The organism is Halorubrum sp. GN11_10-6_MGM (genome assembly GCF_005435165.1).
Lineage (GTDB): Archaea > Halobacteriota > Halobacteria > Halobacteriales > Haloferacaceae > Halorubrum.
This window is the reverse complement of sequence record NZ_SGUC01000004.1, coordinates 54,135-151,034: the sequence shown is the minus strand read 5'-3', so window position 1 is coordinate 151,034 and position 96,900 is coordinate 54,135. Positions and strand designations below refer to the sequence as shown.

Genomic DNA, 96,900 nt, shown 5'->3' with positions numbered 1-96,900 from the left:
GGGGGAGGGCGGGATCGGCAAGCTAGAGGAGATCCGGATCCGCGGCGATCTGCTTATGGGAGCCGACGATTTCCCACCCGGACAGTTCGAAAAGAAAGTAAACGTGAGCGGAGATATCCGGACTAACGTCGATTTTCCCGACTTGAACCCCGTGTCCGGAGCCATCAGACAGCAGATCGACGAGCTGCGAGACCGCGACGCGGAGCGTGAGACGGGTTCGTTCGCGTTCACCGACGGGACCGAGCGCGTGACCGAGGACACGGAATTCACCGGCGACCTCGTCGTCTCGGACGGGAACAAGCTCATCGTCGAGAGCGGAACGACACTCAATGTCGACGGCGACCTCGACGTCGAGGATGGCGGCTCCCTCGTGTTCGATTCCCACAGCGAGGAGATCGATGTGCTGGTGGACGGGAAGATGGTCGTCGGCGAAACGGGCACGGTCCGAGCGGAGGGCGGCGACCGCGTGAACCTTCACGTCAGCGGACCGGTCACCGTCCGGGGCGACGGGACGGAGAGCGGGACGGCGTCGATATCGACCGGGGAGCACACGCAGCTCGAGATGTTCACTCTCGGCCACGTCACGCTCGAAGACGGCGCAAACGTCTCGGCGGATGGAGACCGGACGGAGAACCTCTGGCTCTACTCGGGCGACGACGAGATCGACATCGACGGCAACAACGGTCGCATCCGGTTCACGGGTGTGTTGTACGCGCCGGAGAGCGATATGACCCTCGACGGCTCGATGACGTTCACAGGGTCGTTCACGGCGAACGAGTTCGAGTTCAACGACGCGCGACTGAAGCTCCACTACGACGAGGCGCTGCGGGACAATCAGCCGTTCGACGGCAGGTCGGTCCCCGTCGTGAGCCGTCTCCACGTCTCCACGCACAGCGTGGTGGTCGAGTCCGACTGACCCCGGCAGTCGACTGGATTCGGGACCCGTCGAACTTCAGTCGGAGAACACCACGCGAGCGGCGGTTCGGTGAACGACGAACCGGTCGTAGTGGTCGGCGATGAACGTGACCGTGAGGTCCGCGGAGCCGTTCGTCGTCACGTTGACCTGCTCGTGTTCCGCCGCGAGGTCGCCGTAGTACCGCTTCCAGACGGTCGCCTGCGTGGAGTTGATGTCGAGCGTGACGTTCTCGGCTGCCGACCGGTCGTCGGCCGCGACCTCCCGGTCCGTGCGCTGACCGACGACGAGGACCGTTCGATCGCCGCTCACTGGCGCCGCGGGCCCGTCGAGACCGAATAGCGAGTAGACGACCGTCTCGCCGACCAGTAAGTCGGGCTCTCTGATCATGACGCCGTTGTCGCCGTTCATCCGAAAGACGGCGCCGTTCTCGTAGACGATCCGGGTGCCGCCGGCGCCGCGGTACGTGAGGGATCCCCCCTCGATGACCTGTGACTCGAATCCCGTCCCGTTGAGCCGGAACTCGGACTCGTCGTCGAACGAGAGTTCACCGCCGCCGAGCCGGAGTTCGGTCGCTCTGCTCGGCACGCCGTCCCGGCTGAGGTCGTTGAAGTTGTCGTGGAGGACGTCGAACGCGCGCTCGACGTTGTTGTCCCGCTCCGCGAGCTGGGCGTCCTCCAGCCCCCCGAGGCCGACGGTGAACGTGACCGCGATTGTCGACGTGATCAGCGCGAACACCAACACGAACCCGACGGTCTCGCTGACGCCGCGGTCACCCGCCCAAAAGCCGGACGCGCGGTCGGCCCCGCTCATCGCTCGCTCACCACCACTGCTCCGCCACCGCCGGCTCCGCCGTCTGGGTCCCACCAGAGGCGGAGACTCCCGCCGTCGACGGTCGCGTTCCGGACCGCGACGTCCGTGCTCGTCCGGAACGGGACCTCGACGGTCGCGTCGGTCCGGTCGCTTTCGAGCGCGAGCGCCCCCTCGGTGCCGTTCGCGCTCACGCGGATCCGATACGCGGTTCCCGCCGCCCTGTCCGGAAGCGTGAGCGACCGGTTGACCGTGAGGCGCTCACGGGACTCCGCGCTCGCGACGAGCCGGTCGACGGTCTCCACGTCGGCCGCGATCCGTTCGCCGACGACGGTGAGCTCGCCCTGCGCCGCGCGCTCGCGCTGCGTCTCGACGAACGAGCCGCCCGCGACGAACAGCCCGGAGAGCAGCAGCGTCGAGACGGCGAGCGTCATCACGTAGCCGACGGTGACCGACACGGCGCGGTCCGTGCCCTCACGCATCGCGCTCACCCGGCGCGAGCCGGACCACGTCGCCGTAGGTCAGCCCCGGCGTTCGATGCCGTAGCTCGACCTCGACGCTGTAGATCGCGTCGGTGACGTACGGGCGCGAGGAGGCGTCAAGCGGAGCGGAGCCGTCGCGCTCGTCGACCACGAGATCATACGTTCCGGTCGCTTCGTCGCCGTTCTCGTAGCGGATGTCGTACGCGTCGTAGGGATCGCTTCCGCTCTGAACGCCCCCGGCCCAGACGAGTTCGGGGAACCGTTCGCCGCCGACCGTGCCGGCGGTCAGGTCGATCGTGACGTTCTCGACCCCCTCGTGAGAGAAGGTCCGCGTCGTGTTGACCGTCGCGTTCCGCACACGCACGTCGATCGCGTCGGCCGAGTCGTTCGACAGCGTCACCGACCAGTCCTCGTCCGCACCGTCGGCCACAACCGCGAACGCGCCGTTCTCGCCCCCAGAGAGGGACGATGAGTTTACCGTCAGCCGGAAGTTCCGCGTACGGTTGGTGTCATTCACGACGGTCCAGTTCGCGGTTGAGCCGTCGGGGGCCGTCATGTTTCTGAGACCGCTGGCGGTCTCGTTTTGTGCGACGAAGTGGCCCTCCCTAAGCGTCGAGCGCTTAACTTGAACGTCGGCGATCACCCCGTCGCGCGCGCGAATGTCGGCGACCGTTCGGGCATACGTCTCCGCGCTCGCGTTGAACTCGGTGAAAACGTCGCCGTCGCTCGCGTTCCGGTGTTCGCGGTGGAGGATGCCGGCGAGGTCGTTGGTGACGCCGTCGCGGAACTCGATCGCCTCCGCGCCGCCGGCGTCGGCGCCGCGGGTCGCGAGGTTCTCCGTGTAGATGACGGTGTTCAACAGGAGCACGACCGCGACGAAGAGGACCGCGAGCGTCAGTCCCGTGATCAGGATGATCTGTGCGCGGTCCTCATCGGCGTCGTCGCCGTTCTCGCGCCCGCATCTGCGGGGAGAGTTCACATCTGCCATGCGGTGATTCGCACCTCCACGACTGTGTACAAGACCGTCGAGTCGCCCGGATCAGCCGGGGGAGCGAAGTACGACGCGGAACCGTTCTCCGCCAGCGTCTGTCCGCCGTTCTCGCCGAACCGGTCGTCGCCGTACAGCGCCACGCGCAGGCTCGCGGTCGCCGCGTTGTCGCTCGGCGATCCCATGTCGACCATCGGGGTGTCTCCGGTCTCGTTACCCCCGTCTTCGGGGTAGTACACGTCGATGTCGAAGGCGATCTGACGGTCGCCGAACGCCTCGGTCAGCGGATCGTGAAGCGGGTGCGACTCCGGCGGGATGCCGGCGTAGCCGTCTCCGCTCTCGGCGCCGACGAAGCTCCCGTTTCCGTAGTACAGCAGCGCGGCCGTCAGGTTCCCGCTCGCCTCCGCCGTCGTCAGCACGTCCTGTGCGGCGATCGCCGCCTGATTCTCGACGTGCTGGTTCGACGTGCTCGCCGACAGGGGGGGGTGACGGCCGTCGCCTGCGTCGCGAAGATTAGGCCCGCGACGAGGAGCAACGCGGCCGTGAACGCCTCCAGCGTGTGCGCCTGCCCGCGGTCGTCAGGGAGGTGTTCGACGAACATCTCACCACACCCGCAGCGTGAGCCGGTAGGTCTCCGGCCCCACGCGCTCCTCGGGGTCCTCGATAGTGACGATTCGGCTCGCGGCCGAGACGCTCTCGTCCCGCGGCGGCGCGGGGCCGGCGCGCATCGCGACCGTCGCGCCGTCCGCGTCGAGCGACGCGACGCTCCCGTGCTGCGTGACGGTGAGGTTGAGTCCGCGGCGGTCGCTAACGCCGAGTTCGGCGTGGAGGTCGTCGGCGTTCGCCGCCCACTCGCAGTCGGACTCGTCGCTCGCCGTCTCGGGGTCGACGCCGTCGAAGAACGCGAGGGAACACGCGTGCGACAGCGTCGCCGCCGGTCCCGAGGCGGCGAGCGACGGCGCAGCGAGCGACGACTCCGCGAGCCGTGCGGCGCCGCGCTCGGCGACGATGACGGTCGCCCCCTCGCCGACGGCGTACGGCTCCAGAAGCGACGGGACGAACGTGAAGGTGAACCCGACCGCGACGAGGAACACCGACATCCCGACGACGAAGTCGAGGACCGTCTGTCCGCGGTCGTCCGCGCCGCGGAAGCGACGCCGAGGACCGGCACGGTCATCCGACATAGATCCACACCCCCAGCGCCAGCGACATCAGGATCACGGCGAACTTGACGCCGGAGATCAGCTCGGCGTCGCGGATGTAGCCGCTGATAAAGCCCGAGAGGATCGCCTGGATCGTCACCGCGTGGAAGAAGAGCAGCGAGAGGACGTCGGGGTCGACGCCGCCGCCCCCGCCGAACCCCGCCCCGCCGGCGCTCCCGCCGCCGTCGCCCTGGGAGACCAGATCGCCCATCACGTCGATGAACTGCGTCTGGAGGATGGCCATCACGCCGAGCAGCGTGACGTACGTCATCACGATGATCGCCACCTGCATCCGGGTCCGCGACTTCCGCTCGCGCTCGATGTCGTCTTGGTTCTCCGAGGCCTGCGCGGCCGTCGTCAGCACGTCCGTGATCTGCGAGGAGGCCTCTTGGGCCTCGGTTATCAGCTTCACCGTCCGGGCGAGCCGGGGAACCGCGTAGGCGTTGTTGAACTCCACCAAGGCGTCCCGCAGGCTCATGCCGTAGTTCACCTTCGCGTGGATCACCTCGAACTCCTCGGCGAGCTTCCCGGTCGACGTCTCCGAGACCGTGCGCACGGACTCGAGCAGCGTCTGTCCCGTGTCGTTCGCGGAGGAGAGCTTCCGGAGCGTCTCGGAGAGCTTCCCGGTCACCGCCCGTCGCGAGCGCTGGTGCCACTCGTAGAAGATGCCGAGCGGAATCAACACGATGTACAGGGGCACGTAGACCCAGACGAACGCCGACCACACCGGTCGGGCGACCCAGCCGTCGAACGTCGTCGGCGCCGAGCCGGCCGCGACCGCGATGCCGACCAAGGCGAGCGCCGCGGGCACGGTCAACGCGAGGGTGTACAACGGGTTCTCGCGGAGGAAGAGGTGCGGCGCGGCGAGGATCTCCTTCGTCTTGTGGGTCCCCTCGCGGTCGCGGATGCGGTCGAAGACGCCGAACGTCCCGACGAACGCCTCCACGAGTCCGAAGTGGAACAGCCCCTCCTTGCTCGTCTGTCGGAGGCGCTCGCTGCCCCCGTCCGGCTGGAGGAAGCCGTCGCCGGGGTCGTCCTGTTTCACGGTCGAGACCAACACGAGGAAGCCGATCCCGACGAGCGGGATGAGCAGGTACACCGTAACGTACAGGAGGCGGTCGTCGGCCTCGCCCATCATCCCCATGATGACGAGGATGATGATGAGGAGGAGCGGGAAAAGCGAGAGCGTCATGTACATCTCGCCGAACAGCTCAAGCGTCTCTAAGGTCATCTCGCGCTCCTGTTTCGACGTGCGGAGGTGTTTCTCCTTTTTGTCCTTCAGGAAGCCCTCCATGTCGCCGCCGGAGTTGACGATCGAGAGCATGTCGGCGAGGAACTGCGAGAGCTCGTCCGAGGGAGTCTCCATCGACTGCTGACGGATCGCGTTGCGGTAGTCGGTGCCGAAGTACTCCGTCTCGTTGACGATGCTCTGGAATTCGCGGGAGACCTCGCCGTAGGTGTCTTCCGCCGTCGCCATCGCGCGGAGGATCTCCAGTTGGTTGAGCCCGCCCACGGAGAGCGCGTACATGAACGACACCGAGTCCGCGAGCAGGAGGTTGATCTCGCGCTTCCGCGAGGAGGCCCGCGAGTACGGGACCGCGACGACCCCGCCGAACCCGACCGCGAACCCGATCGAACCGAATATCAGCCCGCTGAGAAGCACCGCCGTCGGCACGACGAGCGAGCGAAGCGCCGTCCGAACGGCGGGCGTCGGCGCGGGCAGCCCGAGCGAGAGCGACTCGGGGGCGATCAGCCCGAGCGAGAACACCCCGTAGCCGACCAGCGTGCCGAGCGCCCAGAGCCCCCCGCCGACCAGCAGCCCGACCGCCAGCGCCAGCGAGACGTACATCTCGACTTGGTCCGGCATCCGGGCCTCCGCGAGCTTGCGCTCGACGTCGGCGACGAAGTCGCCCTCGGGGTCGAACAGCAGTTCGAACACCGGGTAACACAGCTCCGCGAGGACGTTCGCGTCGACGCCGCCGTCACCCGCGTCCACGTCGAGGCTCACGGCGCGGCCCTCACGACGGACACGGGATCACCCGTCCTCCGCGGGTTCGACGGCGTCGAACCCCCACTCGTCGATGTCGTCGGTCGATTCGCCGTCCGAGCCGTCGCCGCCGGCGTCCGTCTCTTCGCCGTCGTCGGTGTCCGTCTCTTCGCCGTCATCGGGACCGGCCCCGTCGTCCGTCGCCTCGTCTCGAACTCGGTCCGCTTCGGAGTCGTCGGCGGCGAACCCGTCTCCCGCGTCGGGCGAAGAGCTCCGGTCAGTCGATTCCGACGGCGACGAAAGCACGTCGACCCCCTCGTCGAACGGCTCGTCGAAATCTATCCGGTCCGGGCCCCCCGAACCGTCGCCTGCCGGAGTCGGCGTCGCCTCGGAGAGCCCCTCGAAATCGCCGTGTGAGGGGTCCGGCGACGAGGCGTCTGACTGGTCGGCGTTCGTCGGGGACGCCTCTGTCGGGTCGGCGTTCGTCGGGGACGCCTCCGTCGACTCGGCACCCGTGGCGTCGGGGGCGACTTCACTCGTCTCTGGGTCCGCGGAGGTCGCGTCCGTGGAGGCCGCGTCCGTAGAAGTCGCGTCCGTGTCGATCGCGTCCGCCTCCCGAGCCGCATCCGCGAGCGCCTCGCGGTCGCTTGTCGGAGCGGCTTCGACGTCGCCGGCGGGGCTCATCTCCAAGAGAGCGTCCGCGACGGAGTCGGGCACCTCGCCGCGGTACGTCTCGAAGATGTCCTCGGCCGCGTCGAGTATCTCCGCGGCCTCCCGTTCGCCGTCCGCGTCCGGCTTCGGCCGGGGGACGAGCGCCTCCTTCTCGCGGTCGACGTTGATCAGCACCGACTCCATCTCGCGCAGGTCTTCGAGCGAGCGCTCCAGTTCTTCGTTGGCCATCAGCGCCAGCACCGTCTCCGGGTCGTTGATGAACGCCTGGAACGTCGCCGCCACCTGCGCGTAGCTGTTGAGCCCGCGGTCGATGAGGTACGCCAGCACCACCCGACGCTTCCGTAGTTCCTCGTCGAGCGTCGCCCGGCTCCAGCCGCGGTCGAACATGATGTCTTCGAGCGTGTTCGAGTCGCCCATCTGGAGGAACTCGTCCGTCTCCGCCTGCCACTGGAACACGTCTTGGACGTTGATCTCGTCGTTTTCGGCGTCGTAATGGTTGATCTCGGTGATCGACTTGTTCCGGCGCACCTTCTTCCCCTGAACGCGGGTCGACGTCTGGATCGAGACCAGATCCAGCGCCGTGAACATCGTCTTCGAGACGTTGATCGGATCGGTGGTGAACCGCTTGAGTACCTCGCCGACCGAGTCGGCGTGGAACGTCGTGTAGGTGGTGTGGCCGGTAGACATCACCTGGAAGGCGGTTCGGCCCTCCTCGCCGCGGATCTCGCCCATCACGATGTAGTCGGGGCGCTGGCGGAGCGCGGCCTCCAGCAGGTCGAACTCGTCGATGTCGCCCTTGTCGTCGTCGGAGAAGGAGGGGCGCGTGACGGAGGCGATCCAGTTGCGCTGGGGGAGTTCGACCTCCCGTGTGTCCTCGATCGAGACGATCTTCGCGTTCGAGGGGATGAAAAGCGAGACCGCGTTCAGGCTCGTCGTCTTCCCGGAGGCGGTCCCGCCGGCGAAGATCAGGCTCTTGTGGTTCTCGATCGAGAGCCACAGGAAGGCCATCTCGTCGAGCGAGAACGTCTTCCAGTTGATCAGGTCGATCGGCGTGAACGGAACGTCGTTGAACTGTCGGATCGTGTAGTTGGTCCCGTGGTCCGAGACCTCGCGGCCGAGCGTGAGCTGGGCGCGTGAGCCGTCCGGCAGGGTGGCGTCCACCTGCGGGCGGCGCTTCGAGATCCCCTTCCCCGAGCGCTGCGCGAGCTTCACGACGAAGTCGTCGAGCTCGTCGGTGCCGTGGCGGATGTTCGTGATGATCTGCTCGTACTCCGAGTGGTAGACGAAGACGGGGGAGTTGTACCCGTCACAGGAGATGTCCTCGACGTTGATGTCGTACTTGATCGGGTCGATCCGCTCGTAGCCGACGAAGTCCCGCTTCAGGTAGTACAGCAGTTTCTCGACCTGATGGGCGGACAGCTCTCGGGCGTCCTCCGCGAGCACCGCGGGCTCCGGCCGGGCGCTGATCTTCGGCGGGTCGGGCGGGGACTCGCTCGGCGGCTCGTACCCGAGCGACTCCGCGATCCGCCCGGCGATCGACTCGTCGGCGTACTTGATCGAGGTCCGGAGCTTCCCGGTGAGAAACTCGGTGAGGTCCGTCTCGATCTGGGTGCGGTACGGCTGGACCGCGTAGTACTTCGCCTCGTTCTCCTTCCGCGACCGGAAGACGATGACGAACGAGTACGGCTTGTTCACCCAGTAGCGCTCCTCCTCGCGGAAGTGCGTCTTCTTCTGCATCGGCACCGCCTTCTCCAGGTCGTACCGGTTCGTCAGCGTGGTGTGCCCCTCGTCGGTCGAGAAGAACGCGTCCTCGTCGACCTCCGGGTTGACGTCGACGGTCCGCTCGTCGACGAGGTCGGCGAGGTCGGCCGCGGCGCTCCCGCCCGCGCCGAGCAGCTCCTCGGTGCGGTCCGGGTCGAAGCCGAGCGCCTCGGTCTTGTCCTCGTGCGTGAACGAAAGTGGCACCGCCTCTCCCTCCTCGTTCTCCTCGGTCGGCGGGTTCCCGTCCGCGTCGAGGAAGAACTCCTCGCGGTAGTCGTCCCACGTATAGTACCCCTTCAACACGGGGACGGAGTAGGGGTCGTACCGCGCCGCACACAGGTCCCAGAGGACGTCCCCGACCGCGGCGGCCGCGCGGACGCGGTAGTCGGTCTCGCTCGGGTCGAACCCGAGGAGCGTCGCGGGATCGAACGCCACGCGGTCCCACTCTTCGGGGGTCGGCGCGCGCGACGGTACCGTTTCGACGCTGCCGCCGGACGCCACGACGACGCCCGTCACACCCCCGCGACCGACCGGGCCGTCGAAGACGGTGTTGGGGCCGGCGTCTTTTTCGGAGGCGTCCGCCTCGTCGTCCTCGCTCTCGTCCGTCGCTTCTTCCGCGGCCGCGCCTTCGTCCGCCGCTTCTTCCGCGGCCGCGCCTTCGTCCGCCGCTTCTTCCGCGGCCGCGCCTTCGTCCCCTTCTCCGTCCACGTCCGCCCCTTCTCCGTCCACGTCCGCCCCTTCGTCCGTCGCTTCTCCCTCGTCAGCGCTCGGCTCCGCATCCACGCTCGAATCCGCGGCTCCACCCGCGTCCGCGTCTCCGACCGATTCGGAGACCGTGGACGCTGCCCGCCGCGCTCCGCTCGGCGCGACGGCGGCGCCGTCGAGGACGACGGCGTCGGGGCCGAGGACGAGCGTGCCCCGTTCCGGGGTGCCGTGGCCGGGGACCGCGGTCTCCCCGTCAGCCTCGAAGGGATCGTCGACGCCGGCGGCGCGGACGACCTCGTCCACGCCGTTCGGGAGGTGGAGCGCGACGGCGTCTTCCGGGACGACCGGCGCATCCGGCACGTCGGCGTACACGCGTTCCGCGGCGTCTCCGTGCCCGCGTTCGGCGAGCAGCGACCGCCAGGTGTACCGGTCGGTGACGACCGGCGGGCCGTCGACCGCGTCGTCCCGATCGCCGGACGGTATCGGTTCGGACGCTCCAACGTCCGAATCCTTCGCTCCGTTTCGCTCTTCCGGCTCCCCGGCGGTCGATCCCGTTTCCCCGCTGCTCGCTTCCGCGGTCGAGGCGTCGCCCTCGATCTCTGACGCGTCGGACGCCGAGCGATCGCCCTCGGAACCGACTCGCGGGGCGGGTCGCTCGGCGTCCTCGTCGCTCATGGATCCGAAAACGACTCATCCGTTGAAAAAGGTGTCTCGCAAAACACCGCGATTGATAATCGACCGGGACGCGCGGATTTTAGACCCCGGCGCACCGATCGGCGTCCGTGTCACGCTCCGAACGATTCCGGCGGTTACGCCGGCTTCGCCGGCCCGAGGTCAGGCGGCGGGTCCGCGCGGCGATCGCCGAGGAACTCCTCGGAACGCCGCGGAGCCTCGCCGTCGTCTGCGCGTTCACCGCGTTCATGTTCGCGGTGGGCGTCGCGTACTACGCGCCGACCGCGGGCGAGGTGCCGCCCTTCCTCTGGCCGCTGTACGCGGACTCGGCGGTCGCCGTCGCGCTCGGCGGGGGCGTCCTCGCGAGCCTCGCTCCGACCGTGCGACGCGGCGGCGACGTCACCGCGGACGCGCCCACCTCGCGGGGGTTGGCGTACCTTCACACGCTCGCGTTCGTCTGGCTGGTCCAGTTCGGGCTCTGGCCGCTGGTCTCGCTCAACCTCGCGTTCGGCGAGTACGTCGCCGCGCCCGACGCGTGGATCTACTACTGGGGCGTGATCGGCACGCACCTGCTGTTCGTCGGCCTCGCCCTGCTGTTCCCGGCGTTCGGACGCACGACGCGCGGCGCGCTCGCAACCGCGCTGGCGCTCGGCGTCGTGAACGTCGTCCTCGACTACGGACTCGGCTACCACCCGCCGCTGCTGTACGAGCCCGGACTCGGACTCGCGGCCGCGACGCTCGCCATCGCGGTCGGGTCGGTCGCGCTCGCGTCGCGCTCGTTCCGGCGGCTGGGAGAGAATACGGACTGAGTCGCGCCCCGAAAAGTGACAGTCCCCGAATAGTATTTAAATACCCTCAACAGCTCCGCCGAACCGTATTTAAATATGAGATAAAAGGGCGCGACGGGATCCACGCGAGCGAACGAAGTGAGCGAGCGTGGAGCCAGTCGCGCCCGTGACCGAACGCAGTGAGGGAACGGGCGCGACGGGATTCGAACCCGATGGCGAGACTCACTCCGTTCGTCTCGCGTGGTTCGAATCCTCGGCCCGCTACTGCTCACTTCGTTCGCAGGTAGCGGGCACGGCGGGATTCGAACCCGCGATCGAGAGGTTAGGAACCTCTCGCCCTGTCCGCTAGGCCACGCGCCCAAAACGGGTGAAAAATACGGTACGGCAGCGATCGGTCGGCGTCGGGGCCGGCTTACGCGCTCGTTTCCTTGTCGGTCTCGGTCTCGAGGTCCTCGAGGTCGTCCTCCTCGTCGTCGAGGGTCGAGTCCGCCTTCTCTCCTTTCTGCATGTCTTTCAGCTCTTCTTCGACCTGTTCACGGCCTTTCTTGAACTCGCCCATCGCCTGTCCGGTCGACCGGGCGAGCTTCGGGATCTTGTTCGCCCCGAACAGCAGGACCAGGACGAGCAGGATGATGAGGAGCTCCGGCCCCGCCGGAATGCCGCCGATCAGTGGAATCGCACTTACCATCTCTACTCCGCCCTAGCCCTGTGGCGACTATAGTCTTTTTGCCTCGGCGGATCCCGTCGCACCGGCCAGCCGGGTCACTCCGACCGGGAGAGGCCGGTGAAGTACCAGTCGCCGTCGTAGCCGACGAGCGGGACGACCGCTCCGTCCACCGAGAGCGCGTCGAGGACGGCTGCGAACGCGCTCGAAAGCGGCGGGGACTCGGCGTACTCCGAGTCGACGGCCTCGTCGAGGATCGCTCGCTGGTCCGCGGTCGGATCGTCGATCGAGCGGCCGCGCTCCTCGCCGACGACCCGGCGAAAGCCGCGCTGCGACGCGGCGACGCGCTCCGCGCGAACGCCGACCGTCGGGACCTCGACCGGCCGTTCCTCCTCGAACGCGAACCGGAGCAGTTCGCCGTCCCACGTCACCCGCCGTCCGTCGCTCTCCGGGACGAACAGCGAGTGCTCCCGCCGGTCGGCGGACGGGTACGCGAACGTGACGCCGAACGGCGGATAGTGCGGCGCGTGAACGAGCGACGCGTCGCCGAGCGCGTCTCGAACGGCGTCCCGATCGTGTGCCGGAAGCTCCGCGAACGACGTGCTCGACGGAGGACCGAGGAGAAAGGAGTCGACGGAATCGACGGCGACCGTGTACGCGTAGCCCGTCGCCGCCACGGAGCGGACCGTCTCGGTCTCGACGCGGTAGTACTCGGGGCCGTCGGCGACGACGTACGGCGTCGAGATGTCCGGGGCGTAGTACCCGCTGACGGTCGCCTTGTCGCCGTCGACCGCCGTCCGTACGGCGGCCCGTCCCGCGTGGCCGACGGCGTCGACTGCGGTGCTGAACTCGTTCGAGACGCCGACGGGCGACGCCTCGTCGAGACGAAGCACCGTCTCCGCGCTGTCGCCGTCTCCGATATCACCGGCGAGACACCCGGAGAGCGCCGTCATCGAGGCGGTCGCCGCAATCAGTGCCGTCCGTCGACGTGTCGGGCGGCGTGGAGGGCCGGACATGAGCGACGGTTCGTCGGTGACGCACTTGATTGTCCTCCCGACGCCGGTCGCGACCAGCCCTACGGTCGGCGGCCGAGGCGGGATGAGCCGGGGCGAGGGAATCGGGATTGCGACTCGCGTTCCGCCGTCGAAACCGTGATACGCCCGGGCGACGACGACCCGATATGCCGGACATCGGCGACGACGCCCCGAACTTCACCGGATCGATCGTAGACGGCGACATCGCGCCGTTCGAACTCTCTGACCACCTCGACGACGAGCCGGTCGTGCTCGCCTTCTTCCCCGCCGCCTTCTCGAACACCTGTACCGACGAGATGGAGGCGCTCCGCGACGGGTTCGACCGCGACGACTGTACCCTGTTCGGCGTGAGCACCGACCTCCCGCACGCGCTCGTCGCGTACCGCGCGCAGTACGACCTCCCGTTCGCGCTCGTCGGCGACCCGGACCACCGCGGGATCGAGGCGTACGACGTGATCGAGGACTTCGAACACTACGGCGTCGAGACGGTCGCGCAGCGCGCCGTCTTCGTGATCGACGCGGACGGGACGGTAACGTACCGCTGGCTCGCCGACAACGCGGGACAGGAGCCGGACTACGACGCGCTCGCCGAGGCGGTGGCGGACGCGGCGGCCTGAATCGGTTCCCGGGCGGTTCGGTCTCGCGTCGGGCGCCCGCTCAGACCGGGTCCCGAAGCGATTCGAGCGCCTCGGGGTTCTCCATCGAGGAGAGGTCTCCGGGGTCCTCGCCGACGTACACCGACTCGATCGCGCGGCGGATGATCTTCCCCGACTGCGTCTTCGGGAAGGCGTCGACGAACAGCAGCTCGCGCGGCCGGAACGGCTTGCCGTGTTCGTCGCCGACCAGCGCGCGGAGCTCCTCGCGGAGGTCGTCGCTCGGCTCGACGCCCGGTTCGAGGACGACGTACGCGACGACCGCGGTGCCGGTGGTGTCGTCCGGGACGCCGACGGCGGCGGCCTGATTGACCGCGTCGTGGTCGATGAGCACGCCCTCGATCTCGGCCGGGCCGACCTTCCGGCCCGCGACGTTGAGGGCGTCGTCGGCGCGGCCGTGGAGGAACCAGAAGCCGTCGGCGTCCTTCTGCGCGAAGTCGCCGTGGTCCCAGAGGTCGGGCCACGTCGACCAGTACTCCTCCAAGTAGCGCTCATCGCCCGACCACAGCGACTTCGTCATCGAAGGACAGGAGTCGCGAGCGACGAGGTAGCCGCGTTCGCCGGACTCCCGAACCGACTCGCCCGTCTCGTCGACGATGTCGATGTCCATCCCGAGCCCCGGGCCGCCGAGGGTACAGGGTTTGAGGGGTTGATTCGGCATCGGCATCAGGAAGCAGCCGCAGATCTCCGTCCCGCCGGAAATGTTGATGATGGGGCACTCGCCGCCGCCGACCGCGTCGTAGAACCAGCGCCACGATTCGGGGTCCCACGGCTCGCCCGTCGAGCCCAACACTCTGAGCGAGGAGAGGTCGTGCCCCTCGACCCACTCGTCGTCTCCGACTCCATCGGAGTCGGATGGCTCGTCAGACGCAGTCTGACGGCTGCCGTGCTTGCGGAGCGCGCGGATCGCGGTCGGCGAGATGCCGAACTGCGTGATCCCGTGTCGGTCGATCATCTCCCAGAAGCGGTCCGGTTCCGGGTGGTCGGGCGCGCCCTCGTACATCACCACCGTCCCGCCGAACGCGTGGTTGCCGATCAGCGTCCACGGCCCCATCATCCAGCCGATGTCGGAGACCCAGAAGAACCGGTCCGCGGGCTTCTGGTCGAAGCCGAAGTGGATCTCCTTGGCGCACTGCGTGAGGACGCCAGCGTGGGTGTGGACGATCCCCTTCGGCGTCCCGGTCGTCCCCGAGGAGTACAGCAGCATCGACTCCTGGTCGCTCGGGAGGCGCTTCGTCTCGTACGTCGACGGCTGCGAACCGACCGCCTCGTCCCACGTGCGGTCGCGGTCGGCGTGCCACGGGACGGGCTCCGCGTCGGTGTCGGCGTCCGCGTCGGCGGCCGGCGTCGCGCCCAGTCGGTCGTACACGACTACCTCCTCGACGTTGCCCGCGTCCGCGATCGCGTCGTCGGCGGTCGCCTTCAGCCGGACCTCGCTGCCCCGGCGGTAGAAGCCGTCCCCGGTGAAGAGCACCGCGGGCTCCGCGTCGTCGATCCGCGTCGCGGTCGCTTCGCGGCCGAAGCCGGAGAAGATCGGCACGGCGATCGCGCCGACCTTCAGGCAGCCGTAGAGGATCGAGACGACCTCCGGCACCATCGGCATGTACAGCCCGACGGTGTCGCCGGTCTCGATCCCCGCCTCGGTCAGGTAGTTCGCGACGCGATTGCTCTGCCGGCGAAGCTCGTGAAAGGTGATCTCCCGGACGTCGCCGGGCTCGCCCTCCCAGATCAGCGCGACGCGGTTGCGGTTCGGCGAATCGACCGCCCCGTGGCGGTCGACGACGTTGTGCGCGACGTTGATCTCGCCGCCGGGGTACCAGTCGGAGAACTGCGGGCCGTCGGCGTCGTCGCGAACCGCGTCGTAGTCGGTGTAGAAGTCGATGTCGAGGTAGTCGACGATCTCGTCCCAGAACCAGTCGACGCCCGACTCGGGCTCGCCCGCGACCGCCGAGGTGGTGCGCTCGATGAGCGCCTCGTAGTCGTCGATCCCGTACTCGCGCATGAACGCGGCGACGTTGGTCGACTCGGCGAACGCCGCGCTCGGCTCGTGGACGACCTCGTCTATCCCTTCGTACTGGTCCATCTCGCCCGGTGATTTTCGCGGCGACAGTAAGTAATTTTCCTGAAAGACTCACCGCGGATCGACGCACTCGCCCGCGACTTCGACGGCCTCGGCCCTCCCAGTCGGCGCCCGTTCCGAGACAGCCCGCGGCCGCGGCGGCGAGCCCGCCGGCGCTCGCGGCGAGGAGTCGGCGTCGGTCCACGGCGATCGGTCGTCGGGGCGACAACTCAACCCCGCACACCGCGAGGGCGTGAGACCGCCAAAAGGAAGCCGTATTTCGGTCCGCTATTCGTCGTCTTCGTCGGTCTCGCCGTCGTCCGCTTCGGCGGCGTAAACCGACTCGGGAACGATGTCGACGGAGGCGACCTCGTCGTCGGGGTCGAGGTTCATCACGATGACCCCCTTCGTGTTGCGGCTCACCGTCGAGATTTCCTCGACGCGGGTCCGCATGATCTGTCCGGCCCCGCTCATGGCGACCAGGTGGTCGCCGTAGGTGACCGCCTCGATGGCGACGACCTCGCCGTTGCGGTCGCCGGTCTTGATGTCGATGAGTCCCTTCCCGTTGCGGGACTGGAGGCGGTACTCGTCGAGGTCGGAGCGCTTCCCGTAGCCGTTCTCGGTGACGGTGAGCACCCAGTTGTGGTACTCGTCGTCGATGGCCGCCACGCCGGCGACGGCGTCGCCCTCGCGCAGGTCGATCCCGATCACGCCGCGGGCCGTTCGGCCCATGGCGCGCGCCTCCGACTCCGCGAACCGGATCGCCATCCCGTTGCGGCTCCCGATGACGATGTCCGTGTCGCCGTCGGTCACCTCGACGTCGACGAGCTCGTCGCCGTCCTCCAGCCGGATCGCCCGAATCCCGGTCGACCGGATGTTGTTGAACTCGCCGACGGCGGTCCGCTTGATGTACCCGTCGCGGGTGACCATCGTGAGGAACTCGTCGTCGTCCAAGTCCTCCGTGTTGACGACCGACTCGATCTCCTCGCCGTCGTCGAGATCGAGGAGGTTGACCGCGGACTTCCCGCGCGCCGTGCGGGACATCTCCGGGATCTCGTAGGTCTTCAGCTCGTAGATCTGCCCGTGGTTCGTGAAGACGAGGAGGTAGTCGTGGGAGTTGGCCGCGAACACGGAGGAGACGCGGTCGCCCTCCTTGAGCCCGGTGCCGATGATCCCCTTGCCGCCGCGGTTCTGCGCGCGGAACTCGTCCAGCGGCATCCGCTTGATGTAGTCGTCCTCGCTCATCACGACGACCTGTTCCTCCTCCGGAATGAGATCCTCGTGGGTCACGTCGCCGGCGTCCTCGATGAAGCTCGTGCGGCGCTCGTCGTCGTACTCGGCTTTGATCTCCCGGAGCTCGTCGATTATCACCTGATCGAGCTCGTCGGGGTCCGCGAGGATCGTCTCCAGCCGCTCGATCCGCGCGGTCACCTCCTCGTACTCCGACTCGATCTCTTGGGTCTCCATCGACGTGAGCGAGCCGAGCTGCATCCGAACGATGTGTTCGGCCTGCGCCTCGCTGAACTCGTAGTCGGCTTCGAGCGCCGCCTTCGCCGCGTCGCGGTCGTCGGAGTTCTGAATGGTCTCGACGACGCTATCGACGTTTTCGAGCGCCTTCAGCCGGCCTTCGAGGATGTGCGCGCGGTCCTCGCGCTCGGCGAGCTCGTGTTCGGAGCGCCGGCGGACCACCTCGCGGCGGTGGTCGACGTAGTGTTCCAGCGTCTCTTTCAGGTCTAACACCTGCGGCGAGCCGTCGACCAGCGCGAGGTTGATGACGCCGAACGTGCGTTCGAGGTGACTCTCTAACAGCTGGTTCTTGACGACCTCGGCCATCGCGTCGCGCTTGAGCTCGACGACGATCCGGATCCCGTCGCGGTCGGACTCGTCGCGCAGGTCGCGAATGCCCTCGATCGCGCCCTCGTTGACGTCCTCCGCGATCCGCTCGACGAGCCGCGACTTGTTCTGCTGGAAGGGGAGTTCGCTGATGACGATCCGGCCCTCCTCCTCGTCGACCTCGAACTCGGCGCGGACTCGGAGTCGTCCCCGCCCGGTCTTGTACGCCTTGTGGACCGCGTTCCGCCCGACGATGTTCGCGCCGGTCGGGAAGTCCGGCCCCTTGACGTGTTGCATCAGGTCCTCGACGGTCGCGTCGGGCGTCTCGATCAGCTCGACCGTGGCGTCGATCACCTCGCCGAGGTTGTGCGGCGGAATGTTCGTCGACATCCCGACGGCGATGCCGGAGGAGCCGTTGACGAGTAGGTTCGGGAACGCCGCGGGCAGCACCTCGGGCTCTTCGAGCCGGTCGTCGTAGTTCGACGTGAAGTCGACCGTGTCGCGCTCGATGTCAGCCAGTAGCTCCTCCGCGATCGGCGACATCCGCGCCTCCGTGTACCGCATCGCGGCCGGCGGGTCGCCGTCGACGGAGCCGAAGTTCCCCTGCCCGTCGACCAAGGGATACCGCATCGAGAAGTCTTGGGCCATCCGCGCGAGCGTGTCGTAGATCGCGCTGTCGCCGTGCGGGTGGTAGTCACCCATCGTCTCGCCGACGACGGACGAGGACTTGCGGTGCGCGGAGTTGCTCGTCACGCCCGCCTCGTTCATCGCGAAGAGGATGCGGCGGTGGACGGGCTTGAGCCCGTCGCGCACGTCCGGAAGCGCCCGCCCCGCGATGACGGACATCGCGTAGTCGATGTACGACTGCTCCATCTCGTCTTCGATGCGGGCGTTCGTCACCTGTGCCGCGCGTACGTCTCCGGGGTCGGCGTCCGGGCTTTCGGAGCTCATATGTCCACCCACTCCGCCTCGGTCGCGTGCTCTTTGATGAACTCCTTGCGCGGCTCGACCGCGTCACCCATCAACACGTTGAACATCCTGTCGGCGGCGGCCGCGTCGTCGACGTTGATGCGTTTGAGCCGGCGGTTCTCCGGGTCCATCGTGGTGTCCCACAGCTGGTCGGGGTTCATCTCGCCGAGCCCCTTGAACCGCTGGACCTGCGTCGGGTTCCCGTCGCACTCCTCCTCGACGATCCGGTCGCGCTCTTCCTCGGTCATCGCGTCGTACGTCTCGCCGCGGTAGCGGACGCGGTACAGCGGCGGCTGGGCCGCGTACACGTAGCCCGCTTCGAGGAGGGGCTTCATGTGCCGGTAGAGGAGGGTGAGGAGGAGGGTCCTGATGTGGGCGCCGTCGACGTCGGCGTCGGTGTTGTGGGCGCACAATCCGCCCATCCCCGCGACGAAGTTCTCGTCGGTTTCGACGGAGAAGTCGTACACGTACCGTCCGGACGGTTCCACTTCTTCGACCCGCCTCACCTCCAGTCCGACGAGATCCTCAGATATGTCACGGTACTTCCGCGTTCCGTGGTTGTCCCACCCGTCCTCGACCTTCGAGCGCAGGCGGTCGCCGTTTCGGTGCGACTCCCAGACGTTTCGTATCTTCGCCAGATCCGACCGCGCCGACACGGTAACGGTGTGGCTGGCCGAGTTCGTTTTGTACCCGCCTTCCAGATCCTCTACATCCGTCTTCGAGTGGGACGCTACCACGTCCTGTGCGGAGAGAAGATACATCACTCCGCTGGCGAGGTGACGCGAGGTCGTCGACCACGCGATCCGCTCTTCGTTCACCGTCCCGTCCCCGTGGAGATAGCCGCGGAGGAACGCCTGCTGGCAGTCCGACGAAACGTCGAAGGCGAGGTCCGGGATCGTTTTCTCGCTCGCTTGGGAGCCGTCGAATCCGAACACGTGTTCCCAGACGACGGCCGCAACGCGGTTGACGAGTTTTACCTCGTCGACGCGGTCATCGTATCGACTGCGCTTTGCCGGAATACCGAACACGTGATCGAACGCGCCCCGATACTTCTCGGCCAGAGACTCGTTGTTCGATCCGATCGCGAGTCGAACACCATTCCGCGGAGAGCTCGACCCGTCCGCCGCGTAGATACCGAGCAGCTCGAAGAGGGTCTCGTCGAGGTCGACGTACCGATCGACACCGTGATCAGCGTGGTGCCGCGGCGTCAGTTGTACGGTTGCGTCGTCCGGTATCTCATCGAGGTCGTCCACGGAGAGGTCGCTCACTCGGACGTAATCGCGGACGCGGTTCGTTTGTGCGCCCTCGTACTGATCGTTCCAGCGCTGATCGAGGAGCGAGTCCGTGACAGACACGTTTTCCATCACGGCGGACGGCGAAACGCCGACGGCGTCACAGTACGCCTGGAAGTTCGAGACGGTCGGGCGCGAGTTCCCTCGCTCCCACTGCGACACCGTGATGGGCTGGGAAACTCCGACCGCGTCGCAGACGTCCCGTTGAGTGAGCCCGGTCTCCTCTCGCTGTTCGCGAAGCGTCGACCGAACCGATTCGGGAGCCTCGACTCGCGGCTCGGCCCGAGCTACGGCTCCGCCGTCCGTCGCGTACTCTTCCCGAACCCGCTTTTTGAACAGCTCCTCAATCCCGGGGCCGCGCGCGAACAGTTCGGAATCGAACTCGTCGGACCGTTCGACGAGTTCCTCGAGAAGGTCGATCCGCTCCTCGTCACGCGTGCCAGAGAGCGGAACGGACCGCGGTGCGACGACCTGATCGCCGGCGTCGATCTCGTCGCCTCTCGCGAGTTCGATCTCGCCGTCGCGGTGGACGAACACGCTGTGCGAGGCGGTGACTTTCAGGTTTCGTCCGTAGTCAGTCTCGATTTCGTACAGAGGCTCGTCGATCTCGTGCCGAATGACCTGATCGATCGGTTGGAACTTCGTCTGATTGTCGTCTCTTCCGAAACAGAGGACCTCGTAGTCCTCGTAGCCGCGTCCGTCGGCCTCGACCACGCGATCGACGAACTCTCCGATCTCCACGAACCGCGTGTTTCCGTCCGCGTCGCGAACGAATCCGTGTTCCTCGCCGTCGACGCTCATCAGAATGATCTTGTTGTACCGCACGTCGTCGATGTCGAACTCCTCGCCGATCCCCGCGCCGATCGCGGTGATCAGCGCGCGGATCTCGTCGTTCTCCAGGATGCGGTCGAGGCGGTGTTTCTCGACGTTGAGGATCTTCCCCTTGAGGGGTAAGATTGCCTGATTCTCTCGGTTTCGGCCCTGTTTTGCACTTCCGCCCGCGGAGTCGCCCTCGACGACGAACAGCTCCGCCTCGGTCGGGTCGCGGGTCTGACAGTCGGCCAGCTTGCCGGGGAGCGCGGTCGACTCCAACGCCGACTTCCGGCGCGTCAGCTCCTCGGCCTTCTTCGCGGCCTTCCGCGCTCTGGCGGCCTCGGCGGCCTTGTGGACCACCTTCTCGGCGGTGTCGGGGTTCTCCTCGAAGAAGGTGCCGAGCTTCTCGTGGGTCGCGGATTCGACGATCCCGCGGACCTCGCTGTTGCCGAGCTTCGTCTTCGTCTGCCCCTCGAACTGCGGGTCGGGGTGTTTCACCGAGACGACCGCCGTGAGCCCCTCCCGGACGTCCTCGCCCTTGAGGTTCGCGTCGAGGTCGTCGACGAGGCCGTGCTCGTTGGCGTAGTCGTTGACGGTGCGCGTGAGGGCAGTCTTGAACCCGGTGAGGTGGGTGCCGCCCTCGCGGGTGTTGATGTTGTTCGCGAACGCGTGGACGGAGCCCTGGAGCTCCTCGGTCGCCTGCATCGCGACCTCGACGTGGACGCCGTCGGCCTCGTCCTCGAAGTAGATGACCTCCTCGTGGATCGGTGAGCGCGTCTCGTTCAGGTACCCGACGAACTCCCGGATGCCGCCGTCGTACTTGAACGTCTCCTCGGTGTCGTCGCGGTCGTCGACGAGCCGGATCTCGACGCCGGAGTTGAGAAAGGCGAGCTCGCGGAGCCGGTTCGCCAGCGTCGACGTCTGGAACTCCGTCGTCTCGAATATCTCCTCGTCGGGCCAAAAGCGGATCTCCGTGCCGGTCGACTCGTTCGCGTCCATGTCGCGGACGCGCTCGAAGCCGTCCTCGGCGGGTTCCCCCCCGGCGAACCGGTGGCGGAAGACGCCGCCGTCCCGTTTGACCTCGACCTCCAGCCGTTCGGAGAGGGCGTTGACGACGCTGACGCCGACGCCGTGGAGCCCCCCGGAGACCTGATACGACTTGGAGTCGAACTTCCCGCCGGCGTGGAGGACGGTGAGAATGACCTCCAGCGCGGGCCGGTCGTACTCCTCGTGGGTGTCGACGGGGATGCCGCGCCCGTCGTCGGTGACGGAGACGGAGCCGTCGTCGTGGATCCGCACTTCGATCGCCTCGCAGTATCCCGCGAGCGCCTCGTCGATGGAGTTGTCGACGACCTCATAGACGAGATGGTGGAGCCCTCGACCGTCCGTGGACCCGATGTACATCGCCGGTCGCTTACGGACGGCCTGTAGCCCTTCGAGGACCTGAATTTGGCCGGCTCCGTATTCGCTCTGCTCTGACATAGGAACTTACCCTCGCTAGTTGCCGTCGGGTTATAAACCCGGCGCACGCCCGCGCGCGTGAGGACGAATACACGGCGCCCGTCGTGTGCCTATCGTTCCCACAGCTACAAGCCGCGGCGCCGCGTACCCCTCCGCGATGCTACCGATCGCGGACTCCTTCGAACACGTTCACCGCGGCTGCGAGATCCGGTACGGACGCGGCCGCGTCGCCGACCTCGGCGACTGGCTCGGCGAGCGCGGCCTCGGCGACGCGCTGATCGTCTGCGGCTCGAACACGGGCGCGAACGACGCGCTGATGGACCCGATTCGGGAGGGGCTCGGCGACCGCCTCGCCGGCGTCTTCGACGGGACCACCCCCGAGAAGCGGGTCGAGACCGCCTACGACCTGCTCGACGCGCGCGACGAGGTCGGCGCGGACGTCCTCGTCGCGGTCGGCGGCGGCGCCAGCCTCGATATTGCCAGACAGGCGACGCTCCTCGCGGCGGACGGCCGGGACCTCGACGACCTGCGCACCGACGCCGAGGCGGGACCGGAGGCGCTCGGCGACCTCGCACCCGAGAGCGGTCCCGCCCTGCCGTTCGTCGTCGTGCCGACGACGTTCGCCGGCGCGGACGTCTCCACCGGCGGATCGCTGGAGGTGTTCGCCGCCGACGAATCACCGACCGGCCAGCCGGTGAACGTCAGCGGGAGCGGCGCGTGGCCGATCGCGGACGTGGCCGACCCGGCGCTGTTCGAGACGACGCCGACCTCCGTGCTCGCCGGGTCGGCGATGAACGGCTTCAACAAGGGGATCGAGACGCCGTACGCCAGCGACGCCGACCCCGTGAGCGACGCGGCCGCCGTCCACGGGCTCCGACTCCTCTCGGACGCGCTGCCTCGCGTGGCGGGCGACCAGCCGGGCGGCGAGGACGCGACCGACCGCGCGGTCGTGGGAGCGCTGCTCGTCCAGCTCGACCGCAAGATCAGCGTGATCCACGCGTTCGGTCACGGGTTCGCCCGGCGCTACGACGTCCAGCAGGGCGCGATCCACGCGGTCGTCGCGCCCCACGCGCTGGCGTACCTCTTCGACGAGGTCGACGCGAGCCGCCGGGCGCTGGCGGCCGGACTGGGGGTCCCGACCGACGGTCGCGGCGACGACGCGATCGCCGAGGACGTCGTCGAGGCGGTCGCCGCGGTCCGCGACGCGCTCGACGTACCCAGCCGGCTCCGGGACCTGCCCGAGACCGACGAGGCGGACCTGCCGGCGATCGCCGAGTTCGTCGCCGCGGACCCGCCGATGGAGCGCGCGCCGCCGGGCCTCGACGCGACCTCAGAGGGCGTCCTCGGCGTGTTGCGCGCCGCCTGGTAGGTACGGCGGCAGTTCAGTCGGGACGGCGGCTCTCAGTCGCCCGCGGAATCCGCCGCGTACGTCTCCAACGACCGCAGCCGTCCGTTTTCGACCGAGAAGACGTCGACGAACGCGAACAGCACTTCGCCGTCCGCGTCGAGCAGCCGGCCGCGGACCGCCACGCCGGGACCGGCGGGATAGACGCGCTCGACGGCGTGGGTCGTGTCGGTGTTCGGCCGTTCGTCGCGCATGGACGCGACGAAGCGGTCGCGACCCTCGAAGGTTCGGTCCGGGCGTCGCTGGACGAACTCGGGGGCGAGCAGCGACCGCAGCCGGTCGTACTCGCCGGCGTCGAGCGCGTCGTAGTAGGCCCTCGCGAGGGCGTCGGGGTCGGAGGGCGCCGCCGCTGCCTCCCCGCCCTCACGCCGCGAGGGCATCGAACTCCTCCGCCGAGGTCCGGGTCCCCTTCGAGATGATCACGTCGCCGCCCCGGAGCGTGGTGTCGATGTCGTGTCCGACCAGCCACCCCTCGTCCGGCCGCCGGACCGCGAGGACGCTCGTCGAGATGTCCGTCGCGGGCACGCCGTCGGCGACCGCGGTCCCGTCGAGCGCGCTCCCCTCGGCGACGACCGTGCGGGCGATTATCTCGTCGGACTCCTGGACCGCCATCTCCACGATCGGGTGGACGTCGAGGTCGCGCCGGACCCCCTCGGTGATCGCCAGCGCGGCGTCGGATATCTCCTCGGTCGCGACGCCGAGGTGGATCAGGCCGCGCAGCGACACCGGGTCGTCCGCCTCGGCCGCGGCGCGCAACGTCCACGCCTCGAACCGGGACTGGAGGGCGTCCACCTCGATCTCCAGGTTGTTCACCTCCTCCGCCAGCTCCTCGTTGTCGAAGAGGACCGAGCCGTACGCGAGGTCGACGGCGAGCTCGGAGAGGTTCTTCATCAACACGATCGAGTCGACCGCGCGTTCGAGGTCGTCGATCTCGGGCTCCGGCGGCGGGTCGAGTTCGAACGGCTCGCCGCTCAGTTCGGGGTAGACGTCGGCGACGCCCGCCTCGGGGCCGCGCAGCAGCGTCACGTCGCCCGACTTCAGTCGGGTGTCCCGCCCGGGGTTCAGGATCCAGTCCTCGTCGCGCCGGACGGCGATGACGCGGACGCCGGTCTCCGACTCGAGGTCGATCGCCTTCAGCGACCGGTCGGCGTACGTCGAGTCGGCGGTCACGGTCCCGCGGACGAGCGTCTCGACGCCCGCCGACAGCGCGCCGCGCATCGCGTCGGGGAGCCCGATCTCCTCGGTGACGATCTGCGCGATGTCGCCGGCCGCGTCCGAGATCTTCTCCGCGGCGCCGACCACGCCGAGGACGGGAGCCAGCGTCTCCGCTTCGCTCGGATTCCGCGCCGCGAGCATCAGGCTCATCCGGGCGCGCAGCTGGAGCACGTCCATCCGGTGTTCGAGCTCGACCACCTCGTGTGCGACCGTCGGGCTCGCGTGGAGGACCGCCGAGTACGACAGGTCGATCAGCAGCTCCGCGGTGTCTTTCATCTCGACGAGCAGGTCCTTGACGCTCGTCGGCTCGTAGCGGACCGTGCGCCCGTCGAAGCGTCCCATGTGGCTCACTCTCCGGGGGCGAGTAAAAGGCTTGTTGCGGGAGCCGAGACGGCCGAGGGAGCCGGGGACAGCCGAGAGCGAAGGCGCGCCGAGACCGAGTCAGAGCGCGTCGCCGGCGACGTACCCCTTGGTCGGCTCTCCCGGCGTCCGCTCGACCGGCGCCGCGAGGTCGACGAGCGCGAGCCACCCGAGCAGGCGGGCCGCGCGGTCGCGCCACGTCGCCTCCCAGTCGGCGTCGCGAGCGCGGTCGTGTCGCGGGACCCTATCGCGGGTCGCCGCGAACAGGTCGGCGGCGGTCAGCGGGTCCTCCGGCGTGGCGGCGCGGAGGGCGTCTAGCGCTTCCGGGACGAACAGGACGGCTTCCCGGAGGCCCTCGCGGACGCGCTCGGGGGTCGGCTCGGCGTCGGCGCGGACGAACCCCCGCGAGGTCTCATCGGCCAGCCCGAGCGCGCGCAGGAACGCGAGCCAGTCGTTCGCGGTCTGGCGGTCGGGGAGGTCACAGCGCCGCACGAGCCGGGCGCAGCAGTCGTCGGTGTCGCCGGGGACGAGCGGAACCGCGCGTTGGAACTCGCGGAGCGCGTCGAGGTCGGCCGGCGGTTCGGGGACGGGTTTGAGTCGCATCGGTGCGGTCGGTGTCGTGAAACGCGTTCAGCGGTAGCCGAACGACTCCGCGAGCAGTTCCTCGTTCGTCTCGCCGACGGTGTAGACCGGGCCGTCGACGACGTCGACGGTGACCTGCGCGGGGGCGAACACGCTCTCGGGGACGTCGTAGAAGTCCCAGTCGGCGTCCTCGAACACCTCGACGAAGGGAGTGCCGTACTCCTCGCCCGCGGTCGAGACGATCTCGTCGAAGCGGTCGTCGTCGCGCGCGACTTGGAGGTGGACCTCGCCCCCGTACGCGAGGGCGTCGTTCGTTCGGCCCATCGCCTCCGTCTCGTCGCGGGTCGGGGGCGCGATCGGCGCGGACCCGGACGCGTGGAGCACGTCCGTGGGCTCGTAGCCGACCTCCAGCAGGCGGAAGACCGCGAGTTCGGCGGCGCGGGCCGCGGTGGTGACGGAGCCGGCGGTCGAGCCGGTGGCGAAGGTCGGGAGGAACACGCCCTCGGCGTCGACCTCGGCCAGCTCGGCGACCTGTTCGGCGACTTCCTCGTCTGGCAGCGCCGTCGACTCGATCGCGAGCGTGGCGAACTCGGCGGAGTCGTAGTAGCCGACCCGTTCGAACTCGGTCTCGCGGCCGACCAAGGCCCGGGCCGGCCCCGAGCCGAGCCCCTCGAAGCCGCTCTCCGTGGTCACTTCCCAGCCGGCCTTCTGCGAGCAGAGCAGGGCGACGGCGGGGTGGTCGGTCGACAGCTCGACGTACTGGCGCGGCGCGCCGGCGAGCTCGCCCATCCGGGTCCGGAGGTTCGCCAGCCCGGCCGTCTGTATCTCGGCGAGCAGCAGTCCCGCCTCGACGCCGCCGGCCGCGTCGACCCCGAAGTCGACGACCGTGGCGCCGTTGTCCAGCTCGTAGCCGACGACGTCCAGCTCGCCGGCGAAGTCGAGCGCCTCGTCGACCAGCTCGATCGCGGTCCGGTTGATGCTTTCCATGCGCGAGGCTACTCGCTCCCCGTTTAAGGGGTTTGGCTGTTCGTCCCGAGCGCCGCGAGCACTCACTCGGCCGCGACGTAGCGGTATCCGACGACGGCGACCGCGACGACGGCCGCGACCGCCCCGACGAGGAACAGTGCGGTACTACCCGAATCGTAGCCGTACGGGACGTTCAGGTCGGTCCAGCGGTTCAACGCGAGGAGAGCGACCGCGAGGAGGGCGGCGGCCGCGCCGACGGCGCTGCCGAGCGGGGAGTTCGATCGACTGCCGGGCATGTGCGGCGGTTCCGACGTTCAAGTAAAGTATCTTCCGGCGCCACCGCTGTGGCCGTCCGGGAGGGAGACGATCCGACCGTCACCAGAAACCGTCGTCGGCGTTTCCGGGACCGCTCGGTCCCCGCGGGCCGCTCGGCCGCGGATCGGGGTTGATCTCGACGGGCTCGGACTCCGCGCGCGGGTCGATCTCGCGCCCCTCGTCGTAGCGGACGAAGGAGAGGTAGAAGGCCTCGCCGCAGCCGACGCCCTCGGCGTCCGGCTCCCGGTACGGCTCGTCGCCGCCCACGTCGGTGCCGCGCACGCCGTCGTGGGGGTCCCACTCGACGCCGTCGCTCTCGCCGCAGACGAACCGGACGCCGTCGGCCTCGACCGCGTCGCCTTCGACCGCGCCCCCGTCACCCTCACCCTCCTCCGCGTCGAACGGCGCCGTCGGCGCGACGTACGTCCACCCCTCCAGCGGGTACGGCGTCACCGACTTGTCCGCGAGGTATCCCTCGCGTTCGAGCGCGACGAGCGTCCCGCAGTGCGGACAGTAGTACGTGACCGGGTAGCTCATACCCGATCTACGGGGTCAGTTTATAAACAGCCGTCGCCGCGTCAGCTATTTGATCGTCCGGACCGTGGATCCGACATCTCACCGGACACCTCCACCGACGACGATCCCTCCGGGCTCGTCACCCGCCGGCGGCTGCTGTACGGCGCCGCCGGCGCGATCGGCCTCCTCGGGGGCGGCGGCCTCTACGTCGCGAACGAGCTGGACGGCGATTTCGGCGGGTACGAGGCCCCCGAAGCGCAGCCGGTCGTGACCACTCGGGGCCGTCTCGACGAGTCGGACCCGACCGAACGGACCGGGATGTGGGGCTTCGACGGCGCCGACGCCGTCGTCCTGTACGTCCACGGCCTCGGCGCGGACGCCGGGTCGGCGCGCGATCAGGCGTACACGGCTCGGCTGGCCCTCGACGAGGCGGTCGGGGAGGGCGACGCGCCGCCCGTGATCGGCTACTCGTGGGCGTCGAACGTCGACTGGGGCGCGGCCAAGGAGACCGCCGACGCCAACGGCGAACCCCTCGCCGACTGGCTGACGGCGTGGGCGGACGACGACGGGCGAACGGTCCACCTGTTCGCCCACTCGCTCGGCGCCCGCGTGACGGGGGCGGCGCTCCGCGAGCTCGCCGCCCGAGAGCGGACGGGCGTCCTCGCGTCGGCCTCGCTGTTCGGCGGCGCGGTCCCGGACGACAGCGCCGCGGCCGACGGCCGGTACGGCGACGCGATCGCGGCGCTGGACGCCCCCGTCTACAACTTCCACAGTCGGAACGACCGCGTCCTCGGCTGGGTGTACCGCGCGTCGGACCGGACGCGGGCGGTCGGCCACGGCGGACTCCCGAACGGGGCGACCGCGCCCGACGGCTACGCGGACGTCGACGTCACGGATCTCGTCGCGGACCACTACTCGTACCTCGAACCGGAGGAGGGCTGTCTACCGCGCGCGGCCGACCGGATCGGGTTCGAGTAGTCCGCCGGCACGGCTCGTCCCGGAACGCGCCGCGCCCGACTCGTCCCCGGAACCCCTTTTACCGGCGCGGTCGACCGTTCGGGCATGATCGACGAGACCGTCGCCGAGATCCGAGCGATGCGGACCCACAGCACGTCGGCGGTGGCCGTGAAGGCGACGCGGGCGCTCGCGGACCTGCTCGACCGCGAGTACGTCGCGGTCGACGAGTTCGAGCGCGACCTCGAACACAACGCGGGCGTGTTGCGCCGGTCGAACCCCTCCCACGCCGCGCTCCACAACGCGATGCGAGAGGTCGAGCGCTCCATCGTCGGCGAGGCGACGAGCGTCGAGGGCGCGAAGCAGCTGTTGGAGGACGTGATCGCCCGCGTCGCCGACGACATCGAGACGGCGAAGGGCGAGGCGGCCGCGAACGCCGCCGAGCGCATCGAGGACGGCGACACGCTGCTCGTCCACGACTACTCGACGACGGTGCTGGAGGCGATCGAGAACGCCGCGCGCGACGGCGCGCACCTCACCGTCTACGTCACCGAGGCGCGCCCGCGCACCCTCGGCCGCAAGACGGCGCGCGTCCTCGCCGGGATGTCCCGGGTCGAGACGCGGATGGTCGTCGACAGCGCGATGGGCTACGCGCTCCGCGACTGCGACCGCGTCCTGCTCGGTATCACCTGTATCACCGGCGGCACCTACTACAACCGGATCGGTACCTTCCCCCTGGTCGTCACGGCCCGCGAGCTCGGCGTCCCCGTCACCGCGGTCGGCTCGGGCGCCAAGACCATCGAGGAGTTCAGGTTCGAAAACGAGTTCCGCGACGCCGTCGAGGTGATGCGCGAGCCCGTCGAAGACGTCGAGATCGAGAACCCCAGCTACGACGCCACGCCGATCGGCATGATCGACACCGTGATCACCGACGACGGGGTTCAGAACTGACCCCGGAACCCACACACAACCGGTCGGAACCGGGGCAACGCCGCCGATCGCCCAAAGCGCTTTGTGCGTGAACCGTGTTAACAGGCACAATGAGCGTTCAGCAGGGTTCGACGGCGGTCTTTCAGATCCCCGAACAAGGGGTGACGGCGGGGTGTTCGAGCGTCTGGTGTGACCTGGGCGCACTGGCAACCGAACCGGGGGTCGTCACGGCGATCGCGCTCGTCGGGCTCCTCGCGCTGCTGGCGTTCGCGCACGTTCGCGACGCCGAGTCCGCGTGCCGGCGCGAGCGACGCCGCGTCCTCGACGAGCGGGACGCGTTCGAGTCGTTCGCCGATCGGGTGGCACAGATAGACACCGTCTCCGTCGCGAGGGACGCGACCTCGACGGGCGTGCCGGTCGGCGGGCTCCGCCGAATAGGCTCTCCCGGGGGCGGACGGCGACCCGGAAGCGACCCAGACGGCGGCAGCGTCACCCTCAGGCGGGTGATGACCGCGTACCACGACACCGTGCTGTCGCTGCCGCACTACCGGACCGACTACGACGAGACGGCCGCGGAGAGTCTGGCCGCCGAACTCGGCCCGGACGCCGCGACCGCGTTGGCCTCCGACGGCGGGCTGTCGCGGGGCGCCCGGTCGGCGCTCGTCGAGCGGAGCCGGCGCGCTGCCGACGCGCGCGACCGGCTCGCCGACGCGATAGGCGAGGAGATCGGCGAGCTGGGCGACCGGGAGGCGACGCTATCGTCGATCGACCGCCGCCGACGTCGGTTGCTCGGTCACTTGGACGGGATCCGGTCCGGACGCGGCACCGACGCGGCGATAGACGTCTGGAACCGGCTGACCGAACTCGAACGGGAGTGCGACGAACTCGCCGCCGAGCGGCAGCGCTCGCTGGACGATCCCCCGCTGACCCCCGAATCGGGGGTCGACGGCGACCGCGAGCGACCCTTCTACGACTACCTCTACGGCCCCACGGACGGGCCTCGCTACCCGGTGTTGGCGCAGATCGCGGAGGTCGCCGACGGGATACGCGCGGACAGGGAGCGCGTCGGCAGGCGTATCGCGTTCGACGGCTGACCGCTCGGGAGACGCGCCCGTCGGGTGGAAACTCAAAACTACCGGATTGTTTATGAAGGTAGGGCGGGACTGAGCGTGTATGAGTTGGCAAGCGGCAGAGCGAGCGTTCGCGGACGACGCGATCGCCCGAGAGACCCTTCCCGAGATGTTCGAGCGCACCGCGGAGCGACACGCCGATCGGGTCGCACAGCGGTACAAGGGCGGTATCCACGACCGGTCGCTCGTCGCCGCGGGGGTGGTCCCCGAGGCGCCCGCCGGCGAGTACGCCGACCTGACGTACGCCGAGACCCGCGGAATCGTTCGGAACCTCGCGGCGGGGCTCCGCGATCTGGGCGTTGACGGTGACACGCGGGTCGCGATGTACTCGCAGACCCGGATGGAGTGGGCGCAGACGGACTTCGCGGTGCTGGCCGCGGGCGCGGTCGTGACGACCGTGTACGCCTCGTCGTCGCCGAGCCAGCTGCGCTACCTCTTGGAGGACCCGGCGGCGACCGTCGTCGTCGTCGAGAACCGCGAGATGCTCGACGACGTGCTCGCGGTGCGGAACGACCTCGATCACGACCTCGACGCGATCGTGACCGTCGACGACGTCGACCCGGACGACCTCGGAGACGGCGGCGACGACGTGTACACCCTCGGCGAGGTCCACGAGCGCGGGGCCGACGCGTTCGACGAGGCGACCTACGAGGCGTGGATCGACGCGGTCGGCGTCGACGACCTCGCCAGCCTGATCTACACCTCCGGCACGACCGGGAAACCGAAGGGGGTCCAACTCACCCACGCGAACTTCCGCGACAACGTCTCGCAATGTTACCGGCGGTTCGCCGACCGGCCCGACCGCGACCCGGACGTGCCGGGGATCTCCGCGGAGACGACCACGCTCTCGTTCCTGCCGCTCGCGCACGTCTTCGAGCGGATGGCCGGCCACTACATGATGTTCGCGGCGGGCGCGACGGTCGCGTACGCGGAGAGCCCCGACACGCTCCGCGAGGACTTCGGGCTCGTCCGCCCGACGACGACGACGAGCGTCCCGCGCGTCTACGAGAAGCTGTACGACGCGATCCGCGAGCAGGCGAGCGAGTCGCCGGTGAAAGAGCGCATCTTCGAGTGGGCGGTCAGCGTGGGGCGGTCCCACCACGAGGCCGACAACCCCGGCGCCTTACTCGACGCCAAGCGCGCGCTCGCCGACCGCCTCGTCTTCTCGTCGGTCCGCGAGGCGATCGGCGGCAACGTCGACTTCTTCATCTCGGGCGGCGGGTCGCTGTCGGCGGAGCTGTGCGCGCTGTACCACGCGATGGACCTGCCGATTCTGGAGGGGTACGGCCTGACGGAGACCTCGCCCGTCATCAGCGTCAACCCGCCGGAGGAGCCGAAGGTCGGGACGATCGGCCCGCCGGTCGTCGACACCGAGATCGCGATCGACGGCTCCGTCGTCGGCCAAGAGGTCGCGGACCTGCCCGGCGACGTCGGCGAACTGCTCGTCCGCGGGCCGCAGGTGACGGACGGCTACTGGAACCGCCCGGACGCGACCGCGGAGGCGTTCGTCGACGCGGACGACCTCCCCGCGGACGCCGTGACCGCCGGCACCCCGGCCGCCGAGCGCGTTGGCGCCGACGGGGACGGACCCGACGGCGCGGCGGCCGAAGAAGCACCGTGGTTCCGCACGGGCGACATCGTCCAGCTCCGGCCGGACGGCTACGTCGCCTTCCGCGAGCGCGCCAAGCAACTGCTCGTGCTCTCGACCGGGAAGAACGTCGCGCCCGGCCCGATCGAAGACCGGTTCGCCGCCAACGAGTTCGTCGAGCAGTGCGTGGTCCTCGGCGACGGCCGGAAGTTCGTCTCCGCGCTTATCGTCCCCAATTTCGAGAAGGTCGCGGCGTGGGCCGACGCCGAGGGGATCGACCTGTCCGAGGACCCGGCCGACGTCTGTCGCGACGACCGCGTTCGCGAGCGGATCCAATCGGAGGTCGACCGCGTGAACGAGGAGTTCGAGTCCTACGAGCGGATCAAGCGGTTCCGGATCGTCGAGGAGGAGTTCACAGAGGCGAACGACCTCCTCACGCCGACGATGAAGAAGAAGCGGCGGAACATCTTGGACCGGTTCGCCGACGAGGTCGAGATGATCTACGAGAACTGAGTCAGTCGTCTCCCGGCACTCTGCCGGGGTCGTCGACGCTCGCGGCGTCGGAGGCGGTCCCCTCGGTCGGTTCGCCGAACGCGTAGACGGTGTTGTGGCCGGTCACCTCGACCGTGAGGAAGTCGCCGACCTCGACGCCGCGATCCGTCGCGTTCTGGACGATGATCTGTCGGTACGCGGAGTCGCGGCACTTCACGGAGTCGCCGGTCCCCTCCTCGACGACGAGCACCTCGAACGCCTCGCCCACCATGGACTCGTACGCCTCGCCGACGACCTCCATCTTCAGCTCCGACATCGCCTTCGAGCGCTCCTTCTTGACGGTCCCGCCGAGTCCCTTCATCTCGGCCGCGTCGGTGCCGGGGCGCTTCGAGAAGCGGGTGACGTTGATCTTCTCCGGGCGGACCTCGGCGAGGAGGTCCATCGACCGCTCGTGGTCGGCGTCGGTCTCCGTGGGGAACCCGACGATGAAGTCGGTCGAGAGCGTCCAGTGGTCGAGCCGGTCGTCGAATGTCTCGACGACCTCGCGGAACTTGTCGACGCGGTGCTGGCGGCGCATGGCTTCGAGCACGTCGTCGGAGCCGGACTGGACCGGCGCGTGGATGAAGTCGTACAGCTCCTCGTTCTCGGCGAACACGTCCGCCAGCTCCTCGTGGATCCCGTGGATCCCGCCGGGGTTCGCCATCCCCAGCCGGACTCGGAACTCGCCGTCGATGTCGCAGATGCGGTCGAGCAGCTCGGGGAGCTTTCGATCCCCGTTGTCCCAGCCGTAGACGCCGGTGTCCTGCCCGGTGACGCGGATTTCCTTCGCGCCCGCGTGGACCAGCGCCCGAGCCTTCTCGACGTTCTCCTCGACCGACGGGGAGTCGACCCGCCCGGTGGCGAACTTGGTGATACAGTACGAGCAGTTGCTCATACAGCCGCGGGCGATGGGGAGGATGCCGACGACGCCGTCGAGGACCGGCTCCGCGTCGGGAGTGACCGTCGGGCACTCGCCGTTGAGCACGTACTGGGGGACCTCGTCCCAGTGGAGTATCTCGGCGTCGACGTCCGCGTCGGCGAACGCCTCCCCCTGCGCGAGCGCCATACAGCCGGTGACGACGAGTTCGGCGGTCGTCTCCGCCAGCTCCTCGGCGCGGCGGAGCATGTTCCGCTCGGTCTTCTCGACGACGGTACAGGTGTTGAGGATGGCGACGTCCGCGTCTTCCGGGCCGTCGGCCGGGCGGTGCCCCCCGTCGCGGAGGGCGCGCTCGATCTCCCGGCTCTCGCCCCGGTTCGAGCTACAGCCGTAGGTTTCGATGTGGTACGTCGCCATCGGAGTGCGCTCACTACCGGTCCCGCGGGCAAAAACGCGACGGATCGGGACGTCGGCGAGTCGACGGCGTGTCGAGACGGGTTCCGACCGGCTCAGTCCTCGGCGACCGCGGCGGTCGGCGCGTCGGCCTCGGCGGCCGAGTCGGCGGTCGCCTCCGCTTCGTCGACCGCCTCGCGCTCCGCGGGCGGTACCGCTTGGTAGACGGACCGGCGGGCGTCCCGGGGGCACAGCCCCTCCTCGACGAGGCCGACCTCGGTGAGCTTCTCGACCGCGAACCGAACGGTACGGGTCGAGAGGCGGGTCTCCTCGGCGAGGCCGGTCTGGTCGAACCGTCCCTCGGCGTCGAGCACGTAGTAGACCAGCTTGGCGCTCGGCGGGAGCGGTTCGAGCAGCTCGCGGGTTCCTTCGTCCATACCTCATCCGAAGGGGCGAATCGCGCATAACCGTGGCCCGCCTGTGCGCCACCTGCGCACGCCAACCGGGTTTTTATATATCAGTTCTGCCCCCGGAACTCGAACCGAGCGCCGTCCGCGCCGTCGGCGTCGCCCCCGTCGATCGACAGCTCCCAGCCGTGTGCGGCCGTTATCTCGCGCACGATCGCGAGACCGAACCCCGTCCCGTCCGCCGTGCTCGAACGCCCGTACTCCGTCGCCTCGTCCGGATCGATGTCGAAGCCGCTCCCGTCGTCCGCGACGTAGAACCCGTCCGGGAGCGACCCGACGGTGACGGTGAGATCCCCGGCCGTCCGGGCGTCGTCGTCTCGGTCCGAGCCGTGTTCCACGCTGTCGCCGGACGAAGTCCGGCTGCTAGTCGAGCCGTGCTCGACACTGTTCGTAAACAGATTCTCGAACAGGGTGCGGAGTCGCTCCGGGTCCGCCTCGACCGCGGACGTCGCCGCCGAGACGTCGAGCGTCGCGTCCCCGGTGTCGACGGTGCGCCACGCGCGCTCGGCGGCCTCGTCCAGCGGGACGGACGCGATCTCGTCGACCGTCCGGCCCTGTCGCGCCAGCGCGAGGAGGTCGTCTATCAGTTGTGTCATCCGCTCGTGCGCGTCCTTGACCCGGTCGAGCTCGTCGAGGACGGCCGGGTCGTCGGTCAGCGACGCGGCCAGTTCGGTCCGGCCGGCGGCGACGTTGAGGGGGTTCCGGAGGTCGTGAGAGACGAGGCCGGCGAACTTCTCTAACCGGTCGATCTCCCGCTGAAGCGCGGCGTCGCGGTCGCGCAGCTGTTCGGTCCGTTGGGCGTGGTCGAGCGCCACCGTGACGTTCGCGGCGAGCACGCGGGCGAGCTGGACGTCCGTCTCGTCGAAGAACCCCGGCTTGCGCGAGCCTAATGGCATCACGCCGTGCTCGCCGAGCGGGACCGCGAGGAGGCTCCGATGCTCGCCGTATCCGACCGCGGTGTCGACCGCGTCGAGGTCGTCGACCACGATCGGCTGTCCGGACTCGAACGCCTCCCAGACCCGTCCGTCGCCCGGACCGAAGGCGGGCCGCTCGCCGAGCGCCGCGGTCGCCTCCTCGCTTATGGCGGTCGGGAGCAGGACGTTCGTCTCGGGGTCGTACAGCCGGACGCCGCTGCTCGGGAACTCCAGGATGTCGATCGCCGCGCGCGTCGCCACCGCGGCGATTTCCTCGCGGTCCTCGCCGCCGAACATCTCGCGGGTCGTCGCGTGGAGCCGGCGCAGCGTCCGCTCGACGCGTTTCTGGTCGTCGATGTCGGCGTAGACGCTGTAGATGACGGTCTCGTCCGACTGCTTGACCGGGATGACGTGAAGGATGAAGTCGCGCATCCCGTCGGGGGTCCGGCGGCGCACCTCGAGCCGCTCGGGTTCGTCGCGTTCGAGCACCGGCCCCGGGTGGAGCCGGTCGGCGCCGTCGGGGATGATCTCGTCGCGGACCGCTTCGTACTCACTGTCTGCGCCGTATCCGAACGTCTCCTCGAACGCCTCGTTGGCGGCGTCGAGGCGACGCCCGCCCTCGGCCGTCGGGACGGTTCGAACCGCCGGAAGCGGGAGGTCGTGGAACAGCGCGGTCAGCCGGTCGCGCTCCCGCCGAAGCGCGTTCTCGGTCTCGATCTGTTCGATGGCGTTGGCCGCGTGGGCCGCCAGCAGCTCGGCGACCTCGACGTCGTGCTCGTCGAACGCGGCGTAGCCGTTCGAGACGGCCTGGAGTACGCCGTGAGAGCCGATCGGGACGCTGATCGCCGACCGGATGTCGTCGGCGACCGGGTCCGCCACCGCCGACCCCTCCCGCCGGTTCGCTCGGGTCGACGTCCGACCCGGGGAGGCGGGGTCCTCCAAGTCGTCCGGGTCCGCGGGGTCGACGCTGAGATTGTCTACCACTATCGTCTCCTCCTCGGCGACCGTCGTCCCGACGACCCCCTCGCCGACGTCGAACGTCCGGACCTCGTCCTCGGTGACGCTCTCGGAGAGGACGACCGGGACGACCCGGTCGCCGCAGCGGCGCGCGGTGACGCACCGGTCGAACTCCAGTATCTCCTCGGCCGCGTCGACCGTGCGATCGAACACCGTCTCGATATCGGTCACCGACGCCAGCTCCGTCGCGAACTCGTGGATCGCCGTCACCTTCGCGTTCACCTCGCGGAGGTCGCGCTCGGCCCGACGGCGACCGAGCGCGTTCGCGACGCTGTTGGCGAGCATCTCGTATCGGTCGCGGCCGGCGCCCTTCTGGAGGTAGTCCGTGACGCCGGCGGAGATGGCCTCGCTCGCGATCTCCTCGCTCCCCTTCCCGGTGAACAGCACGAAGGGAAGTTCGGGGTCGACCTCGCGGACCGATTCGAGGAATTCGAGCCCGTTGGACCCCGGCATGTCGAAGTCGCTGACGACGCAGTCGACGCACCCCTCGCAGACTACGTCCAGCCCCTCGTCCGGCGACAGCCGCGTCACGGTCTCGATCCCGTCCACGAGCCGCTCGACGTGGGTCGCGGCGAGGTCCGCCGCCCCCGGTTCGTCGTCGACGAACAGGATGCGACTCGCGGTCACTAGCGATCCCGACGCGTCGCGTGCGGCCGCACCGGCATCGGACTGCGAGTCGTCGGGACCGGAATTCATGTGCGTGTGTTTCCCTACCGGTAATTTTAGCTTTCGCTTCGGGTACCGAAATTGAAAATCGGGAACCGTCGGAGGTCGGCCCGCGACCGCGGTGCGCGAGCGCCTACAGGAAGTCCTCGACGTGGTCGGCGACCTCCTCGGGAGTGTCGCCGACGGGGACGCCCGCGTCGTTCAGCGCGTCGATCTTCGACTGCGCCGTGCCGGTGCCGGAACCGGAGACGATGGCGCCCGCGTGGCCCATGCGCTTGCCCGGCGGCGCCGTGCGGCCGGCGATGAAGCCGGCGACCGGCGTGTCCATGTGCTCACCGATGAAGCGGGCGGCCTGCTCCTCGTCCTCCCCGCCGATCTCCCCGCACATCACGACGGCGTCGGTGTCGGGGTCCGCCTCGAACGCCTCCAGGGCGTCGACGAAGGAGGTGCCGATGATCGGGTCGCCGCCGATACCGATCGCGGTCGACTGGCCGAGGCCGCGCTCGGTGAGGTTGTCGACGACCTGGTAGGTGAGCGTGCCGGAGCGGGAGACGAGCCCGACGTTACCCTCCGAGAAGATGTTCCCCGGCAGGATGCCGAGCTTCGCCTCGCCGGGCGTGATGATGCCGGGACAGTTCGGCCCGATGAGGCGGGTGTCGGTCTCGCTCAGCCGCTTGTTCACCTTCGCCATGTCCTGCGTCGGGATCCCCTCGGTGATCGCGACCGCCAGATCGAGGTCGGTGTCGAGCGACTCGAAGATCGCGTCCGCGGCGAACGCCGGCGGCACGAAGATGACGGAGGCGTCGGCGTCCTCGGCGTCGACGGCCTCGTCGACGGTGTCGTAGACGGGGACGCCGTCGACCTCCTGACCGCCCTTGCCGGGCACCGCGCCCGCGACGACGTTCGTGCCGTACTCGATCATCTGGCCGGCGTGGAACTTCCCTTCCCCGCCGGTGATACCTTGGACAACTACTCTGGTGTCGTCGTCGACGAAAATACTCATTGGGTCACCTCCTCGGCGTTCGCGACAGCGCGCTGGACCGCGTCCTCCAGCGTCTTCTCGACCTCGACGAGGTCGGTGTTCAAGATCTCCATCCCCTCCTCGGCGTTCGTGCCGGCGAGCCGGACGACCACCTTCTTCGGGATCTCGTCGAACTGCTCTAAGGCCTCGTTGATCCCCTTGGCGACCTCGTCGCCGCGGGTGATCCCGCCGAAGATGTTGAAGACGACCGCGTCGACGTTGTCGTCGGAGAACACCATGTCGAGCGCGTTCGCGACGCGCTCGGCCTTCGCGCCGCCCCCGATGTCGAGGAAGTTGGCGGGCGCGCCGCCGTAGTAGTCCACGAGGTCGAGCGTCGTCATCACGAGCCCGGCGCCGTTGCCGATGATGCCGACGTTGCCCGACAGCCGGACGTAGTCGAAGCCGTACTCGCCGGCCTTGCGTTCGAGGTCGTCCTCGTAGGACGCCTCGGCCATCTCGGCGAGGTCGGGCTGGCGGAACAGCGCGTCCTCGTCGATGTTCATCACGGCGTCGGCCGCGACCACGTCGCGGTCGCCCGTGATCATGACGGGGTTGACCTCGATCTCGGAGGCGTCGTTCTCCTCGTAGAGGTCGTACAGCGTCGAGAGGATCGAGGCCACGTCGAGCGCGACGTCGGCGTCGACGCCGGCCTCGTAGACGACCTTCCGGGCCTGGTACGGGTGGAGCCCGAACGCGGGGTCGACGTGCTCGCGCGCGATGGCGTCGGGATTCTCCTCGGCGACCTCCTCGATGTTCACGCCGCCCTCGGTCGACACCATCAGGACCGGCTTCCCCTCGCCGCGGTCCATCGTGACGCCGACGTACAGCTCGTCGACGAAGTCGACGCCCGCCTCGACGAGGACCTGATCGACGGTGTACCCCTTGAGGTCCATCCCGAGGATCTCGTCGGCGTACTGCTCGGCCTCCTCGCGGTCCGTCGCGATCTTGATGCCGCCGGCCTTGCCGCGGCCCCCCACGTGGACCTGCGCCTTGATCGCGGCCGGGTAGCCGATCTCGTCGACGGCGTCGAGCGCCTCGTCGACGCTCGTCGCGAGCCGGGAGTCCGGAACCGGGATCCCGGCGTCCGCGAAGATAGACTTCGCTTGATACTCGTGAAGTTTCATCCGTGTGGGATCGGTACGGACTGCGGCTTAAATGGTTCCGATTCGGCGCGAACGGCGCGGCCGCGCGGTCGCCGCGGCGTCGAGCGCGGCGCCTCAGTCAGTCGAACGTCCACGTCGTCTCGACGTCCGGCGGATCCGCCAGCGTCTGGTAGACGACGCAGTACTTCTCGGTGTACTTTTTGAGCGCCGCGCGGGTGTCCTCGTCGACGTCGCCGTCGACGCTGACGTCGAGGCGGAGGTCCTCGAACCCGACTGGCGCCTCGTCGTCGACGCCCATCGTCCCGCGGAGGTCGAGGTCGCCGCTGGCCTCGACGCTGACCTCCGCGTCGATCCCGAAGCTCTCGGCGACGGCCTGCGCGGTCAGTTGGGAGCAGGCGGCCAGCGCGCCGAGCAGGAGGTCGCCCGAGCAGGCCCCTCCGCCGGGGCCGCCGGCCCCCTCGTGGAGCTCCGCCTCGTAGATCGCTCGGCCGATGTCGACGCTACACGACCGGGCGTCGCCCTGCTCTTCGCCGGTCGCCGACAGCGTGATCTGCGCCGCCTCGGGGTTCTTCTCGTACTCCTTTTTCAGCGGCTCCTGCTCGGACTGTAAGTCACTCTCAGCCATGCCCGGCACTCACACGCGCCCGCAAAAAACGTTCTGCCGGCTTCGATCGGGGATTCCGATAGTGCCTCGCTCGCGGCCGTCTCAGTCCTCGTCGCCGAGGATGACGCGGTGGGTCATCGCCTCGGGGTCGAGCACCTCTTCGGCCTCCGCCTCGGTGAGGTACCCCTCGCTCACGGCGACCTCCTTGACCGATTTCCCCTCCGCGAGCGCCTTCTTCGCCACCTTCGAGGCCTTGTCGTAGCCGATGGCGGGGTTGAGCGCGGTCGCCAGCGCCATCGACTGCTCGACGCGCTCGCGGGCGAACTCCTCGTTGGCCTCCAGCTTCCCGACGAAGCGCTCGCCGAACGTCTCCGCGACGTTCGAGAGCAGCTCCGCCGATTCGAGGAAGTTGTGCGCGATGACGGGTTTGTACAGGTTCAGGTCGATCTCGCCGCGCGCGGCGCCCGCGGAGACCGCGGCGTCGTTGCCCACGACCTGCTTGTGGACCTGGTTGACCGATTCGGCGACGACCGGATTGATCTTCCCGGGCATGATCGAGGAGCCGGGCTGGTTCTCCGGCTGTTCGACCTCGCCGAGCCCGTTGCGCGGGCCGGAGGCGAGCAGGCGCAGGTCGTTGGCCATCTTGTTGAGGCTGCCGGCGATCGTGCGGAGCGCGCCGTGGCCCTCCGCCATCGCGTCGTGGGCGGCCTGCGCCTCGAAGTGGTTGTCGGCCTCGCGGAAGGTCGTGTTCGTCTCGTCGGAGATGTACTCCGCGGCCAGCTCGGGGAACTCGGGGTGGGTGTTGAGCCCCGTCCCGACCGCGGTGCCGCCGAGGGCGAGCTCGCGGAGGTTCGACTGGACGCCCTCGGCGCGCTCGATCCCCTTCGCGACCTGCGTCCGGTAGCCGCCGAACTCCTGCCCGAGCCGGATCGGGGTCGCGTCCTGGAGGTGCGTCCGGCCGGTCTTGACGACGCCGTCGAACTCGGCCTCCTTCGCCTCCAGCTCCGCGTGGAGCGTCTCTAAGGCCGGCACGAGGTCCTTCTCGACGGCCTCCAGCGCGGCGACGTGCATTGCCGTGGGGATCACGTCGTTCGACGACTGGCCGTAGTTGACGTGGTCGTTGGGGTGGACGACGCGGTCGCCGATCTCCGCGCCCGCGATCTCGGCGGCGCGGTTGGCGATCACCTCGTTGGCGTTCATGTTCGAGGAGGTCCCCGAGCCGGTCTGGAACACGTCGACCGGGAACTGGTCGTCGTGTTCGCCCGCGATCACCTCGTCGGCGGCCGCGACGATCGCGTCCGCGGTGTCCTCCTCGATGAGGTCCAGATCGCGGTTCGCCTGCGCGGCCGCCTTCTTCACGACGCCGAGCGCGCGGATGAACCGTCGGCTCATCGGAATCCCCGAAATCGGGAAGTTCTCGACGGCGCGCTGGGTCTGTGCGCCCCAGTAGGCGTCCGCCGGCACCTGCATCTCGCCGAGGCTGTCCTCCTCCGTGCGGTAGTCGTCACCCATGCGCCAACCTTCCCGCGAGACGCTGTAAAAGGTACTGGAAGCCGTCAACGCCGCAAAATCGTGTGATTCGCAACCAAGTTATTCGGTACCAACCACCGATCGCGGAGCCGACACGAAAATCGGGCGAAACGGCCGAAAATCGGGACAACGGCTTCCCGCTTATAAGGCCGGCAGTCGCCAACGACCGGGCGCACATGAGCTCGAACGACGCAGCGATCGGAAGCGCACTCGACCGCGACGCGGTGCGGTCCGCGAGCAGACTCCTAATCGGCGCGCTGGCGGTCGTCGGGGTCCTCGCGGTCGTCACGTTGCTGCCGGGTGTCGACCGGCTCGTCCCGTTCGCGCCCGTGACGTTCGCCGCGGTCGCGACCGCCGTCGTCGCGCTCGCGGTGGCGGGCGTCCTCCTGTACGCCGCCCCGAAGTTCGCGCTGCTGACGCGACTCGCGCTCGGCGGGCGCGAAGCCCGCGCCGACGGCGACGCACCGTCGAACCGAATCGCCGAGAACGCCGGCGGGATCGCCTACTGGCTCGTCGCCTTCGGGGCCGTCCTCGTCGCGTACCGCGGGCTCGCGGGCGTGGCGACGCCGCTCCTCGGCGGCGGCGCGTGGGCGTACGACGCCGCCTTCCTGTTCGTCGCGCTCGTCCCGGCGGTGTTCCTCGTCGCCCGCCTGACCGTCACCGTCGACCCGCTGGCCGACGCGGTGGCCGACCGCGTTTCGGTCGACGACGGCGCTGTTGGCGACGACTCCGCACGTGATCCGGACGAAACGGCCGAAGGCGAGACGGGAGACGACGCTGACCGGCGGTCCGATTAAACGGCTCTTACTTAAATACGAACGCGAGCGACACGAGCGCCCCGTTGATCCCGAACAGCCCCGTTACCAGCAGTCCGAGCGGGGGATTCTCTCCCGGATAGGCGGCGAGCAGCGCGAACGATCCGACGCCGAGCGCGGCCAGCCCGACGGTCAGCGTGACGTCCGACCATCGGTTCCACGCGTCGCCGAGCGCGGGTTCGAGCCGCGCGGGCGCCCAGTCGGCCTCCGGGACGTCTCCCGCGCGATCGGACCGGTCGGTCCACGGCGTGTCGTCGTCGGCCTCGTCGAGCCACGCGTCGCCGGCCGGTCCGGTATCGTCGTCGCGGGCGGTTTCGGCGTCGTCGCCGCGACCGGCGCGACCGAGAAGCCGTCGGAGCGCTGGCCGGCCGCCGGCCGCGAGCAGCGCGCCGGTGCCGACAGCGAGGAGTCCGCCGAGGACGGGAGGGGACGTGACGCGCGCCTCGAGGGCGAGAAAGAGGCCGACGAACGCCAGCAGCGAGACTGCGGCGAGGGTCCCGCGGAGGGCGCGAGCGATGGCGGAGCGCATCGGTGTGGAGGGTTCGTGGAAGTGCCGAGTCGAATCCGGCGCTCAGGCCTCGTCGACCGGGAACAGCCCGGCCTCCCGGAGGTCGGCGTCGAGGGTGCCGTCGCCGTGTTCGGCGTACGCCTCGGGCGTGTACGTCTTGATCTCCAGCGCGTGGACCGACCGCGTCATGTGGTCGCCGACCGCGTCGTACACGAGCTGATGCTGGTCGACGAGCGACTCGCCCTCGAACGCGGGCGAGACGACGACCGCCGCGAAGTGGGCGTCCTCCGCTTCGTCGTCGTGGATACGGGGAGCGGTGACTCGGGCGACCGCGTCCGGGAGGTTCCCTTCGATGAGATCCGCGACCTCGTCGGGTTCGATTGACATGGGCTCGCTCGGGCGCGGAGGGGCAAAAGTCGACCGGCCCGGTCCGGCGCGGTTCGAACCGGTTCGGGATCGGGTCGGGTCGACCTCACTCGGCCGGTTCGGCCTCGTTCACGGTCGAGGCGCCCGTCACCTCGATCCGGTCGGCCTCCACGTCCTCGTACGTCGCGCCCCAGCCGCCGACGGTCCACCGCGTCTCCCCGTCGTCGACGACCATGGAGGCGGTGCCGGTCAGCGCCATCACGCTCGGGGCGCGGTCGTCCCCGCGGTCGACCTCCGAGAGGTGTTCGGCGTCGACGACCTCGCCGGAGATGGTCACGGACCCGTCGCTCTCGGTCTCGCGACCCTCGATCTCGACGCGGAGGGGCTCGTCGCCGCGGATCCGGTCGCGGTTCTCCAACAGGAACTGTCGAATGTCCGCGTACCGCTCCGGACCGGCCGCGGCGGCCTCGTACACGACCGGAGAGGGGAGCCAGGTGAAAAGCAGGAAATGCCAGAAGAAGACGTACGTGAACGACCGGTTGCGGAGGATGAGCCCGTAGTCCTCGACCGCGGCAGGGTTCGGCGCGAACGCCGTGCGCCGGAGGTCGGAGGTGAGCACGAACGGGGCCGGCCGCGAGATGCGGTGTGCGGCGCTCACGGCACCCTCGTAATCGGCGTCCGCGAGCGGCTCGTCGCCCTCGCGAGCGAGAACGGTGACGTTGACCGTGACGCCGCGGTTCCGGGCGTCGACGAGGTCGCCGCGCAGCGCCTCGAACTGGTCGCGGGTGAGCGTCGCGTGGACCTGCGTCTCGGCGTCGCGCACGAACGTCCGGGCCGCTTCGAGGACGGTGTCGAACCGCTTGACGATGCTGACCGTCTGGGTGTCGAGGGTCGGCCGCTCGTAGCGCTCCTCGATCTCCTCGGCCGCCGATTCGAGGGCGGTCGCGCGGTCGGTGAGCCCGGAGACGATCGTCTCGGGGTCGGTCGCGCGTGCCTGGAACGTCTCCTGCTCGTACAGCTCCACGTATCCGAAGTCGTCGAGGTCGCGGAGCACGTCGTAGATCCGCGCGTCGGGCACGTCGCTGGCCTGCGCGACCTCCGTCGCGGAGGCGGTCCCCAGTTCGAGCAGCGTGACGTACGCGTTCGCCTGATAGTAAGAGAGGTCCGCCGCCTGGAGCGTCTCCAGGAGTTCCTCGGTGTCCATGACGATCGATTAACTACGTCGGTGTATAAAAATCACCGAGTCGGACCGACGCGTCCGCCGACGACGCGCCGGGCGCCTCACTCGACGTCGGGGTAGGGGACCGGGCCGTCGAGGAGGGGGTCGTCGGACGCCTCCATCCACGCCTCCAGCTCGTCGCGCAACCGGTCGAGGGCGTCGGCGTGGGCCGGGTCCGGCTCGCTCGCCTCGGCCGCCGCCTCGAACGGCTTCCTGTCCGAGGCGAGGTTCACTGACTCGCTCGGGTCGGCTTCGAGGTCGTACAGCTCCTCCGTCGGACGCTGCGGGACGTGGAACTCCTCGTGGACCTCGCGGCCCGAGGCCGTCGGCGCGACGTCCATCGGGACGAACACCTCCGGCAGCAGCGAGAAGTTTCGCACGTACTTGTACCGCTCCGTCCGAATCGCGCGGATCGGGTTGTACCGGTCGTGCCACGTCATCTCGGCGAACAGCCGGTCGCGACCGTCGTGGGGGTCCCCGCGGAGCAGCGGCGCGAACGACTCGCCCGAGACGTCCGCCGGCGGCTCGACGCCGAGCAGGTCCAGCATCGTCGGGGTGAAGTCGACGTTGGTGACGAGCGACTCGTGGACGTCGCCCCCCTCGACGACGCCCGGCTGGTGGACGAGGAGCGCCGTCTCGATCCCGGGGTCGTAGCAGGTGCCCTTCGCGCGGGGGATCGCCAGCCCGTGGTCGGTCGTGAACACGAAGACGGTCTCCTCGGCCAGCCCGGCGTCGGCGAGCGACTCGCGGTACCGACCCACCGCCGGGTCGAGCACCTCCGAGATGACCGACCGGAGGTCGGCGACGTCCTCGCGGACGCCGGGCGCGTCCGGGAGGTACGGGAAGTCGTCGAGCGGGACCTCCTCGGGGTCGTACGCGTCGTACGTCTCGTCGTCGAGGTACTCCCGGCGGAACGGGCGGTGGGGCTCCTCGATACCGATCGAGACGAAGAAGGGGCCGTCGGCGTCCGCGCGCTCGGCGAGGAAGTCGTCGACGACGTCGACGAGTTCGAGCGCGCGCTTCGTCCCGCTGTCGACGTACTCGTACCCGAGCCGCTCGGGCTCGTCGGGCACCTCGTGCTGGAAGCCGAGCAGGGCTGTCTCGTACCCGGACCTCCGGAGGCGTTTCGGGAGGGTCTCCCAGTCGTCACCGAGCGCCCAGCCCATGTGTGCGAGCCCCATGACGCCGTTCTCGTGCGGGTAGTGGCCGGTCATCATGCTGGACCGGCTCGGCGAACACTGCGGGGCCGAACAGAAGCTGTTCGCCAGCCGCGCCCCGTCGGCCGCGATCCGGTCGATGTTCGGCGTGTCGACGTCGGCCCCGTAACAGCCGAGGTGCTGTCCGAGATCGTGACAGTGAACGAGGACGAGATTCGGGCGGTTCGACGAGTTGGGAGTGGAGTCGGCGCCGTCCGTCATACACCCACTACCCCCCGATACGCCCATAAATAGCCGTGATCGCGTTTCGGAACCGTCCGATTGTGATTAGTAACTATAGCGGTAATTAATAAGAAAATTTGAAGTAAGTGGCCCAACTCGTTGGGGACGACATGTCCGATGATCGATCCTGTACTACGCGGCGGAGCGTACTGAAGACGACCGGCACCGCGTCGGTGCTCGGCAGCGTCGCACTCGCCGGGTGTTCCGGTAACGGCGGGGACGGCGGTGACGGGTCCGACGGGTCCGACGGGTCAGACGGGAGCGACGGCGGGAGCGGGAACAGCCTCGAGATCACGGGCGTCTGGTCGGGCGGCGAGCAGGAGTCGTTCAGCAACGTGATGAGCTTCGTGGAGGAGGACACCGGGATGAGCATGGAGTACTTCCCGCGCGACACCGACAGCCTCCTCACCGGCACCCTGATGGACTACGAGTCCGGCGTCGCGTCGGCGGACATCGTCGTGATGCCCTCGCCGGCACGGATCATCTCCGACGCCCAGAACGGCCACCTCGCCCCGGTCGGCGACGCGTGGGACGCGGAGAACTTCGCGGTCGACCCGTCGCGGGTGACCGTCGACGGCGACGTGTACGCCGCGCCGTTCAAAATGGACCTCAAGCCCGGCTTCTGGTACCGTCAGTCGTTCTTCGAGGAGCACGGCCTCTCGGAGCCCGAGAGCTGGGACGAGTTCATGACGCTGCTCGACGACATCGCCGCGATCGAGGGCGTCGACGCGCCCATCGCCTCCGGGAACGGCACCGGCTGGCCGCTCAGCGACATCACCGAGGGCTTCTTCATGCGGCAGGAGGACGGCGCCGCACTCCAGCAGGGGCTCATCGACGGCGACGCCTCCATGACCGACGACCGAGTCGCGGCGGCGTTCGACGAGATCAAGATGCTCCACGACGAGGGGTACTTCAGCCAGACTCGCGACTTCGGCGTCCAGTACGAGTACTTCTGGGACAACAGTCTTCCGCTGTACTTCATGGGCTCGTTCACGCCCGCGCAGGACGCGGTCCAGGACCCCTCGGACCTCGGCGTCTTCCGCCTGCCCGGCGTCGACGGCATCTCCTCGTCGGTCAACTGGTTCACCGTGCCGACGTACTCGGACAACGTCGACGCGGCCCGCGACGCGCTGAGCTCGTTCGTCTCCGCCGAGGGCCAGCAGGTGTGGGTCGAGGAGGGCGGCTTCATCGCCTCCAACACGCAGGTCCCGGACGACGCCTACGATATCGAGGTCATGGCGAACCTGCCCGACCTCGCGGCCGAGGTGACGGTCGTGCCGGACCTCGACGACGCGCTCGGGAACCCGTTCCAAGAGGAGTTCTGGTCGCAGCTCAAGGGCCTGTGGGCCTCGCCCGACACGCCGACCGAAGACATCGTCGGCGCGCTCGACGACGCCCACGAGTCGACGCTGAGTAACTGACGATGGAGTCGACGTCGACCGCGGACGACCGGAGCGACCGGCGCGGGTCGCTGGCGCGGATGTTCGACCCCGAGGAGCTGCGGCGCCGAAACCTCGTCTCGCTCGGGATGGACGTCCTCATCCTCGCGACGACCGGCCTCCTCGCGATCCTGTTCACCATGGGTACGTGGCCGGCGGCCATCGGCGCGATTCCGATGGCGGCGCTGCTGTACTTCGGATGGGCCTCCTCGAAGGCCTTCTTCGTCGCGCAGGTACTCGCGATCGGCGTGTCGCTGCTCGGCACGGTGACCGGCGTGCTGCCGTACTGAGACGGCGTTTTTCACCGCGCTTTCGGTTCGGGTTTCCCGCTACTCCGTCAGCGGGAGGAAGATCCCGAAGACGAACGGAGCGAGCAACGCGATTGCCACGCCCACCAGTTCCGCGTCGAGCAACAGCGCCTGCTCCCATCCCGGCACCGACGCTCCGCTGGCCGAGAGTGCCAGCTCGCCGGCCGCCCCGATCGCGAACAGCCCGACGCCGAACAGGAAGCTCTGTTTCGTGAGTTTCGGATAGTTCAGATCACCGTAGCGTCCCGGCATGAACGGCCGCAGAAGCCGGAACGTAAAAAAGCCGTTCCTCGACGAGCCCGGGCGGGTCGTCACCGTCTCGTCGACCGCGAACCGTCCGGAACCGTCGACCGCGAACCGTCCGAACGGCTGCGACCGCGGCAGTCGGCGACCGCGTCAGTCCGCGACCGCAGCAACCATCCCCTGCTTGTAGTACCGCTGAAGCGTGACGAACAGGAGGATCGGGACGATCATCGTCAGCACCGAGCCGGCCGCGACGAGCGCCCAGTCGATCTGGAGGCGCCCCTTCATCAGCGGCAGCACCTGCGGCGCGAGCTGGTTCTCGCGGGACCGCATGAACACGAGGGGGAAGAAGAAGGAGTTCCACACCCACGTGAACTGGATGACCGCGACCGAGACGAGCGCCGGCGCGGAGTACGGCAACACGATCGACTTGAAGATCTGGTAGCGCGAGGCGCCGTCGATCCGCGCCGCCTCCTCAAGTTCCTCGGGGAGCCCGAGGAGGAAGTTCCGGAGGAACATGACGACCCACCCCATCCCCCAGCCGATGTGGACGAGGATGAGCCCCATGTACGTGTCGAACAGCCCGGTCGTCCGCAGCGTGTTGTAGTTGCCCATCGCCACCAGCTCCGGCGGCGCGGCCATGACGACGATGAGCAGGAAGAACAGCCCGGTCTTCAGCGGGAAGTCGAACCGGGCGAACGGGTACGCGACCATCGTCCCGAGCAGCGTCACGGCGAGCACCGACGGGACCGTGACGATCGCCGTGTTGTACATCGCCTGCCGCATCGGCCCGGACTGGAACGTCCACGCGCGGGCGTAGTTCTCGAAGGTGACTGTCATCCCCTCCAGCGTCCACCAGCCCTGAATGATCTGGTCCAGCGGGCGGACGGAGGCCATGAACAGCCCGACGAGCGGGACGAGCCACAGCAGCGCCACGCCGATCGCGACCGCGTACCGCAGCGCGCGCGGCCCGCTCGGAACCGCCGCGCGGGCGCGTTCGAGGGCGCTCCGGTCGGAGAGCGGTGCCGTCTCCGGCGGCTCGTGGTACACGCGCCCGCCGTCGGTCTTCGGGTCGCCGTCGGCGTCGGTCCCGCGCTCGGCGTCGGTCGGGTCGTCTCGGCGGTGCGTGTCGGTCGAGCCGTCTGCGTTGTGTGTGTCAGTCATTGTCGGTTAGTCCATGGACGCGATGTACCACGCCATCGGGAGCGCGATCACCAGCTCGATGAGCGCGACGACCATCGCCTTGCTGTACTCGATCGGGACCGAGAATGCGGCCTGATACACCTCCAGTCCGAGTACGGAGAACGCCCCGCCTGGGCCGCCGGACGGCCCCCCGGCCGCGTAGACGATGGCGAAGATCCGGATCACCCAGATCATGCTCATGATCACGACGACCGCCGTCACTGGCTTGACCAGCGGCCAGATGATGTCCTTGAACCGACGGAACCGTCCCGCGCCGTCGACGCGCGCGGACTCCAGCAGCGCGGGGTCGATCCCCGCGAGCGCGGAGCTGTACAGCAGCATGCTGAATCCGGTCTGGACCCAGACGCCGCCGACGATGAGTGCGTAGATCGCGATCTGCGGCTCCTGAGTCCAGTTTCGGACCTGTCCCTCCAGTCCGATAACCCGGAGCAGCTCGTTGAAGATCCCGGCCTGCGGGTCGTAGACGAACAGCAGCACGAGCCCGATGACGACGGTGGGCGTCGTGAACGCGAGGAACACCATCGACCGGAGAACGCTCCGGCCGCGCAGGTCGGAGAAGAGCAGCGCGAGGCCGAGCCCGAGGAAGGTGCTAAGCGGGACGTGGACGAACATCCAGATGATGTTCTGCGGGAGCGCCCCCATCGGGTACTCTAAGGCGAGGAGGTTGTCCCAGTTGATGATCGCGTCGTCGTTGAGCGTCGCGATCCACGTCTCGAACCCGGCGAACTGCCCGATCGTGAACCCGTCCCAGGTGAAGAAGCTCCCGACGGCCGAGTAGAGCATCGGGCCGACGGAGAAGATCCCGAACAGCGTGAGGCCGGGGAGCATGAACACGAGGATCGCCGTGAGCTTCTCTCCGTCCACGTCGCGGTCGAGCCTGTCTTCGAGGTACGATCCGACGGACATGGTATCAGGCCACCAGCTCCCCGTCTCCGTCGTAGAGGTACGCGTCGGTCGGGTCGAACGTGAGGTGGATCGGGTCGCCGGCGACCGCGTTGGTGTGCGGGACCTTGACGTTCACCACTGAACCGCCCACCTCGACGTTGACAAGCACGTACTCTCCGAGCGGTTCGACCGTCTTCACCGTGCCCGGCACCGTCCACTCCGTGTCGGGCGCGTCGGTCGACACGTCGATGTCCTCGGGGCGGACCCCGACCGAGACGGTCTGCGACGACGTCTCCGCCGGCATCGGGAGAGTGTTCCCCTCGGCGAGCTGGACGCGCCCGTCGCGGTTCTCGCCCTCGAAGAGGTTCATCGGGGGCGACCCGATGAACTTCGCGACCCACGTGGTCCGCGGCCGCTGGTACAGCTCCTCCGGGTCGGCGACCTGCCGGATCGTCCCGTCGTTCAACACGACGATCTTGTCGCCCATGCTCATCGCCTCCTCCTGGTTGTGCGTGACGTAGACGGTCGTGATCCCGAGCTCGTTCTGGATGCGCTTGAGCTCCGAGCGCATCTCCAAGCGGAGCTTCGCGTCGAGGTTGCTGAGCGGCTCGTCGAGCAGGAACACCGACGGCTCTCGGACGATCGCCCGCGCGAGCGAGGTCCGCTGGCGCTGGCCGCCCGATATCTCGCCCGGGTCGCTCTCCATCTGGTCTTCGATGTGGAGCAGCTCGGCGACCTGCGCGACCCGCTCGTCGCGCTCCTCCGGCGGAACGCCCCTGACCTTCAGCGGGTACTCGATGTTCTCCCGCACGGTCATGTGGGGGTACAGCGCGTAGTTCTGGAACACCATCGCGACGTTGCGATCGGCGGGCGGCGTCCCGTCGACCCGGTCGTCGTCGAAGTATATCTCCCCCTCGGAGGGGTCCTCCAACCCCGCGATCATCCGGAGCGCGGTCGTCTTTCCGCAGCCGGACGGCCCGAGGAACACCACGAACTCACCGTCGTCAACCTCCATGTCCAGCTTGTAGTTGGCGACCGTGTCACCCCCGTCGAAGTACTTGCTCACCGATCGCATGCTAATGCGGGTCATCAACTACCCGCCCGTATTCATTTATTACACTTATAATTAATCATAGACCATGGATAAGAGGACGGCCGCCGCCGTGGAGTATCAGTTCTCTTTCCGGACAATTCAATAATTACTTAGCAATCCTTTCACTACGTGGGGGAGATGAGTTCCGGCCTCTTCGATTACACCCGTTTTCCGCAGATCTCCGGCGAGCTCTTCAGAACCGTCCAGCGCAGGGACCTCTTCGACGACGACAAGCGGTTCGTCGACGCAGAGCCGCGCGTCTCCCCCGACCTCGTGTTCGAACGGTACCTGTCGGGGCGCGACCGGCCCGACTTCGACCTAGCGTCGTTCGTCGAGACCCAGTTCCGGCTGCCAGAGCCGGTCGCGGCGTCGCCCGACCTCGCCGCGTCGCGGTCGATGGAGGACCACGTCTCCTCGCTGTGGGGGGCGTTGACTCGGACGTTCGACGACGCCGACGCGGCGGGTTCGACCCTCGTCTCTCTCCCGAACCCGCACGTCGTCCCGGGCGGACGCTTCCGCGAGATGTACTACTGGGACAGCTACTTCACCGCCGAGGGGCTGGCGGCGACCGATCGAACCGACCTGATCGCCGGGATGGTCGGGAACATTGCGTCGCTTCTGGACCGCTTCGGCTTCGTCCCGCTCGGGAACCGGGCGTACTACGACAGCCGGTCGCAGGTCCCGCTGTTCTACCGGATGCTCCGCGTGCTGGAGCGCGCGGAGGGGTTCGAGGCGATCGCCGCCCACGTGGAGGCGCTCGTGACGGAACACGAATTCTGGATGGACGGATCCGACCGGGTCGCCGAGGCGGGCGATTCGGCGGCGCAACGACGTGTCGTCGGCCTCGCGGACGGGACGATCCTCAACCGGTACTGGGACGACCGCGCCCGCCCGCGGCCTGAGTCGTACCACGAGGACCGGCGGCTCGCCGAGCGCGTCCCGGTCGACGACCGTCCCGAGCTGTTCCGGGACGTCCGGGCCGCCTGCGAGTCCGGGTGGGACTTCAGCTCGCGGTGGCTGGCGGGCGACGACCTCACCACGATCCGCACCACGGACCTGGTGCCGGTGGACCTCAACGCCGTCCTCTACGGCATGGAGTCCGCCCTCGGGGAGTGGCTCCCTCGGGTCGGCCGGACCGAGGCCGGCGAGCGGTACGCCGACGCGGCCGCCGCCCGCCGGGAGGCGATCAACCGGTACTGCTGGGACCCCGACGCGGAGTTCTACGTCGACTACTCGTGGGCCGACGAGCGGCGGTCCGACCGCCGCACGCTCGCCGCGGTCGCGCCGCTCTTCACCGGGGCGGCGACCGAGGACCGAGCGGCCGCGGTCGCCGACCGCCTCCGCCGGGACTTCCTCCGCCCCGGCGGACTCGTGACCACGCTCGAAGCCACCGGCGAGCAGTGGGACGCGCCGAGCGGCTGGGCCCCCCTCCACTGGATGGCGGTCACCGGCCTCCGCCGGTACGGTCACGACGACCTGGCCGACGAGATCGCGGGTCGATGGGTCGACCTCGCGCGGCGTTCATTCGAGGAGACCGGGCGCATGGCGGAGAAGTACGACGTCCGCACTGTCGGCGAAACGACCGATCTGGGGGAGTACGATCCCCAGTACGGATTCGGCTGGACCAACGGCGTCGTCACGGCGCTGTCGGCCCGGGAGTAGTCGGCTTTCGGACGCCGCCGGGTTCGCCGCGTCGCGCTTCTGAACGCTTATCCCCGACGACCGACTTCGATCGGGTATGAGCGACGACGACGCCGTCGATGTCGAGTCCCCCGACGAGTCCGAGGGCGACGCGACGAGAGCGAACGGCACGGCGGAGGCGACCGGCGAGGAAGCGACCGCCGAAGCGGCCGACGACGGATCGGCGGGCGGCGCCGGCGACGAGGGGGAGGCGCTCGCCGCGGCCGTCGCCGAACACGACGAGGCGCTCTCCCGAGAGGTCGCCGCGCTGGAGGCGGAGCTCGCCGAGACCCGGGAGGAGCTCCGCGAGCGCGACGAGGAGGTCGAGGAGCTGACGAGCAAGCTGGCCCGCGTGAAGGCGGACTTCAGCAACTACAAGGAGCGCGCGAAGCGGAAGCAAGAGGAGATCCGCGAGCGCGCCTCCGAGGCGCTCGTCGAGCGGCTCACGCCGGTCCGGAACGACCTCCTCCGCGCGCTCGATCAGGAGGAGGGGAGCGACCTCCGGCCGGGCGTCGAGTCGACGCTGGAGAAGTTCGACGAGGTGCTCGCCGACGAGGGCGTCGAATCGATCGACCCCGAGCCGGGCGAGGCGGTCGACCCCGCGCGCCATCAGGTGATGCTCCGCGTCGACAGCGACCGCCCGGAGGGCGTCATCCACGAGGTGTACGAGCCGGGCTACGAGATGGGCGACCGCGTGCTCAGCGAGGCGAAAGTGACCGTGAGCACGGGCGACGGAGCGTAGGCGAGACGCGTCGCGAGAACCGCTTTTACGACCGAATCGCCGCCTCGTAGGCGTCGATCAGCTCGTCGAGGCCCGCGTCCGGTTCGGCCGCGTGGGGGACCGAGAGCGGCGAGACCGACACCTCGCCGTCGACCACGGCCCGCCGGTCGGTCCCCACGGGGTCCGGCACGTCGTCCTCGTTCATCCGGCCCCAGATCGGGTCCGAGAACCCGACGCGCCCGTCGCCGTTCCGCTCCGCGCGCAGCCCGTACCACGTCGAGGGGGTCGTGACGCGGAGCGGCGCGCGGTCCGCGTCCGCTATCGGCGCGTTGACGTTGAGGTAGTCCACGCGGTCGAACACGCCGGCCCCGACCGCCTCATCGAGGAGGAACCGGGTCGCGCGGGCGGCGTGCGCGAAGTCCGAACCCTCGAACTCGCGCTTCCACCAGTCGTCGCCGCCGGGCACGTACATCGAGGTCGCCACCGCGGGCACGCCGAAGAACGCCGCCTCGACCGCCGCGGAGACGGTGCCGGACCGGCCGAGCGTGTACGCGCCGAGGTTCGCCCCCTCGTTACAGCCGGCGACGACCGCGTCGGCGTCGGGGACGAGTTCGTCGAGGCCCGCGACGACGCAGTCGACGGGGGTACCCTCGACGACGTACCCCAGCTCGTGGTCCTCGACGGCGGCGTCCTCGGAGAGGAGCCGACCGACTGACGACTGGTCCTCGGCCGGGGCGACGACCGTCACCGCGTACTCGTCGGCGAGCGCGTCGTACAGCGCGCGCATCCCCGCGGCGTCGACGCCGTCGTCGTTGGTTAGCAGGATGCGGTCGACGCTCATACCCGTATCACGGGCGAGTCGGGCAAAAGTCCACCGTCGGTCGGGGCGCGCTCTCCGCCGGCGCGTGCCGACCGGAGGAGAACCGGCCGATGACGCCGAACCGAACGGAAAAGCACACGTGTCGTCGGGCCGACCACCCGACATGGGATTCGGGGACACCGCCAAGAAGATCCAGACGCTGGCCGACCGCGCGGAGCGCACTTACAAGAAGATCAGCGAGCTCCGCGACGAGGTAGACGAGACGCAGGAGACGGTGATAGACACCTCAGAGCGCGTCCAGCGGCTCGAAAACGAGATGGCCGAGCAGCGGGCCGTCCTCGACGCCGTCGCCGAGGAGGTGGGCGTCGACCTACAGCGCGTGAGCACCGAGGCGCACATCACCGACGCCGAGGAATCGGCGAGCGATGGCGACGGCGACACCAGCGACGACGGGAGCGGCGGCGCCTGAGCCCGACGACGAACCGCCTCGTCAGTCGTCGCTCGCCGCCGCGTCAGCCCGCGAGACGACCTCTGCGGGGACGCCCGCGACCGTCGCACCCGGCGGCACGTCCTCGGCGACGAGCGAGTTCGCGGCGACGCGCGCGCCCTCGCCGACGGTGACGCCGGGGAGCACGACCGCGCCCGCGCCGATCATCGCCGCCTCCTCGACGACGACGTCGCCGAGCCGGTACTCCTCGTGGAGGAACTCGTGGCAGAGGAGGGTGGCGTCGTACCCGATTATTGCGTCGTCGTCGACGCGGATCCGCTCCGGCCAGAACACGTCCGGCGTCGATTCGAGTCCCCACGCGACGCCGGTCCCGACCGTGACGCCGATCCGCCGCAGCAGCCAGTTTTTCAGCCGGAGGCTCGGACAGATCCGCGCGAGGACGATCACGACGTAGTTGCGGACGACCGCGAGCGGGGACTTCGCGTCCGGCCACGACCACAGGGAGTTCCGGGGACCGGGCGTCGGGAACCGGTCGAGCCCGTCGCGTCGCGGGGAATCGGGGCCGTGTGGGGTCGCGCTCGCCTCGGTCGCGTCTGGCTCGCGGGTCGCGCTCGCCTCGGTCGCGTCCGCCTCGGTCGCGTCCGCGTCGTCGTGGCTCACGCCTCCCGGTTCGGACGGCGGGGATAAAAGGGTCGCTCCCGGTCGCGGGTGCGAGAGTTCGCGGCCGCGGTCCTCCGGGCCCGCGGTCTCAGTCCCGGAGCTCGTCCATGTGGTCGATCCGGCGCTGGACGAGGTCGGCGGTGCCGATGTCGTGGCGGATCCGGACGCGGTCGCCCGCGGCCGACAGCGCGTCCTCGGCCTGCGCCTCCGCGGCCGGGATGGAATCGCCGCGGCCGACGACCGCGAACGACCGCGAGGTGGTCGTGTACAAGCGGCCGTCGCGCTCGTCGACGCTGGCGTAGTAGAGGAGGGCGTCACCGGCGCTCTCCTCGTCGACCGCGATCTCCGCGCCCGCGTCGGGGTCGGTGGGGTAGCCGTCCGGCACCGCGTACTTGCAGACGGTCGCCTCGCCCGAGAACGCGAGTTCGGGGAGCGACTCGCCGTCGCGCGCGGCGACGAGCACGTCGACGAACGGCGTGTCGAGGACGGGCAGCGTGTTCATCGCTTCCGGGTCGCCGAAGCGCGCGTTGAACTCCACCACCTTCGGCCCCGCGTCGGTGAGCATGAACTGCCCGTAGAGGACGCCCTTGTAGTCGGGGAGCGCGTCGACGACCGCCTCCAGCACGTCGGTAGCAGCCTCGTAGTCGCCCTCGGCCATGAACGGCAGCGAGAGCCCGGTGTCCGTGTACGACCCCATCCCGCCGGTGTTCGGCCCCTCGTCGCCCTCGTAGGCTCGCTTGTGGTCCTGGACCGCCGGCGTCGTCCGCACGTCCCTGTTCGCGACGAACGCCTGAACCGTGAACTCCTCGCCGACGAGCCGCTCTTCGAGGACGACGCGGTCGTACTCCGAGTCTCGGAGGTACGCCTTGGCCTCCTCCGCGGTCACCTGATCGCCGATGACCTTCACGCCCTTCCCGCCGGTGAGACCGGCGGGCTTGACGGCGAGGTCACCGTCGTAGTCGTCGATGTACTCGCAGGCCGCCTCGGTGTCGTCGAACACCGCGTAGTCGGGACAGCCCGGGATCGCGTGCTCCTCCATGAACTCCCGCTGGAACGCCTTGTCCGTCTCCAGACGCGCCTCCGCGGCGCGGGGGCCGAACGCGTAGACGCCGGCGTCGTCGAGCGCGTCCGCGACCCCGGCTTCGAGCGCCGACTCCGGGCCGATGACCGCCAGGTCGGCGCCGACCGCCGTCGCGTAGTCGGCGACCGCGGCGGCGTCGGTCTCGTCTATCGTCTCGAACCCGTCGGCGAGCCGTCGGATTCCCGGGTTCCGGACGCTCGCGCAGGCGTACAGCGCGCAGTCGTCCGCCACCGCCCGGGCGATCGCGTGTTCGCGGCCGCCGCCCCCCACTAGGAGTACGGTCTCCGTCATGCCCGACGGGTGTCCGCACGGTAGTGTAAACCTTACTCTCTCACCGGGAAGATATATGCGAGTTCATGGGTAAATAGTGGCGAGTCAACGTCGGCGGTGGGACGCTCGTCGCGGCCCGGACGCCTTTTGCCGCGCCGGATCGAACCGGGCGTATGTCACAGCCGACCGAGCGGAACCGCCTCGACGGCGAGGCGAGTCCCTACCTCCGGCAGCACGCGGACAACCCCGTCAACTGGCAGCCGTGGGGCGACGAGGCGTTCGAGCGCGCCCGCGAACACGACGTCCCGGTGTTCGTCTCCATCGGCTACTCCTCGTGTCACTGGTGTCACGTCATGGCCGAGGAGAGCTTCGAGGACGAGTCGGTCGCGAGCGTCGTGAACGAGTCGTTCGTCCCGATCAAGGTCGACCGAGAGGAGCGCCCGGACGTCGACAGCACGTTCATGACCGTCTGCCAGCTCGTCACCGGCGGCGGCGGGTGGCCCCTCTCGGCGTGGTGTACGCCCGAGGGGAAGCCCTTCTACATCGGGACCTACTTCCCGCCCGAGCCGCGGCGGAACCAGCCCGGCTTCCGCGACCTCTGTGAGCGGATCGCCGACTCGTGGAGCGACCCCGAGCAGCGCGAGGAGATGAAGCGACGCGCCGACCAGTGGGCCGAGAGCGCGCGCGACGAACTGGAGTCGGTGCCGGATTCGACCGCCGCCGCGACGGACTCGGACGGGGAGGGCGCCGCCGGTCCGGCCGGAGACGACCTGCTCGACACCGCGGCCGCGGCGGCGCTGCGCGGCTACGACGAGGAGTACGGCGGCTTCGGGAGCGGCGGCGCGAAGTTCCCGATGCCGGGCCGGGTCGACCTCCTCATGCGCGCGTACGCGGCCCGCGGTCGCGACGCGCTGCTGTCGGCGGCGACGGGCACCCTCGACGGGATGGCCCGCGGCGGGATGTACGACCAGATCGGCGGCGGGTTCCACCGCTACGCGGTCGACCGCGAGTGGACGGTCCCCCACTTCGAGAAGATGCTGTACGACAACGCCGAGCTGCCGATGGCGTACCTCGACGGCTACCGGCTAACCGGCGACTCCGCGTACGCCCGCGTCGCGAGCGAGTCGCTCGCGTTCCTCGACCGCGAGCTCCGCCACGACGACGGCGGCTTCTTCAGCACCCTCGACGCGCGGAGCCGGCTCCCGGAAAGTCGCCGCGACGGGGGAGAGTCCGACGGGGACGGGGACGTCGAGGGCGCCTTCTACGTCTGGACGCCCGAGGAGGTCGACGTGGTCCTCGACGAGCCGGCGGCGTCGCTGGCGAAGGAGCGCTACGGGATCCGTCCCGGCGGGAACTTCGAGCGCGGCACGACCGTCCCGACGATCGCGGCGTCGGTCGAGGAGTTGGCCGCCGACCGCGACCTGTCGACGGAGGCGGTCCGCGAGGCGCTGACGGAGGCGCGGACGGTGCTGTTCGACGCCCGGGAGTCGCGGCCGCGACCCGCCCGCGACGAGAAGGTGCTGGCCGCGTGGAACGGGCGGGCGATCTCGGCGTTCGCGCGGGCCGGGAACGCGCTCGGTGAACCGTACGCCGAGATCGCCCGCGAGGCGCTCGACTTCTGCCGCGACCGGCTCTACGACGCCGACAGCGAGACCGGCGCGCTCGCCCGCCGCTGGCTCGACGGCGACGTGCGCGGGCCGGGGTACCTCGACGACTACGCGTTCCTCGCGCGCGGCGCGCTCGACGTCTACGCCGCGACCGGCGACCCCGAGCCGCTCGGGTTCGCCTTGGATCTGGCCGACGCGCTCGTCGACGAGTTCCACGACGCCGACGACGGGACCATCTACTTCACCCGAGCGCTCGACGGGGACGGAAGCGGAGGCGCGGGCGAAGGCGGGAGCGCAGACGGAAGCGGAGGCGCGGGCGAAGGCGGGGACACCGGCCCCCTCATCGCGCGGCCGCAGGAGTTCACCGACCGGTCGACGCCGTCGAGTCTCGGCGTCGCGGTCGAGACGCTCGCGCTCCTCGACGGCTTCCGGACCGACGGGGAGTTCCGGGAGATCGCCGCGCGCGTCGTGACGACGCACGCCGACCGGATCCGCGGGGGGCCGCTGGAACACGCCTCGCTCGTGCGCGCGGCGGATCTGGTCGAGACCGGCGGGATCGAGGTGACGATCGCCGCCGACGAGGTCCCCGACGAGTGGCGCGAGACGCTCGGCGAGCGGTACCTGCCGGGCGCCCTCGTGGCGCCGCGTCCGGCGACCGCGGCGGGCCTCGACGAGTGGCTCGACCGCCTCGGGATGGCCGAGGCGCCGCCGATATGGGCCGACCGCGACGCGGTCGACGGCGAGCCGACCGCCTACGTCTGCGAGGGGTTCGCCTGCTCGCCGCCGCGGACGGACCTCGACGCCGCGCTCGGGTGGCTCGGCGACGGGGAGTGACGCCGAGTCGGTCGAGAGCCGGCAGCGTTTATATATCCCGACCCGGTTACTTCGAGCGTGTACGACTTCGTCGTCGTCGGAGCGGGGCCGGCCGGATCGCGGTTCGCGCGCCGGGCCGCCGAGGCGGGCCGCGAGGTCCTCCTCTTGGAGTCGGGGACCGTCGGCGAGCCGCTGGCCTGCTCCGGGCACGTCTCGACCGACATCTGGGAGTACGTCGACGACGAGGCGGTAGCGCGGCTCCGACAGAACCGGGTTTACGGCGCGCGGTTCCACGTCGACGGCCCCGGCTCTCGGAGCTACCCGTTTTATAAGCGAGAACCGGTGTCGAACGTGATCGACCGGGTCGGGCTCGACCGGACGCTGGCCGACTTCGCGGCGGAGGCGGGCGCGGATCTCCGCGAGGGCCACACCGTCGTCTCGGTCGACGAGCGCGACGACCGGGTCGTCGTCGAGGCCAGCCTCGGAGACGGCGGCGAGACGGAGCGGTTCGAGGCGCGGATGGTCGCCGGCTGCGACGGGCCGACCTCGCGAGTGCGCCGCGCGCTCGACCTTCCGGAGCCGGACGAACTGCTCCACGGAGTTCTCGGATTCGACCCCGAGTCGGACGCGAGCGACTTTGTCGACGTCCACCTCACCGCGCCGACGTTCTTCGCGTGGCGGATCCCCCGCGGCGACGCCGGCGTCGAGTACGGGCTGGCCGCGCCGCCGAGCGAGGACGTCTCTGGGGCGTTCGATCGACTCACCGACGCGTACGGCGCGACCACCGACCGGCGCTGCTCGGGGGCGATCCCGGTGGGGCCGCCGGCACGGACGACGAGCGACCGCGGCTTCCTGATCGGCGACGCGGCCGCGCAGACGAAGCCGTTCACCGGCGGCGGCATCCTCTACGGGATGCGCGCGGCCGACGTCGCTGCCAGCGTCGTCGACCCGGAGGACCCGACGACGCTCGACGCCTACGAGTCGGGCTGGCGCGACGAGCTGGCGACCGAGATCCGACTCGGAAAGGCGATCCGGCGGTGTTACTCGCTCCCGAGGCCCGTTCAGCGGGTCGGGTTGCGTGCGCTGTCGGGCGAGATCGGCGTCCACATGGACGAGCCCTCCTCGTTCTTCTCGGCGTCGAACCTGCGGTCGCTGTTCTCGCGGGGAAGCCCGCCCGAAGGAAAGGGGCGCGGCGACTGAGAAACGCGGCGACTGGACGGAGCGGTGACTGAGAGACGCAGCGGTTGAAAGACGTGGGGGCTGCGACCGCTACTCCTCGACGACGTTCGCGAACGAGACGTTCTCGCGGACGCTCGTGATCTCGACCGTGGGTTCCTCTCCCGGCTCGGCGTCGGGGACGATGACGACGTAGCCTCGCTCGATCTTCGCGATGCCGTCGCCTTTGTCGCCGAGAGTCTCGATCGTCACCTCGCGCACCTCGCCCTCCGAGACGGGCGGGTCCGGCTGGACCGCGCCGGCGGCGCCGCGAGAGGTCGGCCGCTGGTCGTCGTCTGCGGGCGTCCCGCCCGCGGAGCCGTTCGCGTCGGGCGCGGACACGGCGTCGCCGTCGGCGGCCGACGCCGACTCCTCCTCGTCGGGAGCGGTCCGGTCCAAGACGGCGATCCGGTACGTCTCCCCGACGCTGACGCTTCCGTGTTCGATCTCCGAGGCGGGAACCGTGACGACGTAGTCGTCGCCGCGCGACTCCACCCGACCCGTGTACAGGCACGCGAGAGAATCAGTGATCTCGACCATGGCCGCTATTGCGCGTACGGGGATGAAAAGCCACCTGTTCGACGCGTGCGGCGTGCGAAGGTAAACATTTACCCTGTTCCGAATGAACCGGGGGGTATGAGCCGGAACTACGAGTCGCTTCACGACCCGAACGCGGAGTACACGATGCGGGAGCTCTCCGCCGAGACCATGGGGACCACGGGAACGCGCGGCGGCGGCCGCGACGTCGAGATCACGGACGTCCAGACGACGATGGTCGACGGGAACTTCCCGTGGACGCTCGTCCGCGTCTACACCGACGCCGGCGTCGTCGGGACCGGCGAGGCGTACTGGGGCGCCGGCGTGCCCGAACTCATCGAGCGCATGAAGCCGTTCGTGATCGGCGAGAACCCGCTCGACATCGACCGGCTCTACGAACACCTCATCCAGAAGATGTCCGGCGAGGGCTCCGTCGAGGGCGTCACCGTCACGGCCATCTCCGGCATCGAGGTCGCGCTCCACGACCTCGCCGGGAAGATCCTCGACGTGCCGGCCTACCAGCTGCTCGGGGGGAAGTACCGCGACGAGATGCGGGTCTACTGCGACTGCCACACCGAAGACGAGGCGGACCCCGAGGCCTGCGCGGACGAGGCCGAGCGCGTCGTCGACGAGCTCGGCTACGACGCCCTGAAGTTCGACCTCGACGTCCCCTCGGGCTACGAGAAGGACCGCGCGAACCGTCACCTCCGGCCCGGCGAGATCCGCCACAAGGCGGAGATCGTCGAGAAGGTCACCGAGCGCGTGAAAGACAAGGCCGACGTCTCCTTCGACTGCCACTGGACGTTCTCGGGCGGCTCGGCGAAGCGCCTCGCGGACGCCATCGAGGAGTACGACGTCTGGTGGCTCGAAGACCCCGTGCCGCCGGAGAACCTCGAAGTCCAAGAGGAGGTCACGAAGAACACGACCACGCCGATCACGGTCGGCGAGAACCGCTACCGCGTCACCGAGCTGCGCCGCCTCATCGAGAACCAGGCGGTCGACATCGTCGCCCCCGACCTGCCGAAGGTCGGCGGGATGCGCGAGACCCGCAAGATCGCGGACGTCGCGAACCAGTACTACGTCCCGGTCGCGATGCACAACGTCGCCTCGCCGATCGCGACGATGGCGGCGGCCCACGTCGGCACCTCGATCCCGAACTCGCTCGCCATCGAGTACCACTCCTACGAGCTCGGCTGGTGGGAGGACCTCGTCGAGGAGGACGTCATCGAGGACGGCTACATCGAGGTGCCGGAGAAGCCCGGCCTCGGCGTCACCCTCGACATGGATGCCGTCGAGGCGCACATGGTCGACGGCGAGACGTTGTTCGACGAGCAATAAAGGGATTCATACCGCTGAGAGCAGCATTTGAATCGCTTTTGGAAGTATTACTCCTATCGAGAGCTGTGCCCACATTGTGAACGTGGTAGGATACTCTCTGGTGTTGTTTATGTAGTCCATTCTCATTCTGAGCTCCTCGTATTTTTCTTCGTCACTTATTTCCAGATCCTGTATTTCAAACGGTTTATCAACCAGATCCCGGGCTCTCTTATCCAGTTTAGTCAACTCCTTTCGCTTCTCTCGCTTCATGAACCAGTGAATCTGGGCCAACCCGTAACCAATGAGACCGATCGCCAGTAACCAGGCGAGAGTAAACAGAAATCGCTGTACAGATCAAATGCCGTACTGCGAACTTGACACGCCGGTAAGTATACTCGGACCATACAGTGCTACTGCGGAGGCAATCAGTCCGAGCATTAAGAAGTAGTACGCAGATTTCATCAGCTCTCCCACAGGTCTTAAACCGCCTAATCCTTCGGGGTCGAGGAAGTTGATCCTGAAGTCGGTCTTTCTAATTTTTCGCGGGAAGAACAGGAGTATTCCGGCGTAGGTCGCCAGGAATTCGGAGATGAGTACGCCGTGGCCCAAGGGAAGCAGTACAAGTACGCCGAACAGTTCAGATACGCCACCAGTCTGAAGAACCTTCTCTATTCCTTGATTTATCACGAACTGGTAGACGGCGTTTAGTATGAAGAGTGAGTACAGGCCGAGTTGAATCCATTTGGGAGCCAAGTCGTCGAAAGCCTCAGGGTTAGAAGTACGAGACTCCACGTCGATATGATCCAGGACCTGCCGGTAACGCCTATGGAGATAAACAATTACGAACGGTGCGACCAGACTCAATGACGGATTTATAAGGGCCGACGGGTTAGTTAAATAAACCAACTGATAGCCCATCAGCACTCTCGAACCCTGAACGCCGACGAGCGCGGTGAGGACGACCAGTAAACCGTAGAAGATCACTGGGTGGGGCATAAACGAAAACCTGTCTTCAAGCCGGTCATACCCCAACCAGTACAGGAAATCCCCGATCAACGAATAATCCGCTCTGTCCGAACGAGCCATACAGATCGTATCGCAATTTAGCCCATAAAAAGTTTCACACGCTGACATGTCCGAGGTGGGAAACCACTGCGAATATGGTCGTGAACCGAGCAGCTCAACTTCACACAAGATCGTCGAGAAGCCCGTCGTCGGCAGCTTCCGCCGTCGCTGCTGTCCGTGTCACGCTCGTATCACGACGCGTCAAATGGGGTCCCGTATTCGGCGATCGGCGTCCGTCCGTCTCTGCGGATTTCACCGGAACCGCGTCGGCTGACGAAGCGAAGTTCGATGGGCTCGGTAAACGGTCTCGTCAGACGGCGTTCGCCACGTGGTCGAGCCGGACCGGCTCCAGCCCGCGGCGGTCGAGTTCGGCCTCGACCTCGCGTATCCGGGGCGCGATCTCGTCCGGCTCGTGGCTGTCGGTTCCGACGGTCACGTCGACGTCGGCGTCGACGAGCCGGTCGAGGAACGCGGGGGACGGATGGAACTCGCCGTAGTCGTCGAGCAGCCGACCGGCGTTGATCTCCGGGACGGTCCGCGACTCGCGGAGGGCGTCGGCGACCGCGGCGTAGTGGTCCTCGGTGGCGAACCCGCGGAGGTGCGGGTTGCGCTCGATGAGGTCCGGGTGCGCGGCGATCGCGAACAGCTCCGACTCGATCAGGGCGACCAGCTTCTCGAAGTAGCGGTCGACCAGCTCTCGCCGCTCGGACTCCGGTTTGTCCGCGAAGTGCGAGCGCGTGTGGACGTTCGCACCGTCGAGTTCGTGGACGCTGCCGACCGCGTAGTCGAACGCCGCCTCGTCGAGGAACTCCGCGACCGCGTCCTCGTGGGCGGGGTCGTAGTCCATCTCGACGGCGTCGAACACGGCGACGTCGGCGTCGCCCCGGATCGCCTCGATCGCCTCGCGGCGTCGCTCGTAGGTCAGATCGAGGTTGAACCCGAGCGCGCGCTTGTACCGCCGCGCGCTCGACTCCGGCGAGACGTTACAGTGGTCGGCGAAGCCGATCCCGTCGAGTCCGGCGTCGGCGGCCGCCTCGACCATCCAGCGCAGGAACGCCCCGTCCGAGTAGTTCGTGTGGGCGTGGTAGTCGTACACGGGCTCCCTTCGTTCCGATCCGACTCGAAGGTTCGGGTCGTCAGAGCGAGTCGACGCGCGCTCGTCGTCGCTACCCCCGGTGCCGCGGTCACCGGCCCTCGCCGACGAGGGCGTTCGTCGAGATGACGAGGAACGCGACGCCCGACATGCCGGCGATGACGGCGAACGAGGCGGCCCAGCCGAAGAGGTCCGCGACGAGCCCGACGCCGACGGAGCCGGCCGAGCCGATCACCGTGTAGACGGTGCGGATCAGCCCGAACCCCGCGCCGCGCTCCGCGTCGCCGAGCGCGTCCATGAACCGGGGGTCGATCGCCGAGAAGAACGAGGAGCCGAGCCCCGCGAGGGACACCGCGAGCCCGAGTCCGGCGAGCGTCGGGAGCGCTGGCAGCCCGACCGCGACGGGGAGCCGGACGAGGTCGGGCAGCGCGACCAGCCCGCCGAGGCCGAGCGCCCCGGAGAGGAGTGAGGCCCCGATGCTCGCGTCGCGGCCCGCTAGGTCCGACAGCCGACCGAGTCCGACCTGCGCGCCGGCGCGGACGACGAAGAACGCGGAGAAGACGCCGCCGGCGAACGCGGGCGAGTACCCCCGCAGTTCGACGAGGAACGTCGGCAGGAAGGAGATGACGCCCTGCGCGACGTACGTCCCGAGCGTCGCGACGGCGAGCGGGACGAGGATCTCGCGCCGTCCAACGAGTTCGAGCAGCGGTCCGATCCGGAGCCGCTCCGAAATCGGCTGATCGGGCCGCCGCGGCTCGGTGGGGCGGACGCGCCGGGCGAACAGGGCGAATATCGGCACGCCGACCAGCGACGCGAGCGCGACCCCGGGGCGCCACCCGTAGCGGACGCCGACCCACGTCGCGGCGACCGGCGCGACCAGTCCGGCCAGCGGCCCGCCGAGCGAGTGGATCCCGACGGCGGTGCCGAGGTCGTCGAACGTCCGCGAGAGCAGCGTGGTGGCGACCGCGTAGTGGAGCCCCGCCGCGAGCCCCAGCAGGACCGCGGCGATCACGAAGGCGGGGAAGACGGGCGCGACGGAGAGCAGGAGGCTCATCGCCGTCGTCCCGCCGACCGCGACGAGGATCACCCGGCGCTCGCCGAACCGGTCGGCGAGGATGCCGCTCGGGAACTGCGAGAACCCGTAGGCGAACCACATGCCCGAGAGCGCGACGCCGACCGCCGTGTTCGAGACCCCGAAGTCGTCGATGATCAGGGGGACGACCGGGCTGATCGCCAGCCGCGCGAAGTACGTCACGAAGAAGGCGAGCATACACAGCGTCAACACCGTGTGCCGGTAGCGCCAGTTCACGCGGACCGTCGCCTCCGGACGGACGGGTTCGGCGGCGCCGAAATCTGGTGGGTCGGCGAGCTCACGGCGTCGACTACGCGGTTCACGTCTCGTCTCTGGGGTCGCGCGCGACGGTTATAAACCGTCCTCTCGCGGCGAGCCGTCGGGGGTTCACTCTCGGTCAGGGGTCCGTTCCCGCTCGGCGAGCCGCTCCGCGATGGCCGCACCCGCGGTCCGCGGGTCGGCCTCGCGGATTCGCACGGGGTCGCCGACCGCGACGCGTCCGGGCTCGACCACGTCACAGCACAGCCCGCCGCGGTTCCGCAGCGCGGACGCGAGTCCGCCCTCGCCGGCGAGCTCCTCGACGCGGGCGCAGGGAGGGCGGCGGCGAGTCGGTCGCAGGAGGGCGTCGCCGACCGCGACGGTCGCGCCGAGCAGCGCGTCCATCCCGGCGCCGAACCCGTCGACGACGACGTTCCGGCGGTGGCGACCCTCGCGCACGTCGATGCCGGTCTCCTCGCGGACCGCGTCGAGCGCCTCGGCCGCGACGAGGGTGACCGCGCAGCCGTCGAGCTGGAAGTGCCCGTCGCCGCTGCGATAGCGGTCGCCCTCGACGCCGTCGGGGCGGATCGCGACCGCGTCTCTGCGGACGGGCGGCGCGCCGCTCTCCGGCGCCGTGACGAGCGCGTCGACCGCCCCCGGGCCGGCGGCCTCCTCGGACGGTTCCGGCGGGTCGTCGGCCGGCATCACGGCCACCCGAGGAGCTCCCCGTCGTCGGGCTTCAACCACTCGCGGTGCGCGTAGTAGAGGACGGCGACCGGCGGCGCGGGGAGCGCGGCGAGCGCGTACACCCATTTAAAAACGCCGAGGTCGACGACGCGCCGCTCGGCGAGGGAGAGCGCGTCGAGCAGGACGGTCGCGGTCGCCAGCGGCGCGAGCAGGTAGCCGTGCGCGAACGCGACCGTCGCGCCGATCGGCGTTCCGGGCGTCAGAAACGCCCGGTCGAGCGCGTACAAGAGCGTCCAGAGGGCCACGGTCGCCGCGAGCGCGGTGAGCCACGGCCCGTCGAACCGGCGGTCTGGAGGCTCCGGTCGGTCCCCGGAACCCTCGTTCGACGCCGCCGATTCAGCGCGCGTGTTCACGGCCGATCTGCGCGCCGAACGCTAATCAACTCCCGGGTGGCCGCGGTCGCGGGAGTCACTCGCCGCCCGGTTCGTCGAAGGTGCCCGCGGTCAGGTAGCGCTCGCCGCTGTCCCAGAAGACGGTGACGACGAGGGGCTCGTCGCCGGCGAACTCCCCGCGCTCACGCAGTTCGGCCGCGACGTCCGTCGCGGCGAGGTTCGAGGCGCCCGACGACTGGCCGACCAGAACTCCCTCCTCGCGGGCGAGGCGGCGGCACTCGGCCTCTGCGGCGTCGATATCGACGGTGTGTATCTCGTCGATCAGGTCGACGTCGAGGTTCGGCGAGACGAACCCGGGACCCATCCCCTGAAACTCGTCGACGCCCGCGGGGCCGCCGGAGAGGACGGCGTTGTCGGCGGGCTCGACCGCGTCGATGCGAACGTCCGGGAACGCCTCGCGCAGGCGACGGCCGATCCCCGAGAGCGTGCCGCCGGTGCCGACGCCCGCGACGAACGCGTCGACGGTGCGGTCGCCGACCTGGTCGAGGATCTCCGGGCCGGTCGTCTCGTAGTGGGCGCGGGGGTTCGCCGGGTTCTCGAACTGGCGGAGCTGGACGGTGCCGGGCTCTCCCTCCAGCTCATCCGCGCGCTCCTTCGCGTCGGAGATGTCGCCGTCGACGAGCTCGACGGTCGCGCCGTACGCCTTCATCAGCCGGCGGCGCTCGATCGACTTCCCCTCGGGGATCACGAGCGTCACGTCGTAGCCGCGCGCCGCGCCGACCATCGCGAGGCCGATGCCGGTGTTGCCCGAGGTCGGCTCGACGATGCGGTCGCCGGGCTCGATCTCGCCCGCCTCTTCGGCCGCCTCGACCATGTACAGCGCGGGGCGGTCCTTCGCCGAGCCGCCCGGATTGCGGGACTCGACTTTCGCCGCGACGGTCGTTCCCGCGGGCGCGTCGACGCGGACGAGCGGCGAGCCGAGCGTCGACAGGATGTCGTCGTCCATTACCCGAACCGAGGCGGCCGCGACTCAAAGGCCCCGCGGACTGCGGCAAGGGATGTCGGCCGCGGCGGTCAAAGTGGTTTATAAGCCGCGGCGCGACGCCCCGCGATACGTATTAATAGACAGTCGAAATCCGCGACCGAAATCGGTCGAAACCCGAACCCGACGCGGTGGCGCGTGCCTGCGAGCGGCCGACAGGCCGCGAGTCAGCACGCGCGAGGGAGTTGCGGTCGCCGGAGCAACGCGGAGGCGACCGCAACGAGGCTGGGGAGGTGCGAGGCGCGGTGCGGAGCAGTGCGGGGCGGGACTCGAAGGGGCAGTCGCGAGGCGGTGTTCGTGTCGCTCAGCGATTTATTAACGAAGACGTACAGCCGAGCGACCCCATCGTCGTCTTGCCACCGGCGCGCGGTTTACGTGCCCCGACCACCTACAGGCCGCCATGACGCTCGAAACCCTCGCGCCCGCGACCGACCTCGACGCGGACGCGTTCGACGACTCGGTCCTCGCATCGCTCGGCGCCGACGACTACGTGTTCAAGGTGTGGGGCGGCGACTGGTGCGGCGACTGCCAGCGACAGCTCCCCGAGTTCGGCGCCGCGCTCGCGGCCGCCGGCGTCCCGGACGACCGGATCGAGGCGTACCCCGTCGTGAAGGGGCCGAACGGGAAGGAGGGCGAGCTGGTCGAGGAGTACGGGGTCGAGCTGATCCCGACGGTCGTCGTCGAATCCTCCGAGGGCGAGGAGCTCGCGCGCTTCGTCGAGGAGGAAGACGTCTCCATCGCGGAGTTCTTGGCGCGGCAGCTCTCGGACGTCGAGGCGACCGCCTGAGTCCGCGTTCGCGGACAGTCTTCTGCCGTTCAGTCGTCGATCGCGTTCATGTCGAACGCGTAATAGAGCGCGGCCATCGTGACGCCCATCGTGACGGCCTCAAGGGTCTTCGACGTGCCGAGGGCGACCCCGACGGCGAGCACCGACGCCGTCACCACCGCGCCGGTGAGGAGTGCGTACCGAACTCTGGAGAGCCCGCGCGCCCAGTCGTCGGTGCGGCGGTACAGTTGGCGGAGACTTGCCATACCCCGTCCTGTCGCGCGACCGACGACTATTTTCCGGTCGATCCGCGGCCACGGTGGCGAGCGCTCAAGTCGCTCCGCCCCACACGCCGCGTATGGCACGCGTCACGGTCTGGAACGAGCATCGACACGAGCGCGAGAGCGACGTCGTCGCCGAGGTGTACCCCGACGGCATCCACGCGGTCGTCGCGGACGCGCTTCAGGAGGGCGGCCACGAGGTCCGGACGGCGACCCTCGACGAGGGGCCGGACCACGGGCTCACCGAGGCCGTCCTCGACGACACCGACGTCCTCGTCTGGTGGGGTCACGCCGCACACGACGAGGTGCGCGACGCGGTCGTCGACCGCGTCCACAAGCGCGTCCTCGACGGCACCGGCCTCATCGTCCTCCACTCGGCGCACTACTCGAAGATATTCAAGCGGCTGATGGGAACCAGCTGCTCGCTGAAGTGGCGCGAGGCCGCCGAGCGCGAGCGGCTCTGGACGATCGAGCCGAGCCATCCGATCGCGGACGGGATCGGCGAGCGGATCGAGCTGGAGGAGACCGAGATGTACGGCGAGCGGTTCGACGTGCCCGCGCCCGACACGCTCGTCTTCACCTCCTGGTTCGAGGGCGGCGAGACGTTCCGCTCCGGCTGCTGTTACCGCCGCGGGAACGGGAAGGTGTTCTACTTCCGCCCGGGCCACGAGACGTATCCGATCTACTACGATGACGACGTCCGGCAGGTGCTTCGGAACGCGGTCGAGTGGGCGGAACCGGGCGACGGCCCGGCGCCCGAGTTCGGCAACGCGGAGCCGATCGAGGCGATCGACACGAGCGACGACCGGACGGTACACTGATCGGGGTCGACCGGGCGCGATCCGGCCCGCCCGCACTCGGTCGCCTCGCTGTGCGCCCGATCAGGCCACGTCGCGCAGCTCCATGAACGCGGTCATCATCGCCGACTCCGCCTTCCGGAGGTGTTCGGACGCGGTGCTGGGGGCGGCGTCGATCCGCTCGGCGACCTCCTCGACGGACGCAGTCCGCGGGGACTCGTAGTACCCGCAGTCGACGGCCGCCGCGAGCGCGTCGAACTGCCGCTCCGTCAGCCCCGGGTCGAAGAGGTGCTGGCGCCAGTCGTACTCGCCGACCCGGAGGATCTCGCTCTCGATCCGGTCGGGGAGCCCGGCGAGCGCCTCCCGAAGCGGCCCCTGTTCCCCGAGGACCGTCAGGCGAGCGACCCCGTCGGGACGGAAGTCGATCGGCGGGACGACGACCACGCCGGTCCGCCGGAGAGACCCGAACATCGCCTCGTCGACGGCGTCGCGTCGCTGCGTGAGGAAGACGTAGAATCCGGTCTCGTCGATCCGGGTGATCTCGAACTCCCGGATGCGATCGACCGACCGCAGCGCGTCGGCGTACACGTCGACGTCGCCCTCGACGTAGAACAGGAACGTGTCCGCCGTCTCGTCGAAGAGGCTGCCGTGGAGGAGGACGTCCCGCTCGACGGCGTCGGACTCGTCGACGAGTCGGTGTATCGGGTGGATGAGGGCCGGCGGGTACCGGAGTTCGAGGCGGAGGTACTTCACGCCCGAGCAATGGCGACGGATCGCTTATAAATACCCGCACTGAGCCGGCAGAAGCCTCGGGTCGCGAGCCCGCGTCTCTTCATCTATGTCCACCGAGCTGCTGCGCGAGCGCGACGACGAGGGGACGGCGGACCCGTTCTCGTCGATCCGCGGGCTCGTCACGGCGCGCGAGGAGCACCTGAACGCCCCGGCCGCCAGGGTTCGACCCGACGCGGTACAGGAGGCGCTCTCGACGCTGCGGAGCGAGGCGGGGTACGACCACCTCGCCTGCGTCACCGCACAGGAGTACGAGAACCGCTACGAGTCGATCTACCACCTGCGTTCGTACGACGATCCGACCCGGGAGGTCAGCGTCGTCGTCCCCGCGGACAAGGACGACCCCGTCTCCGAGTCGGCCGCACCGGTGTTCCGCACGGCTGACTGGCACGAGCGCGAGGCGTACGACCTCATCGGGATCGAGTACGACGACCATCCGGACCTCCGGCGGATACTCCTCCCGGAGACCTGGCAGGGCCACCCCCTGTCGATGGACTACGACAAGGACCGGCCGCAGATCGTCTCGCTCTCGGAGAACGAGCCCGTCGAGCCCGGCGGGTCGACGACGGCCGGAAGCGACACGATGCTCCTCAACATCGGGCCGCACCACCCGGCGACCCACGGCGTCCTCCACCTCCAGGTGACCCTCGACGGCGAGGACGTGGTCGGCGTGGAGCCGGACATCGGCTACATCCACCGCTGCGAGGAGCAGATGGCCCAGTCGGGGACGTACCGCCACCAGATCATGCCGTACCCGGACCGCTGGGACTGGGGCGGCGGGGGGCTGCTCAACGAGTGGGCGTACGCCCGCGTCGCGGAGGACCTCGCGGAGATCGAGGTGCCCGAGTACGCGCAGGTGATCCGCACCATGGCCGCGGAGTTCAGTCGCATCCTCTCGCACATGCTGGCGATGGGGGCGTACGCGCTCGACGTGATCGGCGACTTCACGGCGACGTTCATGTACGCCATCCAGGAGCGCGAGCGCGTTCAGGACCTCCTGGAGGATCTGACGGGCCAGCGGCTGATGTTCAACTACTTCCGGCTCGGCGGGGTCGCGTGGGACCTCCCCGAACCCCGCGAGGAATTCCTGCGGGGCGTCCGCGAGTACCTCGACGGCCTCCCGCGTCGGATCGAGGAGTACCACGACCTCCTGACGCGAAACGAGATACTCCAGCTCCGCACGGTCGACACCGGGACCCTCCCACCCGAGGTCGCGAAGGAGTACGGGACGACCGGGCCGGTCCTCCGGGGCTCGGGCGTCGACTACGACCTGCGCCGCGACGACCCGTACGGCTACTACGACGAGCTCGACTGGGACGTCGTCACCGAGGACGGCTGCGACAACTACAGCCGGCTGCTCGTCAGGATGCGCGAGGTCGAGGAGTCCGCGACGATCGTCGAGCAGTGCGTCGACCTGCTCGAAGACTGGCCGGAAACCGAGCGCACGGTCCAAGCGAACGTCCCGCGGACGATCCGCCCGGACGACGACACGGAGATCTACCGCGCCGTCGAGGCCGCGAAGGGGGAGCTCGGCATCTACGTCCGCGCCGACGGGACGGACCAGCCCGCCAGGTTCAAGATCCGCGGCCCGTCGTTCTCGAACCTCCAAGCGCTCCCGGAGATGGCCGAGGGCGAGGCGATCCCCGACCTGATCGCGTCGCTTGGGAGCCTGGACACGATCATGGGCGAGGTCGACAGGTGAGTCCACGCCTCTCGGGGAAGCCGGCTGCTCCCGGACGAGCCGGCGGCTCACGGATGTGAAGCGACCGCCGCTACGGCGCGGACGTTGAAAGGCGACCGCCTCGCGCGAACGCGAGACGACCGGTGTGTCGCACGCCGGCGGCCGGTCGAGTAAGCGTCGGCCGTCCGGGTATAAAACCCCTCGCTTACTCCGGCCGGTGGACCTCGCCGTCGCGCGAGTCGGCGTCCTTCCGACGGACGGCGGCGGCGGCGTTGTTCGCGTCGTAGCCGAAGAACACGTCCTTGGCGTACGTCTCGGCGACCTCGGTCGCGTGGATCAGGTCGTCGACGTCGACCTCGACCGCGTACAGCTCCAGCGAGAACGGCGTCTCCGGCGGCGCGCCGTGGAGGTCGTAGTCGCCGCCGAGCCGCGAGCGGAACCCGCGAGCGATAGTCTCCAGCCAGTAGGTCGTCGCATACTCGGTGTCGTACAGCGGGACGACGAACTCGTCGACGTACTCGGCGAGCCGGTCTAAGTCGAGGCCGGCTCGCTCGTAGAGGTGGTCCGGGTACGGGTCGGGGTACAGCGTGAGCAGGAGGCGGCCGGGGACCAGCTCCGCGGCCTCGGCGACGAAGTCGCTGATCACGTCGGCGCGCCAGTCGGCGAAGTCGTCGCGGTCGCTCTCGGCGAACAGGCGCTCACAGCGGTCGCAGTGACAGAACCCCTCGCGGGGGAATCCCACGTCGTCGAGGCGGACGTCGTCGCTCTCGGCGGCGCAGTCGGCGATTATCTCCAGCAGTCCCTCGCGGTACTCGGGGTGCGTCGGGCAGATGTACGCCCAGTCGAAGTACTCGCGGTCGCGGGTCGCGGGCTCGCCGCGCTCGTCGACCGGGACGAGGTCGTCGTCCTCGCTCGCGGCGGCGTTGTCGCCGAAACACGACACCATGTTCACCGCGTTCGGCAGGGGTTCGGCCGCCCGCCCCGTGACGTCTTTGACCTCGTAGAACCCGAGGTCGAACGGCTCCATCGCGACTTCGTCGGCGTTGCGCGTGACGACCCCGTACATGGAGCCGACTAGGGGACAGGTCGGTAAAAACGGAGGGTATCGCGGCCGTCGACGCGCGAGGCGCGCCGAGGAGCGGTGCGGTTCGGCGACTGATTCGGTACGGGGCGAGTCGAACGTTGCCGGGCGGCGTTACTCGACTTCGACCGGCTGCTTGTCGCCGGCGAAGAGGAAGTACGCGAGCGCGACGAGCGACAGCACGAGGACGAGCTTGGCTTTCTTGCTCATACGAGACACGTCGTGCGGCGGGCGCTAAAATCTACCGGACGGGGGTCGGTCCGGGCGGCGGATCGGAAGGCGAGACGGCGCGCCGGCGCCGACGTCACACGTCGATGTGCTCGGCGATGTCGGCGCGCAGGATCGTCGCGCAGTAGTCGCAGCGCACGCCGTCGGTGACCACGTCGAACCGGGTCTGGACGGGCTCGCCGGCGTTCGTGATACAGTTGCGGTTGGGACAGGAAAGCACCCCCGTCACGCTGTCGGGACGCGTGACGCGGTTCTTCTCGACGACCTCGAACTCGCGGACGATGTTGATCGTCGCCTCGGGCGCGATGAGCGAGAGGACGTCGACCTCGGACTGCGACAGCTCTCGATCCTCCACCTTCACGATGTCCTTGCGGCCGAGCCGGTCGGAGGGGACGTTCATCCCGACGGAGACCCCGAATCCCTCCGAGCCGTCGATGCCGAGGATGGCGAGGACGTTGAGCGCCTGTCCGGCCTCGACGTGGTCGATGACGGTGCCGTCGCGGATCTTCGAGACCCGGAGCTCGTGTTCGCTCATCGGTCCACCTCCGACCCCTCGTCGCCGGCGGCGTTCGCGTTCTCCAACAGCGTGTCGAGCAGCGCCATCCGCACCGGAATCCCGTTGTGCGCCTGCTCGAAATAGCGCGCGTGGTCGGTTTCGTCGACCTCGGGCGCGATCTCGTCGACGCGCGGGAGCGGGTGCATCACGGTGAGGTCGTCGGGCGCGTCGTCGAGCATCTCGGCGTCGATCCGGTACTCGCCCGCGACGCGGTGGTACTCGTTCTCGTCGGGGAACCGCTCCTTCTGGATACGGGTGACGTACAGCACGTCCAGCTCGTCTAAGACCGGCTCCAGCTCCTCGTGTTCGCGTATCTGCGCGCCCGTCTCGTGGAGGTCGAAGCGCACGGAGCGCGGGAGCCGCAGCGACTCGGGGCTGATGAAGTGTTGGTTGGCGTCGAACTCCGTGAGCGCGGCGGCCAGCGAGTGGACCGTCCGCCCGTACTTCAGGTCGCCCATGATCCCGATCGTGAGGTCGTCGAGCCCGTGGTCCTCGCGGATCGTGTGGAGGTCGAGGAGGGTCTGAGAGGGGTGTTGCCCGGCGCCGTCGCCCGCGTTGACGACCGGGACGTCGACGCGCTCGCCGGCGAGCGTCGCGGCGCCCTCGCTGGGGTGGCGGAGGACGAGGGCATCGGCGTACCCCTCGATGACGCGGACGGTGTCGGACAGCGACTCCCCCTTCGAGACGGACGAGGAGTCGACGTCGCCCATGCCGACCGTGTTCATGCCGAGGCGCTTCGCCGCGCTGTCGAAGCTCATCCGCGTGCGCGTGCTCGGCTCGAAGAAACAGAGCGCGAGCACCCGCCCGGCGTGCCGGTCCGCGTAGGCGGCGGGGTCGTCGGCGACCGCTCGGGCCCGGTCGAGCACGGCCTCGATGTCATCCCGCGAGAGCTGGGTCGCGGTGATGAGGTGGTCCTGTCGCATCGTCTGAGATGGGACCCGGCAGTATCTTGAATCCCTCGGCTCGGCCGCCGAGTCGGGTGTTCACGTCCGTGCGCATCCCTGTGTCCGACGGTTTCGAGATTCGCAGAACGCGGGGATCGTTCGCACGCTCCCGAGCCGCCCGGGCCGCGTCCCCGCTTATAAATCGATCCGGACCCAACGGTCGGCCATGTCCGACAACGATCCGAGCGACCTGCTCCCGAACGACCGCGTGAAGCAGGCCGCCCTCGACGGGGACGTGACACAGCTCCACCGGGGGAACCGGTACGGCGGCGAGGGTGAAACCTTCGAGGTCGACGGCGTCGCCTTCGAACTGACCGAGGTAACCGAGCGCACGCTCGGCGACATGACCGACAAAGACGCCAAACGCGAGGGGTCGCCGTCGCTTTCGGCGTACAAGGAGCGCATGGTCCGCGCGCACGGCGGCAGCTTCGAGTGGGACGACGACGCCGACGTGGTCCGACACCGGTTCGAGCGCGTCGAGTAAGAGGAGCGATCGGCGAACGGTCAGTCGTCGTCCGCGGCCGCGCCGTCGCCCTCGCCCGCCGCGGTCGCCGCGTCGTCCTCGATGCTCGGCGGGTACTTCCCGCGGTCGAGCTTCAGATCGGACTGCGGGCGGGCCATACAGGTGAGCGCGTAGTTCTCCGCCTCCTCGTCGGTGAACCCGCGGGCCGCGGGCTGGGTCACCTCGCCCTCGATTATCTCGGCGGAACAGGCGAGACACATCCCGACGCGGCAGGAGTACTCCTGGGCGATCCCCTCCTCGAAGCAGGCGCTGAGGATCGTCTCCGTGTCGGCCACCTCGATCGTCTCGCCGGTGCCGACGAACTCGACGGTGTACTCGGTCATAGCGCGGAGTACCCGCCGACCCGTCAAAAAGGGTTCCCCTCGATCGCGTCGCCCGCGCGGGGACGGAAGTCGGGGGCGGATCGCCGCGGCGAGGCCACTCAGTCGTCGACGGAACGCCAGTCGGCCGAGACCCCGTCGATGCCGACGACGCGCGCGGAGATGCCGTCCTCGTCCCGGACCTCGACGGTCCCGTCGAACGCTCGCCGAAGGGTGTTCTCCGTCTCCTCGTCGTGGGCCGCGGTGGTGAGGAGGAAGAATCCGACGGCGTTCTCCTGTCGGATCGCACGGGAGAGCGTCTGACAGAACCGGTAGACGGTCTCGCGGTCGACGTAGGAGAGCACGACGGAAAGCGAGAGGAGTCCGACCCTGATCCGGTCCGGGTCGGCCGCCTCGAACTCGTCGAACGCCTCCTTGAACCCGATGCCGATGTCGGTCAGGGCTCGCGGCGTGTCGACGTTCTGGGTGACGATCGGCTCGCTGTCGGCGGCGATCCGATCGGTCTGACAGTCGATGACGCGCAGGCGCTCGGCGAGGCCGGACCGCTCGACGCCCGCCGCCTCGGCGACGGCGTCGGAAACGGTCCCGGCGGCGTCGTCGGTCGTGACGACCAGCGTCTGCTCGCCGTTCCGGGCCCCGCGACCCAGCTGCTCCTCGATGAAGCGCTGCCCGCCGTGACCGGACGCGGTGACGAGCACGCTGCTCCCCGCGGGTATCGTCAGCGGCGCGTCGCCGTCTTCGTCGTCGAGCAGTTCGTACGGTCGTGACGCGGCGATGTCGGTCATGGCTTGTCCTCGGGGTGGTCCGCAGCCTCGTCGATGCGATCCGCCGGCTCCGCCCGTGCGATCTCGCTCACGATGTCGTCCCTGTCGAGCGACTCCCCGGTGTCCGCCAGTGTCGAGTCGAGCTCCTCGAACCGGTCGATCAGGTCCTGGTACTCGGCGCTGGCGGCGAGCTCCGACTCCGGCTTCCGGCGTTCGAGCGTCGCCAGCTTCTCCGCGACGGCGTAGTGCTCGCGTAGTCGGTCGTCGTGGTCGGCCCGGGCGAGGAGGCGCTCGATCGTCTCCCTGATCGTCGACTCGTCTATCGCCTTGGCGACGTACGTGTCGAACGGCATCTCGACGATGTCGAGGTCCGGCTCGACCGCGGTGACCATCGCCACCCGGCAGTCGACGTCGCGGTCCCGGATCGCTTCGAGGAGGTCGTCGCCCGAGAGGTCGGGCATCAACCGGTCGAGGAGGACCACGTCGACCGCCTCGTCCAGCTTCGCCAAGGCCTCTTCGCCCCCGGTCGCGGTCCGGAGGTCGTAGTCGGCCGACAGCCAGATCTCGTATGTCTCCAGCAGCTTCTCGTCGTCGTCGACAGCGAGGACGACCGGGGGCTCAGTAGTTGTCATCGAGCAACACCTGTCGGATCGTGAAAACCCTCTCGCGCCGGGTATATATAACGGGCGACAACGAGCCGCGGCACGCGTCCGGAAGTCAGGACGCCGAATCGCCACTGGGCCCGTCCGGTTTCGGGAGCGTCACGGCGAACACCGCGCCCCGCGGCTCGTTGTCCCTGATCGCGATCGACCCGCCGTACGCGTCGACGAGCGTGTCGGCGAAGAAGAGCCCGAACCCGGAGCCGATGCCGGCCTGCTTGAGTCCGCGGTTGCCGCGCCGGAACACCACGTCCCGCTCGTCCTCAGGGACGCCCGGACCGTCGTCGGCGACTTCGATCGTGACCGAGTGTTCCGCCTCGGTGACCGATATCTCGACGGTGGGCGAGTCCGTGTCGTTGTGTTCGACGGCGTTCCGGATCAGGTTGTCGAGGACGTTCTCGAGCGTCTCGTTCGCGAGGACCGAGACGCCGTCCGGCGCCTCGGCGCGTATCGTCGCCCCCGGATACATCGAACTCGTCACGTTCGCCCGGTCGTCGACGATCGGCCCGACCGCGACCGACTCCAACGCCACCTCGTCTTCCGTTAACACGTTCAACAGCGTCCGGAACCGTTCGATGAGCGCGCTGACGTCGTCGCTCTGTTCGACGATCGTGTCCGCGTAGTCGGCCTCTTTCCCCTCCGTCGCGTCGGCCAACACCTCTCCCCGGGCGTTGATGATCGTCATCGAGTTCTGGATGTCGTGTCGGAGCAGGCTGTTGACGAACTCCAGCTGGTCGTTCCGACGTTCGAGGCGGTCCTCCCGGTCGATACGCTGGACGACCGTCCGCGCGTTGGCGACGAGCAGGTCGAGCAGGTACGACTCGGTCTGCGAGACCGTCTCGTCGGCGCGGGCGACGACGAGGAAGTGCCGGTCCGTGATCCGCCTGACGAGCGTCGTCTCGACCGCGTGGCCACGCTCCGCCAAGACGGTCGCCAGCTCGTCGGGGTCGAACTCGGAGACGCCGTCCGTGGCGTCGACTCCCCCGATCAGGTCCACCTCGCCCCCGCTCGCGTCGAAGGTCGGGAGCGCCGGTTCCGCGTCGCCGCCGTCCGCCGCCGTCTGGCGTCGGGGCCGGTAGCTGTCTGTCGACCGGTCGTGCTCCCAGACGCCGACGAACGCGCCGTCGAACAGGTCGGCGGTGATCTCCCGGACGACGCCGAGCGCGTCGTCGACCGACCGCGTTTCGATGAGGTCGTCACTCCCCGTTCCGATCCGCTCGAACTGCCGTTCCCTCTCCTTCTGGGCAGTGATCTCGGTGAACATGACGAACCCGGAGGCGCTGCGCGCCGCGGCGGACGGCTCCCCGACCGGGACGTAGGTCACGATGAAGTCCCGCGTGGTCCCGCCGATGTCGAACCGGACCTCGGCGCGGTCGTCCGGGTCGCCGACGACGTCATCGACCCGTTCCACGGGCGCCTCGTCGCGGTCGGCGCCGATCGGCGCGTCGCCGTCGCGCTCGCGCTCGACCGGCGCCGTCGCGTCGGCGAGCACCGCCGTCACGGGGCGGCCAACGACCGACTCCGCGTCGGTCCTGAACGCGGTCGCGAAGGCGTCGTTCGCCTCCGTCACCGTCGCGGTTCCGCCGTCGAGCGCGACCGCGGCGACGGCGTCGGAGGTGTTCTCGAACAGGGCGGCGACGCGGTCGCGCTCGACCGCGAGGGCGTCGCCCTCCATCCGGCTCCGGGCGTTGTACACGCCGGCGGCGAACAGGACGATACCGCCGATGACGACCCCGTCGGCGGCGATGACGTACGGCTTCAGCTCGCCTTGGACCAGCGCCTGAAACCCGAGGACCCAAGCGTATACGGCCGCGACGGACAGGGTCCCGAGCGCGGACCAACGGGCGACGATACGGACGTAGCGCTCGTCCCAGTCGCTTCGCAGCAGCCACGCGCTCAGTCCCACGAACAGCACGCAGAGCCCGAGGAACACGGAGTTTTCGAGGACGGTCGAAAGCACCGTGTCTCCCTGAACGGCGACGTCGTCCCACATGTCGAAAAGCGGGACACAGAGGAGAGCGAGGCTGACGGCGAGCAGGCCGTGACCGTACGTGACCCGCTCTCGGAGAACCATGGTGGCCCCCTATCCCGCCCCGATATTTAGTCGTGACGACGGGTGAGGACGTGAGTCCGGCGGGCGGGCCGCGACGATCGCCTCCCCTCGACCGCCGGTCATCGGTTCTCCGGGGGGTCGGCCACCGGGAGTTCGATCCGGACCGTGCTGCCGCCGGAGGGCGACTCCTCGAAGTCGAGTTCTCCCCCGTATCGGGTCACCGCCCAGTAGACGATCCAGAGTCCCACCCCGCTTCCGTGTTTCAGCGAGGTCTCCTCGCCCGCCGTCAACACGTTGAGTTCGTACTCCGGGATCCCGGGCCCGTTGTCCGTTATCTCGATCGTACACCAGCCGGTGCGGTCCGAGGCGGACGAGACGCGGACGCCGATCTCGATCGCTTCCGCGTCGTTGTGTTCGACGGCGTTCGCGAGCAGCTGGTGAAACGCCATCTTGAGTGGGGTGTCGGCGAGCACGTACCGCTCCTCGGGGAGGTCGGTCCGGACCGTGGCGTCGGAGTCGGCCCGGATCCGGTCGACTTCCTCACGGAGCACCTCGACCGCGTCGATCGGTTTCCTGACGATGTCGCCGCCGATGAGATCCGCCGCGTCGGTCGCCGCGCCGGTGAGTCCGCGGAGGTCCTCCGCCGTCTCGAGGATCGTCGCCGCCGAGTCCGCCGCGTCGCCGTCGAGCGTCGACGTCAGTATGTCCGCGTGGCCGAGGATGACCGACAGGTCGTTTCGGAGGTTGTGCCGGATGATCCGGTGGAGGACCTCGGACTGCTGTCGCCGCTCGCGTCGGCCGGTGATCTCGCGGACCGTGACGACGTGGTGGCGCTCCCCGTCGATCTCGACCGCCGTGGTGACGGTTTCGACGGGGAGGGTCGACCCGTCGGTCCGCCTGTGCTCCGTCTCGTTGGTACGGGTCTCGTCGGGAGCGAACGACGACCAGAACGCGTCGAACGCGTCCGCGTCGATGTCGCTCACGACCTCCCAAACCGGGGTCCGTTCGAGCGCCTCCCGCGTCGTTCCGAGCGTCTGCGCGTAGTGTTCGTTGACGTACTCGAACCGACCGTTCCGGTCGTACACCGCGACGCCGATCCCCGCCTCGTCGATGGCCCGCTGGAAGACGTCGAGCTCCTCCTCGCGCCGCCGGCGTTCGCTGATGTCTCTCACGGCGCCGACCGTCCCGCGGAACCCGTCGTCGTACGGCAGCAGCGACATCTCGATCTCGACCGGTCGCTCCGTGCCGTCGACGTGACGGAGCGCCCCCTCGTACACGCTGCTGGTCGCGTCGGGGGTCACGAGGAGGTCGAACACCAGTCCCTGCCCCTCGGCGACCGTGTCCTCGGTCACGAACTCCGAGAGGTGGTCGCCGACGATGTCCGCCGGCGGCTTCCCCACGGCGTCCGCGAGGGGCTCGGAGACCATCTCGACGTAGCCGTCCGCGTCGGCGACGTACAGCTTGTCCTGAACGGTCTCGAACAGCGTCTCGTACCGTTCCAACTCCGCGCGGCGCTCCGTCCGGTCGAGCGCCCGTCCCGCGTTCGTCGTCAGGAGCTCCGCCCGGTCGGTTTCGGCCGCGTCGAACGACGACACGTCGCCGCTGCCCACGACGAGGACCCCCCTCTCCCCGAGGGGTAAAAACAGGAGCGAACGCACCGGTGCGACCGCCGCGGTCGGTACGTCCTCGTGCTCGGCCACGTCGTCGACGACGACCGGCTCGCCCTCGTCGAGCGCCCGCCGCAGGAGGCCACGGTCGGCCCCCGCCGCGAGGTCGGCGGGCGACTCGGTGACCGCCTCGGAGACGACCGTCGGCTCCGGCCGGCCCGTCGGCTCTTCGTCCTCGAAGAGGTAGACGGCGTTGAGGTCGTGTTCGAGGACCTCGACGGCGGCGTCGGAGACGATCGACGCAATCTCGCCCGGCGTAGAGGCGTCCATCAGGTCGCGGGTCGTCGCGAGCAGTTGCCGCCTGACCTCGCGGTTCCGACGCCGTTCGGTCACGTCGTACTGGCTGCCGAGGTACCGGAGGAGCTCGCCGTCCTCGTCGTAGATCGGCGTCAGCTCGATCCGGTTCCAGAACGGCCTGCCGTCGGCCGTGTAGTTCAGGATCTCCGTTACCAGGGTCTCCTCGTTTTCTATCGCCTCCCGGAGTTCGGCCACCGACTCCGGATCCGTGTCCGGGCCCTGGAGGAAGCGGCAGTTCCGGCCGACGGCCTCGCTCGCGTCGTACCCGGTGAGCTCCTCGAACGCCTCGTTGACGAAGACGAGCGGCGCGTCGGGCTCGTGGGGGTCGGCCATCACGATCGGGATCGACGCCTCCTGTATCGCCCGTTCGAGGATGTACAGCTCGCGCTCGCGCTCCTTCCGGTCCGTCACGTCGGAGAAGTAGACGGAGAGCCCGTCGGGGTCCGGATACGCGCGCACCTCGAACCACGTGTCCATCGGCTCGTATCGCTCCTCGAACGTCACCGGCTCCTGCGTACGCATCGCCTCGTGGTAGCGGTCGTAGAACTCGGTGTCGGCCACCTCGGGGATCTCCTTCCAGAGGATCTTGCCGATCAGCTCCTCGTCGTCGTACTCCTCGCCCATCGCCTGCCGGAGCACCTCCGCGCCGGCCTCGTTGGCGTACTGGATCCGCCACTCCTCGTCGACGCCGAAGAAGGCGTCCGCCACGCGCTCGAACGTGTCTTCGAGGCGGCGCCCCGCGGTCTCGACCTCCTCGATGTACGTCCGCCGCTCCAGCTCCTGTTCGAGCCACTGCGCCATGTACTCCACCAGCGCGCGCTCGGTCTCCGAGAACGGCTCCGTACGCGGGTCGTCGTCGGCGAAACAGAGCGTCCCGTACAGCGACCCGTCGACCGTGATCCTCGCGCCGAGGTAACACTCCAGCCCCCACCGCTCGTAGGCCGCGTTGCGCACGCCGTCGGCCTCCTCCGCGGACTCGGTCGCGTACGTCGCCTCGCCGATCGAATCGACGGTCCACCGGCAGTACGTCTCCGCGAGGTCGCTCTCGGCGCCGGCCCGGAGGAGCGGGTGGTCGCCGTACGCGTGCGCGACCCGGAACCGCTCCCCCTCTTCGTCGACCTCGCCGAGGTACGCGATGTCGACGCCGAGCTGCTCCGCGCCGAACTCGAACAGCGACTGCAGCTGTTTGTCGAAGTCGCTGTCGGGGTCGCTCGTTATCTCCTGAAGCCGCCGTAACCGCTCGCGGCTCGCCTCCAGCTCACGGTTTCGCTCCTTCCGGTCGTTGATGTCTCGAACCGACGAGACGACGTACCGCTCGCCCGCGAGCGTCGCGGCCTCGACGTTGACCTCGACCCAGAGGTCGCTGCCGTCGTTCGTCGGATCCTTCCACTCGAAGGTGGAGGGCGACCCGTCGGCCGCGTCCCGGATCCGGGACACCGCCCGATCGGTCGTGAACTCGCCGTGACCGGTGAGGTCGTCGAGGCGAACGTCGGCCGTTTCGGGGTCGTACCCCAGCATCTCGTAAAAGCGGTCGTTGGCTTCGACGATCTCGGCCGTCTCCGGGTCGTGGACGACCATCCCGTCGTTCGTCTCGTCGAGCAGGTCGCCCGCGAGCCCGCGGTCCAGGTGACGGTCGACTGTCTCGGCGATCTGTTCGGCGACCGCTTCGGCGTGGTCGGCCACCGAGAGCGGAACGACCTCGGTCGCGCCCGCCTCGTAGGCCGCCGCCGCGTCCACGTCGGGACCGACGACGACCACCGGACAGCGGTCGGCGTCGACGGCCGCCGAGAGCAACGGGACCGCCCGCTCTCCCGCGGGGCCGCCGTCCGTCGCGCGCGGCGCCGCCAGTTCGTCCCACGGGAACGTGCCGCCGTCGGGGGGCGTGAGGTAGACGACCCCGGCGACCTCGGCGTCCTCGCCCGGGACCGGCGCTTCGGAGGGATGGGCCGCGATCACCGCGTCCGACGATCGGACCGCCTTCAGAACGTGACCAAGCCGCTCTCTGACCTCCTCGTCGTCCCCGACGACGAGCACCGGGCGTTCGCCCGCGTCGAGGAGGTCGTCCGAGCGCGTCTCGATCATTTTTCAATTTAATAATGGGATTTGGGAGTATAAAACTGTTTCAAACGTTCGTATCGTCCCGGCGCCGCTTCGGCACGACCCCCTGCCGGTGCCGGCCCATCGCAACGACTAATCCCCCGCCGGACGCTTCCCGAGGTATGACAGGCAAGGCCACCGCGCGAGCCCACCCGATCCAGGGGCTCGTCAAGTACCACGGGATGCGCGACGAGGAACTTCGGCTCCCGTACCACGACAGCATCAGCCTCTGTACCGCCCCGACCGCGACGACGACCACCGTCGAGTGGCAGCCCGACGCGAGCGAGGACGCCTACGTCATCGGCGATGAGGAAGTGGACGGGCGCGCGGCCGAACGCATCGACACCGTCGTCGACCACGTCCGTGAGCTGGCCGGCGTCGACGCCGCCGTGCGGCTGGAGAGCGAGAACTCCTTCCCGTCGAACATTGGCTTCGGCTCCTCGTCGTCCGGGTTCGCGGCCGCCGCGCTCGCCCTCGTGGAGGCCGCGGGGCTCGACATGACGCTCCCGGAGGTCTCGACCGTCGCCCGCCGCGGCTCCTCGTCGGCGGCCCGCGCCGTCACGGGCGCCTACTCACGGCTCGACGCCGGGCTCAACGACGAGGACTGCCGTTCCTACCGGCTCGACACGGGCGTGAGCGAGGACGGGTTCGACCCCGAGGAGGACCTCCGGATCGTCGCCGCGCACGTCCCCGCGTACAAGGAGACCGAGGAGGCCCACCGCGAGGCCGCCGCGAGCCACATGATGCAGGCGCGGACCGCCCACGTCCAGGACCAGCTGGTCGAGATGACCGACGCGCTCCGCGCGGGCGAGTTCGACCGGATCTTCGAGACCGCCGAACACGACTCGCTGTCGCTGACGGCCACGACGATGACCGGCCCGGCGGGCTGGGTGTACTGGCAGCCCGAGACGATCGCCGTGTTCAACGCGGTGCGCGAACTCCGGGAGTCGGGCGTCCCCGTCTACTTCTCGACGGACACCGGCGCGTCGGTGTACGTCAACACGCTGGCGGACCACGTCGACGAGGTCGAGGGCCGGATCGCGGAGATCGGCGTCGACACCGACGTCTGGGAGGTCGGCGGGCCGGCGCGCGTCCTCGACGGGAGCGAGGCGCTGTTCTGACCGGCGAGCCCGCTCGGCCGCGGTTGGAGCCATTTATGAGGTCGGCCGGCGAACGGTGGCGGTATGTCACCGATCGCCGAGGCGATCCTCGCGTTCGACGGGCCCACGCCTCGCGTCGTCGCCGACCTCCGGAGCGTCTCGTTCGAGATCGAACACGTCCGCGAAGACGTGGCGGACCGCTACTCCGACGCCGACCTCGACGAGGCGTACCAGCTGGTGATGTCGAACCAGATCACCGGCGACGACTTCAAGCGGCTCGTGGGGCGGAGCGAGTACCGAGCCCAGACGCTCTTCTTCGACGGCCTCGCGGTGTTCCTCTTCCCGTCGGACCGGTACGACGCGGTGTTCGCGTCGTTCGACTACGACGACTCGTTCCCGGTGACCGGTCTGGTGAGCGCGGTCACCGCCGCACGCGACGACGAGTGACGCGCTCGGCGGGCGGGCAGGACGTGAGCACCGGGTCAGACGTGAGCGCCGGAACGGACGTGAGCACCGGGTCGAGCCCCGGCGGCGACCGCGACGCCGGCGGCGACCGCGACGCGCCGAGTCCCGCTCAGTCCGCCTCGGGGTCCTCGCCGCGCGCTCGCTTGTACATCGCCAGCGCTTCCTCGCGGCGCTCGGAGTGGTCGACGATCGGCTCCGGGTAGTCGGGGGCGGCGTTCGCGCGCTGGGTCGGCGACAGCTCGTGCCACTCGTGGATCAGGTCGGCGTCGACCCCGCGGAGTTCGGGGACGTGTTCTTTGATGTACTCCGCGTCCGGGTCGTAGCGCTCGCCCTGCGTCATGGGGTTGAAGATGCGGAAGTACGGCTGGGCGTCGGTCCCCGTCGAGGCCGCCCACTGCCAGCCGCCGTTGTCGTTGGCGGTGTCGTGGTCGGCCAGCCGCTCCCGGAAGTGGTCGTAGCCGTGGCGCCAGTCCGCGAGCAGGTCCTTCGTGAGGAAGGAGGCGACGATCATCCGCACGCGGTTGTGCATGAACGCCTCCGCGCGGAGCTGGCGCATCCCGGCGTCGACGATGGGGTATCCCGTCTCGCCGCGCTTCCACGCCGTGATCTCGTCGGGGTCGTCGCGCCACTCGATCCCCTCCTCGTACGCCTTGTAGTTCTCGGCGACGACCTCGGGGTTGTGGAAGAGCACCTGCGCGTAGAACTCGCGCCACGCGAGCTGCTGTTGGTACTCCTCGACCTGCTCGGGGGCGTCGTCCGGGCGCGCGTCCGACTCCGCTTCCGCCATCGCCTCCTCCGTGGCCGCGTACGCCTCCCGGACGCCGATCTCGCCGTACTTCAGGAACGACGAGAGCCGGGAGGTCGCCTCCCGGGCGGGGTAGTCGCGCTCGGCCTCGTAGGCGAACACCGCCTCGTCGAGGAAGTCGGCGAGGCGCTCGCGGGCGGCCGCGGTCCCGGCCGCCCCGATCTCGGCGTCCGGCTCCGCGAACCCGAGGTCGGCGGGCGTCGGGAGGTCGCCGACCGCGAGGTCGACGACTCCGGCGTCGGCGGGGGCGTCCGCAGTCGCCCCGCCGCCGTCGGCGAGCGTTCCCTCGGTCGCGCCCGCCTCGTCGACCGCGTCCGCGAGCCGGTCGGAGGCGGCGAGCCCCTCGGCGTCGGGCGTCGGCGCCGGGTCCTCTTTCGCGCGGTCGGTCCACTTCTTCCAGTAGTAGCTGTACACCGAGTACGGGTCGCCGGCATTCGTCCGGATCGCGTCCGGGTCGTGGAGGACCGCGTCGTGGTGCGCCTCGCGTTCGACGTCGACCGCGTCGAGCGCGCGCCGCACCCCGGCGTCGCGCTCGCGGGCGAGCCCGGAGTAGTCGCGGTTCCAGACGACGCGCTCGGCGCCGAGCGCGTCGGCGAGGCGCGGGAGGACGGTCTCGGGGTCGCCGCGCGCGACGAGCAGGTCGCTCCCGCGATCGCGGTAGTCGTCACGGAGCGCGGCGAGCCCGTCGAGCAGGCGGCGGACCCGCACGTCGCTCGCGTGGTCGAGGACGTCGGGATCGAAGAAGAAGACGGGCGCGGCCGGCCCCCTGTCCGCGTCGGCGTCGGCGTCGGCGGTTCCCGTCGCGGCCGCGAGCCCGACGTTGTCCGCGACTCTGAGGTCCCGTCGGTGCCAGAACAGCTCCATGGGATCGCCACGGGCGCGTCCACCGTGAAACCACCGGGATCGCGGGTTCGAGTTCGCCTCCGGTTCCGGTCGGGGTCCCGGTCGTCCGTGGACGCTCACGCGGTCGAGCAGGGAGCGACCGACCGAGGGCGAGGACGAGGCCATCGAGAGCGGGGACGAGACTCCCGAGCGCCGCGGGCGTCGGGTTCGGGCGAGCGCGTCCGGTCCAAATACTGATTACCGTGACGCCTCCACGTTCACCGGAGCATGGCCGAGACACGACCGTCCGACTGGAACCTCTCGGAGCGGGACACGATCATCCTCCAAGAGCTCGCCCGCGATCCGCAGATCACGTCCCGGGAGCTCCGGGACCTCCTCGCCGAGGAACACGACATCGACGTCTCGCACGTCACGGTCAACGAGTCGATCCGACGGATGCGCGAGGAGGGCGTGTTCCGCGAGGCGGTGGTGCCGAACGAGGAGCAGCTGTTCTTCTCGCTTTTCGAGTTCCAGTTCAACCCCGAGGGGTTCGAGGAGAACTGGCGGGACGCGCTCGAACACGTCCGGTCGAGCCGTCACACGTTCATGTACTTCCTCTCCGACGGCGACTACCAGTGGAAGACCATCATGATGTTCCAAGACCGCGAACAGGAGTCGAAGTGGATCCACGAGTTCTACAAGGAGTACGGCGAGCTCGTCAACAACCTCCGAAACTCCGTCGTGACGAACGTCCTCAAGTTCGGCACCGACCCGGAGCTGTTCGAGGTGTTTCAGGAAGACGACGAGGAGTGACTCGCGGCGCGCTCAGTCGAACTCGCCGAACCGCGTGATCGGCTCCAGCTCCTCGGTCGGCGGGTCCTCGAAGGCGTCGCGAGCGATCGTGCGGCGGTGGACCTCGTCGGCGCCGTCCACGATCCGGAACTGCCGGACGTTCTCGTGGAACCGCGCGACCGGCAGGTCGTAGCCGATCCCGTTGCCGCCGCAGAACTGGAGCGCGTCGTCGATCGCCTCCTGCGTGGCGTTCGCCGCGAACGTCTTCGCCATCGCCACCCCGATGCGGGCCTCGTGACCGTCGGCGATCCGGCCGGCGGCGTGGCGGACCATCGTCCGAGCGGCGTGGAGCTCGGTCCGGCGGTCGGCGATACGGAAGCGCGGGCCCTGCTTCTCGGAGAGCGGCTCGCCGAACCCCTCTCGCTCGGAGAGGTACGCGGTCGCGATGTCGAGCGCGCGGTCGGCCATCCCGGCGTAGCGCATACAGTGCGTGAGGCGGGCCGGACCGAGTCGACGCTGCACGAGCGTGAACCCCTCGTTCTCCTCGCCGAGCGTGTTCTCGACGGGGACGCGCACGTCGTCGAACCGGATCTCGGCGTGGGTCGTCCCGACGAGCCCCTCGCCGAGGTGCGGCACGTTCCGGATCACCTCGACGCCGTCGGCGTCGCCGGGGACGAGGATCACCGAACAGCCGGCGTACGGGTGCGCGTCCGGGTCGGTGCGCGCGAACGTCAAGAGGAGATCGGCGTCCAGCCCGCCGGTGGTCCACCACTTGTGGCCGTTTATCACCCACTCGTCGCCGTCCTTCTCGGCGGTCGTCGCCAGCATCTTCGGGTCCGACCCGCCGCCCTGCATTGGCTCCGTCATCGCGAACCCGGAGTCGATCTCGGCGGCCGCCAGCGGCCGGAGCCAGCGCTCCTTCTGGTCGTCCGTCGCCGCGATCTCCAGCGTGTGCATGTTCCCCTCGTCGGGCGCCGCACACCGGAGCGCGGTCGGCCCGAGCAGGCTGCGGCCCGCCTCCTCGAAGACGGGGAGCATCTCGCGGAATCCGAGTCCCAGCCCGCCGTACTCCTCGTCGACCTGCGGGGCGTAGATCCCCCTGTCGCGCGCGGCATCGCGGAGCGCCTCGACCTCCGCGGGGGGGATCGGTCCCCGCCCGAGCCACTCGCGCTCGACCGGGAGCACCGTCTCCTCGATGAACTCCCTGACCGATTCGGCGACCGCGGGTCCGCGCCCGATATCGTCGTACTCCATACACACCCGTATTTAGCAATGTAAATAGATTTTCCGTCCGGACCTCCCCAAAAGGCTATAAGCCCCGAATATAACCGTTTGGGTAGCGCACAAAGATTTACAATGTTATCCATATTCGGGACTGTGACCGAAATCCGTTCGGACGGTGAAGCGGCGACAGTCCGCCTCGGAGAACGCCGAGTCGACGGGGGCCGACCCACCGGACGACGAGCGGGGGCGAGCCGATCGGCGGCGCACCCGTTCAGACGACGACGAACGGAGACGAGTCGTCCGGGGGCCCGCCGCGGATGAGCGATCCCGAGTACCTCGACCGGCTGGTCGACGCCGACGCCCTCCGTGCGTACCTGACCGACGCGTTCGGTCCGGCCGGCGCGTTCGACGTCGAGCGCCACGCCGAGGGCCACTCGAACGAGACGCTGTTCGTCACGTGGGGCGACCGCGAGCTGGTGATCCGGCGACCGCCGCCCGGCGAGACGGCCGACACGGCCCACGACGTGCTCCGGGAGTACCGCGTCGTCGACGCGCTCGGCGACACCGGTGTGCCGGTTCCGCCGACGCTGCGTGCCTGCGACGACGCCGCGGTGCTCGGGAGCGACTTCTACGTGATGGAACGCACCGACGGCGACGTACTACGCGACGCCGAGCCGGATCGGTTCGCCGACCCGGTCGCCCGCGAGCAAATCGGCGCCGAACTCGTCGACACGCTGGCGGCGATCCACGCGGTCGACTACGAGGCGATCGGCCTCGGCGAGTTCGGTCGCCCGGATGGGTACACGGTCCGGCAGGTCGAACGCTGGACGGAACAGCTCGAGTGGGCGTTCGGGACGACCGAGTCGGTGAGAGCGGTACCGGACCTCGTCGCCGTCGGCGACTGGCTCGCCGACAACGTTCCGGACGATCACCCGGAGACGCTCGTCCACGGCGATTTCAAGCTCGACAACGTGATGTACGGCCCCGGAACGCCGCCGGAGGTCGTGGCCGTCTTCGACTGGGAGCTGTCGACGCTCGGAGACCCCCTCGCCGACCTCGGCTGGCTGCTGCTGTTCTGGTACGACGAGGGGGACCCGGACCCGGCGATGCCCGACCTGATGTCGACGTTTACCGCCTCCGAGGGGTATCCGACCCGCGAAGAGCTGATCGAGCGGTACGAGGCGGCGACGGGACGCGAGTTCGCTCACGAGCGGTTCTACCGCGCGCTCGCGGCGTACAAGATGGCGGGGCTCGGCGAGATGTTCCTCGCGCGGCATTTGAACGGCGACAGCGACGACCCGCTGTACCCGAAGATGGAGACGCAGGTGCCCGAGCTCGCGGCGCGGACGCTCGCGTACGTCGAAGGCGACACCGACCGGCTGTAGCCCACGCCGGCGGGCGCCGGGGACCGTTTACGGCGGTAGCGAGGCGAGAGAGTACCCCGTTACCGCGCCGTCCACCCGCCGTCCGCGGCGAGCGTTTCGCCGGTGACGAAACTCGCCGCGTCGCTCGCGAGGAAGACGACCGGGCCGGCGATCTCCATCGGCTCCGCGAAGCGGTCGAGCGGCGTCCGGTCGAGGATCGAACGCCGAAGCCGCTCGTTCTCCTGGAGGGTCTCCGTGAGGTCGGTCGCGACGTACCCGGGAGCGACCGCGTTCACCCGCACGGACGGTGCCCAGTCCATCGCCGCGCTCTTCGTCAGCCCGACGAGTCCGTGCTTCGAGGCGACGTACGGGTGCTGCCTCGGGAGGCCGACCTCTCCCGCCACGCTGGCGACGTTGACGACGCTCCCGCCGGCCTCGCGTAGGTGCGGGCCGGCGGCCCGGAGCGTTCGGAACGAGCCCCGGAGATTCACGTCGAGCACCCCGTCGACCGCGTCGGACTCGATCTCGGTCGGGTCGCCGAGCGCGTCGCCGGGGTTGAACCCGGCGTTGTTGACGAGGACGTCGAGCGAACCGAACTCGTCGACGGTCTCCGAGACCAACGACTCCACGTCGGCGTCGACGGTCACGTCGGCGGTGATCCCGCGCGCTTCGACGCCCAGTTCGCGGGCCTCGTCCGCGACGACCTCGACCTCCGAGGCGGTCCGCGCCGAGGGGACGACCGTCGCCCCCGCCGCTGCCATCCCGAGGGTGATAGCGCGTCCGATCCCGCGCCCGCCGCCGGTGACGACGGCGACCTTCCCCGAGAGGTCCGGGAGGGCGTCGTCCGGCATCGAGGCGAGGTCGGCCGAAGCCGGGTCGTCGCCGGTCATTCGTCACCTCCCTCGCCCGGTGCGTACGGGAGCTCCGGCTCCTCGACCGTCTCTCGGAGGGTCTTCTTGTCGAACTTCCCGGTCGCGGTCTTCGGAATCTCCTCGCGGAACCGAACGTCGTCCGGGAGCCACCAGCGCGGGAACTCCTCCTCAAGGAACGCCCGGACGGACTCCACGTCGATCTCGCGACCCGCCTTCGGCACGACGAACGCCAGTGGACGCTCCTGCCAGCGCTCGTGCGGGGCCGCGATAACGACCGCCTCGGCGACGTCGTCGTGCGCCATCAGGGCGTTCTCCAACTCGATGCTGGAGATCCACTCGCCGCCCGACTTGATCACGTCCTTGGCGCGGTCGACGACCTCGACGTACCCGTCCTCGTCGACGGTGGCGATGTCGCCGGTGCGGAGCCACCGAGCGCCGCCGTCGTCGGCTTCGACGAAGTCCGTCTCGTTGGCCTCCGGGCGGTTGTAATACTCCCCGACGACGCTCGGGCCCCGGACGAGCAGCTCGCCGAACGACTCGCCGTCCCAGGCTATCGGCTCGCCGTCGTCCCCGACGACCCGCATCTCCAGACCGGGAGAGAGCAATCCCTGTTTCGCTCGCTTGTTGAGCTCCGCCTCGCGGTCGCCGCCGGAGATCCCCGACGTCGGGCGCGAGACGGACCCGATGCTCATCGTCTCGGTCATCCCCCACGCGTGTTCGATCGTCACGTCGTGTTCGTCCTCGTACCGACGCATTACCTCCCGCGGTGCGGCGCTGCCACCGACGACGATGCGTTCGAGCGAGGAGAGGTCGCCGCCGTGTTCGTCCAAGTGATCGAGCACGTCGATCCAGACCGTCGGGACGCCCGCGGTGAGCGTTACGCCCTCGGACTCGATCAGATCGACGAGGTCCGCGGGGTCCGGAGACGGCCCGGGATACACCTGCTTCGCGCCCGCCATCGTCACGGCGTACGGGAACTCCCAAGAGTTCACGTGGAACATGGGGACGACGGGCATCACCACGTCGTCTTCGGCGATGTCGAGCGCGGCGGGCGTCATCACCATCATCGCGTGGGCGTAGATCATCTTGTGGGTGTACTCGACGCCCTTCGGCTTTCCCGTCGTCCCGGAGGTGTAACACATCCCGGCCGGGTCGTCCTCGGAGAGCGACGGCCACGACGTCGTCGGCTCCGCGTCCGCGATCAGTTCCTCGTACGCCGACAGCGGCAGTTCCGCCTCCGTTTCCGGCACCGAGTCGTCCATCACGACGACCTCGCGGACGCCGTCGATCCGGTCCCACAGGCGGTCGAGGATCGACACTGCGTCGCGGTCGGCGATCAGCACGTCGTCCGCCGCGTCGTTGACGATGTGCTCGACGTTGTCGTCCTGTAGCAGGAGATTCACCGTGTGTAGCTGTGCGCCGGAGAGGGGGACCGCGTAGTACGCCTCGAGGTGGCGGTGGGTGTTCCACCCGAGCGTCCCGACGCGGTCGCCGGGCTCGACACCGAGGTCGGCTAGCGCGGCCGCGAGCCGCCGGACGCGGTCGCCGAAGTCGGCGTAGGTGTACCGGTCGACCCCGTCGTGGGTCCGCGAGACCACCTCCGTCTCCGGGAAGAGCCGAGTCGCCCGCCAGAAGAACGGGCGGAGCGTGAGTTCCTCAGGCATCGGCGGTCCCCACGGAGAGGTACGTTTCGAGGAGGTCCTCGCGGTCGCGAATCTCCTCGACGGTGCCGTCGAAAACGATCTCTCCGGTGTCCATGATGTACCCTCGCTCGGCGAGATCGAAGGCGAAGTCGACGTTCTGTTCGGTCAACAGGACGGTGACGTTCTGGTCGACGACCGTCTGAACGATCTCCTTGAGATCGTCGACGATCACCGGCGCGAGCCCCTCGGTCGGCTCGTCTAACAGCAGTACGTCGGGCGCTTGGACGAGCGCGCGGGCGACTGACACCATCTGTTGTTCGCCGCCGCTGAGGTTCCGTCCGTTGCTACCCCTGAGATCGTCGAGCGCGGGGAACAGCTCGTACATCTCCTCGACCGGTCGCGGGTCGCTCGCCAAGTTGTGCGCCAACCGAAGGTTCTCTTGGACGGTCAGGGTGGGGAACACCCGGCGGTCCTCCGGGACGAGCGAGATCCCGAGGCCGTTGATCTCGTCGGACGACAGCCCCGAAATCTCCTCGCCGCGGTAGGTGATCGACCCGGAGCGCGGGGGTGACGCGCCGACGATGGAGCGCATCGTCGTCGTCTTCCCCGCGCCGTTGCGTCCGAGCAGCGTCACCACCTCTCCTTCGTCGATCTCGAGAGAGACCCCGTGGAGCACGTGGCTGTTGCCGTAGTACGTGTTGATGTCGTCGACCGTGAGTATCGTCATACGCTATCACTTCCGAGGTACGCTTCGGTCACCCGTTCGTCCGTCAGCACGTCCTCCGGCGTCCCGTCCGCGAGGATCGCCCCCTCGGCGAGCACGACGATCCGGTCGGAGATGTCGGTGACCACGTCCATGTTGTGTTCGGTCACGACGAACGTGGCGTCGAGGTCGGCGTCGAGCTCCCGGATCAGCGACACGATCTCCGCGACCTCCGTCGGGTTCATCCCCGCGGTGGGCTCGTCCATCAGGAACACGTTCGGCTCGATGGCGAGCGCCAAGGCGATCTCGACGGTCCGCTTTTCGCCGTGGCTCAGCGTGTCGCAGGGCGTGTCCGCGATGTGCGTGAGTCCGGTGAGCTCCAACAGCTCCTCGACGTCGGCCTCGACCGACTCGTCGCCGGTCGCGCGCGATCGGAAGTCGAGGCGGGTCCCCTCGTGGCTGATCCGGGCGACGCGGACGTTCTCTCGGACGGTGAGCCCCTCGAAGATATTCGTGATCTGGTACGAGCGCGAGAGCCCGGCCTGTGCCACCTCGTGGGGCTCCGCGTCGGTGACGTCGACGAGTTCGTCCCCGTCCCCGCTCCGGAGCCAGATCGAACCCGCCGTCGGCTGGAGCACGCCGGTCAACAGGTTGTAGAACGTGGTTTTCCCGGCCCCGTTCGGCCCGATGATGCTGGTAATCTTGTCGTCGTCGATCTCGATGGAGACGTTGTCGACGGCGGTCAGTTCCCCGAACTGTTTGCGGAGATCTTCGGTCTTGAGGACGGTCGTCACGAGGTATCACCTCTGTCGGTCCGCGCGTCGTCGTCGCTCGATTCGGTCGCTTCGTCCGGCGCGCTGGTCGCCCGAGAGCCGGCCTCGGCGGCGCCGCCACCGCCTCCGTCCCCGACCAGCCGGTCGCGGAGCAGGTGGAGGCCGCCGACGGCGCCCTGCTTGAAGAACAGGACGACGGCGATGAGCAGTGCGCCGAAGAACAGCTCCCAGTACGCCTCCAGCGCCGGGAACCGGCTGATCCCCCACCGGATGTACAGGAAGATGAACGCGCCCACGATCGGACCGGAGAAGTAGGTCGCGCCGCCGATCACGGTCGCGATGACGGCGATCGCGCTCGTCGACCAGTGCGTGAGCCCCGGGGACGCGACGCTGGCGAGTCCCGCACGCAACACGCCGGCGATCCCGACGATCGCCGCCGAGACGATGAACGTCATCCAGCGATGGTGTCTGACGTCGATACCGAGCGCACCCGCGCGGTCGGGGCTCTCGCGGATCGCTTTACAGACGGTCCCGAACGGGGAGTTGACGATCCGCCACACCCCGTACGTCGCCGCGACCACGGTGATCGCCGAGATCACGTAGTAGAGCCGCCGGCCGCCGACCCGAATGCTCACGCCGCCGAGGTCGACGGTCCCGAGCAGGACGATGACGCCGTCGGTTCCGTTCGTCAGCCCCGCCGGGTCCTGAATGATCAGCGAGTAGCCCAACATCCCGAACGCGAGGGTGATCAGCGCGAAGTAGATCTCCTCCAACCGGACGCTGAGCCACCCGACGGGGACGGCCACGACGACGACGAGCGCGAGCCCGACGACCCCGCCGACGACGAAAGTGACGAGCGGCGAGATCCCGGCCCCGACGACGTCGGCGAACACCGGTCCGAGGTCCCGCAACACGATCGCGATCCCATAGGCGCCGCCCGCGTAGAACAGGCCGTGACCGAACGAGAGCAGCCCCGTGTACCCGTACAGCAGGTTGAACCCGAGCGCGAACAGGGCAACGACGAGGAAGTCGGTGAAGAGGTACACCTGGAACGGCGGCCCGAAGGCGATCAGGATCAGCGCGACGGCGCCGAGGAGGCCGAACCGCTCGCGGGTCCACCCCTCGGCGACGGCCGAGCCGAACTGACTGACTCGGCCGCCGGTGTCGGTCGCGCTCATTCGCCGATCCCCCCGAACAGTCCCTCCGGACGGAGGAGTAACACGATTACCATAGCGAGGAACGGAATCGCGATGCTGCCTGCGCTGATGAACTGCGGGCCGAGGCTCTGCATCATCCCGATGAGCATGGCGCCGACGAAGGCGCCGCTCATCGAGCCGAGTCCGCCGATGACCACGACGATGAACGCGTCGATGATCACCTGGTCGCCGAGCGCCGGACTGGTCGCCTGTAGCGGCGCCGAGAGGGCGCCGCCGAGCCCGGCCAACACGCTACCGAGGAAGAAGACCCCGGTGTAGAGTCGGGGCACGTCGACGCCGAGCATGGCCGCCATCTCGCGGTCCGAGGACGTCCCCCTGACCAACGAGCCGAAGTACGTGCGCGTGATGAACAGCCAGAGTCCGACCAGCACCGCGACGGCCAAGCCGATGACGACCAGCCGGTAGGCGTTGAACGTGCTCCCGCCGAGCGCCACGGAGAAGTTGAACACGTCCGGCGGGTCGATCGAGTACGACCCCGAGCCCCAGATGAACCGGACCGTCTCGTGGATCACGAGCACGAACCCGAACGTGACGATGAGCTGATCGAGATCCGAGTCGACGCGATTGTACAGCCGCCGTATCGCCGAGAGCTCGATCGCGGCGCCGACGACGCCGACCGCGAGGGCGCCCGCGGCGGCGGCGACCCAGAAGTTGTCGATCACGTTCGAGACGACGGCGAGGGTGACGTACGCACCGAGCATGTAGAACCCGCCGTGCGCGAAGTTGAGCACGCCGAGGACACCGAAGATGAGACTCAGCCCGACGGCGATCAGGAAGAGCCGACTGCCGAGGCTCAGCCCGATGACGACATCGGAGATACCGATCAGTGGAACGAGGGATGTGAAACTCATGGGGACGGCGCGGGGTTAGATACCCGTCGGGAGGTCGGAGTCGCCGAGCGCCTCCGACAGCACGTCGGGACCCGCGTCGTATCGGTTCACGGGATCGAGCACGTTGCTCTCCCACTCGTCGTCGTACGTGACGGTCCCCCAGATGGACGCGACCGTCGCCTGGTTCGTCTCGCTGAACTGGTAGTCGCCGACGGGACCGGAGTGCTCCATGCCGGTGAACTCGTCGACGAGCGCGTCGGCGTCCGTGCTCCCGGCCGATTCGATCGCCTCCTTGTACAGGTAGAGCGCGCGGTACGCCCCTTCGGCGTTGTACGTCGGGAGCGACCCGTACTCCTCGTAGTACGCCTCGCGGAACGAGTTGTTCGTCTCGCTGTCCGGGACGAACGGGTCGTAGCGGGTGGAGGCGTACTCGCCTTCCGGGAGCGGACTGCCGTCGCTCGGGTAGTCCGTCCCCATGCCGACGCTGAACAGCGTGTGGTCGATCTGGTCGAACCAGCCCGCGTCCTCGGCCTGCCCGATGAACGTCGTGAGGTCGGCGCCCCACAGCGGGGTGAGCACCGCGTCCGGGTCGGCGTCGAGGATGGAGCTGATGAAGGGCGTGTAGTCGCTCGTCGCCAGCGCCGGGAACTGCTCGGCCGTGAACTCGGCGTCGACGCCGAGCCCGTTACAGTACGCCTGGAAGTAGTCCCACGTCTCGTACCCGAACGCGTAGTCCGGACCGATGGTCGCCCACTCGGTGGCGTCGAGCTCCTGAGCGACGCGCGCGGCCCCGTAAATGTCCTGTGCGAGACTGTTGGAGTCGCGGAACACGTACTCGTTCCCGACGGAGTCTTCGTGTTCGCCCTGCGGCGAGGTGACGAACGGAGTCGCCGCGTGGGTGATCATGAACGGCATTTGGAGCTGCGAGATCTGCGGCGCCACGGCCTGCGCGACGCCGCTGGAGTCGAGGCCGAACAACCCGTCGACGTTGTCCTCTTGGACGAGGCTGCGGATCTGCTGGATCGCCGTGTCACCGCTGGCCTCGGTGTCGCGGACGAGCACTTCCAGGTCGCGGCCGTCGATACCGCCGTTATCGTTGATCCGCGACTGCGCGAACTCGATCCCTCGCTCGGCCTCCTCGCCGTACAGCGACGCGAATCCCGAGAGGATGTACGCGGCGCCCAGAGTCACGGGTCCGCTGTCGCCGCCGCCCCCGGAACAGCCGGCGAGCGCGACCGCCGTCCCGGCGCCGGCGGCCTGTAGGAACCGCCGCCGTCGGACCGGCGATCCGGTTTCCGAATTCGCCTTCGCATCTCCGGTACGGTTTCGGTTGTTTCCGTCATCCGAATTTGGAGCTACCATTGTTAACGATTGTCCGTGTGTGTCCGCCCCACATAAATATACAGGTCGATCAGGACAATTCGCCGTCGCGCGTCGCCTCGCTCGGCGGTCGATCGGGCGGCTCGGTCGCCGGTCGGCGCGGCGCCTGACACTGAGCGCGCCGCGGCGACGCCTTTCCGGCCGGAGAATCAGGCCGCAGTGACGCCTTTCCGCCCGGATGTTCAGGCCGCGGTGACGCCTTTCCGGCCGGGCAGTCGCACCGCGGCGGCGCGTCTCCGACCAGTCACGCGGCGTCGGTCCCGGTCAGC

Annotated in this window: 87 protein-coding genes, 1 tRNA gene and 4 pseudogenes (1 of these 92 cut by a window edge); 25 read left to right on the top strand and 67 right to left on the bottom strand. The window is 69.1% G+C overall.

Translation table 11 applies throughout. From position 1 onward, the window contains the following. Positions 1-151 precede the first annotated feature (151 nt). Positions 152-916: a hypothetical protein gene (locus EXE46_RS03780; protein ID WP_241981490.1), complete on the top strand. Its 765-nt coding sequence runs from the start codon at positions 152-154 to the stop codon at positions 914-916. Positions 917-952: 36 nt separating this feature from the next. Here EXE46_RS03780 and EXE46_RS03775 read toward each other — a convergent pair whose 3' ends face one another. The 7 genes and pseudogenes from EXE46_RS03775 to EXE46_RS03745 all read right to left on the bottom strand — a co-directional run bounded on the left by EXE46_RS03775 (position 953) and on the right by EXE46_RS03745 (position 10,195). Further along, a complete protein-coding gene (locus tag EXE46_RS03775; protein WP_137687163.1) occupies positions 953-1,726 on the bottom strand; it encodes a hypothetical protein in 774 nt (257 codons plus the stop codon). After that, positions 1,723-2,205, bottom strand: coding sequence for a hypothetical protein (locus tag EXE46_RS03770; RefSeq protein ID WP_137687162.1), 483 nt, complete (start codon positions 2,203-2,205; stop codon positions 1,723-1,725). Before EXE46_RS03770 ends, EXE46_RS03775 begins: the two co-directional genes overlap by 4 nt. Next, positions 2,198-3,193, bottom strand: a complete 996-nt coding sequence (locus tag EXE46_RS03765) for a hypothetical protein (RefSeq protein WP_137687161.1) — start codon at positions 3,191-3,193, stop codon at positions 2,198-2,200. The genes EXE46_RS03770 and EXE46_RS03765 overlap by 8 nt, the downstream gene beginning before the upstream one ends. Then, positions 3,181-3,794: pseudogene (locus EXE46_RS03760) on the bottom strand (hypothetical protein). Before EXE46_RS03760 ends, EXE46_RS03765 begins: the two are co-directional and overlap by 13 nt. Before the next feature lies 1 nt (position 3,795). Continuing rightward, positions 3,796-4,377: a hypothetical protein gene (locus EXE46_RS03755; RefSeq protein ID WP_137687160.1), complete on the bottom strand. Its 582-nt coding sequence runs from the start codon at positions 4,375-4,377 to the stop codon at positions 3,796-3,798. Continuing rightward, positions 4,367-6,403, bottom strand: coding sequence for a type II secretion system F family protein (locus EXE46_RS03750; protein WP_137687159.1), 2,037 nt, complete (start codon positions 6,401-6,403; stop codon positions 4,367-4,369). Before EXE46_RS03750 ends, EXE46_RS03755 begins: the two co-directional genes overlap by 11 nt. Positions 6,404-6,430: 27 nt before the next feature. Next, complete coding sequence (locus EXE46_RS03745; protein ID WP_137687158.1) at positions 6,431-10,195, bottom strand: ATPase, T2SS/T4P/T4SS family; 3,765 nt, start codon at positions 10,193-10,195, stop codon at positions 6,431-6,433. A gap of 107 nt (positions 10,196-10,302) precedes the next feature. Here EXE46_RS03745 and EXE46_RS03740 point away from each other — a divergent pair, with 107 nt between their 5' ends. Continuing rightward, positions 10,303-11,001, top strand: a complete 699-nt coding sequence (locus tag EXE46_RS03740; RefSeq protein ID WP_137687157.1) for a DUF1405 domain-containing protein — start codon at positions 10,303-10,305, stop codon at positions 10,999-11,001. A 266-nt stretch (positions 11,002-11,267) separates the two neighbouring features. Here EXE46_RS03740 and EXE46_RS03735 read toward each other — a convergent pair. From EXE46_RS03735 to EXE46_RS03725, 3 genes are all read right to left on the bottom strand, one after another. Continuing rightward, a tRNA-Arg gene (locus tag EXE46_RS03735) sits at positions 11,268-11,340 on the bottom strand. 52 nt (positions 11,341-11,392) lie between these two features. Next, positions 11,393-11,668: a twin-arginine translocase TatA/TatE family subunit gene (locus EXE46_RS03730; protein ID WP_137687156.1), complete on the bottom strand. Its 276-nt coding sequence runs from the start codon at positions 11,666-11,668 to the stop codon at positions 11,393-11,395. Between the two features lie 74 nt (positions 11,669-11,742). Then, on the bottom strand, positions 11,743-12,597 hold the full coding sequence (locus tag EXE46_RS03725) for a hypothetical protein (protein ID WP_241981488.1): 855 nt from the start codon (positions 12,595-12,597) through the stop codon (positions 11,743-11,745). A gap of 227 nt (positions 12,598-12,824) precedes the next feature. Here EXE46_RS03725 and EXE46_RS03720 point away from each other — a divergent pair, with 227 nt between their 5' ends. After that, positions 12,825-13,295 carry a redoxin domain-containing protein gene (locus EXE46_RS03720; RefSeq protein ID WP_137687154.1) on the top strand — a complete coding sequence of 157 codons (471 nt, stop codon included), beginning with the start codon at positions 12,825-12,827 and terminating at the stop codon, positions 13,293-13,295. A gap of 40 nt (positions 13,296-13,335) precedes the next feature. On the opposite strand, the gene EXE46_RS03715 is transcribed toward EXE46_RS03720, so the two are convergent. From EXE46_RS03715 to EXE46_RS17645, 5 genes and pseudogenes are all read right to left on the bottom strand, one after another. Then, entirely contained in the window at positions 13,336-15,414 is a 2,079-nt protein-coding gene (locus tag EXE46_RS03715; RefSeq protein WP_137687153.1) for an AMP-binding protein, read from the bottom strand. A gap of 264 nt (positions 15,415-15,678) precedes the next feature. Beyond that, complete coding sequence (gyrA, locus tag EXE46_RS03710) at positions 15,679-18,174, bottom strand: DNA gyrase subunit A (protein WP_137687152.1); 2,496 nt, start codon at positions 18,172-18,174, stop codon at positions 15,679-15,681. Further along, positions 18,171-18,590 (bottom strand): annotated as a pseudogene (locus EXE46_RS17655) (DNA topoisomerase IV subunit B); the annotation flags it as partial. The pseudogene EXE46_RS17655 and the gene gyrA, both read right to left, overlap by 4 nt. Before the next feature lie 6 nt (positions 18,591-18,596). Beyond that, positions 18,597-20,285 (bottom strand): annotated as a pseudogene (locus EXE46_RS17650) (LAGLIDADG family homing endonuclease); the annotation flags it as partial. Then, positions 20,271-21,779: pseudogene (locus tag EXE46_RS17645) on the bottom strand (DNA gyrase subunit B); the annotation flags it as partial. The pseudogenes EXE46_RS17650 and EXE46_RS17645, both read right to left, overlap by 15 nt. A gap of 136 nt (positions 21,780-21,915) precedes the next feature. Here EXE46_RS17645 and EXE46_RS03700 point away from each other — a divergent pair. After that, on the top strand, positions 21,916-23,127 hold the full coding sequence (locus EXE46_RS03700) for an iron-containing alcohol dehydrogenase family protein (protein ID WP_137687150.1): 1,212 nt from the start codon (positions 21,916-21,918) through the stop codon (positions 23,125-23,127). Positions 23,128-23,159: 32 nt separating this feature from the next. On the opposite strand, the gene EXE46_RS03695 is transcribed toward EXE46_RS03700, so the two are convergent. From EXE46_RS03695 to EXE46_RS03670, 6 genes are all read right to left on the bottom strand, one after another. After that, positions 23,160-23,543 (bottom strand): nuclear transport factor 2 family protein, encoded by a 384-nt coding sequence (locus EXE46_RS03695; protein ID WP_137687149.1) that lies wholly within the window; start codon positions 23,541-23,543, stop codon positions 23,160-23,162. After that, a complete protein-coding gene (locus tag EXE46_RS03690) occupies positions 23,527-24,720 on the bottom strand; it encodes a potassium channel family protein (RefSeq protein ID WP_137687148.1) in 1,194 nt (397 codons plus the stop codon). Before EXE46_RS03690 ends, EXE46_RS03695 begins: the two co-directional genes overlap by 17 nt. A gap of 99 nt (positions 24,721-24,819) precedes the next feature. Further along, positions 24,820-25,341 (bottom strand): hypothetical protein, encoded by a 522-nt coding sequence (locus tag EXE46_RS03685; protein ID WP_137687147.1) that lies wholly within the window; start codon positions 25,339-25,341, stop codon positions 24,820-24,822. Positions 25,342-25,368: 27 nt separating this feature from the next. Then, positions 25,369-26,307 (bottom strand): methenyltetrahydromethanopterin cyclohydrolase, encoded by a 939-nt coding sequence (gene mch, locus EXE46_RS03680; RefSeq protein WP_137687146.1) that lies wholly within the window; start codon positions 26,305-26,307, stop codon positions 25,369-25,371. A 62-nt stretch (positions 26,308-26,369) separates the two neighbouring features. Continuing rightward, complete coding sequence (locus EXE46_RS03675; RefSeq protein ID WP_137687145.1) at positions 26,370-26,582, bottom strand: hypothetical protein; 213 nt, start codon at positions 26,580-26,582, stop codon at positions 26,370-26,372. Between the two features lie 79 nt (positions 26,583-26,661). Further along, entirely contained in the window at positions 26,662-27,138 is a 477-nt protein-coding gene (locus EXE46_RS03670) for a hypothetical protein (protein WP_137687144.1), read from the bottom strand. A 297-nt stretch (positions 27,139-27,435) separates the two neighbouring features. Here EXE46_RS03670 and EXE46_RS03665 point away from each other — a divergent pair, with 297 nt between their 5' ends. The 4 genes from EXE46_RS03665 to EXE46_RS03650 all read left to right on the top strand — a co-directional run bounded on the left by EXE46_RS03665 (position 27,436) and on the right by EXE46_RS03650 (position 32,232). After that, complete coding sequence (locus EXE46_RS03665; RefSeq protein ID WP_137687168.1) at positions 27,436-28,095, top strand: DUF726 domain-containing protein; 660 nt, start codon at positions 27,436-27,438, stop codon at positions 28,093-28,095. A gap of 84 nt (positions 28,096-28,179) precedes the next feature. Further along, positions 28,180-29,022 (top strand): translation initiation factor eIF-2B, encoded by an 843-nt coding sequence (locus tag EXE46_RS03660; protein ID WP_137687143.1) that lies wholly within the window; start codon positions 28,180-28,182, stop codon positions 29,020-29,022. An 89-nt stretch (positions 29,023-29,111) separates the two neighbouring features. Continuing rightward, a complete protein-coding gene (locus tag EXE46_RS03655; protein WP_137687142.1) occupies positions 29,112-30,095 on the top strand; it encodes a hypothetical protein in 984 nt (327 codons plus the stop codon). A gap of 79 nt (positions 30,096-30,174) precedes the next feature. Further along, the gene (locus EXE46_RS03650) at positions 30,175-32,232 is read left to right on the top strand and encodes a long-chain fatty acid--CoA ligase (RefSeq protein ID WP_137687141.1); all 2,058 of its coding nucleotides are present in this window, start codon (positions 30,175-30,177) and stop codon (positions 32,230-32,232) included. A gap of 1 nt (position 32,233) precedes the next feature. On the opposite strand, the gene EXE46_RS03645 is transcribed toward EXE46_RS03650, so the two are convergent. From EXE46_RS03645 to EXE46_RS03615, 7 genes are all read right to left on the bottom strand, one after another. Continuing rightward, complete coding sequence (locus EXE46_RS03645) at positions 32,234-33,544, bottom strand: tRNA (N(6)-L-threonylcarbamoyladenosine(37)-C(2))-methylthiotransferase (protein WP_137687140.1); 1,311 nt, start codon at positions 33,542-33,544, stop codon at positions 32,234-32,236. A 92-nt stretch (positions 33,545-33,636) separates the two neighbouring features. Next, positions 33,637-33,957 (bottom strand): ArsR family transcriptional regulator, encoded by a 321-nt coding sequence (locus EXE46_RS03640; protein ID WP_137687139.1) that lies wholly within the window; start codon positions 33,955-33,957, stop codon positions 33,637-33,639. Positions 33,958-34,037: 80 nt separating this feature from the next. After that, positions 34,038-36,614: a GAF domain-containing protein gene (locus EXE46_RS03635; RefSeq protein WP_137687138.1), complete on the bottom strand. Its 2,577-nt coding sequence runs from the start codon at positions 36,612-36,614 to the stop codon at positions 34,038-34,040. A gap of 103 nt (positions 36,615-36,717) precedes the next feature. Then, positions 36,718-37,587, bottom strand: a complete 870-nt coding sequence (gene sucD, locus EXE46_RS03630) for a succinate--CoA ligase subunit alpha (protein WP_137687137.1) — start codon at positions 37,585-37,587, stop codon at positions 36,718-36,720. Then, the gene (sucC, locus tag EXE46_RS03625) at positions 37,584-38,729 is read right to left on the bottom strand and encodes an ADP-forming succinate--CoA ligase subunit beta (RefSeq protein WP_137687136.1); all 1,146 of its coding nucleotides are present in this window, start codon (positions 38,727-38,729) and stop codon (positions 37,584-37,586) included. The genes sucD and sucC overlap by 4 nt, the downstream gene beginning before the upstream one ends. Positions 38,730-38,826: 97 nt before the next feature. Next, a complete protein-coding gene (locus EXE46_RS03620; RefSeq protein WP_137687135.1) occupies positions 38,827-39,333 on the bottom strand; it encodes an OsmC family protein in 507 nt (168 codons plus the stop codon). Between the two features lie 81 nt (positions 39,334-39,414). Further along, a complete protein-coding gene (locus EXE46_RS03615; protein ID WP_137687134.1) occupies positions 39,415-40,824 on the bottom strand; it encodes an aspartate ammonia-lyase in 1,410 nt (469 codons plus the stop codon). Positions 40,825-41,018: 194 nt separating this feature from the next. Between EXE46_RS03615 and EXE46_RS03610 the strand changes: the two genes are divergently transcribed. Beyond that, positions 41,019-41,639 carry a hypothetical protein gene (locus tag EXE46_RS03610; protein ID WP_137687133.1) on the top strand — a complete coding sequence of 207 codons (621 nt, stop codon included), beginning with the start codon at positions 41,019-41,021 and terminating at the stop codon, positions 41,637-41,639. A gap of 7 nt (positions 41,640-41,646) precedes the next feature. Here EXE46_RS03610 and EXE46_RS03605 read toward each other — a convergent pair whose 3' ends face one another. The 4 genes from EXE46_RS03605 to EXE46_RS03590 form a co-directional block, all read right to left on the bottom strand. After that, positions 41,647-42,186 (bottom strand): hypothetical protein, encoded by a 540-nt coding sequence (locus EXE46_RS03605; RefSeq protein ID WP_137687132.1) that lies wholly within the window; start codon positions 42,184-42,186, stop codon positions 41,647-41,649. A 42-nt stretch (positions 42,187-42,228) separates the two neighbouring features. Continuing rightward, on the bottom strand, positions 42,229-42,552 hold the full coding sequence (locus EXE46_RS03600) for a BolA family protein (RefSeq protein ID WP_137687131.1): 324 nt from the start codon (positions 42,550-42,552) through the stop codon (positions 42,229-42,231). 85 nt (positions 42,553-42,637) lie between these two features. Further along, positions 42,638-43,735 (bottom strand): TrmB family transcriptional regulator, encoded by a 1,098-nt coding sequence (locus EXE46_RS03595; protein ID WP_137687130.1) that lies wholly within the window; start codon positions 43,733-43,735, stop codon positions 42,638-42,640. A 77-nt stretch (positions 43,736-43,812) separates the two neighbouring features. Further along, positions 43,813-45,168 (bottom strand): sulfatase, encoded by a 1,356-nt coding sequence (locus tag EXE46_RS03590; RefSeq protein WP_137687129.1) that lies wholly within the window; start codon positions 45,166-45,168, stop codon positions 43,813-43,815. A 194-nt stretch (positions 45,169-45,362) separates the two neighbouring features. Here EXE46_RS03590 and EXE46_RS03585 point away from each other — a divergent pair, with 194 nt between their 5' ends. Further along, a complete protein-coding gene (locus EXE46_RS03585) occupies positions 45,363-46,610 on the top strand; it encodes an ABC transporter substrate-binding protein (RefSeq protein ID WP_137687167.1) in 1,248 nt (415 codons plus the stop codon). A gap of 2 nt (positions 46,611-46,612) precedes the next feature. Further along, positions 46,613-46,918 (top strand): hypothetical protein, encoded by a 306-nt coding sequence (locus tag EXE46_RS03580; RefSeq protein ID WP_137687128.1) that lies wholly within the window; start codon positions 46,613-46,615, stop codon positions 46,916-46,918. A 39-nt stretch (positions 46,919-46,957) separates the two neighbouring features. Here EXE46_RS03580 and EXE46_RS03575 read toward each other — a convergent pair whose 3' ends face one another. The 4 genes from EXE46_RS03575 to EXE46_RS03560 all read right to left on the bottom strand — a co-directional run bounded on the left by EXE46_RS03575 (position 46,958) and on the right by EXE46_RS03560 (position 50,342). Beyond that, positions 46,958-47,188 carry a hypothetical protein gene (locus EXE46_RS03575; protein ID WP_137687127.1) on the bottom strand — a complete coding sequence of 77 codons (231 nt, stop codon included), beginning with the start codon at positions 47,186-47,188 and terminating at the stop codon, positions 46,958-46,960. Positions 47,189-47,332: 144 nt separating this feature from the next. After that, entirely contained in the window at positions 47,333-48,343 is a 1,011-nt protein-coding gene (locus EXE46_RS03570) for a carbohydrate ABC transporter permease (protein ID WP_137687126.1), read from the bottom strand. 6 nt (positions 48,344-48,349) lie between these two features. Next, positions 48,350-49,288 carry a carbohydrate ABC transporter permease gene (locus EXE46_RS03565; RefSeq protein WP_137687125.1) on the bottom strand — a complete coding sequence of 313 codons (939 nt, stop codon included), beginning with the start codon at positions 49,286-49,288 and terminating at the stop codon, positions 48,350-48,352. Between the two features lie 4 nt (positions 49,289-49,292). Beyond that, entirely contained in the window at positions 49,293-50,342 is a 1,050-nt protein-coding gene (locus EXE46_RS03560) for an ABC transporter ATP-binding protein (RefSeq protein WP_137687166.1), read from the bottom strand. Between the two features lie 156 nt (positions 50,343-50,498). Here EXE46_RS03560 and EXE46_RS03555 point away from each other — a divergent pair, with 156 nt between their 5' ends. Together EXE46_RS03555 and EXE46_RS03550 are read left to right on the top strand one after the other, a co-directional pair. Further along, a complete protein-coding gene (locus tag EXE46_RS03555; RefSeq protein WP_137687124.1) occupies positions 50,499-52,022 on the top strand; it encodes a trehalase family glycosidase in 1,524 nt (507 codons plus the stop codon). A gap of 76 nt (positions 52,023-52,098) precedes the next feature. Continuing rightward, complete coding sequence (locus EXE46_RS03550) at positions 52,099-52,782, top strand: nucleotide exchange factor GrpE (RefSeq protein ID WP_137687123.1); 684 nt, start codon at positions 52,099-52,101, stop codon at positions 52,780-52,782. 25 nt (positions 52,783-52,807) lie between these two features. Here EXE46_RS03550 and surE read toward each other — a convergent pair whose 3' ends face one another. Next, the gene (gene surE, locus EXE46_RS03545; protein ID WP_137687122.1) at positions 52,808-53,602 is read right to left on the bottom strand and encodes a 5'/3'-nucleotidase SurE; all 795 of its coding nucleotides are present in this window, start codon (positions 53,600-53,602) and stop codon (positions 52,808-52,810) included. A gap of 142 nt (positions 53,603-53,744) precedes the next feature. Between surE and EXE46_RS03540 the strand changes: the two genes are divergently transcribed. After that, positions 53,745-54,050 (top strand): DUF5798 family protein, encoded by a 306-nt coding sequence (locus tag EXE46_RS03540; protein ID WP_137687121.1) that lies wholly within the window; start codon positions 53,745-53,747, stop codon positions 54,048-54,050. 21 nt (positions 54,051-54,071) lie between these two features. Here EXE46_RS03540 and EXE46_RS03535 read toward each other — a convergent pair whose 3' ends face one another. Then, positions 54,072-54,689, bottom strand: coding sequence for an acyltransferase (locus EXE46_RS03535; protein ID WP_137687120.1), 618 nt, complete (start codon positions 54,687-54,689; stop codon positions 54,072-54,074). Between the two features lie 88 nt (positions 54,690-54,777). Next, positions 54,778-56,061 (bottom strand): phosphoribosylamine--glycine ligase, encoded by a 1,284-nt coding sequence (gene purD / locus EXE46_RS03530; RefSeq protein ID WP_137687119.1) that lies wholly within the window; start codon positions 56,059-56,061, stop codon positions 54,778-54,780. Between the two features lie 152 nt (positions 56,062-56,213). Here purD and EXE46_RS03525 point away from each other — a divergent pair, with 152 nt between their 5' ends. Beyond that, entirely contained in the window at positions 56,214-58,481 is a 2,268-nt protein-coding gene (locus tag EXE46_RS03525) for a thioredoxin domain-containing protein (RefSeq protein ID WP_137687118.1), read from the top strand. A gap of 57 nt (positions 58,482-58,538) precedes the next feature. Then, on the top strand, positions 58,539-59,660 hold the full coding sequence (locus EXE46_RS03520; RefSeq protein ID WP_137687117.1) for a geranylgeranyl reductase family protein: 1,122 nt from the start codon (positions 58,539-58,541) through the stop codon (positions 59,658-59,660). A gap of 69 nt (positions 59,661-59,729) precedes the next feature. Here EXE46_RS03520 and EXE46_RS03515 read toward each other — a convergent pair whose 3' ends face one another. Next, entirely contained in the window at positions 59,730-60,215 is a 486-nt protein-coding gene (locus tag EXE46_RS03515) for a TRAM domain-containing protein (protein ID WP_137687116.1), read from the bottom strand. A 96-nt stretch (positions 60,216-60,311) separates the two neighbouring features. Here EXE46_RS03515 and EXE46_RS03510 point away from each other — a divergent pair, with 96 nt between their 5' ends. Next, on the top strand, positions 60,312-61,550 hold the full coding sequence (locus tag EXE46_RS03510; protein ID WP_137687115.1) for a mandelate racemase/muconate lactonizing enzyme family protein: 1,239 nt from the start codon (positions 60,312-60,314) through the stop codon (positions 61,548-61,550). 6 nt (positions 61,551-61,556) lie between these two features. Here EXE46_RS03510 and EXE46_RS03505 read toward each other — a convergent pair whose 3' ends face one another. The 7 genes from EXE46_RS03505 to EXE46_RS03475 form a co-directional block, all read right to left on the bottom strand. Then, a complete protein-coding gene (locus tag EXE46_RS03505; protein WP_137687114.1) occupies positions 61,557-61,799 on the bottom strand; it encodes a hypothetical protein in 243 nt (80 codons plus the stop codon). Between the two features lie 84 nt (positions 61,800-61,883). Then, complete coding sequence (locus EXE46_RS03500) at positions 61,884-62,615, bottom strand: hypothetical protein (protein WP_137687113.1); 732 nt, start codon at positions 62,613-62,615, stop codon at positions 61,884-61,886. 289 nt (positions 62,616-62,904) lie between these two features. After that, complete coding sequence (locus EXE46_RS03495; protein WP_137687112.1) at positions 62,905-63,690, bottom strand: PHP domain-containing protein; 786 nt, start codon at positions 63,688-63,690, stop codon at positions 62,905-62,907. 88 nt (positions 63,691-63,778) lie between these two features. Then, positions 63,779-64,996: an MFS transporter gene (locus tag EXE46_RS03490; protein WP_137687111.1), complete on the bottom strand. Its 1,218-nt coding sequence runs from the start codon at positions 64,994-64,996 to the stop codon at positions 63,779-63,781. A gap of 150 nt (positions 64,997-65,146) precedes the next feature. Beyond that, entirely contained in the window at positions 65,147-65,722 is a 576-nt protein-coding gene (locus tag EXE46_RS03485) for an MOSC domain-containing protein (protein ID WP_137687110.1), read from the bottom strand. After that, positions 65,722-66,117 carry a hypothetical protein gene (locus tag EXE46_RS03480; RefSeq protein ID WP_137687109.1) on the bottom strand — a complete coding sequence of 132 codons (396 nt, stop codon included), beginning with the start codon at positions 66,115-66,117 and terminating at the stop codon, positions 65,722-65,724. The genes EXE46_RS03485 and EXE46_RS03480 overlap by 1 nt, the downstream gene beginning before the upstream one ends. Positions 66,118-66,172: 55 nt before the next feature. Then, positions 66,173-67,102, bottom strand: coding sequence for a PLP-dependent cysteine synthase family protein (locus EXE46_RS03475; RefSeq protein WP_137687108.1), 930 nt, complete (start codon positions 67,100-67,102; stop codon positions 66,173-66,175). Positions 67,103-67,538: 436 nt separating this feature from the next. Here EXE46_RS03475 and EXE46_RS03470 point away from each other — a divergent pair, with 436 nt between their 5' ends. After that, on the top strand, positions 67,539-67,925 hold the full coding sequence (locus EXE46_RS03470; protein WP_137687107.1) for a thioredoxin domain-containing protein: 387 nt from the start codon (positions 67,539-67,541) through the stop codon (positions 67,923-67,925). 29 nt (positions 67,926-67,954) lie between these two features. On the opposite strand, the gene EXE46_RS03465 is transcribed toward EXE46_RS03470, so the two are convergent. Continuing rightward, positions 67,955-68,170, bottom strand: a complete 216-nt coding sequence (locus EXE46_RS03465) for a hypothetical protein (protein WP_137687106.1) — start codon at positions 68,168-68,170, stop codon at positions 67,955-67,957. 92 nt (positions 68,171-68,262) lie between these two features. On the opposite strand from EXE46_RS03465, the gene EXE46_RS03460 reads away from it, so the two are divergent. Next, positions 68,263-69,006 (top strand): ThuA domain-containing protein, encoded by a 744-nt coding sequence (locus EXE46_RS03460; protein ID WP_137687105.1) that lies wholly within the window; start codon positions 68,263-68,265, stop codon positions 69,004-69,006. A gap of 60 nt (positions 69,007-69,066) precedes the next feature. On the opposite strand, the gene EXE46_RS03455 is transcribed toward EXE46_RS03460, so the two are convergent. Next, positions 69,067-69,735, bottom strand: a complete 669-nt coding sequence (locus tag EXE46_RS03455; RefSeq protein ID WP_137687104.1) for a helix-turn-helix domain-containing protein — start codon at positions 69,733-69,735, stop codon at positions 69,067-69,069. 85 nt (positions 69,736-69,820) lie between these two features. On the opposite strand from EXE46_RS03455, the gene EXE46_RS03450 reads away from it, so the two are divergent. Next, the gene (locus EXE46_RS03450) at positions 69,821-71,473 is read left to right on the top strand and encodes an NADH-quinone oxidoreductase subunit D (protein ID WP_137687103.1); all 1,653 of its coding nucleotides are present in this window, start codon (positions 69,821-69,823) and stop codon (positions 71,471-71,473) included. Positions 71,474-71,657: 184 nt separating this feature from the next. Here the strand turns inward: EXE46_RS03450 and EXE46_RS03445 are convergent, their stop codons facing one another. The 3 genes from EXE46_RS03445 to pyrB all read right to left on the bottom strand — a co-directional run bounded on the left by EXE46_RS03445 (position 71,658) and on the right by pyrB (position 74,240). Next, complete coding sequence (locus tag EXE46_RS03445) at positions 71,658-72,518, bottom strand: hypothetical protein (protein WP_137687102.1); 861 nt, start codon at positions 72,516-72,518, stop codon at positions 71,658-71,660. 319 nt (positions 72,519-72,837) lie between these two features. Further along, positions 72,838-73,296 carry an aspartate carbamoyltransferase regulatory subunit gene (gene pyrI / locus EXE46_RS03440; RefSeq protein WP_137687101.1) on the bottom strand — a complete coding sequence of 153 codons (459 nt, stop codon included), beginning with the start codon at positions 73,294-73,296 and terminating at the stop codon, positions 72,838-72,840. Further along, a complete protein-coding gene (gene pyrB / locus EXE46_RS03435; RefSeq protein WP_137687100.1) occupies positions 73,293-74,240 on the bottom strand; it encodes an aspartate carbamoyltransferase in 948 nt (315 codons plus the stop codon). Before pyrB ends, pyrI begins: the two co-directional genes overlap by 4 nt. Positions 74,241-74,427: 187 nt before the next feature. Between pyrB and EXE46_RS03430 the strand changes: the two genes are divergently transcribed. Then, positions 74,428-74,745, top strand: coding sequence for an ASCH domain-containing protein (locus tag EXE46_RS03430; RefSeq protein ID WP_137687099.1), 318 nt, complete (start codon positions 74,428-74,430; stop codon positions 74,743-74,745). A 20-nt stretch (positions 74,746-74,765) separates the two neighbouring features. On the opposite strand, the gene EXE46_RS03425 is transcribed toward EXE46_RS03430, so the two are convergent. The 5 genes from EXE46_RS03425 to EXE46_RS03405 form a co-directional block, all read right to left on the bottom strand. Continuing rightward, complete coding sequence (locus tag EXE46_RS03425) at positions 74,766-75,107, bottom strand: 2Fe-2S iron-sulfur cluster-binding protein (RefSeq protein ID WP_137687098.1); 342 nt, start codon at positions 75,105-75,107, stop codon at positions 74,766-74,768. A 98-nt stretch (positions 75,108-75,205) separates the two neighbouring features. After that, positions 75,206-75,889, bottom strand: coding sequence for a hypothetical protein (locus tag EXE46_RS03420; protein ID WP_137687097.1), 684 nt, complete (start codon positions 75,887-75,889; stop codon positions 75,206-75,208). Beyond that, positions 75,886-76,500: a HalX domain-containing protein gene (locus tag EXE46_RS03415; RefSeq protein ID WP_137687096.1), complete on the bottom strand. Its 615-nt coding sequence runs from the start codon at positions 76,498-76,500 to the stop codon at positions 75,886-75,888. Before EXE46_RS03415 ends, EXE46_RS03420 begins: the two co-directional genes overlap by 4 nt. 85 nt (positions 76,501-76,585) lie before the next feature. Next, entirely contained in the window at positions 76,586-78,601 is a 2,016-nt protein-coding gene (locus tag EXE46_RS03410) for a HAMP domain-containing sensor histidine kinase (RefSeq protein WP_137687095.1), read from the bottom strand. 98 nt (positions 78,602-78,699) lie between these two features. After that, positions 78,700-82,626 carry a PAS domain S-box protein gene (locus EXE46_RS03405; RefSeq protein WP_137687094.1) on the bottom strand — a complete coding sequence of 1,309 codons (3,927 nt, stop codon included), beginning with the start codon at positions 82,624-82,626 and terminating at the stop codon, positions 78,700-78,702. Between the two features lie 137 nt (positions 82,627-82,763). Between EXE46_RS03405 and mvaD the strand changes: the two genes are divergently transcribed. Together mvaD and EXE46_RS03395 are read left to right on the top strand one after the other, a co-directional pair. Then, positions 82,764-83,762 (top strand): phosphomevalonate decarboxylase MvaD, encoded by a 999-nt coding sequence (mvaD, locus tag EXE46_RS03400; protein WP_137687093.1) that lies wholly within the window; start codon positions 82,764-82,766, stop codon positions 83,760-83,762. Between the two features lie 63 nt (positions 83,763-83,825). After that, positions 83,826-84,188 carry a hypothetical protein gene (locus EXE46_RS03395; protein ID WP_137687092.1) on the top strand — a complete coding sequence of 121 codons (363 nt, stop codon included), beginning with the start codon at positions 83,826-83,828 and terminating at the stop codon, positions 84,186-84,188. A 127-nt stretch (positions 84,189-84,315) separates the two neighbouring features. Here the strand turns inward: EXE46_RS03395 and EXE46_RS03390 are convergent, their stop codons facing one another. Continuing rightward, positions 84,316-85,875, bottom strand: a complete 1,560-nt coding sequence (locus EXE46_RS03390; RefSeq protein WP_137687091.1) for a deoxyribodipyrimidine photo-lyase — start codon at positions 85,873-85,875, stop codon at positions 84,316-84,318. Between the two features lie 246 nt (positions 85,876-86,121). Here EXE46_RS03390 and EXE46_RS03385 point away from each other — a divergent pair, with 246 nt between their 5' ends. Next, positions 86,122-86,646 carry a winged helix-turn-helix domain-containing protein gene (locus tag EXE46_RS03385; protein ID WP_137687090.1) on the top strand — a complete coding sequence of 175 codons (525 nt, stop codon included), beginning with the start codon at positions 86,122-86,124 and terminating at the stop codon, positions 86,644-86,646. A gap of 12 nt (positions 86,647-86,658) precedes the next feature. Here the strand turns inward: EXE46_RS03385 and EXE46_RS03380 are convergent, their stop codons facing one another. Continuing rightward, positions 86,659-87,879, bottom strand: a complete 1,221-nt coding sequence (locus EXE46_RS03380) for an acyl-CoA dehydrogenase family protein (protein WP_137687089.1) — start codon at positions 87,877-87,879, stop codon at positions 86,659-86,661. Positions 87,880-88,166: 287 nt separating this feature from the next. On the opposite strand from EXE46_RS03380, the gene EXE46_RS03375 reads away from it, so the two are divergent. Then, positions 88,167-89,234 carry a phosphotransferase family protein gene (locus EXE46_RS03375; protein WP_137687088.1) on the top strand — a complete coding sequence of 356 codons (1,068 nt, stop codon included), beginning with the start codon at positions 88,167-88,169 and terminating at the stop codon, positions 89,232-89,234. Positions 89,235-89,293: 59 nt separating this feature from the next. Here EXE46_RS03375 and EXE46_RS03370 read toward each other — a convergent pair whose 3' ends face one another. The 8 genes from EXE46_RS03370 to EXE46_RS03335 all read right to left on the bottom strand — a co-directional run. Then, positions 89,294-90,103, bottom strand: a complete 810-nt coding sequence (locus EXE46_RS03370; protein ID WP_137687087.1) for an SDR family NAD(P)-dependent oxidoreductase — start codon at positions 90,101-90,103, stop codon at positions 89,294-89,296. Further along, positions 90,100-91,749 (bottom strand): long-chain fatty acid--CoA ligase, encoded by a 1,650-nt coding sequence (locus tag EXE46_RS03365; protein WP_137687086.1) that lies wholly within the window; start codon positions 91,747-91,749, stop codon positions 90,100-90,102. The genes EXE46_RS03370 and EXE46_RS03365 overlap by 4 nt, the downstream gene beginning before the upstream one ends. Next, on the bottom strand, positions 91,742-92,455 hold the full coding sequence (locus tag EXE46_RS03360) for an ABC transporter ATP-binding protein (protein ID WP_137687085.1): 714 nt from the start codon (positions 92,453-92,455) through the stop codon (positions 91,742-91,744). Before EXE46_RS03360 ends, EXE46_RS03365 begins: the two co-directional genes overlap by 8 nt. Further along, entirely contained in the window at positions 92,452-93,225 is a 774-nt protein-coding gene (locus tag EXE46_RS03355) for an ABC transporter ATP-binding protein (RefSeq protein WP_137687084.1), read from the bottom strand. Before EXE46_RS03355 ends, EXE46_RS03360 begins: the two co-directional genes overlap by 4 nt. Beyond that, on the bottom strand, positions 93,222-94,382 hold the full coding sequence (locus EXE46_RS03350; RefSeq protein ID WP_137687083.1) for a branched-chain amino acid ABC transporter permease: 1,161 nt from the start codon (positions 94,380-94,382) through the stop codon (positions 93,222-93,224). Before EXE46_RS03350 ends, EXE46_RS03355 begins: the two co-directional genes overlap by 4 nt. After that, the gene (locus tag EXE46_RS03345; RefSeq protein ID WP_137687082.1) at positions 94,379-95,272 is read right to left on the bottom strand and encodes a branched-chain amino acid ABC transporter permease; all 894 of its coding nucleotides are present in this window, start codon (positions 95,270-95,272) and stop codon (positions 94,379-94,381) included. Before EXE46_RS03345 ends, EXE46_RS03350 begins: the two co-directional genes overlap by 4 nt. Positions 95,273-95,287: 15 nt before the next feature. Further along, positions 95,288-96,613: an ABC transporter substrate-binding protein gene (locus EXE46_RS03340; protein WP_137687081.1), complete on the bottom strand. Its 1,326-nt coding sequence runs from the start codon at positions 96,611-96,613 to the stop codon at positions 95,288-95,290. A gap of 262 nt (positions 96,614-96,875) precedes the next feature. Then, positions 96,876-96,900, bottom strand: partial view of a DEAD/DEAH box helicase gene (locus EXE46_RS03335; RefSeq protein ID WP_137687080.1) — the final stretch only. It continues 2,423 nt past the right edge of the window; the window shows 25 of its 2,448 coding nt (coding positions 2,424-2,448); the start codon falls outside the window, past its right edge; the stop codon is at positions 96,876-96,878.

Excerpts from the sequence above, each read along its gene's own strand:
- EXE46_RS03600 (WP_137687131.1), bottom strand. The coding sequence starts at position 42,552 with ATGTCAATCGAACCCGACGAGGTCGCGGATCTCATCGAAGGGAACCTC.
- pyrI (WP_137687101.1), bottom strand. The coding sequence starts at position 73,296 with ATGAGCGAACACGAGCTCCGGGTCTCGAAGATCCGCGACGGCACCGTC.
- EXE46_RS03660 (WP_137687143.1), top strand. The coding sequence starts at position 28,180 with ATGATCGACGAGACCGTCGCCGAGATCCGAGCGATGCGGACCCACAGC.
- EXE46_RS03345 (WP_137687082.1), bottom strand. The coding sequence starts at position 95,272 with ATGAGTTTCACATCCCTCGTTCCACTGATCGGTATCTCCGATGTCGTC.
- EXE46_RS03675 (WP_137687145.1), bottom strand. The coding sequence starts at position 26,582 with ATGCCCGGCAGTCGATCGAACTCCCCGCTCGGCAGCGCCGTCGGCGCG.
- EXE46_RS03765 (WP_137687161.1), bottom strand. The coding sequence starts at position 3,193 with ATGGCAGATGTGAACTCTCCCCGCAGATGCGGGCGCGAGAACGGCGAC.
- EXE46_RS03340 (WP_137687081.1), bottom strand. The coding sequence starts at position 96,613 with ATGGTAGCTCCAAATTCGGATGACGGAAACAACCGAAACCGTACCGGA.
- EXE46_RS03650 (WP_137687141.1), top strand. The coding sequence starts at position 30,175 with ATGAGTTGGCAAGCGGCAGAGCGAGCGTTCGCGGACGACGCGATCGCC.
- EXE46_RS03575 (WP_137687127.1), bottom strand. The coding sequence starts at position 47,188 with ATGCCGGGACGCTACGGTGATCTGAACTATCCGAAACTCACGAAACAG.
- EXE46_RS03730 (WP_137687156.1), bottom strand. The coding sequence starts at position 11,668 with ATGGTAAGTGCGATTCCACTGATCGGCGGCATTCCGGCGGGGCCGGAG.
- EXE46_RS03370 (WP_137687087.1), bottom strand. The coding sequence starts at position 90,103 with ATGACCGGCGACGACCCGGCTTCGGCCGACCTCGCCTCGATGCCGGAC.
- EXE46_RS03475 (WP_137687108.1), bottom strand. The coding sequence starts at position 67,102 with ATGGACGACGACATCCTGTCGACGCTCGGCTCGCCGCTCGTCCGCGTC.
- purD (WP_137687119.1), bottom strand. The coding sequence starts at position 56,061 with ATGACGGAGACCGTACTCCTAGTGGGGGGCGGCGGCCGCGAACACGCG.
- gyrA (WP_137687152.1), bottom strand. The coding sequence starts at position 18,174 with ATGAGCTCCGAAAGCCCGGACGCCGACCCCGGAGACGTACGCGCGGCA.
- surE (WP_137687122.1), bottom strand. The coding sequence starts at position 53,602 with ATGAGCGTCGACCGCATCCTGCTAACCAACGACGACGGCGTCGACGCC.
- EXE46_RS03690 (WP_137687148.1), bottom strand. The coding sequence starts at position 24,720 with ATGGGACGCTTCGACGGGCGCACGGTCCGCTACGAGCCGACGAGCGTC.
- EXE46_RS03685 (WP_137687147.1), bottom strand. The coding sequence starts at position 25,341 with ATGCGACTCAAACCCGTCCCCGAACCGCCGGCCGACCTCGACGCGCTC.
- EXE46_RS03725 (WP_241981488.1), bottom strand. The coding sequence starts at position 12,597 with ATGACGGCGCTCTCCGGGTGTCTCGCCGGTGATATCGGAGACGGCGAC.
- EXE46_RS03515 (WP_137687116.1), bottom strand. The coding sequence starts at position 60,215 with ATGGTCGAGATCACTGATTCTCTCGCGTGCCTGTACACGGGTCGGGTG.
- EXE46_RS03700 (WP_137687150.1), top strand. The coding sequence starts at position 21,916 with ATGCTACCGATCGCGGACTCCTTCGAACACGTTCACCGCGGCTGCGAG.
- EXE46_RS03470 (WP_137687107.1), top strand. The coding sequence starts at position 67,539 with ATGACGCTCGAAACCCTCGCGCCCGCGACCGACCTCGACGCGGACGCG.
- EXE46_RS03465 (WP_137687106.1), bottom strand. The coding sequence starts at position 68,170 with ATGGCAAGTCTCCGCCAACTGTACCGCCGCACCGACGACTGGGCGCGC.
- EXE46_RS03415 (WP_137687096.1), bottom strand. The coding sequence starts at position 76,500 with ATGACAACTACTGAGCCCCCGGTCGTCCTCGCTGTCGACGACGACGAG.
- EXE46_RS03720 (WP_137687154.1), top strand. The coding sequence starts at position 12,825 with ATGCCGGACATCGGCGACGACGCCCCGAACTTCACCGGATCGATCGTA.
- EXE46_RS03460 (WP_137687105.1), top strand. The coding sequence starts at position 68,263 with ATGGCACGCGTCACGGTCTGGAACGAGCATCGACACGAGCGCGAGAGC.
- EXE46_RS03570 (WP_137687126.1), bottom strand. The coding sequence starts at position 48,343 with ATGACTGACACACACAACGCAGACGGCTCGACCGACACGCACCGCCGA.
- mvaD (WP_137687093.1), top strand. The coding sequence starts at position 82,764 with ATGACAGGCAAGGCCACCGCGCGAGCCCACCCGATCCAGGGGCTCGTC.
- EXE46_RS03610 (WP_137687133.1), top strand. The coding sequence starts at position 41,019 with ATGAGCTCGAACGACGCAGCGATCGGAAGCGCACTCGACCGCGACGCG.
- EXE46_RS03410 (WP_137687095.1), bottom strand. The coding sequence starts at position 78,601 with ATGGTTCTCCGAGAGCGGGTCACGTACGGTCACGGCCTGCTCGCCGTC.
- EXE46_RS03450 (WP_137687103.1), top strand. The coding sequence starts at position 69,821 with ATGTCCACCGAGCTGCTGCGCGAGCGCGACGACGAGGGGACGGCGGAC.
- EXE46_RS03620 (WP_137687135.1), bottom strand. The coding sequence starts at position 39,333 with ATGGCTGAGAGTGACTTACAGTCCGAGCAGGAGCCGCTGAAAAAGGAG.
- EXE46_RS03405 (WP_137687094.1), bottom strand. The coding sequence starts at position 82,626 with ATGATCGAGACGCGCTCGGACGACCTCCTCGACGCGGGCGAACGCCCG.
- EXE46_RS03395 (WP_137687092.1), top strand. The coding sequence starts at position 83,826 with ATGTCACCGATCGCCGAGGCGATCCTCGCGTTCGACGGGCCCACGCCT.
- EXE46_RS03635 (WP_137687138.1), bottom strand. The coding sequence starts at position 36,614 with ATGAATTCCGGTCCCGACGACTCGCAGTCCGATGCCGGTGCGGCCGCA.
- EXE46_RS03715 (WP_137687153.1), bottom strand. The coding sequence starts at position 15,414 with ATGGACCAGTACGAAGGGATAGACGAGGTCGTCCACGAGCCGAGCGCG.
- EXE46_RS03550 (WP_137687123.1), top strand. The coding sequence starts at position 52,099 with ATGAGCGACGACGACGCCGTCGATGTCGAGTCCCCCGACGAGTCCGAG.
- EXE46_RS03500 (WP_137687113.1), bottom strand. The coding sequence starts at position 62,615 with ATGGCTCGTTCGGACAGAGCGGATTATTCGTTGATCGGGGATTTCCTG.
- EXE46_RS03555 (WP_137687124.1), top strand. The coding sequence starts at position 50,499 with ATGAGTTCCGGCCTCTTCGATTACACCCGTTTTCCGCAGATCTCCGGC.
- EXE46_RS03380 (WP_137687089.1), bottom strand. The coding sequence starts at position 87,879 with ATGGAGTACGACGATATCGGGCGCGGACCCGCGGTCGCCGAATCGGTC.
- EXE46_RS03385 (WP_137687090.1), top strand. The coding sequence starts at position 86,122 with ATGGCCGAGACACGACCGTCCGACTGGAACCTCTCGGAGCGGGACACG.
- EXE46_RS03445 (WP_137687102.1), bottom strand. The coding sequence starts at position 72,518 with ATGTACGGGGTCGTCACGCGCAACGCCGACGAAGTCGCGATGGAGCCG.
- EXE46_RS03375 (WP_137687088.1), top strand. The coding sequence starts at position 88,167 with ATGAGCGATCCCGAGTACCTCGACCGGCTGGTCGACGCCGACGCCCTC.
- EXE46_RS03510 (WP_137687115.1), top strand. The coding sequence starts at position 60,312 with ATGAGCCGGAACTACGAGTCGCTTCACGACCCGAACGCGGAGTACACG.
- EXE46_RS03590 (WP_137687129.1), bottom strand. The coding sequence starts at position 45,168 with ATGACGGACGGCGCCGACTCCACTCCCAACTCGTCGAACCGCCCGAAT.
- EXE46_RS03655 (WP_137687142.1), top strand. The coding sequence starts at position 29,112 with ATGAGCGTTCAGCAGGGTTCGACGGCGGTCTTTCAGATCCCCGAACAA.
- EXE46_RS03525 (WP_137687118.1), top strand. The coding sequence starts at position 56,214 with ATGTCACAGCCGACCGAGCGGAACCGCCTCGACGGCGAGGCGAGTCCC.
- EXE46_RS03645 (WP_137687140.1), bottom strand. The coding sequence starts at position 33,544 with ATGGCGACGTACCACATCGAAACCTACGGCTGTAGCTCGAACCGGGGC.
- sucD (WP_137687137.1), bottom strand. The coding sequence starts at position 37,587 with ATGAGTATTTTCGTCGACGACGACACCAGAGTAGTTGTCCAAGGTATC.
- EXE46_RS03425 (WP_137687098.1), bottom strand. The coding sequence starts at position 75,107 with ATGACCGAGTACACCGTCGAGTTCGTCGGCACCGGCGAGACGATCGAG.
- EXE46_RS03770 (WP_137687162.1), bottom strand. The coding sequence starts at position 2,205 with ATGCGTGAGGGCACGGACCGCGCCGTGTCGGTCACCGTCGGCTACGTG.
- EXE46_RS03640 (WP_137687139.1), bottom strand. The coding sequence starts at position 33,957 with ATGGACGAAGGAACCCGCGAGCTGCTCGAACCGCTCCCGCCGAGCGCC.
- EXE46_RS03755 (WP_137687160.1), bottom strand. The coding sequence starts at position 4,377 with ATGTCGGATGACCGTGCCGGTCCTCGGCGTCGCTTCCGCGGCGCGGAC.
- EXE46_RS03745 (WP_137687158.1), bottom strand. The coding sequence starts at position 10,195 with ATGAGCGACGAGGACGCCGAGCGACCCGCCCCGCGAGTCGGTTCCGAG.
- EXE46_RS03595 (WP_137687130.1), bottom strand. The coding sequence starts at position 43,735 with ATGGACACCGAGGAACTCCTGGAGACGCTCCAGGCGGCGGACCTCTCT.
- EXE46_RS03605 (WP_137687132.1), bottom strand. The coding sequence starts at position 42,186 with ATGCGCTCCGCCATCGCTCGCGCCCTCCGCGGGACCCTCGCCGCAGTC.
- EXE46_RS03775 (WP_137687163.1), bottom strand. The coding sequence starts at position 1,726 with ATGAGCGGGGCCGACCGCGCGTCCGGCTTTTGGGCGGGTGACCGCGGC.
- sucC (WP_137687136.1), bottom strand. The coding sequence starts at position 38,729 with ATGAAACTTCACGAGTATCAAGCGAAGTCTATCTTCGCGGACGCCGGG.
- EXE46_RS03670 (WP_137687144.1), bottom strand. The coding sequence starts at position 27,138 with ATGAGCTACCCGGTCACGTACTACTGTCCGCACTGCGGGACGCTCGTC.
- EXE46_RS03390 (WP_137687091.1), bottom strand. The coding sequence starts at position 85,875 with ATGGAGCTGTTCTGGCACCGACGGGACCTCAGAGTCGCGGACAACGTC.
- EXE46_RS03420 (WP_137687097.1), bottom strand. The coding sequence starts at position 75,889 with ATGACCGACATCGCCGCGTCACGACCGTACGAACTGCTCGACGACGAA.
- EXE46_RS03430 (WP_137687099.1), top strand. The coding sequence starts at position 74,428 with ATGTCCGACAACGATCCGAGCGACCTGCTCCCGAACGACCGCGTGAAG.
- EXE46_RS03695 (WP_137687149.1), bottom strand. The coding sequence starts at position 23,543 with ATGCCCTCGCGGCGTGAGGGCGGGGAGGCAGCGGCGGCGCCCTCCGAC.
- EXE46_RS03565 (WP_137687125.1), bottom strand. The coding sequence starts at position 49,288 with ATGTCCGTCGGATCGTACCTCGAAGACAGGCTCGACCGCGACGTGGAC.
- EXE46_RS03615 (WP_137687134.1), bottom strand. The coding sequence starts at position 40,824 with ATGGGTGACGACTACCGCACGGAGGAGGACAGCCTCGGCGAGATGCAG.
- EXE46_RS03360 (WP_137687085.1), bottom strand. The coding sequence starts at position 92,455 with ATGACGATACTCACGGTCGACGACATCAACACGTACTACGGCAACAGC.
- EXE46_RS03560 (WP_137687166.1), bottom strand. The coding sequence starts at position 50,342 with ATGCGATCGGTGAGCAAGTACTTCGACGGGGGTGACACGGTCGCCAAC.
- EXE46_RS03485 (WP_137687110.1), bottom strand. The coding sequence starts at position 65,722 with ATGCCGGCCGACGACCCGCCGGAACCGTCCGAGGAGGCCGCCGGCCCG.
- EXE46_RS03365 (WP_137687086.1), bottom strand. The coding sequence starts at position 91,749 with ATGCCTGAGGAACTCACGCTCCGCCCGTTCTTCTGGCGGGCGACTCGG.
- EXE46_RS03350 (WP_137687083.1), bottom strand. The coding sequence starts at position 94,382 with ATGAGCGCGACCGACACCGGCGGCCGAGTCAGTCAGTTCGGCTCGGCC.
- pyrB (WP_137687100.1), bottom strand. The coding sequence starts at position 74,240 with ATGCGACAGGACCACCTCATCACCGCGACCCAGCTCTCGCGGGATGAC.
- EXE46_RS03505 (WP_137687114.1), bottom strand. The coding sequence starts at position 61,799 with ATGAAGCGAGAGAAGCGAAAGGAGTTGACTAAACTGGATAAGAGAGCC.
- EXE46_RS03665 (WP_137687168.1), top strand. The coding sequence starts at position 27,436 with ATGTGGGGCTTCGACGGCGCCGACGCCGTCGTCCTGTACGTCCACGGC.
- mch (WP_137687146.1), bottom strand. The coding sequence starts at position 26,307 with ATGGAAAGCATCAACCGGACCGCGATCGAGCTGGTCGACGAGGCGCTC.
- EXE46_RS03540 (WP_137687121.1), top strand. The coding sequence starts at position 53,745 with ATGGGATTCGGGGACACCGCCAAGAAGATCCAGACGCTGGCCGACCGC.
- EXE46_RS03580 (WP_137687128.1), top strand. The coding sequence starts at position 46,613 with ATGGAGTCGACGTCGACCGCGGACGACCGGAGCGACCGGCGCGGGTCG.